Genomic DNA, 115,343 nt, shown 5'->3' on the forward strand with positions numbered 1-115,343 from the left:
CACCAATAATAGGAACAATTGTCGTTAAGCCTGATTGGAATAACTCCTTATTCTCAACAGGGAACGCTGTATATTCACTTTCAATATCTAGGTTAGCTGTAGTTTTTGAAATACTGAATAAACTTTCTGTATATTCCTTTGGAAATTGTCTTTCCTCGAGCATCGTTTTCATTCGTTCATTTTCAATTTCTTGTTTAATGGCAAAGCCTAATAATTTCCCTCGTCTACTTAGGACAAATACATTAGCTCCAATTACATCTCTTAGAGTACCAGACATGTCACTAAAGTTAACGTTTTTGCCCGTAGTTTTTTGTAGCATTGCATTAATGGTTCTTGCTCTTTCTAATAATTCCATTTCCATCCTCCTAAGATTTTTACGACTTCCTACAAAATGTATTGGGATAAGTCTTTATTTTTTACAATTGATTCTAGTTTGTCGTCAACATACTCTTTTGTTATGTCTATTTTCTGCATATGAATATCTGGTGCTTCAAAGGATAAGTCCTCTAAAAGCTTTTCTAGAATGGTATGAAGTCTTCTTGCCCCAATGTTGTCTGTCTCTTGATTGACTTCATATGCGATTTCGGCAATTCTATTTACAGCATCGTCAGAAAATTCAACATTTATACCTTCAGTCTCTAATAAAGCTACATATTGTTTAATTAGTGCGTTAGAAGGTTCAGTTAAAATATTGATAAAGTCCTCAGTCGTTAGCTTTTGTAGCTCAACTCGAGTTGGAAAGCGCCCCTGTAATTCAGGGATTAAATCAGAAGGCTTTGACATATGAAATGCCCCTGCAGCCACAAATAAGATATGATCCGTTTTGACAGGACCATACTTTGTAACTACCGTAGACCCTTCCACAATAGGGAGAATATCTCTTTGAACACCCTCGCGTGAAACATTTGCTTGGGACTCCTGCTTACCCGTTACTTTATCAATTTCATCTATAAAGATGATGCCTGACTGCTCTGCAATTTTAACCGCTTCTTGTGACACCTCATCCATATCAATGAGCTTTTGTGCCTCATCCTGTATAAGCACTTTACGCGCTTCCCGAACAGGTAAACGACGCTTTTTCTTCTTGGTTGGCATAAATTGACCTAAGGCATCCTGCATATTCATACCGAATTGTTCCATACCAGAACCCTGCAGCATATCTAACATGGAGGAATTTTGCTCATCCACCTCAACGGTGACCATGTGATCCTCAAGTTCCCCCATATCTAATTGATGTTTAATTCGACGACGTTTTTGTTCAATCTCTGTTTTGTCTTCACTTTGATCTGACTGATCATTTGTTTGTTGATTGGAAAAAAGCATCTCAAATGGATTTTTTACAGACTGATTCTTTTTCTTATCAGGAACTAAAAGCTTTACAAGTCTCTTTTCAGCTAAATCCTCAGCCTTCCCTTTTACTTGATCCATTTTTTCTTCTTTAACAATACGAATGGACGTTTCCACAAGGTCACGGACCATAGATTCCACGTCACGACCTACATAGCCAACCTCGGTAAACTTCGTAGCTTCTACCTTAACAAAAGGAGCACCTACTAACTTAGCAAGTCTTCTGGCAATTTCTGTTTTTCCGACACCTGTAGGTCCAATCATTAAAATATTTTTAGGTACAATTTCATCCCTTAACTTTTCATCCATTTGCATACGACGATATCGATTTCGCAATGCAACAGCAACGGCTCTTTTAGCTTGATTCTGCCCAATAATAAATTGATCTAGTTTTTCTACAATTTGTCTTGGGGTGAGGTTTTTCCCTAACATCTATCCAACCTCCTTATTCTAGAACTTCTAACACAATTTGGTCATTTGTGAAAACACAAATTTCCCCTGCAATTTCTAATGCTGCACGAGCAATATCTGCAGCAGTTTGGTCATCTGCGAATCTTTTTAATGCACGGCCAGCGCTTAAGGCATAATTTCCACCAGAGCCAATTGCTAAAATATCATCGTCCGGTTCTATAACCTCTCCTGTGCCTGACACGAGCAGCATGTCATCCTTATTCATTACAATGAGCATTGCTTCTAGTTTTCGTAATACCTTATCACTGCGCCATTCCTTGGCAAGTTCTACTGATGCTCGAGCCAGATTGCCGTTGTATTTTTCCAGGTAACTTTCAAATTTCTCAAAAAGAGTAAATGCATCTGCTACAGACCCAGCAAAGCCAGCTAAAACCTTCCCGTTAAATAAACGGCGAACTTTTTTGGCTGTATGCTTCATCACGACTTGATTCCCAAGTGTAACTTGACCATCACCACTCATTGCACATTGGCCATTATGTCGAATGGCAAAAATCGTTGTTGCATGAAATGTGTTTGACAAGAGTACCACACCTCTTTCTCTCCATTGTTAGGCTCTTGGATGTGTTTTCAAATATATGTCGCGCAAATGATCCTTTGTAACATGGGTATAAATTTGAGTTGACGTCAAATGTTCATGTCCTAAAAGTTCTTGAACAGACCTTAGATCTGCACCTGCATTAAGTAAATGTGTCGCAAACGTATGTCTTAATTTATGTGGGTGAACATGTATCGTCAGTGCCGCTTTCTTTACCATGTCATTTAATATTGTTCGAATACCACGGGCTGTTAATGACGTCCCACGCGCATTCAAAAACAACGAATTAGTTGGACTTGACCCTTTGTCTGCTAACTGTTTTCTCCCGTCATCGATGTATTGGACTAAGGCATCTTCTGCATACTTACCAAATGGAATGTACCGTTCTTTTTTACCTTTCCCTAACACGAGAACTGTTCCAATTGAAAAATCAATATTTTCAATCTTAAGTATTGCACATTCACTAACTCGCATGCCCGTTCCATACAATAGCTCCAATAGAGCCTGGTTTCGTTGACCTAGCGGTGTATTTACATCATTAACTGTAAATAGTTTTTCAATCTCTTCTTCATATAAAAATTCTGGTATTGGTTTATCCATTTTCGGTAGGGTTACATTCAAAAATGGATTCTGTTCCACAATCTGTTCTCTCTCCAAGAATCGATAGAATGTTCTTAGACTCGAAAGCTTTCTGGAGACACTTCTTCTCGATAGCTTTTTGTCATAAAGTTCTGTTAAAAAAACACGGATACAAGCATAATCGACTTCTTTTAAATCAGAAATACCTTCTTTTTCTAAAAACAAAAAAAAGGTGTTCAGATCATCAAGATAATATTTTATGGTGTACGGTGAAGCATTCTTTTCAATTTGTAAGTACTCGACAAATACTTCCCGAAAATAGTCGAAATTCATATTCCCCACCTCAGCAGTTGTGAAACATTTAATCTTCATTGTGGACAGGTTTACTCTAATAAGGCTTTGTTAAAGGATTTCAGAAATAATTACCTGAAGCGTATAAATCTTAACATATTCATTTAACCGATGCAATAAATTTGACTAAATTGCAACAAAATTCTGAATTGTTCTTTGTTCCATACAAAAAAGTGGTTTCAATGACCTATATAATGTGATTATTTTTTATGTATTATTACTGTCAAGCCTGTATGCTTACCAATGGGTAATTATAGCCTTAACGAAAAGCCGTGTCAATAAATGAGAATTAAGACGATAAAATTAATTCAAAATAACAAAAAAAGGGCTAAACCATCCATGATTTAACCCTTTTTCTTCCATTACTCTTGAGGTTCTTCCTTATAATCACATTGAGTACATTGAACCTGTGTCCCTTTTTTCTTTTTCTTTTCAACTAATAACCCCTCGCACTTAGGACAAGGTCTTGAAATCGGCTTATCCCAGGAAACAAATTCACACTCAGGATAACGATCACATCCATAAAAGGTGCGGTTCTTTTTAGACTTCCGCTCAACAATATTGCCCTCTTTACAGTTAGGACATTTAACACCAATTTCTTTTAGTATAGGCTTGGTATTACGACAGTCCGGAAAATTCGAGCATGCCATAAACTTACCGTAACGTCCCATCTTATAAACCATTTCATGACCACATTTTTCGCAATCTTCCCCAGCTGGTTCATCCTTGATTTCGATTTTCTCCATCTCTTTTTCAGCTTTATCTAATCTCTTTTCAAAGCCTCCGTAAAACTCATCGATAATATTGATCCACTCAACCTTACCTTCTTCAATACTATCTAAATCATTTTCCATTTTCGCCGTAAATTCAGCGTCAATGATTTCCGGGAAGTATTCCTTTAGGATATCCACGACAATTTCACCAAGTTCTGTTGGTACAAAACGGCGATTATCTAACGCGACATAGCCTCTTCTCTGAATGGTGTCTAAGGTTGGCGCGTACGTAGACGGGCGTCCAATACCTAATTCCTCTAGCGTTTTCACTAAACGTGCCTCCGTATATCTTGGAGGTGGCTGTGTAAAGTGTTGGTTAGGTTCAATATCCTTTGCAAGAACATCTTCCCCTTCCTTAAGAGGCGGGAGTAGCTTGTTCTCTTTTTTCTTTTGGTCGTCTTCTCCCTCAACATACACCTTCATAAAGCCTTTAAACTTTATTTGTGAGCCAGTAGCTCTAAACTCTACTTCATTATTCACTAAATGGGCTGTTACTGTATCCATCGTCGCTGGCGCCATTTGACTTGCTAAGAAACGCTCCCAAATCAACTTGTATAGTCTAAGCTGATCACGAGATAGAATTCCTTTAAGTGTTTTTGGGGAACGATTGACAGAGGTCGGTCGAATCGCCTCGTGGGCGTCCTGTGCTCCCTGTGCCCCTATTTTCTTCTGTCCAGACCCTAAATATTCTTTACCATAAGAGGATTCAATATATTGTGCTGCCTCACTCTTAGCCGTGTCTGAAATTCGTGTAGAGTCTGTTCTCATATAAGTTATCAAACCAACAGTACCTTCTTTTTTCCCTAAATCAATACCTTCATATAATTGTTGGGCTAGCATCATCGTTTTTCTAGCTTTAAAGTTTAGCTTCCGTGCTGCTTCTTGCTGTAGAGAAGATGTGGTAAAAGGTTGTGCTGGGTTTCTCTTTCTTTCACGTTTATTGACTTTTTCTACTTTAAAGTGATCTCCATTCAATTGCTTTAAAATATGATCCACATCTTGTTTAGAATCTAGCTTCTGTTTTTTTCCTTTAACACCGTAAAATGAACCTTCAAAGGTTTCCTTACCTTTTTTAAATTCCGATTCAATCGTCCAATACTCTTCTGGAGTAAAGTTCTGTATCTCTCGTTCACGTTCCATAACTAGTTTGACAGCAACAGACTGTACTCTACCCGCACTCAAGCCTTTCTTTACTTTCTTCCATAGTAAAGGACTTATATTATAACCTACTAAACGGTCTAATACTCTTCTAGCTTGTTGGGCATCTACTAATTTGTTGTCTATGTGTCGTGGATTCTTGAAAGATTCCTTCACTGCATCTTTGGTGATCTCATTGAATACCACTCTACATTTAGAATTCTCATCTACATCTAAACTGCGGGCCAGGTGCCAGGCTATTGCTTCACCTTCGCGATCGGGGTCGGCAGCCAGAAAGACTTTTTTCGCTTTTTTCGCTGCAGTTTTAAGCTCTTTTAATATCGGTCCTTTTCCACGGATTGTTATATATTTAAGCTTATAGTTTTCTTCCACATCGACACCCATTTGACTTTTTGGAAGATCGATAACATGTCCCATTGAAGCTTTTACTTTATATTTTTTTCCTAAATATCGTTCAATTGTCTTTGCTTTTGCCGGTGATTCGACAATTACTAAATAATCTGCCATAAACATCCTCCTAAGAGGTTTCTCTCTTATTTTATAATCAATAATTTTAATTTCTACTCTACCCTATTTTGAAGGTACAAAAGGCTTCTGGTAATCGTTTTATAAATCTTCCCTATTATTAAATACTTATAGCACTTTTGTCAAACTATTTTTTACAGAAAATTTTAAGAAATAGGACATTAAAAGCCTTTTATTTGTTTCATTAAACGCTAATTTTTGTTGTTTTCCATGCCTGGATCAAATCCGTTGAATCATAAATTAATGTAGCGCCTTCCTGTATTAAAAGGTGACAGCCTTTTGTTTGGGGAGAAAGAATAGATCCAGGTACTACAAACACCTCTCGACCTTGTTCTAAGGCTTGCTCAGCTGTTATAAATGTACCACTTTTCTCTTTCGCTTCTATAATTAAGCTGCCAAAGGATAGACCACTTATAATCCGATTTCGTTCCGGAAAATGCCATGGCTTCGGCTTTGTATGGGGTGGATATTCAGATAAGAGCAAATGATTACGTCCAATAGTATTCATTATGTGTATGTTTTCTTTAGGATAGATATGATGAAATCCAAACCCTAACACCGCAATCGTTTTTCCATTATAGGCTAAAGCGGCTTGATGTGACAACTTATCAATTCCTTTTGCCATCCCACTTACAATTAACCAATCATGTTGAATCAATGGTTTAAATAAATATTGAACCTTTCTCTCAGCCTCCTGCGAATGAGCCCTTGTTCCTACTACACTAAGCTTTGGTTCGTGGTTTAAGTAGTCCAAATTTCCTTTTGCATACAGGCATAGTGGTGGGTCTGGAATCATCTTTAGAAGTTGTGGATATAAAGGATTGTAAATAGAAATCATGTTTGTTTGGGAATAGTCATATTTAATGGAACTGATGATTTGAGAAGAATGGAGATCATTGTGGATTTTATCAATAGTTGGAGAGGGTAATTTTAAAAGAGTCTGCAGTTCGTTCACGGAAAGCTGATAGATGGAGGTAAGCTGTGGGTCAATTCGTAATAATTGACGAATTCTCCTTCGTCCCAATCCTCTGACACGTAATAAATGAAATAATCTTAATTCTTTTTCTGGTATCAACTAGAAACACCCCTTTTAGCTTTTGTTAAATTTATATTATATAGAAGGGACTAACCCAATTCTTTTTGAGTTAGTCCCTTAATAGGTTCATTAATGTGTCTTACACTTGTCGTATAGTCCTTTATCCTTCAGAACCTTAATTAGTGTTTCACCCATGACAGAAGGCGTTTCTGCCACTTCAATGCCACATTCATTCATAACACGAATCTTTTCATCAGCTGTACCCTTACCACCAGAGATAATGGCACCAGCATGACCCATACGCTTTCCAGGAGGTGCTGTACGACCACCGATAAAGCCAACTACGGGTTTTGTCATATTAGCTTTTACCCATTCAGCTGCTTCTTCTTCAGCTGTTCCACCAATCTCACCAATCATAATAACCGCTTCGGTTTCTGGGTCTTCATTGAAAGCTTTTAGAACATCAATGAAATCTGTACCATTTACAGGGTCCCCACCAATTCCAACTGCAGTGGTTTGACCAATACCAGATTCAGTTAATTGATGAACCGCTTCATAGGTTAATGTACCAGAACGTGATACAACACCTACATGACCTTTTTTATGAATGTAACCAGGCATAATTCCGATTTTACACTCATCAGCAGTAATAACACCTGGGCAGTTTGGACCTACAAGACGTGTCTTTTTACCTTCCAATTGACGTTTAACTTTTACCATATCCATAACTGGAATATGCTCTGTAATACAAATAACTAAATCTAGTTCAGCATCTGCTGCTTCTAGAATCGCATCTGCCGCAAATGGTGCAGGCACATAAATGACAGAAGCGTTTGCACCAGTTTGATCTACAGCATCTTGAACAGTGTTAAATACAGGAACACCTTCAACCTCTTGACCGCCTTTACCTGGTGAAGTACCACCAACGATTTTGGTTCCGTATTCTAGCATTTGCTTTGTATGGAAAAGGGCTGTAGAGCCAGTAATACCCTGAACAATTACTTTTGTGTCTTTATTAATAAAAACGCTCATTTTTCTCCCACCTCTCTACATTACTTCACTAATTCAACAATTTTTTGTGCGCCATCAGCCATAGAGTCTGCTGAAGTGATATTTAAGCCTGAATCGTCTAAAATTTTCTTTCCCGCATCTACATTCGTACCTTCTAAACGTACGACTAAAGGAAGTTCTAGTCCAATCTGCTTGGTTGCCTCAACAACACCCTCTGCAATTACGTCACACTTCATAATTCCACCAAAAATGTTCACAAAAATTCCTTTTACATTTTCATCGGATAGGATGATCTTAAAGGCTTCTGTTACTTTTTCAGTAGTAGCTCCTCCCCCAACGTCAAGGAAGTTCGCAGGGTCCCCATTGTAGTGTTTAATGGTATCCATGGTTGCCATAGCAAGACCAGCACCATTTACCATACAGCCAATATTACCGTCAAGAGCAATGTAACTTAGGTCATATTTAGATGCTTCAATTTCTTTTGGATCCTCTTCGTCAAGGTCACGATACTCTGTTACATCTTTTTGACGGAATAAAGCGTTGTCATCAAAATTTAGCTTAGCGTCTAACGCCATAACGTTGCCGTCACCAGTAGTAACTAGTGGATTAATTTCTGCAATGGAGCAATCCTTTTCAACAAATACTTGATATAGCCCCATCATAAACTTTACAGCTTTTGAAACGAGCTCTTTTGGAATATTGATGCTGAAAGCTAATCTTCTAGCTTGGTATGGCATTAATCCTGTTACTGGATCGATTACCTCTTTGAAAATCTTTTCAGGTGTCTTCGCTGCTACTTCTTCAATTTCTGTTCCACCCTCTTCAGATGCCATCATGACAACACGTGAAGTAGCACGGTCAAGAACAAGCCCTACATAATATTCCTTTTTAATATCACAGCCTTCTTCAATTAGAAGACGTTTTACCTCTTTTCCTTCTGGACCCGTTTGATGCGTCACAAGGGTCTTACCAAGGATTTCTTTTGCATATGTACGAACTTCATCTAGATTTTTCGCCACTTTTACACCGCCGGCCTTGCCTCGGCCACCTGCATGTATTTGTGCTTTTACAACAGAAACGTCTGTACCTAGTTCTTTTGCCGCTTCTACTGCTTCATCAACGGAAAAAGCTACACGACTATTTGGTACAGCTACGCCGAACTTACGAAAAATCTCTTTAGCTTGATACTCGTGAATGTTCATTTTCCATCCTCCCATCAAAATATCAGTGCGTGTTCATTGTAAAAAAAGTGTTAGAAATTGTCCACACTTATCCATTATAAGACTACTCTATGAAAATAACAACAGATGATATAAATTGAAAAAACGACCAAACTGGCTAGGAAAGCATTATTTTTGCGACTGTTTATCCACTTGATAAATAAAAGCAAACACTTCGGCTACTACTTGATAGAGCTCCTCAGGAATGGTGTCATTCGTATTCAGCGTAGATAATAGGTCTACAAGTGCTGCATTCTCCTCAACCGGTACGTTATTTTCATTTGCCATATCTATTATATTTTCAGCAATTGTGCCTTTCCCCTTCGCCACTACTTTCGGTGCTGTATCTCTTTTTTCATGATATGATAAAGCTACCGCTTGTTTACGTTTGTTAGGTAGGTCATTGTTCATATTTTAAAATCAAATCCTTTCTCTGTTCCTGAAGGAGATGAAATGTTATGAAAAGAGGTTGATTGCTTTGAATGATTGAAATCCTTAACCACTATGGAGCTTAATTGATAATGTAAGGTCTGTAAATTGTCAGCAAGTGATGACTCCAGTAGTTTAGTCAAAGGCTTAACTATTTCTGGTTGGTCGTTAAAAACACTAAGGGATATAGACCTATTCTGAACAAATAAATCGACGACTGTCTCGTTGATATTCTGAAGAGTTAAGTAAAACATAACCCGACAATAATTGGAATCTATTTTATCCTGCTCATTTCTTTTACCCTCAAAATCCATAAACAAATCCTCTTTTAGCCCAAACCATTCTCCGGGAAACTGAACCGAAAATTGAGACCATTCCTGTTGATTACTCAACGATAACTGAATCCCTGATACGACGTTTTGTAGGTTTTGTATGTGACTATTAACAGCTGGCTTGTCCACTTGGGCTTGAACCAATTGTAGTAATTCCTTAAACGATTGGTTTGAAGTAAGATTCTCGTTAAGAGCAGAAAATTTCGCAAGCTGTTCATTACCACCCAATAGCGAGAGCATCACCTTCAGTTTAAAGAGGATGCCTTTCTGGTCTGATAATCCCTCTAATAGAGGCATTGAAGCGTCCTTTTGATGGAACAACGATAACACATGTTGTAATTGTCTTGCTTCCTTTGTATCTATATGATCTAGCTCTGTTTGTAGAGCGACTGCTGTTTTATCCATCGATATCGGCTTGAACAGTCTAGCATAAACTGCATCAAATACTTCCTTTGTCATTGGATACTTCTGTATTAGCATTTCTTTAATTACGGACATTCCTTCATCAAATGAAGGCGCCTTTTCCATAAGGGCAAATGCTTTCATTATGCTTTGTTTGTGGATTGGTATTTGTTCATTTATAAGAATAGAAAGCAGTTTTTGTTGATTTTCAGATCCTTTAACCCCCATTTTCTCAAGCAACAGGGAAATGGAATCCTTTTGATTTCGGACTGGCTTTTCACTCATTACCTGCAACCTTACATAAGGAGAGGCTTTGGTTACTTGAAAAAGATAGCGTTTATGGACCTGAAGTAAATTTTCCAATTGAGCAATAAGCTGTTGTCCTCCAAATTGAATGACGGCCTTATTATTCGGCAAAAACTTCTCAATTCGCCCTGTGACCATTTGTCCCTGTTTGAAGGATAGTGGCATGCTCTTTGTTGCTCGTAAACGTATTGATTGTAAGGTTGGATGAACTCCATTTTGCGGCATACAATCTCTCTCCTTATGAACGAATAGCATCTTTTACAGGCGCAAACGAAACTCGGTGATAAGGTGTAGGCCCAAACTGTTTTAATGCTTGAAGGTGGTTCTTGGTCCCATATCCCATATTGGATGCGAATTGATAAGCTGGATATTGTTCATCGACTTGTCTCATCAAGCGGTCACGCGTTACTTTAGCTATGATACTGGCTGCTGCTATTGAGACTGATTTTTGATCTCCCTTAATAATAGCCTCATGGTGAATTGGGATTTCATTTAATTGAACCGCATCAACTAATAAATGGTCAGGTTGGATTGATAAGTCAGCCACGGCCTTTTTCATCGCCAGCTTTGTTGCTTGAAATATATTTATTTGATCAATGGTGTTGTTGTCCACAATACCGATGCCGTAAGAAACAGACAACTGTTTTATTTGATCAAAATACCGCTCTCTTGCTTGTACGGATAGCTTTTTAGAGTCATTGATGCCTTCTAGATAAAATGTATCATTAATGATCACAGCACCAGCCACCACAGGACCAGCTAAAGGACCACGACCCGCTTCATCGATTCCAGCTATGTATGTAGACCCCTTGTGCCAAATACTTTTTTCATATGTTAGCATTTCCTCAAACTGTTCCTTGTGTAATTGCTCTGCTTTTCGCCTTTTTTCTTGTTTTTTTACCAAAACCTGAACGCCCTTTCTCTCATCTTGAGTGTAGGCATTCCATTCCTCTACCGTATATGTTTCATTCTCTATTTTTTCGCGTATGACGGCAATTGTTTCACTTTTGATTGTCATGATGCATCTCTCCCATCACTTTTAATATCGGATAGATTTCGAAAAAAGTAAAGACATTCATCAAAAGATGAATGTCATTTATTTTAAAACGCTCTTTTCTAAGGAAATGTTATTTTTGACTATAACGATGTAAAATGCGACATAGTTAGACTTTTTAGTGTTGCTTAAGTCGTTCCGATGATTATTGAGTGCATGCATACCGTTCCGGCAGAATACTCCGCTTTCCATGGGCGCGGCCACAGCCTCCACGGAAGCCCAGACCGTTTCCTGCTGGGACTTCACCACGCTTCCTCCCATAGGAGTCTCCGTATTCTGCCTCCACTATAGGAGTGTTCTGATGAATGATCATTGGAAAATACGCTAGAGTTACGTCGCATTTATATCAATTGCACAATATAAAAGACAACAACGTAACGAAAGCAGCCTCTTATAAACATGTACTTATCTACCCTTCATCAGGAAAATCAAACGTTATAGTACCTAGCTTAGAGGTTCTAAGATCGCGTATAATCACCTCTGAGGTTTTTTCGTAATCAATCATGCCTCCGCTAGCTAAGCAGCCTCTTTTTTTTCCTATTTCATCAAACCAGGTTACAATATCCTCGACATCAAGATCAATGGAATAACGTTCCACCAATCTATCAGGATAGTGGTCCTTTAAAAATCTTAATACAAATACAGCAATATCATCTAAATGAAGAATATGGTCTTTAATCGTCCCAACAGCCGCTAGCTTATATCCCACTTCCTCATCTTCAAATTTAGGCCATAAAATACCTGGTGTATCAAGGAGTTCAAAATCTTTTTTCACTTTAATCCATTGTTGAGCTGTTGTTACACCAGGTCTATCACCTGTCTTGGCAATTTTTTTATTCACAAGACGATTTATCACCGTGGATTTTCCAACATTTGGAATACCTACTATCATCGCTCGAATAGGTCGAGGTTTTACGCCTTTTTTCGTCAACCGCTCAAGTTTTTTCTCCCCTATTTCCTTAGCGACCTTTACAATTTGCTGAATATCTTTTGCTTCATGAGCATTAACAGCCAAGGATGGGATGCCTTTAGCGGCAAAATGCTCCTCCCACTTTTTTGTCATTTGTGGGTCAGCTAAATCCTTTTTCATCAGTAAAATCAGTTTTTCTTTATCTCCTAATACCTCTTGTAACATGGGATTTTGTGAGGATATCGGAACTCTTGCATCTACTAATTCAATTACAAAATCAACAAGCTTTAATTTTTCTTCCACTTGCCTTTTGGCTTTAGCCATATGTCCTGGAAACCACTGAATGGTCATCATATCACCTACTATTAATGTATTAATCCCAATTGATTGAAGGGCCAATATCTAAATGTGGCTACACCGACAATTCGATCAATAGGTATTAAACCAATTACACGACTATCGGTTGAATTAGACCGGTTATCTCCCAAAACGAGCACATGTCCATCAGGAATTTCCTCATACTCACCTGGGAGGTCTTCTAATGTGAAATCGTGCGTGTAATGACTCCCCTCCTGAAGTTGATTCAGCCTACTAGACAAAAATGGCTCTGTATAAGGTTGTCCATTTATATAAAGGATTTCATTTTGATACGCTATATGTTCACCAGGTAAACCAACTACACGCTTAATATAATCCTTATTTCTAGTGGCGTGAAAAACGACAATATCGAACCGATCGGGATCACTAAATACATACTCCATTTTATTTACTATTAAGTGGTCATCATTCTCAAGTGTAGGTAGCATAGATGGCCCATCTACAATAATAGGCGCAAACACAAATGCACGTATACCAAAAGCGATGATACTTGATATGATAATTACCTTTAGCCAACTTAGCCACTCTCTATTTTTATAGGCCATAGGTTTACCTCCGAACTTGTGGAATGCATATGTATATATTCATTTTATGTTTATTAGTATGTAAATATTTGAAGAATACCGTTAATATTATGCAAAGAGTAGAAAAAGGAGCCTGACAATGCAAGCTCCTTCTTACTAACTTTTGCTAAGATTAAGCAACAAAAAAGGATTTCTGATGCTTAACGATATTATCGAATTTCTTTAATACGTGCAGCTTTACCACGACGACTACGTAGGTAGTACAACTTCGCACGACGTACTTTACCGCGACGTGATACTTCAATCTTATCAATGCGAGGAGAATGTACTGGGAAAGTACGTTCAATACCTACACCATAAGAAATCTTACGTACTGTGAAGGTTTCACTAATTCCGCCTCCACGACGCTTAAGTACTACACCTTCGAATACCTGAATACGCTCACGGTTACCTTCCACAACTTTCACGTGAACCTTTACCGTATCACCAGGACGAAAGCTTGGTCGGTCTGTACGTAATTGATCTTTTGCAACTTGTTCAAGTATCTTTTGCACAAGTCTTCACTCCTTCCAACTAACACTCTTGCCTCACGAATCTAGCAGCGGAGTATCGTCATTTAAAGCCTAAGTAAACTCTTAAGCACAACTGTAAATATATCATAATCATCATCGTATTGCAAGATTATTTCTCGTTCTTCCACACCTGTAGCCAACGTTTCTGCTCGTCTGTTAATTCCATTTTCTCCAATAAATCGGGGCGGCGTTCATAAGTGCGTTTTAATGATTCCTTCTGCCGCCATTCTTCAATCTTTTGATGGTTTCCTGATAAAACTACATCTGGAACTGATAATCCTCTAAACTCACGTGGCCTAGTATAATGAGGGTGCTCCAGCAATCCAGTCGAAAATGAATCTTTGATTGCCGATTCGTTATTACCAAGTACCCCAGGCAACAGACGAACCACACTATCAATGACCACCATCGCACCTAATTCTCCACCTGTTAAAACGTAGTCACCTATAGATATTTCATCTGTGACAAGATGAGTTCTTATACGTTCGTCATAGCCTTCATAATGACCACAAATAAAGATTAAATGATCCTCTTCTGACAGCTCCTCAGCCTTTTCTTGCGTGTAAGGCTCTCCTTGTGGACACATTAAAATAACACGTGGCGCTGTATTTTTTCGCTGTTCCTTTAAGTGATCAACGGCATCAAATAATGGTTGGGGGGCAAGTACCATTCCTGCTCCACCACCATAAGGATAATCATCGACCTTTTGATGTTTATTATCTGTATAATCTCTAAAATTAATAGGGTTATATTGAACAGCATTATTTTCTTCTGCTTTTTTTAAAATAGATGAATTGAATACACCATGAAACATTTCTGGGAATAGTGTTAAGATATCGATATGCATTAGTCCAAAAGACCCTCCATAGGATGAATCAAAATCCGTTTATTTTCAACATCAACATCAGTTACAATGGATTCAATGTAAGGGATCAATACATCCTTTTGTCCCTTTCTTTTCACAACCCAAACATCATTTGCTCCAGGTGTTAGGATTTCTTTTACTATCCCGATTTCGGTTCCATCCTCTGTTACTACCGCACAGCCAATGATTTGATGATAGTAAAATTCACCCTCTTCAAGACTCGTTTGTTGCTCTTCAGAAATTTTCAGTGTACCACCCTTAAGTGATTCCACATCATTTATAGAATCATAGCCTTTAAAATGTAATAAATGAAAATTTTTATGTATTCGGTGTCCATCAATTTCGAGAGATAACGTCTTTTTTCCATCCTCCGCGAACCAAAATACTTTATTACCTTTTTCGAAGCGCTCATCAAAATCTGTGATTTTAATAATTTTCACTTCACCTTTAATACCATGTGTATTGACGACTTTTCCGATGTTAAACATTTGGTTATCCATAGCATCACCTTTTAATCTATCCGAATGACTTGTCCATCCTGTATTGTAATAGAACGTTCTCCCATAATCTCAGACCACTTGTCTCCTACCTCAACCTCTACAATCTCATCTACTTCACTTTCTGTTATTTCACTACCTATTGGTAAAATGTCCAATTGTTCCAGCTGATATTCTACCCACTTCATCTTGTTTTTTCGCCGATCAATTTCCTTTTGGAAGCGTACGTTAACATCTGATGTGGATATTCCTTTCTTAGATTGCAATTTTCGTTTTTCAAATTGGAGCTGATGACACTCATTTTCAAGCTGTGTGAGCTGCCCTTTGAATTTCACTTCTAACCGTTCCTTACTTTTTTCTGTGATGACCTGTTTCACAGCTGTTTTACGAATTATTTTCACAAGGGAAACCTCCCGTTAGACAAAATTGGCTATTGATGAGCCTACAGGCACATTCAATGGCCAACTTGTTAAATACTTATACGTTCCACCAACTTAAGTATATAAGTATACGAATAAAAACGAAACCTTTATTTTATTCATAACCTCTTTTAACTGAAAACTCTTTTAACTTTTAAAGCTGTAAAAACAGGGAAAGGTTTGCCCTTTCCCTGTTGGTTACATAATGTCTAAATAAATTTTTTTGTTAGAATCAGAACCGGCTGCATACACAACAGTTCTGATTGCTTTAGCAATTCGACCATTTTTTCCAATCACTTTACCCACATCGTTTTCATGAACAGTGAGGTGGTAACGAATCTTATAATCGTTTTCCTCTTCTGTTACGTTGACATCATCAGGATGATCAACCAATGGGCGGACAATGGTTTCAATTAAGGCTTTCATGACATCATCACACTACTTTACTTTTGGTTTTTAGAGTCATGGAATTTCTTCATGATGCCTTGTTCTGAAAACAGGTTACGTACAGTGTCGCTTGGTTTAGCACCTTTTGTCATCCAATCAAGTGCTTTCTCTTCATCTAAATCAACTTTAGCTGGTTCAACAACTGGATTATATGTTCCAATTTGATCAATAAAACGTCCGTCACGAGGAGAACGTGAATCAGCAACTACTACACGGTAAAATGGATTTCTTTTAGAACCCATTCTTCTTAGGCGAATTTTTACTGCCATGTTTTGCACCTCCAAAATAATTGTTTTACACAAATAAAGATTTTAGCAGACATTTATATCTGTGTAAAGTATTTTTCCATTACATATTAAAAAACTGATTATAGCTAGCTTTATAAGCTAGTTTTTGTCTACATAAATGGGAAATTCATGCCTTTTTTCTTTTTACCCTTTTTCCCCATATTTGTCATTTGCTTCATCATTTTCTTCATTTCGGTAAATTGTTTAAGTAAGCGATTGACTTCAGACACGGATGTCCCAGATCCTTTGGCAATCCGCCTTTTTCGACTGGCATTCATGATGCTTGGATCGACTCGTTCTTTTTTCGTCATCGACTTAATAATAGCCTCAACGTGATCAATCTGCTTTTCATCTACTTGAAGATTTTTCATGCCCTTCATTTTACCCATCCCAGGCATCATGTTCATGAGCTCATCCAATGGCCCCATTTTTTTCACTTGCTGCATCTGATCCAGAAAATCTTCAAAGGTAAAGGACATGGAACGCATTTTTTCTTCTAATTCTTTTGCTTGCTTTTCATCCACATTATCCTGTGCTTTCTCAATTAAGGAGAGGACATCTCCCATCCCTAAAATTCGCGATGCCATTCGTTCAGGATGAAAGGCTTCTAATTCATCCAGCTTCTCACCCATACCTGCAAATTTAATTGGTTTACCGGTAACGGCTTTAATGGAAATGGCCGCACCACCACGAGTATCCCCATCTAGCTTCGTTAGCACAACGCCAGATACGTCTAATTGCTCGTTAAAGCTTTCTGCAACATTCACAGCATCCTGTCCTGTCATGGCATCTACGACTAGGAAGATCTCATCAGGATTCACACTTTCTTTAATCTCCTGTAATTCACCCATTAAGTTCTCATCAACATGTAAACGACCCGCAGTATCGATAATGACATAATCATGGTGCTCTTCTTTTGCCTTCTCAATTGCCTGATTAGCGATGTCTACAGGATTTGCCTCTGTACCAAGTGAAAATACTGGCATGTCTAATTGTTTTCCTAAAGTTTGTAGCTGATTGATAGCTGCAGGACGATATATGTCAGCCGCAACTAGCATTGGATTACGGTTATGCTTTTTTCTTAAAAGATTGGCGAGTTTTCCAGTAGTGGTTGTTTTACCCGCACCTTGCAGACCAACCATCATAATGACTGTTGGTGGTTTGTTAGCTACGGCAATCTTACTTTGCTCTCCACCCATTAAATCAGAAAGCTCATCCTTCACAACCTTAATAACTTGCTGACCAGGTGTTAAACTTTCCATGACTTCCTGTCCAACAGCTCTTTCTTTTACACGCTTCACAAAATCCTTTACAACCTTAAAGTTTACATCTGCTTCAAGTAAAGCTAAACGGACTTCACGTGTCATCTCTTTGACATCGGCTTCCGAAACTTTACCTTTTCCTTTGATCTTTTGGATCGTTTTTTGCAGTCGGTCGGCTAACCCTTCAAATGCCATAAAAGCCGCCCTCCTAATCTAGATTCTCGAGCTTTTGAATCATTTCCACTAACTCGGAATGTTTTTGTATTACATCGTGTTCCTTTAATTTTCTTACCAATTCTTTTCTTTGCTGGAACTTTTCATAAAGAAATAGCTTTTCTTCGTATTCTTCAAGCATGCTTTCGGTTCTTTTTATATTATCATAGACTGCCTGCCTACTAACCTCAAACTGATCGGAAATCTCACCTAAGGAATAATCCTCTAAATAGTACATTTCCATGTAATTCTTTTGTTTAGGTGTAAGCAGTTCTTGATAAAAATCAAATAAATAATTAATGCGAGTCGTTTTGTCTAGCAAGGCAATCTCTCCCTTGTTAAGTGAAACACCTTTACACTTTATACTAACGGATAGTATGAAAAGGTGTCAAGGTAAACTTATTCATCGGCAGACGTTGATTGGTCAATCATATCAGCAAACAAACCATAAACAAAGGAATTCGCGTCAAAGGCTTGCAGGTCTGTTACCTTTTCTCCTAAACCGACAAATTTAACCGGAATGGACAACTCATTGCGAATCGCTAAGACGATACCGCCTTTAGCTGTACCATCTAATTTAGAAAGCACAATTCCTGATACATCTGTTGCTTCTGAGAAGGTCTTCGCCTGACTCATCGCATTCTGACCAGTGGTCGCATCCAATACGAGCAGCACATCATGTGGGGCTTCTGGAATTTCACGCGTAATCACTCGTTTTACCTTTGCAAGCTCATTCATTAAGTTCACTTTGTTTTGTAGACGTCCAGCTGTATCACAGAGTAGAACATCTGCACCACGAGATTTAGCGGCTTGAATTCCGTCAAAAATCACCGCTGCAGGATCACTACCTTCACTATGCTTGACAACCTCAACTCCTACACGGTCACCCCATACCTCAAGTTGTTCAATGGCGCCTGCTCTAAACGTATCTCCTGCAGCCAGCATAACGGTTTTCCCCTCTTCTTTAAGCATATGGGCAAGCTTACCGATTGTTGTCGTTTTACCTACTCCATTTACACCAACAAAGAGGATAACGGAAAGGCCATTTTCATTTAAATTTAGTTGTTCTACCTCCTGTTCATCGTCTCCATAATAAATTTCCACTAGTTTTTCGGAAATGACCTCGATAACCTCAGACGTATCCTTAATGTTCCGTCTTTTCACTTCCATTTCTAGTTCCTCAATTAGTTCCATGACGGTTTCAACACCAACATCGGCTGAAATTAAAATCTCCTCTAGTTCTTCAAAGAACTCTTCATCAACCTTACGATATTTGGCAACCAAGTCATTCATTTTAGTGGCAAAGGAATCTCTAGTTTTGGTTAATCCATCTTTAAATTTGTCAGTAACCTGCTCTGTTTGTTGATTTATTTTTTCCTTCAATTTTTTAAAGAAACTCAAATTAACTCTTCCTTTCTAGCTGGATTACAATTTAAGCATTCACCATTTGTTCGGTTTCTTCTAATCGTACGGATACTAATTTGGAAACACCCGACTCCTGCATCGTAACACCGTAAAGAACATCTGCTTCCTCCATTGTTCCTTTTCGATGAGTGATAACAATAAATTGAGTGTTAGCACTAAATTGTTTCAAATATTGAGCAAACCGATTTACATTGGCATCATCAAGAGCTGCCTCCACCTCATCAAGTACACAGAATGGCACGGGACGAACACGAAGGATTGCAAATAACAAAGCAATGGCAGTAAGGGCTCTTTCCCCACCTGACAGTAATCCTAGGTTTTGTAATTTTTTCCCTGGGGGTTGGGCGACAATATCTACTCCTGTTTCAAGTAAGTCGGAAGGGTTTGTTAAGGTTAGATCTGCACGCCCTCCCCCGAATAGCGCTTTAAAGACCTCGACAAATTCTTTTTGTATTTGCACAAAGGTCCCTTCAAAACGATTAACCATTTCTGTGTCCATTTCATGTATGACTGAATAAAGGGTTTCTTTAGCATCTAACAAGTCTTGTTGTTGGGTGGTTAAAAAGTCGTACCTTTCCTTTACTCGTTCGTATTCATCAATGGCCCCTAAGTTAACATTCCCTAGTTGTTCAATGGAACGTTTAATACCCTTTACCGTTTGTTTCGCTTTCTCCAGATCGTCTGTCTTCCCAAACTTCTCTTTTGCTTTTTCATAGGAAAGCATATATTCCTCTTGAAGTAGACCTAGACGATTATCTAATTCCACGTCCATACGGTTGGCTTTCACTTCTTTTTCCTGTATATGTTTTCTTAATTGATTTAAGCTACGATTTTTCTCTTTTAGCTCATTTTCAACATCTGCTGTCTTCTGATTTCGTTGTTGCCTTTCCTCTCGCTTCATCTTAAGGTCATATTCTGTTTGCTGTTTTTCTAGCCGTTTACTTGTAATTTCTTGATCAATTTCACTGACCGTTTGTCCTTGCTCTTTCATTTTCTCTAATTCTTCAAGCTCTTCATTAACTTGTTGTTGTTGCTCGATTAATTCGCTTTGCTGATTAGATAGACTATTTACTTTTTCTCTTTGGTTCCTTACATTTGTATCCAACTCAGCTAAAGTGATTTGAAGTGAATTATGTTCCTGTTGAAGCTTTTCACTTGATTGTTGCTGGGTATTTAACTCACTTGTCAATTCATCAATTTGTGCTTGAAGACTAGTCGTTTCCTCTTCTAGCTTCTCTAATTGGTGCTTAATCACCTTTTTCGATTCATGTAAATCCTGTTCCTCTTCAGAATACTGTTCTTGCTCTTGGTCATACAAAGAGAGATGATTATTAATATTAGAGAGCTTAACCTCCACTTCCCGAACCGCTTCGCGAAGATTATCGACATTCGTTTTAAGCCTTGATACTTCTTGTTCTAATTCTGATAATTGGTCTTCTTTTTGTTTTGTGTTTAGGATTAACTGATTAATCTCTTGCTCAAAATCGGCTGATTTACGCTCATAAACTGAGAGCTTTTCTATGACTTGTTTCAATTCTTTTTCTCTTGTAAATAAAGAATTATTGTTTTTCTTTTTCGCTCCACCAGTCATTGAACCGCCTGGATTAACCACATCCCCTTCAAGGGTTACAATGCGATAACGACGATGTAACAATCCCGCAATTTCATTCGCATCTTTTAATGTTTTGGTGATGACAATATTCCCAAGTAGCGATTGGATTGCTGCTGCATACTTCTCTTCATATTTTATCAGTTGACTTGCAATCCCTACATAACCCTGATGACGCTCGACTTGCTGGATTAAATTCGACTGTATTCGTTTTGGCTGCATAGACGATAATGGCAGAAAGGTTGCCCGACCGTTATTGGTTTTCTTAAGCCAATTAATTGCCTTCCTAGCATGAGGTTCGGATTCCACAATTACGTGTTGAGCCTGACCACCTAATGCAGTTTCCATGGCCTGTACATAGTCAGTTGGTATTTCAATCTTTTCAGCAACTGCACCAAAGATACCTTCTAACTCTTTTCGATCTCTAGCTTTTAATACCGCCTTAACCCCATGGAAAAATCCAGCAAAGTCCTCTTTCATTTCTTCTAGCATTTCTTTTTTCGATCGTAATTTATGAATAAGCTGTGACCCTTGATTTAGTTTTGTTTGTTCTGCCTGTATAACCTGATGTCCCTTGTTAATTTCTTCTTTTAACTCGTTATAAGCTTGTTCTTTGTTCTGTAGCTTTTGTTGTTCAGTGTTTAAGGCTTGCTCAATTTTTTGTTTCTCTTTATCAATTTCTTTTCTATCATTAATCAAGTCTTGGAAGCGACTTGTCATTTTCCCTTTTTTGGCTTGATTTTGCTCTAGGTGACGCTCAATGCTCTGACTTTCATTACGCTTTGCAGCTTGCTCATTCAGTTTTTCAATATATTCACTTTTTAATTCTTCTATTTTCTCTTCAATACTCTCCTTAGATTGACCGAGCTTTTCTTCTAAACGAACCAATTGTTTTTTGTTTTGATCACGTTCATTTAGAATGCTCGTTAGCTTTTGCTGTTCTTGGTCTAATTGCTCCCCAATTTCTTTTAGCTTTTGAGTTAACTTCGCGTTCTCATCACTAAGCTTGTCCTTGTTTTCTTCATAATGCTTCCAGCGTTCGTGAAACAATCGTTTTCTACCTTCTATATTTTCTAACTCCTGTGTTAAGGTTAATAGTTTTGCCTGCATCTGCTCGATATTTTCATCGATTCGCTGAATTTCATATTTTTCTTTTTCAATTTTAGCCTCTTCTTGTTGGATGTCCGACTGTTTATGTAAGGCTTCTTCATTTTGAACATCTATTTCTTGAAGAAGATTTTTCCAGTCATAATTCAACTGTTCTATTTCGGTTACGAGGAGCGCTACTTCATTTTTTTCCAGTTCATCTTTTTTCTCTAAATAAGTTTGTGCGATAGTCGCTTGTTCCTTCAGTGGTTCAAGCTGTCCATCTAGCTCATAAATTATATCCTCAACACGATACAAATTTTCCTGTGTTTCGCTAAGCTTCATTTCTGCTTTTTTCTTTCTCTGCTTATACTTCAAAACCCCAGCAGCTTCTTCAAAAATGGAGCGACGTTCTTCAGGTTTTGAGCTTAATATTTCCTCCACTTTCCCTTGACTAATAATGGAAAAGGCTTCTTTTCCTAGGCCAGAGTCCATAAAAAGATCGATAATATCTTTAAGGCGACAGGATTGCTGATTAATAAAAAACTCACTTTCGCCTGAACGATACACTCGACGTGTAATACTAACCTCTTGATAATCAAGGGGTAAAGCGGTATCTTCATTATCTAAAACAAGCGAAACCTCGGCAAAATTAAGAGCATTACGGGTATCACTACCTGAGAATATGATATCCTCCATTTTTGACCCACGTAATGAGCGAGCAGACTGCTCACCTAATACCCAACGAATCGCATCCGTAATATTACTTTTTCCACTACCATTAGGTCCAACTACTGCTGTTACCCCTGGTACAAATTCAACTGAAACTCGATCAGCAAACGATTTAAATCCAACTGTATCTAAACGTTTGAGGAACATTTTTCTTCCTCCCGTAAAATTCAATTTATTGAAAAGCGTTAGAATTCCGTTAAAAAGGTTTTCTTTTAGCCTAGTATATTTTATCATAGAATATAGAACATAAGAAGAACATCGTGAAGATTACGATGAAGAGGAGTGACCCAATGAATTTGAACGAAGCAACTGAACAAAATTTATCCTACATAATTGAACAATTAGCTGAACAATTACAAGTCATTAATCGTTCAGTATTAGACCCGAAGTACTTTGATATCAAAAACTACAACGAAATAAAATCTATGTACGATATGGTTAAAAACAAGCAATTAAGTGTATCTGAAATTCAAGCCATTATCGAGGAACTAAGAAATTTCAGAGCGAAATAACAGGAGAGTAAGGTTTTCCTTACACAAGGATTGGGTGCCAGGTACTTATCGAATTTCACGATAAATTCGATAAGTACCTGGCACCCTTATTTACTTTCTTTATCTAGCTTTTCCAGTGCTTCTTTGGCCGCATTTTGCTCGGCTTCCTTTTTTGTTCTGCCACTCCCATCACCATACTTTTCATCATGTATAAATACATTGGCAATGAATTCACGGTTATGTGCTGGACCCTTTTCATCTACAATTTCATATTCAATTTGACCATCCAAATCTTGTTGAACAACTTCCTGTAATAAGCTCTTGTAATCTGTTGCGTGGGAAAATGCACCAGGCTTGATAGTTGGGAAAATGTACCTTCCCAAAAAGGTTAATACTGTATCAAAGCCTTGATCTAAATAAAGAGCACCGATAAATGCTTCGAATGCGTCAGCTAAAAGGGCAGGTCTTGTTCTACCACCTGTCATTTCCTCTCCTTTACCAAGTAATACAAGTTCATTAAAATTTAGCTTTTCAGCAAAATGAACAAGAGAAGGTTCACAGACAATGGATGCTCTTAGCTTTGTTAAATCTCCTTCAGCCATATCTGGATTCTTTCGATATAAGTACTGGGATACAGCCAACTCTAGTACTGCATCTCCTAAAAACTCCAAGCGTTCATTATCTTCTAAATCCAGATGGCGATGCTCATTTACATAAGAGGAATGTGTAAAAGCTTGTTTTAGAAGACGTTCATTATTGAATTCTGTGCCTATTGTCTGTTGAAAGTTTTCAAAATTCACGGATATATGTCACCTATCCTTTTAATAGTTTATGTACTATGATTCGAACCTTAATATGGATTGAAAGTCCTGCACAAAAGCAGGACTTTCATTTATACCATTTATTATGGTTATATTTCATGAATTCTAATTAGGACTGAGTGCTGTTTATGTAGTTTACAGCATCTCCGACAGTAGCAATTTTTTCTGCTTCTTCATCAGAAATCTCCATATCAAATTCATCTTCAAGTTCCATCACTAGTTCAACTACATCTAGTGAATCAGCCTCTAAATCATCTTTAAAAGATGCTTCCATAGTAATCTTTGATTCATCTACATCTAAACGATCAACAATGACCTTTTTTACGCGATCAAATACATCTGCCATTGGTGTTCACCTCCCTTCACCGAGCAGGAAAAACTATGACTGACACCTGTTTATACTAAGACACCCGGGTGCCAGGGACTTATAAAACTTCTAAAAGAGAAATTCTATAAGTCCCTGGCACCCCTCGGCGGCAGTATTACATGACCATACCGCCATCAACATGAAGTGTTTGCCCGGTCATATACTCAGAGTCGTCCGATGCAAGAAAACGAACAACCTTTGCTACATGCTCAGGATTCCCTAAACGATTTAAAGGAATCATGGATAGCATTTCTTTACGAGCTTCTTCTGGAAGCTGGTCTGTCATATCCGTTGAAATAAACCCAGGAGCTACAGCATTCACTAGGATGTTACGAGACGCCAACTCTTTCGCTGTTGTTTTCGTAAATCCAATTACACCCGCTTTTGCTGCCACATAATTGGCTTGTCCAGGGTTGCCCGTAACACCAACTATGGAGGCGATATTGATAATACGTCCACTCTTTTGACGCATCATTTGTCTAGTTACCGCCTTTGTTGTTAAGAATACCCCTTTTAGATTCGTTTGAATCACGTCGTCAAACTCATCCTCTTTCATCCTCATCAATAAATTGTCGCGGGTAATTCCGGCATTATTAATTAATATATCAAGACTACCAAACGTGTCAATCGTTTTCTTAATCATTTCCTTCACGTCTTCATCTTGTGAAACATTAGCCTGTATGGCAAATGCTTCTCCACCAAGCTCTTCAATTTCTTTGACTACTTCATTGGCTTTTTGTTCACTGCCTGCATAATTGACAGCCACTTTTGCTCCATTTTTGGCTAGTTCTAGAGCAATGGCTCTCCCAATTCCTCTAGAAGCGCCAGTTACAAGTGCAGCTTTACCTCCTAAAGACATTAAGCATCCTCCTTATACCATTCTAGAAATGCGGCTAATGATTCTGGGTCTTGAATGGCAAATGTTTTCGTTCTACGATTCACCTTTCGAACTAAACCTGAGAGTACTTTACCATTTCCTACTTCTACAAATGCATCCACATCACCACTAGCCATCATATTTGAAATCGTTTCTGAAAAACGCACAGGTGAATAGAGTTGTTTCACTAAAAGATTTTGAATCTCGCTCTGGTCGTGTACGGGTGCTGCTGTTACATTTGCATAAACAGGAATTTCAGCGTCCTGAATATCTGTTTTCAAAAGCTCTTGCTCTAGCTCACTACTTGCTGGTTCCATTAATCTAGAGTGAAATGGTCCGCTCACATTTAAAGGCAGCACACGCTTAGCCCCTTTTTCCTTTAGCAGCTCGGTAGCTATTTCAACTCCCTGTTTCGTACCAGAGATGACAATTTGGCCAGGGCAGTTGTCATTAGCAACATCAACAATTTCTCCTTTCTCAGAAATTTCATCAACTGATTCAGAAATCGTTTTTTCGTCTAATCCTAAGACCGCAGCCATTGCACCTTTACCAGCAGGATATGCCTTTTCCATTAAGCGCCCACGAGTTTGGACGAGTTTTAAAGCTTCATCCAACTGCAAAGCTCTAGCACTAACTAAAGCAGAATACTCGCCTAGGCTATGGCCTGCAGCCATTACCGGCTTTACTCCATTTTTCTGTAAAACGTTAGCGATGGCAGCACTTGAGAGTAATAATGCTGGTTGCGCATTCTCTGTTTTTGTAAGTTCTTCTTGCGGTCCTTCAAACATTAAGGTTTTGATTGGAACTTGCAACGCTTGTTCTGCACGATCAAATACCTTTTTTACATCCTCATCTTTTTCATAAAAAGCTTTTGTCATACCTACCTCTTGTGACCCTTGACCTGGGAATAAAAAAGCTACTTTTTTCATTCGTTTCCCTCCTCTGTATTAAGAGATTCAACTGTCTCTTCTATCTTATTGGTTACCTCTTGTTCAACGAGCTGGCAGGCCTGCTTAATGGCATTATAAACTGCCCGATCATTAGAAGAACCATGGGCCTTGATAACTGGAGCGGCTAAACCAAATAATCCTGCTCCTCCATATTCCGAGTAGTCTAGCTTTGATTTTAATCCTTTTAGATCTCCTTTGATGGCCGCTGCTGCCAATTTCGTCTTAGCATTTTTCATAAAAACTTCTTTCAACATGGAGAACATGCCTAGCGCTGTTCCTTCAATCGATTTGAGCGCGACATTCCCAGAAAAACCATCCGTTACAATAATATCCGCTACACCATCGAGAAAGTCTCGGGCTTCGACGTTTCCGATGAAATTTATAGGTGCATCTTCAAGTAATAGGAAGGCTTTTTTCGATAACTCGCTACCCTTTTGATTTTCTGTTCCGACATTCAACAGTCCTACTCTAGGGTTATGAACTCCTCTAACCTTTTCGGCGTAAATCGAACCCATAATGCCATATTGCAGCAAATGTTGTGGCTTGGCATCGACATTCGCTCCAACATCAAGAAGTAAAAAGCCTTTTCCATCTAGTGTAGGGAGTGTAGGGCTTAGGGCAGGTCGATCAATTCCTCGAATACGACCAACAATAAATAATCCAGCACTCATAAGGGCCCCTGTATTCCCTGCAGAAATACATGCATCAGCACGGCCTTCTTTAACTTCATTAGCCATTAATACCATAGAGGCATTTTTCTTTCTCCTGACTGCTCGTACAGGTTCGTCTTCACTAGTAATTACATCCTGTGTATGTATGATATCGATATTTTTTGTAGTCGTTAAATACGAATTAATTTTTTGCTTATCTCCAACTAAAACGACGGAAAGATTTGGGATGTTTTCCACTGCATAGCAAACTCCCTTAACAATTGCTTCAGGTGCGTTGTCTCCACCCATCGCATCGATTGCTATTCTCATTTATTTTGTCTCTCCTTTTTGGTCATTAGACCGAAACATCACAAAACTACCCTGGAACACCAGTTCATTTTCAACAAAGCTATTTACCTCCACAATGGTACGGTCCTTGTGATCGTTTCCTTTTACCTCTGCTTTAGCAACTACTCGTTCGCCTTCCTTAACCTGGCGTTTAAATCTAAGGTCAGATTTAGCTGTTAGCGCTAGCTCATCATTAATCACCGCTACCGCAAGAGAGTTAGCCTGAGCAAATAAATGGTGCCCTCGTGCAATTTTGTTACGAGAAAAAACGTGGTCACTCCGGATATCAAGTATGGAGATCGCACGCCTATCTAATTCTAAATCAATTATTTCTCCAATTACTTCATCTAAAGGTAGTGCTTTAACCGTTTCATTCCATTGATGGGTTGCAACGGATTTAATTCGTTCGCGCAATTCTGGAATAGATAATTCCATTCGATCTAATCGGATGGTTTGTATACTGACATTAAACTTTTTCGCAAGCTCTTCATCTGTTATAAAGGGCATTAGTGAAATGGTTTCTTTTAATTGTTCCTGTCTTTGCTTCTTCGTTTTCCTCATCGATTACACCGTCCACTTTTATGACTAGGTACTAATAGTAATATATAATACCTGTGGAGTAATTGCAATCCCCTTTTAATCTAAAACTTGTCCATTAAAAATTGGATCATTTTCAATGGCTATTTTTAGCTTCTTATAGGATGGGTCATTGAAAAATCGACCTGATTCAATCATGTCAACAGCGTCCTTCCTCGCCGTCTCTAATGCACGATAATCCTGAACGAGGTCAGCTACTTTAAATTCTGGAAGCCCGCTTTGTTTTTTACCAAAAAAGTCTCCCGGTCCTCTAAGCTTTAAATCATGCTCAGATAACTCAAAACCATCATTAGTCTCTGTCATGATCCTCATACGCTCTTTTCCAGTTTCTCCTTTAGGGTCAGCTAGTAAAATGCAATAGCTTTGAGCATCCCCTCGGCCCACACGGCCCCTTAATTGGTGTAGTTGGGATAGACCAAATCGTTCCGCATCATAGATAAGCATCATCGTAGCGTTGGGGACATTCACTCCTACTTCTACTACAGTTGTAGAAACAAGAATTTGCAATTCATTTTGGGCAAACTGCTTCATAACTTCATCCTTTTCTGTGGTATGAAGCCGGCCGTGCATAAGCCCAACCCGTACATCCTGCGGGAAAAATTCTTGCAGTTGTTGATGGATGTCAACAGCATTTTGGATGTCAAGCTTGTCCGATTCTTCAACGAGCGGACAAATGACATAGGCTTGATGACCTTGTTTGATTTCCTTGTGGACAAAATTTAATACTCTATCTAGCATGTTTTCTTTTGCCCAATACGTCTTTACAGGTTTTCGACCCTTAGGCATTTCATCAATAACAGATACATCCATGTCACCAAAGGTTGTAATCGCTAGAGTTCTCGGGATTGGCGTTGCGGTCATAAATAAAACATCAGGCTGTAAACCTTTATCCCTTAAAACCCGGCGCTGCTCTACCCCAAATCGATGCTGTTCGTCTACAATCACAAAACCTAAATCATTGAAAAATACATCATCCTGAATTAATGCATGTGTACCTACCACAATGTCCGCATCCTGCTCTTTCACTTTATGTAGCCGTTCTTTTCTTTTCTTCCCTTTTACGGATCCAGTTAGTAATACAATTTCTGCCTTATCACCGAATAGTTCCTGCAGAGATTCAAAATGTTGTTCAGCAAGTATTTCTGTTGGCACCATTAAAGCTCCCTGCTTGCCCGCTGTAATAGCTGCATATAATCCGATCGCCGCTACTACGGTTTTCCCTGACCCAACATCCCCTTGTAATAGACGGTTCATTTGGTATGGATTTTTTAGATCATTCAAAAGTTCTTTTATGACATTTTTTTGCGCATTGGTTAATTCAAAAGGGAGCTGGTCCATAAAAGCATTGATTTTGGTTACATCCATATTCATGGCATTACCCATGGTCGCTTCCCTTTTTTGTTTCCTTAGCCATTGCATCTTTAACTGAAATAATAATAATTCTTCATATATAAACCGTCTCTTCGCATGCTTGAGTAGAATCCCATTTTCTGGGAAGTGCATTTGCTGTAAAGCTTTAGAGCGAGCTGGAATTTTATAGTCAGTTAAATAGTTTTCAGGTAAAATCTCTTCGATTTGGGTTCCAAAGCTATTCAAGGCTTGCTTCATTGATTTCCGAAAAAACCCTAATGAAATGCCTCCCTTTAGTGAATAAATGGGTTGATGAGTATCTTTCTTTTTGATGGTTCCTTTTTGGAATTGACTCACGGTAATTTGCAAGCGATGTTGATCCCACTTCCCGATAACCGTCACCAATTCTCCTCTCTGTAGGTGTTTTTTTGCAAAAGCTTGATTAAAAAACACCGCTTTAACAGCAATATGATCGACTTCTAATGTAACCGTCAATCTGGACTTTTTACGTCCAAAAAAGCTTAGGGAAGGTTCTGAGACAACCTTCCCTACAAGTGTAGCTTTTTCCTGATGCTCAATTTCAGTAATTGGTTTAATTTCATGGACATCATAGCGAAACGGAAAATGAAATAAAAAATCCTCAACAGTTTGTATGCCCATATCGTTTAGTTCACCGGCTATTTTTTCTCCGATTCCTTTTATATCGGTAACTGGTAAATTGGCTAACAACTTACTCACTCTTTCTTTGATTTAGTACCATAGATTTGTTCTTCAATTGCACGACCAGTTGGTGTTGCTGCAAGTCCTCCTTGTGCCGTTTCTTTAAATGCGGTTGGCATACGTTGGCCAATACGGAACATTGCATCAATCACTTCATCACAAGGGATTCGACTTGTTACACCAGCTAGCGCCATATCAGCAGATACAATCGCATTTGAAGCACCCATTGCATTTCGTTTTACACAAGGTACTTCGACTAAACCAGCTACAGGGTCACACACGAGACCTAGCATATTTTTTAGTGTAATCGCCATGGCTTCTGCGGACTGTTGCGGAGTCCCACCGGCCATTTCAACTATGGCTGCAGCAGCCATTCCAGCAGCAGAACCTACTTCAGCCTGACAGCCACCAGCTGCACCTGAAATTGATGCGTTATTAGCGATTACCTGTCCAAAAGCTCCTGAGGTAAATAAGTAGCGAATCATTTGTTCCCGAGTTGGATTGAGTTTTTCCTTGACCGCAAATAAGGTTCCCGGCACACACCCAGCACTACCAGCAGTAGGAGTAGCACAAATAATACCCATAGCTGCATTCACTTCATTTGTTGCAACAGCTTTACTGACAGCATCTAGCAATAAATGCCCAGATAACGGTTCTTTGTCTCTCATATAATTTTGGATGAGAACAGCATCTCCACCTGTTAGGCCGGAGCGAGATTCAACACCTTTAAGACCATCCTCAACAGCCTTTTCCATCACAGATAGATTTTCATCCATCTGTCCCATAACCTTTTCTCTCGACTTTTCTGTTACTTCCATCTCCTGGCGAATCATGACCTCTGAGATGGATATATTTTGATTTTCAGCAAGTTCTACTAACTCACTTACATTACGAAACATTATGGTCTCCCCCTTCTTGTAAGCGTTTTCCGTTCTTTGCACTATTCAGAAACCTTTGCCACTTGAATGATGTGGTCTTCTTTTTCTAATTGCGTAATAATCTCCGGATCAATGTTTTCATCCGTCTCAATAACCATAAGAGCTTCCTTCCCCTGTTCTCTTCTGGAAACTTCCATATGACCAATATTAATTTCATATTTTGCTAAGATTTGAGTCACTGATGCAATCGCACCAAATCGGTCATTATGCATCACTAAAATGGCGGGATGATGTCCTGATAGCTGTAAGTCAAATCCATTCAATTCGGTAATTTCAGCCTTACCACCACCGATGGATATCCCTACAAGCTCAAGGTCCTCTTTTTCATCCCCGATCTGTATACGCGCCGTGTTCGGATGATCTGGAATCGCCTCTTCCTCAATAAACTCAATCTTTATATCTCGTTCAGTAGCAATCTTGATCGATTCACTCATTCTCGTATCAAACGTATCAAAATCTAGTAAACCACCTATAATCGCCACATCTGTACCATGCCCTTTATAGGTGCTTGCAAATGAACCATAAAGGTGAATCTTAGCCCATTTGGGTTCTCGACCAAAAAGCTTTCTCGCCATACGTCCAATGCGAGCTGCTCCGGCAGTATGTGAACTTGAAGGGCCTATCATCACGGGCCCGATAATATCAAATACCGATCTAAACTTCATGATTTTCACCCCTTATTAAAAACTATAGCTATCGTAAAATTATCATTTCTGAATCACAACTTCCTAATACTATTCTATCGGGAAAAAGCTATTCTGCCAAACATTATTATTAAAATTATATAGAAAGGCTGGATTTTAAGGTTGATTATGGGACGATTTTGAGAAAGGTTATCGCCATAAAAAAGACGTATACTTCAATTGTATACGTCTTTGCATAATCATTCTAAAATATAGCCATTTGCTTATTCTATTGAGAATATAAACGAATAAATCGGTTGTTCACCCTGATGAACTTCCACTTCCATATCTTCAAAATTCTCTTCAATAAAGGCCTCAATTTGTTCAACTTCTTCATCACGACCCTCTTCGCCTTGAAGAATGGTAATGATTTCATCCTCATCGTCATCGACCATATTGTTCAACAGCTCTTTAATTGCCTCGAGCTTATCCTGATGGGTTGATTTAATTTTACCATCAGCAATTCCCATATAATTGCCCTTTTCAATGGTCATACCGTCGATTTGAGTATCCCTCACAGCATATGTCACTTGTCCCGTTTTCACGGCTTGGGCGGCCTCACTCATCGCTTCTTTATTTTCCTCAAGATCTTTTTCTGGGTGGAATAGAAGCAGTGCACTCATCCCTTGTGGAACGGTTTTGGTTGGGATTACTACCACTTCAGAATCACTCAGCTCAACAGCCTGTTCGGCGGCCATTAAAATATTTTTATTATTCGGCATGACAATAACCTTTTTAGCATTTGCTTGTTGAATAGCCTCTGCAATATCCTGAGTACTTGGGTTCATGGTTTGTCCACCTTCAATGACAACAGTAGCTCCTAGGCTTTCAAATAGGTTCTTAATGCCCCCGCCCATGGCTACAGTTACAATTCCATACTCAGCTTGTTCTTTCTGAGGCTTAGAAGTATCTGCCTTACCATCTCCAACAATATCTGTATGTTGTTGACGCATATTTTCAATTTTTAGGTTGATGAGACTTCCAAATTTTTGACCATAGTTTAAAACTTCTCCAGGATACTCAGCATGAACATGTACTTTTACGATTTCATCATCTGATACGACTAGTAATGAATCACCATGCTCACTTAAGGTGTTTCGGAAAGCCTCTTCATCAAAAGGATTTTCAGCAAGCTTTTCTTCTTCAAATTTAACCATGAATTCTGTACAATATCCAAATTCAATTTCGGATGTATCCATGAAGTCCTGATGCATCTTATGGTGTTCTGCATTTACCATTTCATTCATAGACACACCTGTGTCCGTTTGTTCAGGGAGTTCTTCTCCTTTTAAAGAAGCTAAAAATCCTTCATAAACAGTAACCAATCCCTGGCCACCACTATCCACGACACCAACTTCCTTTAAAACAGGAAGTAGCTCAGGAGTACGATTCAAGGATTCTTTCGCTTCTTTTAAGATATTCTCCATTAATTCAATTATATCTTTTGCGGAGTCAGCAGAAGCCTTCGCTGCCTTTGCTGCATCTTTTGCCACTGTTAAAATGGTACCTTCAACAGGCTTCATTACTGCTTTATAGGCTGTTTCCACTCCTGCTTCAAACGCATCAGCTAAATCCTTTACTGTTAGGACATCATGATCCTTTACCGATTTTGAGAAGCCTCTGAATAATTGAGACAAGATTACACCTGAGTTCCCTCTTGCTCCCATTAATAGACCCTTAGCGAAAGATTCACCAACAGAGCCCACGCTAGAAGTGTTTGCCTTTTTCACTTCGTTAGCACCAGAAGTCATAGTTAAATTCATATTGGTACCCGTGTCACCATCTGGGACAGGGAATACATTTAAAGCATCAATCATTTGGGCATTATTAGATAGATGACTTGCTCCTAATAAAACCATTTGAGCAAATTGCGCTCCATCAATAGTTTTTACCGTCACTACATACTTCCTCCTTCATACCTGTCTAGTGTAATTTCCTGTATTTAAGGGAACTACACTTTCCAACACGTTCAATTAAGCATTCGTTACACGCACGCCTTGAACGTAAATGTTAACCGAATCCACAGCTAATCCAACTGTTTTGTTTAATGTATACTTCACTTGGTTTTGAACATTATGTGCAACCTCAGAAATTTTTGTACCGTAACTAACAATAATATACATATCAATGTGAATTTGATCGTTTTCCTGTCGTACGACTATACCTTTTGAAAAGTTCCCTTTACGTAAAATCTCTGCAAGTCCATCTCTTAATTGTTTCTTAGAAGCCATTCCTACAATGCCATAACATTCAACGGCAGCACCACCAGCAATCGTAGAGATTACATCAGTCGAAATGGTTACATGACCATATTCATTTTGTAAATCAATGGACATATGAATCCTCCTCTATACGTCACTATGCTCAAGGTTATTTTACTACAAAGAAAAATTTTTTACTATCAGATTTTATTCGTTTGTATCGTTGATTGTACTGGGAAATTGAAAGATAAGCTATATGTATGAATCCAAACCCACTTCATACAATGGCTGAAAACTTTCATAATGTCAAGAAATAATATTTACACACCAGTCGATGTCTATGTTCCCTCTTTTCATATTGCATTCTTTTTATGATTATGATAAATTGATTAAGTATGTATTGGGTTCAATAGTTAGATTGACAAGTAGGAGGGATTATGATGGCTCGTAAATGTGTCGTAACTGGACGTAAAACACGTTCTGGAAATAGCCGTTCTCACGCGATGAACGCTAATAAACGTAAATGGAAATCAAATGTACAAAAAGTTCGTGTCATGATTGACGGGAAACCTCAAAAAGTATATGTATCTGCACGTGCACTTAAATCTGGTAAAATCAAGCGTGCGTAATTGCTATAAACCGAGGTTTTAAAAATCTTAATCACCAAAAAAAGCTGTCAGACATTGTTTGACAGCTTTTTTTGATTTACCTTTACATATGGGGTTGTGATCTTGTAGTAGAAACTCATTCTTTCTTGAATATCCCAATAATCCCCTTAACCATACCACCGAGAAATTTTGGGAGTTTAATCGTATAAAATTTCATTAGATCCCCCTCCTCTAACGATCAAATCAAATTCCACATGATCCCGTATAATCAAATGAAGACGCACATTACAACTGTACATCATGGCTCCTTACAACTAATAATATGCCTTCACTAAATGAAAAAGTACCTTTTTTTCCAATTAAACAATTGGACGTTGCTAAAGAAGTACCATATTCTAGATTCTTGTTTATTAAAGGGTAATAAAACCCTTTTAGCGTAAGGTTTTTAATGGATGTGGACTGTGGAATAAATGAGATGTTTTCAAATTTTTCATCATACTCTAGACTATGCACACCCGCCCTTTTTAGTTCAATTTTATTATATTTATCTATAATAATTCCGTTCATTTTATACTCACTTAATTGATAGAGTAATTGAATATTAACAAGTTCGTGATCCAAACGCCCCCCTGTAACACCAAAGAGCTGGATATGTTTCGGCTTTAACTCTATTGCCTTTTGTAAAGCAATTTCTAAATCTGTTTGATCTTTCTCTGCAGGGTACTCCTTGATATGATTACATTCCCTACGTATGACTTCCATCTCTTCTTTTGTCACTGAATCAAAATCTCCCAAACCGTAATCAGGTTTAATACCTTCCTCTAGTAAGTGAATACAGCCACGGTCTGCTCCAATCCATATGGTATTTTCCAATTGATATGATTGTAAATCTGGAAGACGAATGGCAGGTCCACCACCTACAACAGCCACAGTCTCAACCACGTGAGTTAGCCTCCTTATAGCGAAAAAGCTGCCAAATTGGCAGCTTTCATCTAAGTATGATATAAAATCGTTTCGATTGCCTTTTTACGATCCTGTTGATTAAAAATAGCGCTTCCTGCAACAAGAACATCAGCACCTGCATCCACACAGCGTTTTGCTGTATCCTTGTTCACACCACCATCAACCTCAATTTCGAAGGATAAGCCCTGCTCCTGTCTCCAATGAGCGATTTGTCGTATCTTTGGAACTACAGATTCAATAAATTCTTGTCCTCCAAACCCAGGATTTACTGTCATTAGTAGAATTAAATCAACATCAGCTAAAATAGGTTGAATGAGTTCTGCTGGCGTAGCTGGATTAATCACTACACCCGCTTTCACTCCTTCGTTTTTGATCATCTGAACGGCACGATGTAAATGAACAGTAGACTCTTGATGAACTGTTATAATATTCGCACCCGCTTTAGCAAATGCTGAAATATAGTTTTCAGGATTTTCAATCATTAAGTGAACGTCTAATGGTAACTCTGTTATGGGTCGAATAGAATCCACGATTAAGGGCCCAATCGTAATGTTAGGTACAAAATGCCCATCCATCACATCTACATGAATATAGTCTGCTCCAGCTGTTTCAACGTCTTTAATTTCTTCCCCTAGCTTAGCAAAATCAGCTGATAAAATAGAAGGTGCAATTTTAGTCACTTTCAATACCTCGGCTTTCTTATTTGAATTTCCTCTAGAAACTGTAAGTAATGCTCATAACGAAAGCTTGGAATTTGGCCCTTTTCAACGGCCGCTTTCACTGCACACTTGGGTTCTTTATGGTGCATACAACCTCTAAATTTACAATCATCCTGCACTGCTACCATGTCAGGAAAATAAGCTGGTAATTTTTCGCTATCTATTTCTCTAAAATCCAAGGAACTAAATCCAGGTGTATCGGCTACTAACCCATTGAATAAGGGAATGAGCTCCACATGTCTAGTGGTATGTTTTCCTCGGCCTAAGCTTTCGGAGATATGATTGGTGTCAATATTTAGGTTGGGATCCAAAGCATTTAAAAGGGAAGACTTGCCTACACCCGATTGACCAGCAATCACGGATGATTTTCCCTCAATATAAGGAATTAGTTGGCGAAAGAGCTCCTCATCCTTGGATGATGTGAGAACAACTGAATATCCCATATTTTCATAAATGGATTGATATTTAGCCATTTCATTCTTCACTTGTTCTGAAGCTAAATCCATTTTAGAAATAACGATTAATGGCTCAATTCCTTTCGACTCTACTAAGACGAGAAAGCGGTCTAAAAGCAAGGCGTTAAAGTCCGGCTCAAGACATGATGTCACAATAATCGCTTGTTCAATATTGGATACTGGGGGACGGATTAATTCATTTTTCCGCTTCTCAATTTTTGTCACATAGCCATCTCCATCATCCATAATATCGATTTCTACACGATCTCCTACCAAAGGCGATATTTTTTGCTTACGAAAAAGCCCTCTCCCTCTGCACTGATATGTTTGTCCATCATCCGTTTTAACGTAATAAAAACCGCTTAATGCTTTTACAATGGTTCCCTTCGTCATGCTATTAATCTCCACCTTCTGGGTTTGAAAATTCATCCTGTTTGACAGATGTCCCATCAACAATGATTTGGTAGCTCCCTGTTTGACCAGGCGCAACTGTCACTTCAAATTGATAGGTCTTATCATTTTCAATCGTCTCATTCACATAAGTCGTTGAGCCATCAATATCTTCAATGTTAATGACCACATGTTTTGTTTGAGGCTCCTGTTGTTTTGGCGGTTGTTCTTCTTCATTATTACCTGACCCTTGTTCATTCTCTGTTGGCTGCTCAACCTTTACTGTATACTCAACTGAAAATGACTTAGGTTTTGGTTCAGCACCTTTTGATATCACAACAGATATTTCCGTTCCTTTTTCCACCTCTGTATAGGCTTCAGGAATTTGACTAATCACTTTTCCTTCCTCCACCTCATCAGAAAACTCTTCCTTTGGATCTGAGGACATTGTTAGCTCATTTTCACTTATATACTGATCGACTTCCTCGAGTGTCATTCCTTTTAGCGACCTTAGAGAAATGGTTTCTGGTCCACTGCTCACCTCAAGTCTGACTGTAGTTTCTTCTGGAACAACCTCAGCCTCTGGCATTGGATCTTGAGAAATAATAGTACCCTCTTCTTTATCTGACGTGACATTAAATTCACGAACATCACTGTAGCCCAATCCTTCTAAGAGGGTCCGAATTTGACTTATTTGTTCCCCAACATAATCACCAAATACTTCTTTCTCTTTTCCTATACTAGTGAAAATCGTAACCGTTTGCCCTTCTTTAACTAAGGAGCCCGCACTTGGGTCTGATTCAATCACATAGCCTTCCTCTACTGTGTCAGAATTTCTTGATTCATTTTCTACATTCAATCCCAAATCACTCAATTGATTAAACGCCTCTTCATAGGTTAAGCCTTCTACATCAGCAACCTCAACTTCTTCTGGCATGAACAATTTCGGTAGGATAAACAAAGCAACAATCGCTGCAGCTACTAACACACCAAGTATGGAAAAGGTCCAAACCTTCCAATTTTTCTTCTTCTTTTTGGGTTCACCTGTTACGTCATCTTGCTTTTTATGAACCACTGTTTCATCATTTTCAAGATGCTCGATTTGGTGATCGTTGGTGATTACCGGGATTGCTTTCGTTTCCTCTCCTTCTTCCTGAGGCGGGATAAATTTCTTCTCATTCATGCGACTAGGTAATAAAGCCGTAGCCAAATCCTCTTCAAACTGATAAGCGTATTCATAGCGATGAAAAGGGTTTTTAGCTGTTGCTTTTAAAACAATATTCTCAACACTTTGAGGAATTTCAGGAACCCATCTTCTTACAGAAGGCGTTTCACTCTGGAGGTGCTTAAGCGCGATAGATACTGCTGATTCGCCAGAAAATGGCAGTCTTCCGGTTAGCATTTCAAAAAAGACAATTCCTAGTGAATAAATGTCAGATTTTTTTATTGCTGTTCCACCTCTAGCCTGCTCAGGTGATAGATAATGTACCGAACCTAGAACTGAATTCGTTTGCGTGACACTTGTCCTACTCAATGCCATTGCGATTCCAAAGTCCGTCACCTTAGCAGTGCCACTTTGGTCAATTAAAATATTTTGTGGCTTTAAATCACGATGGATAATTTCATTGTTATGCGCATGCGTAATGGCGGAAGTAACCTGCTTCATGATATCAATAGCTTCATCCACAGGTAAGGGGCCATAATTTTGAATATATTGCTTTAGAGTCATCCCCTTCACATATTCCATTACGATGTAATAGATATTATCATCTTCTTCCCCGACATCATAGATATTTACAATATTCGGGTGTGACAAACTAATCGTTGATTGCGCTTCTCTTCTAAATCTTTCAATAAACTCATCGTCATCAGCATACTCCATACGAAGAACTTTGATGGCAACATCCCGTTCTAAGATTAAATCACGAGCGACATACACATTGGCCATTCCACCGCCGCCAATCGTGTCGATGATTTTATACCGTTCACTTAAAACTTGTCCTCTGAACACCTTTACTCACCCTCTTTCGTTAGAGGGATATTTTGTACAATGCTCAAGGAGATGTTGTCCTCGCCACCTCGTTCATTTGCTAAATTGACTAACTTGTTTAAAGCTTCATCAATTGAATCCGACTCGACAACGAATTGATGTAACTCATCATCCTCTACTTTGTTCGTTAAACCATCTGAGCAAAGGATAAGGTAATTATTCTCCTCCCACCCAATCGTTTTCGTATCAATTTCGATGGACTCTTCAGTTCCAAGTGCCTTTAACAGGACATGTTTTCGAGGATGGTGTTCCGCATCTTCAGGCGAAAGCTGACCTGTTTTCACAAGCTCATTTACTAATGAATGATCTTCAGTCACCTGAGTGAAGCCATGGCTATTAGATAGATAGCACCTACTATCACCGATATGTCCAATAGTTATAAATTCCTCCGTGCAAATGGCCGCAACTACTGTTGTACCCATACCTTTGCATTCTTCATGCTCAATGGCATATCGAAATATGGTTTGATTAGCTTCCTTTATATGTTTTTCTAACCAGGCTTGAGCTTGCTCTGGTGATGTAATCGAATCTGTCTCTTTCCATCTCTTATGTAATTCCGTTGTGGCAAGGGAGCTAGCCACATCTCCTGCACTATGTCCACCCATACCATCAGCCACAATGGCTAAAATTTGTTTTTGTTTGTTTTCATATATGCCACCAGAATCCTCATTATGGCTGCGTACATGTCCCGTATCTGTTAGAAATTTCCCTAACACTCGTTTCACCCCGTCTCTTTCATACCAAACTTAATGACTCTATTGTCCACATTTATATTATTACATTCTACATTTTCCAAGGTTATCCTTTATCCTTTTTGTAAGCATAACACTAATGATGTGTTATTGCTTATTTTCTTTTAACTAATCTAGTAAGGAAAAAACCGTCAGTATTTAAGTCTTGTGGGAATAATTGAAGTCCCCATTCACTTAACCCCGGAAGTGTTTTCACTACCTCGGGTAACTCATCCATAAAAGTAGGATCAACAGTAAACTCATCATGTTTTAGTAAAAATGCCTTGATTAAGTGTTCATTTTCTTCTTTATCCACCGTACAGGTACTATAGACAAGCTTGCCATTTGTCTTGAGTAAGGGGCTTACGGACTCTAAAAGTTCCTTTTGGATACTAGCTAAATTGTGTATGTCCTCTGCGCTTTTCTGATACTTAATATCTGGTTTGCCTCTTAAAACCCCGAGTCCAGAACAAGGAGCATCTAACAAAATTCGATCAAAAAAATTAGTATCATAAAATTGATCTAGGTTTCGACTATCCCCTTGTTTAGCTTCAATATTCGTTAACCCTAAATCCTTTGCTTTTTCTTCCACTAATTTGGCCTTTTTTACATGTAAATCATATGCATGGATTTTACCTTCATTTTTCATTTTTTCAGCTATATGGGTTGTTTTTCCTCCTGGTGCACTACAGGCATCTAAGACAAACATGCCAGGCTTTACGTCCATCATTTCCCCCACAAGCATAGAGCTTTCATCTTGAACGGTAAAGCTCTCTTTAAAAAGCGGATGACGGAAGATGTTCCCACTTTTCACGATAATCCCTTGAGGAGATAATGAAGAAGGCTCCAATTCAAAGCCGTCATGTTGTAATCGTTCCATTGCTTTATCACGTGTTATATTTAACGATTGTACCCTGACAGAAGTAGGCTTGGCATGAAGGTTACGGTAACACATTGATCTTGCTACATCAAAGCCATACCATTTTACAAAGCGCTCTACAAGCCACTTGGGATGACTTGTTTCAATGGCTAGCCTTTCGACGGGATCCTCGATGGATTCAAGTGATGGAACACCGCTTCGTTGAATATTACGCAAAACTCCATTCACAAATGAACCTACACCCTTGCCCCCTTTTTTCTTTGCCATTTCCACGGACTCATAAATAATGGCATGATCAGGCACCTTTTCTAAATACTCCATTTGATAGATTGCAAGGTATAACAACCATCTTACCCAAGGCTTCACTCTTTTTCGCACAAAAGGAGCTAAATAAAAGGCAAGGGTGTCTCTGCGTTGTAGGGTTCCATATACGAGTTCGGTAAGCAGTCCGACATCTTTACGATTCAAATCATCCTTATCAATTTCTTGTTGAATAAGTAAATGACTATACCCTCCACCTTGTCCAACTCTTAGTAATATGTTAAGTGCTGCTTCTCGTACTGTTTTCTGTGCCATGCTATTCTCCTAACTGATCACCAATTTCGAGTGTACTACCTGTACCTCTTAAAAAGGATTCGGATGTCATTCTCTTTTTACCTGATGGCTGTAAGTCCGTAATTCGAATTGCTTTACCGTCTCCACAAACCACGACTAATCCATTATCTAAATCAACTATCGTTCCTGGTTTATGGTCGTAGGTTTTATGCACTTTTTCACCCCACCACACTTTAATGTTCTTCCCTTTTAATGTAGTCGAAGCTACTGGCCATGGATGTAAACCGCGAATATGGTTATACACAACAGCTTGAGGATTTGCCCAGTCAATTCTTTCCTGTTCTCTTTTAATATTATAGGCAAAAGTAGCTTGTTCATGATTTTGTTTTTGGGCTGTAATGGTTTTGTTAAATACTTTAGGTAATGTATCCTTCAATAATTCTGAACCTGCTTCTGAAAGCTTGTCATGCAACGTTCCAACATGATCATCATCAGCAATTGGGACACTCACCTTGGCCAGCATATCTCCAGCATCCAAAGCCTCAACCATGTACATAATGGTGACACCTGTTTCTTTTTTTCCCTGTAATATTGCGTAATGTATTGGTGCCCCACCCCTTAATTCTGGCAACAGAGAAGCGTGAACATTAATACATCCGTATGTAGGAAATTCCAATAATGCTTTTGGCAGGATTTGCCCAAAAGCGGCTGTAACAATTAAATCTGGTTTATATTCAACAACAGCTTCATACTCACTTTTAATCTTTTCAGGCTGTAAAACCGGGATATTGTGCTTTTCTGCTTCGACCTTCACCGGTGGAGGTGTTAAAATTCGCTTCCGTCCCTTTGGCCGGTCCGGTTGAGTCACAACCGCCACTACCTCATAGCCTTCCTCAATAATTGTCCGTAATACGGGAACCGAAAAGTCTGGGGTGCCCATAAAAACAATCCTTTGTGACATCCAAATTCTCTCCTTCTACATCATATGATTCGGCTGAAAATCGACATTAATTTGCAAATCTTTATTTTGAATTTCATGTTCAAATTCCTGTACTATTTTCCTCATATTTGTATATAAGTTGGGTTCATTTCTGTATTTTACCATGCATTGATAGCGATATCTATTTTTGATCCTTGTGATAGGAGAAGGCGTTGGCCCTAATATTTTCGTCTGATTATTACTCATCTCATTCAGTTTTTTCGCAACTCTTTGTGTTACTTGAATAACATACGGATGGTTAGGATGTGAAATCGTAATTAAGGCCAGGAAATAATATGGTGGATATTGAAAGGCCTTCCTCACTTTCATTTCATGTCCAAAAAACGCTTCATAATCATATTGACTGGCAAGCTCTACACTATAATGATCAGGAGTGTACGTCTGTACAATCACTTCTCCAGGTAATTGATGTCGGCCAGCACGTCCGCTTACTTGGGTTAACAGCTGAAATGTCTTTTCCGCTGAACGAAAATCGGGAATATGAAGCATAGAATCCGCAGCCAAAACCCCTACGAGTGTGACATTATCGAAATCAAGTCCCTTGGCTATCATCTGTGTGCCAAGCAAAATGTCAGCCTTCTTATCCTTAAACTGAGCCAAAAGCCTCTCATGGGCTCCCTTTCTTCTAGTCGTATCTACATCCATTCGGATAATCCGTGCCTCAGGAAAGGTTTGCTGTAAGGATTCCTCAACTTTTTGTGTGCCCGTACCGAAATAACGGATTGATTCACTTTCGCAGTGGGGACATAGCTTTGGCATCGGGATTTCATATGAACAATAATGACATTTTAGTTTTTCCTGTTTCCGATGATAGGTTAGCGATATATCACAATGTGGACAATCAATTGTACTTCCACAGTCTCTACACATGACAAAAGTAGAATATCCACGGCGATTCAACAATAGTACAATCTGTTCTTTTTTCTGAATTCTTTCCTGTATTTTCTCTTGTAGAGGAAAGGAAAACATTGAACGATTCCCTTTGTGGAGCTCCTCACGCATATCTACAATGTCTACCTCTGGCATGTTCTGATTGTTCACTCTTTTGGATAAGGTTAAAAGTTTATAAACACCTTTTTTCCCTCTTGCAAAGGACTCAAGCGTTGGAGTCGCACTCCCTAAAACAACAGGACACTGATGAAATTCACCTCTAAAAATAGCCACATCCCTGGCATGATAACGAGGTGTATCATCTTGCTTGTAGCTTGTTTCGTGTTCTTCATCAATAATAATGATGCCTAAATGACGAAACGGAGCAAATATTGCGGATCTTGCTCCGACTACAACCTGAACTTCTTGCCTTTGGATTTTACGCCACTCATCAAACTTTTCCCCTGCTGATAATCCACTATGCATAACCGCAACTTTAGATCCAAATCTTCCTTTAAAGCGGTGAACCATTTGTGGTGTTAAGGATATTTCTGGAACGAGAACAATAGCCTCTTGCCCTTTTTCTATTGCTTTCTGGATAGATTGTAAATAAACCTCCGTCTTACCACTCCCTGTCACACCGTGTAACAAAAATACATCATGGTTTTCCTTTTGTATTGTTTCGTGAATTGGCTCAATTACTTCAGCTTGTTCTGTGGTGAGTGGAAGCGGATCCGTTTTTTCAAAGTTCCGATTCTCATAAGGGTCACGGTAAATTTCTTGCTCGTATGTTTCTAACAAACCTTTTTGTACAAGGGTCTGAACGGTTGATCTCGTTGTATGTAATTTCCCCTCTAGTTGCTTAATGGGAAGTGGCTCATTATCCTCTAGAAAATATTCAATAATGACACGCTGTTTTTTGGCATGCTTCGGTATATCAACTAACGCCTCTTCCAATAAGAGAGGATTTACAGGACGTACCCAGGTAAGTTTCTTTTTTGTTTCCTTACTTTTTACTACATATTGCACTTCTACATAGCCATCTTTAATCGCCTTTTGTATGTGATGGTAAGAGATATTTCGTTCCTCAATTTCTGAAAATGAGACGACTGCTCTTCCGACGAATAAGCTTTTTAGCACAGGAGATAACTCCTCTTCTCCTTCGACTAATAGCTTTAACTCCTTATTATATTTAGCCTTCAAAATTTGTGGTAACATTACTTGGAGTGTTGATATTTTAAAGCTTAATGTGGTATCCGCGAGCCATGTACCTAGTTTTAATAGCTCATCCGTAAGTACTGGAGTCATATCCATAACCTCTACAATACTTTTAAGCTTTTCGATAGATGAGTCATTTTGCATATCAACGACGAACCCCATTACCTTCCTAGGACCAAAGGGGACAATGACTCGCATTCCCTTTTCAACAATATCTTCATACTTTTCTGGAATGAGGTAATCAAAGAGACGATCAATAGACATCGATGGTACGTCTACTATTACTCTTGCTACTTTCACGACTTACCACCCTTTATATCCGTTTCAATTAGTGTTAAGACTTGCTGTGCAATTTGTGTTTTTGACGAAAGCGGTAAGGATTTTTCGATGCCTCTCTTCGATAAAAAGGTAACTTCATTGGTATCACCTGAAAAACCAGTACCTTCTTGACTCACATCATTGATCACAATTGCATCTAAATTTTTACGTGTTAATTTATCTTTTCCGTATTCTATAGCTTGATTGGTTTCAGCTGCAAATCCAACTAAGTATTGCTCCTTTTTCTTTTCTCCAAGTGCCTGTAATATATCTCTTGTACGCTCCATTTCAATGACAAGAGATCCTTCTTTCTTTTTCATTTTATGGTTATATTGCTGTTTTGGTCGATAATCAGCGACCGCTGCCGCTTTTATAACAATATCTGCCTCGTCAAAATGCTCTAAAACGGTATTGTACATATCTTCAGCTGATTGAACGGGTAGTACATTTACTCCGGGTGGCTGAGACAGATCGGTTGGTCCAGAAACTAAAGTAACCTTTGCACCGAGACTTTCTGCCATTTGTGCCAGTGCATACCCCATTTTTCCAGATGAATGGTTAGTGAAAAAACGAACCGGATCAACAATTTCCTGTGTAGGTCCTGCTGTTACAAGTACATGCTTGTTCTGATAAAAAGAGGATGCTTGTTTATTCGTTTCCCGTTCTTCAATTACCTGAATAATCGTCTCAGGCTCTTCTAATCTACCTTTCCCAACATATCCACAGGCAAGAAATCCTTCACCAGGCTCAATAAATTGATAGCCAAACGAAGCTAAGGTATTCATGTTATTTTGCACGGCTGGATGTGCATACATATGTACATTCATAGCTGGAGCTACATAGATAGAGGCACTCGTTGCCAATAAAGTTGTGGAAAGCATATCATCCGCTATGCCATTGGCTACCTTACCTAAAATATTGGCAGTTGCTGGGGCAAGAAGGAAAATGTCTGCCCAGTCCGCCAAGTCTATATGAGCAATTTTTTGCGGGTCCTTTTCATCAAATGTATCTGTATAAACAGGCTGTCTGGATAATGCTTGAAAAGTTAGAGGGCTGACAAATTGTTGGGCATGATCTGTCATGATTACTTTTACATTTGCTCCTCTTTGACTTAGTTTACTTGTAAGCGCACAAGCCTTATAAGCCGCAATTCCTCCTGAGACCCCTAATACAATATTTTTCCCCTTAACCATAGTTCATCCCTCCAGGTTTGTGTATACCATTAGACGTTTAATCACGATATAGTAAACTTTCTTTTCTAAGAGAGTACTGTTATTGACTGAAAAGATATAAAATGCGACGTAGCTAGCTAAATATAGTTTCGTTCTGAACTGAGTAATATGAGTGCATGCAAACCGTTCCGGCAGAATACTTCGCTTTCCATGGGCACGGCCTCAGTCTCCTCGGAAGCCCAGACCGCTTCCTGCGGGGCCTTCACCACGCTTCCTCCCATAGGAGTCTCAGTATTCTGCCTCCACTATTGGAGTGTTCTGAAGAATGCATAGTTAAAAGCTTTTGATTACCAATAGTTCACCTCTAAATAAACGAAAGAGGCACTGCTTATAGCGGAGGAAATACACGGAGACTCCTGCGGGAGCAAAGAGACAGCTGAGACCCCGCAACGTAGTGAGGAGGCTCAGCGCTCGCCCGTGGAAAGCGAAGTGTATTTCCGTAGCGACGGTTTCGCTCTCATCAAATTGACATATGAAAGCAAGTCTTACTAAAGTTACATCGCATTTTATATCAAATGTGTAGCTAAAAAACAACAACGTTAACGAAAACAGCCATAGTAAAAAATAACAACCTGATGAAGGTTGTTATTTCAAAGTTTGCTCTTCATTATTCGTAATCGTGAGAATCGGTATCAAGGTGTTCTGCTTGAATTTCCTCTAAAGCAACACCGACTAATTTATGGGATGTCACTTCATCTACCATTGGGTCTTTCGTCGTTTGCAATTCACGAGCGCGTTTTGCTGACAAAATCACTAAGGCGTATTTTGAATTCACCTTTTCTAACAATTCATCAACAGAAGGTTCCAACATCATGACTCATCACTCTCCAACGCTTTTTTATATTCTTCTGCAATGCGTTCACGTTTGCAATGTTCACTTTGAACAATAGCCTGTATTCGTTTGACTGCTTGATCAATTTCATCATTGACTACAACGTAATCATATGCTTCCATCATTTCTATTTCTTCTTTAGCCGCTAATAAGCGATTGCGGACAAGGTCTTCCGTTTCGGTTCCCCGATTTACAATTCTGTTTTTCAACTCATCAAGGCTTGGTGGAAACAAAAAGATGAAGACACCTTCTGGAAAATTCTCCTTTACTTGAAGTGCACCTTGTACTTCAATTTCCAAGAAGACATCTTTTCCCTCTGCTAATGTTTGTTCTACATAGCGTCTAGGAGTTCCATAGTAGTTCCCGACATATTCCGCCCATTCCAATAGCTCCCCATGTTCAATCATGTTTTCTACCTCATCCTTCTCATGAAAGAAGTAGTCAACACCATGAGTCTCACCATTTCTCGGTTTACGAGTTGTAATGGAAATGGAATATTGTAAATCCGTTTCTTTTTCAAATAGTGCTTTACGAACGGTTCCTTTTCCTACACCCGAAGGACCTGAAAGCACAAACAAAATCCCTTTCTTATCAATCACACTACCTGCCTCCTAGCCTTCATACGATAAATCATCGTTGCTAATCACTCTTTGACCGACTGTCTCTGGTTGTACTGCTGATAGGATAACATGATCACTATCAGATACAATTACAGCACGTGTACGTCGACCATATGTAGCATCTATAAGCTTATTATTGTCTCTTGCTACAGAGATAATTCTTTTTATTGGCGCAGACTCCGGAGAAGTAATAGAAATAATACGATTTGCGGATACAACGTTACCAAAGCCTATATTGATTAGTTTCAAACTCAAGTGTGGTTCCTCCTCTAATTTTGCCGTAATATCAGCATTAACTATATAAAAAGTTGAATTATTACCGCCCTTTTTTTGCGCATAAAGCTTGCCTTCTAAAACAAATTTACCTTATTATCACGTTTTATTCAACATTTTGTACTTGTTCTTTCAACTTTTCAATCTCACTTTTGATCGTTACAACCCATTCAGTAATTTGGACATCATTTGATTTTGAACCAATGGTATTCGTTTCACGTAGCATTTCCTGTACTATAAAATCTAGCTTTCTGCCGACAGGTTCCTGTTTTTCTAAGCTTGATTCAAATTGTTCTAAATGGCTAAACAAACGGGTAATTTCTTCTGTAATATCCCCTTTTTCAGCCATAAGAGCTACTTCCTGTATTACTTTACTATCGTCCTCTCGCAGTTCTTCTGTTAAATATTCTTTCAATCTTTGTAAAATTCTCTCTCTGTACTGTTCAATTACAATTTGACGATGCTTTTCTAATTGTTTTACAGTTTGTTTAATTTCTGTAGTTCGATTACGTAAATCATCATAAATAATATTGCCTTCTCTTTTTCTCATTTCAGAGGCTTTCACTATTGCCTTTTCACATGTATTTAATAACGTTTCTTCAAATTTGTTATTAGCATCTTCCTGTTCCTCTACGGAAAAGACTTCTTCTAGTTTCAAAACCTCTTTGATACCTAAGGAGTCTGCTAATTGATACTTTTTTTGTAAGGCTTGAAAAGTTTCCATATACTGATCAAGTAAATTCCAATCAACCTGTAGCGATCGGTTAACTAGGCCCTCCCCTTCAATTGTGACAAACACATCGATTCGTCCCCGTTTAAAATAGGATCTTGCCTTCTTTTTCATATTTTCCTCAATATACAGAAGCATCTTTGGCATTTTAATAGACAGGTCCAAAAACCGATGATTAACTGTTCGAACTTCAACTGTTATTCTTGTGTTATCTAATGTGGTGACTTCTCTACCGTATCCTGTCATACTGGTAACCAAACTATTCACTTCCATTTCTTCTAAATAGGTGCACTCTACCATTAATCTTTATTTTATCATGAAATTTCCTCAATTTCGACCACATTTGTCATAATATACCGTTTTTTCATACATAAACGCTTATTTCCTTAATTTTTAGTTGGAACCCATAAAAAGGTTGGAATAGCACTTAAAGCCACAATGAAAATCCATTCAGTATAAGGCAAATCAACGGTATGGAAGATTGGTTGTAATGGTTCAAAGTATACGACTAATAACATTAATAGGATAGAAGAAATAACAGCTCCTACTAAGTATAGATTCCCAAACGGGTTACGAGCATAGACAGAGGAATCAGAACGACAATCAAAAACATGGATTAATTGGGCCATAACGAGTGTCGTGAAAGCAACCGTCTGTGCATATTCTAAATGGTTCGGGTTTTTGTGATAGGCAAATACAAAGGCTATGAGCGTCACGATTCCTATTAAAAGACCTCTACTAATAATTTTGTAGCCTAAACCTCTCGCAAATATACTTTCTTTTTGACTTCTAGGCGGTCGTGACATCACATTTTTTTCAGGTTGGTCTAGTCCTAAAGCAAGCGCTGGTAAACCATCCGTCACTAAATTGACCCATAAAATTTGAACGGGCACTAAAGGGAGTGGCATAGCTAGCATCATCGCAAACAGCATGACCAAAATCTCCCCAACATTAGAAGCAAGTAAATAACGAATAAATTTACGAATGTTTTCATAAATGTTCCGGCCCTCTTCTATCGCCGATTTAATTGTGGCAAAATGGTCATCCATCAAGATCAGTGATGAGGCCTCCTTTGTTACATCTGTTCCGCTTTTCCCCATACTAATGCCAATATCGCTTGCTTTAATTGCAGGAGCATCATTCACACCATCTCCTGTCATAGCCACGACGTGTCCACGGGACTGGAATGCCTTTACAATTCTTAGCTTATGCTCAGGAGAAACACGAGCAAAAACATAAACATCGTCAATAACTTCTTCAAGTGCTTCATCCGTCAAGTTGCTCAGTTGATATCCATCCATTACCTTTCCATTCAAAGGTAAAAGGGATAATTGTTTCGCAATGGCTTGAGCCGTATGAACATGGTCCCCTGTAATCATCACTGTTTTTACACCGGCTTGACGACAGCTTTTAATCGATTCCGCTACTTCCTCTCTAGGTGGGTCCATCATCCCGAATATTCCTATAAAAGTTAAATCGCTTTCCAATTGAAAGTCCTGATATTCCTTTTGTGGATCAATCTCTTTTATACAAACAGCGATGGTACGCAAGGCCGACTGTGCCATTTGCTGCATAACTAGATTGACCTTCTTCTCTCGATTCGGGGTAAAAGGTTTCCTTTTTCCTCCCTCCTGAATCCAGCTTGTCCGTTTTAACAAAACATCGGGAGCTCCTTTTGTAATGACAAATCGTGGACCACTTGCATCCTCCACAACGACAGACATTCGTTTCCGAGTCGAATCAAATGGGATTTCATAAATGGACTTAAATTCGGACAATTGCTTACGGTGAATTCCAGCCTTTTCTGCCGCTACCACTAAGGCTCCTTCAGTTGGGTCACCGTCAATATGATATTTCCCCTTTGTGTTCATTACTTCTGCATGACTACAAAGTAGGGTGTGTTGTAATAGATTCGTCAGGGGCTTTGATTCGAGTGGGTTTACTTTATGATCGTTAATCATAAACTTACCCTTAGGCTGATACCCCTTTCCCGTAACATTTAACTGTTGATTGGGGACAAAAATTTGTCTTACGGTCATTTGGTTTTGGGTAAGGGTGCCTGTCTTGTCTGAGCATATGACAGTGGCAGAACCTAAAGTCTCAACAGCTGATAGCTTCCGCACAACTGCTTTTCGTTTAATCATTCGCTGGACACCTAAGGATAATGCGACCGTCACAATCGCAGGAAGGCCTTCAGGTATAGCTGCAACTGCTAGTGATACTCCAGCTAAGAACATTTCATAGATTGGATGTCCTTGATAGATTCCAAGTACAGCAACCGCAGCGGTTAACAATAGTGCAGCCACAATTAAAATTTTACCAAGCTCCTCAAGCTTTCGCTCTAATGGAGTTGGCATCCGATCTGTTGAGGATAACATAGTAGCGATTTGCCCCATTGCTGTTGACATCCCTGTAGCGACAACAACACTAAGGCCATTTCCGCGAGTGACCAACGTTCCTGAAAAAGCCATGTTATGTTGATCCGCAAGCTCTACATCTTCTGAAATGACGTCAGTATGTTTATGTACTGGAAGAGATTCACCCGTTAAGATAGATTCCTCCACCTCTAAGCCTTTGGACTCTATTAAGCGAAGGTCTGCACTAATTCGATCACCCGTTTTTAATTTGACAATATCTCCTGGCACAAGGTATCTGCTTGATATTGAAATCCATTCCCCATCCCGAAAGACTGAGACTACGGGTGCAGACAGTTCCTTTAACTTGGCTAGCGACTTCTCGGCCTTCTGCTCTTGAAAGTACCCCAAAATACCGTTTAGCAATACGATTGCCATAATTGCGATTGCATCAATATATTCCCCTAATAATCCAGATACTAAGGTAGCCGCTAATAAAACAAGAACCATAAAATCCTTAAATTGTTGAACAAATAAGTAAAACCGCGACACCTTTTCGTGGTCAGAAATAACATTCTCACCAACTTGCTTTAACCTTTCATTCGATTGCTTTTCAGTCAGACCATCATGTATATTCGTACTAAGTTTTTCTAAAACTTCTGTCAGATTGCTCTTATACCATCTCAAGAGTCCATACCCCCATCACATATTCTCTTGTATATCTATTCAGACAAGCCTTAAAAAATGCTATACTTTGTATGTTATGAGGTGATTATAATGTCTTTTGACGGTGTAGTAACTCGTGCTGTTGTTCATGAATTAAGTAAGGAGCTTACAACAGGACGTATATTAAAGATTTATCAACCGACAAACAGTGAATTAATCTTCACAGTACGTAGCAATGGGAAAAACCACTCACTTCTATTGTCCGTACACCCAAGCTATGCACGGCTCCACTTAACCCAGGACTCTTTGAAAAACCCAAAAGAGCCTCCGATGTTTTGTATGCTGTTACGAAAGTATTTATCAGGGGGATTTATTGAAGCAATAGAACAAATCGATATGGAGCGTATTGTAAGGTTTCGTATTAGGAGTAAGGATGAGATTGGAGATGAAACAAGAAAATCTTTGATTGTTGAAATTATGGGAAAGCACAGCAACATTTTACTTGTGGATGATGAGAAAAATATCATTTTAGATAGTATTAAGCATGTTTCACCTGCTCAAAACCGTTATCGAACGATTATGCCTGGTCAACCATACGTGTTTCCACCGGATCAAGAAAAGCTAAATCCCGTGGACATCGATTCGGAACAATTCATTAAAAAATTAGATTTTAACCAAGGAAAAATTGACCAGCAGATTGTCAATACCTTTATGGGCTTTTCACCGATTCTTGCCCGTGAAATAACACATCAAGCCCATCTTGGTTCTGCCAACAGATATAAAGAAGTGTTTTCACAGGTCCAAAATCGACTTATCACGCATCAATATGTACCTATCATTTATCAAGGCAAGAAAGAGCAATTTTATGTGTTTGCTTTAGACTCAATTTCTGCTGAACAAGAGCAATTTTCATCAACGAGTAACATGCTTGATACCTTTTACCGAGGCAAGGCAGAACGAGACCGAGTCAAGCAGCAGACGGGAGACATTTACCGTCTACTAAAAAATGAACGAGATAAAAATAAACGGAAAATCAAAAAACATGAACAAACCTTAAAAAAGGCAGAAAAGGCAAGTGAGTATCAACGATTGGGTGAGCTTTTAACTGCTAATATGCATGCTGTCAAAGCCGGAGATTCTTCGGTTACCGTGATTAATTACTATGACCCAGAGCAAGCGGAAATAGAGATTGAGCTAAACCCGAATAAAACGCCTAGTGAAAATGCCCAAAGCTTTTTTCAAACCTATCAAAAATTAAAGAAATCCAAGGAAGTTGTTTTGAAGGAAATTGAAAAAGCAAAGGAAGAAATTATTTACTTAGAACAGCTTATGCAGCAGCTAGAATCTGCTAGGGAACAGGATTTAGAGGAAATTCGGGAAGAGCTGCAGGAGGAAGGCTACATAAGAAAGAGAACTACAGGGAAGTCCAAAAAGAAAAATCAAAAATTACGACCTGTATTGGATGAATATCAAGCCTCTGATGGTACGACCATTTTAGTTGGACGTAACAATAAGCAAAATGAGTATTTAACCAATCGTTTAGCCAATAAACAGGAAATATGGTTACACGCTAAGGATATTCCCGGCTCCCACGTAGTCATTCGTAGCCAAAATCCGTCTGAAGTGACGATTAGAGAAGCAGCGCAACTAGCTGCCTTTTATAGTAAGTCTAAAATGTCATCATCTGTACCTATTGACTACACAGAAGTTAAGCATGTTCGGAAGCCTAGTGGGGCCAAACCTGGGTATGTTATCTATGACCATCAACAAACCATATTTGTAACACCAGATGAAAAAAAGGTGCAGTCCATGAAAATATAGTAATGAACAGCAAAAAGAGCTTTGGGTTTTCCCAAAGCTCTTCTTACTAAATAAATTGAAACAATAAAACAAATAATAAAATGGTACCCACATATGTAAATAATCCTTGTCCCCAATACTTTTTAGAGTGGCGACGAATCATAAAATAATTCCAGATGCCAAATATAAAAATGCCGATTAGAAAACTAGCACTGGCTTTCCAAGAAAGAATAGATTCTGACTGTCCCATTTCAAAAAGAACCCATAAATAGATATACAAGTAACATGTGAATAATCCGAGTGCTGCATTTCCTATAATAAGCCAAGCCCATTTTGATATTTTCAAATCATCACAGCCTTTTACCATTTTTCTATCGTCATTGTACACTGATACGAATAGAAATGACAACTAGATCATGTTTTTTGGGCAAATGTTAGTTGATTACGCCATGCTAGTAACTGACTGTGTTCCTCATTATGAATTTGATTTTTGTTACTCATGAGTGTTAGCAGGGTATCAAAATCTGTTAAGCTTTCAAAGCATAACTGTGATTTAGAGAAGTTTTCTTCAGTTAAGGTAAGTCCATAGGTGAAAATCGATAGCACGGAAACGACTTTACCGCCAGCTGCTTGAATAGCTTTTGCTGACTGAATAGAGCTCATACCTGTAGAAATTAAATCCTCAATCACGATCACCTTTTGACCTGTTTTTATGATCCCCTCAATTTGATTTTGTTTACCATGGGATTTTGCTTTGCCTCTTACATAGACCATAGGAAGATTTAACTCCTCAGCTACCCATGCAGCATGAGGAATCCCCGCTGTTGCACAGCCTGCGATGACCTCTGTTTCCGGATAATGCTCCTTGATGACCTCAGCAAAATATTTCGCTATCTCAGCTCTCACCTTTGGAAATGACATAACAATGCGATTATCACAGTAAATCGGTGATTCAATTCCGGATGACCATGTAAATGGGTCGTTTGGGCTGACTTGTAATGCCCCGATTTCCAACAATTTTCTAGCTACTATAGACTTTCTACTCATTTTCCCACTCCCTCACTACTCGCTCATATCGTTGTTTCGGCTTTTGGGCGTTCGTAATACTTCTACCCATTACTAGCATATCGCTACCCTGTATTTTCGCTTCCTTTGGGGTAGCCACTCTCTTTTGATCGTTGGCCAAATCCTCCTGAAAACGAATTCCTGGTGTACAGGTTAAAAATGACCTTCCGCAGGCACGTTTTATCGTAGCGGATTCATGTACAGAGCAAACCACTCCATCTGCTCCTGCAGTTTGAGCTAATCTTCCATAATTTTCAACTGTTTTATTCATAGACCACTGGATGCCTAGCTCTTCCTTTATCATCCTTTCATCCGTTGAAGTGAGCTGTGTGACAGCAAGCAGGATTGGTCTATCTTTTCCCTGATATGTTCCCATTTCTAAGCCTTCTCTTGCTGCTGAAATCATCTCGCTTCCTCCCGCAGCATGTATGTTTACCATATCAACGCTTAAAGATGCTAGATTTTTCATCGCTGATTTCACCGTATTGGGAATGTCATGCAGCTTTAAATCTAGAAAAATAGGATGCTGATTTCTTTTCAGCTGTTCAACTACTTGTGGGCCTTCGCGATAAAACAGCTCCATTCCTATCTTGACAGGAATTCCTCCTAGGTCGTTTTCTTGTAAAAAGGTTTCAACCTCAAGGTAAGTAGGAAAATCTAAAGCAACATATAATGGATGAATCATACGAAAGCCCCCTTACCTGTGCAGTCCTGAACCGATTGAAAACCATATTTTCGTAACATGTCCGGAAGTTCGTCGATCAGATTTGAACAAATAAAAGGGTCCTGAAAATTCGCCGTTCCGACTGCAACCGCACTAGCACCAGCTAGTAAAAACTCCACTACATCATCTGTTGAACGTATACCACCCATTCCAATAATAGGTAGATTTACTTCTTGTTTGACTTGATAGATCATTCGTAGTGCGATAGGTTTAATGGCTGGTCCTGACAAGCCCCCCGTTTCATTAGCTAATATAGGCTTTCGGCTCATAAGGTTGAACCTCATTCCAGTAAGTGTGTTGATCATGGATAATCCATCTGCACCTGCCGATTCGACAGCCTTTGCCATCCCCACTACGTCTGTTACGTTCGGTGATAGTTTGACATAGACAGGCTTGTCGCTTACTTTTTTCACCCGTTCTGTTACATGTGCAGCGAGGTTCGGGTCTGTACCAAATTGAATCCCACCCTCTTTTACGTTTGGACATGAAATATTCAACTCTAGTGCCTGTATATGGCTTGATTGAGAGAGTAAGCTTGCCACTTCCTCATATTCTTCTACTGAACTCCCTGCTACGTTTGCCATAATAGGTGTGTGAAAGGAAGATAGAAAGGGCAACTTTTCCTCAATAATGCCTTTAACACCAGGGTTTTGTAGTCCAATTGCATTTAGCATGCCACTTGGTGTTTCCGCGACACGTGGCGTTTCGTTTCCATACCTTTGATTTTTCGTTGCTGCCTTAATAACGATAGCACCTAATTTACTTAAATCATAAAATTCACTAAACTCTCGACCAAATCCAAAGCATCCAGATGCAGGCATAATCGGATTTTTCAACTCTAGTCCAGGTAGATTTACGGCTAAGTCTGTCATAATATCACCTCTTCTGCTGCAAATACAGGCCCATCCATGCATATTTTTCGATAGCCTTTTCCATCTTCCTGATCTGTGGTTTGGCATACACAAGCAAAGCAGGCGCCAATTCCGCAGCCCATCCGCTCTTCTAATGAAATATAGCCAGGCGTCTTTGCCATCTGTTGGGTTACGGCCTGGAGCATTCCAGTTGGACCACATGTAAAATACAGATCTGTTTTCATTTGGTACTTCGGTAGAACATCCGTTACCCTTCCATGCTGTCCCGCAGATCCATCTTCAGTCATGACTATCGTTTCTCCCAAACCTTGAAACTCTTTTACATAAAACATGGCTGCTTTTGTTTGAAAACCAAGAATAATGGTCACCCGATTGTTTTGTTGGGTTAATTTTTTAGCTAAATAATAGAGGGGCGGGACTCCAACCCCTCCACCTATTAATAGAACGTCTTGATTGCATACATGTTCAGTTGTGAAGCCATTTCCCCTTGGTCCTAACACATGAATGCGCTCGTCTGGTTTACGCATACTGAGCCAATGTGTTCCCTCACCAATTGTTTTATAAATAATGGTGACTTGTTGTGCTTGATAATCAAGATCTGCTATTGAAATAGGGCGTCTTAGTGTATTCGTTGCCCCATCCCCCACTCTTACATGCAAAAACTGACCTGGTTGTGTCATTAAATGAACAAGGTCACCAGAGAGCACCATCTTAAAGGTATCCAAGGAGATTGGCTCATTTTCTATTACGGTCATCCATTCCATTTTCATTAGGCCATCACCACTTCTTGTTTCGGCATATGATTAGCGGTAAAGGTCATCGATTCAATGACACGTAAGATAGCTCGAGCCGTATCGATTGACGTTAAACAAGCTGCTCCATGCTCCACCGCTTCACGTCTAATTCGAAAACCATCTGTATGAGGCTGTTTCCCTTTTGTTAACGTGTTAATAACAAATTGTACCTCTCCATTTTCAATAATATCAATAACGTTCTTTTCTCCGGAACCAACCTTACCTACCTTATTTACTGGAATATTTAGCTTTTCCATCAAAGCACCTGTACCGGATGTCGCAAAAATTCTAAACCCAAGAGCATGAAAACGACTTGCTACCTCTTTAATTTCATGTTTATCCTTATCTGCTACGGTGATTAACACGGCACCATCAGTCGGAATGCTAAGGCCTGAGGCGGTTAACCCTTTATAAAGGGCTTTTTCCAGGTTATGATCGCGGCCAATTACTTCACCAGTTGATTTCATTTCTGGCCCGAGTGTAATATCCACGCGGCGAAGCTTCTCAAACGAAAAGACCGGTACTTTAACGGAAATCATATTTGGTTCAGGTAGAAGTCCTTCTTTATAGCCTAAAGCCGATAGCTTGGTACCTAAAATCACCTGTGTAGCTACATTCGCCATCGTCATACCAGTCACTTTACTTAAAAATGGAACAGTTCGACTGGCTCGAGGATTTACTTCAAGCACATATACTTCATCCTCATGTAAAACAAATTGAATATTTATGAGCCCAATAATTCCTAACTCCTTAGCAAGCATTTCGGTAATTTCCAAGCATCTTTCCTTTTGTTTTTTTGTGATTCGTTGCGTAGGATACACGGCAATGGAGTCCCCTGAATGTACACCCGCTCGTTCAATATGCTCCATGATTCCTGGAATCACAACCGTTTCCCCGTCACAAATGGCATCCACTTCAAGCTCAATTCCTGTAAGATAACGGTCTATGAGGACAGGGTGCTCTTTATGGACCTTCACGGATTCGTTCATATAGCGTAATAAATCTTGTTGTTCATAAATAATTTCCATCGCTCTTCCACCAAGCACATATGAAGGCCGCACAAGTACAGGGTACCCTAAGTCTTCAGCTCCATCTATCGCTTCCTGAATGGAGGTTGCGATTTTCGCTTTTGGTCTAGCAATATTTAATCGATCTAGCGTTTGTTCAAATTGATCCCGGTCCTCTGCTCGATCTATCGCCTCTAAAGAGGTTCCTAAAAGTTTCACTCCTCTTTTCGTCAATCCTTCTGCTAAAGAGATAGCCGTTTGACCACCAAATTGTACAATGACACCCTCTGGTTTTTCTAAATGAATCACATTCATTACATCTTCTATCGTTAACGGCTCAAAATAGAGTTTATCGGATATGCTGAAATCAGTTGAAACCGTTTCTGGATTATTGTTGATGATAATAGACTCATAGCCCAGTTCTTTTAAAGCTAGAACAGAATGAACCGTTGCATAATCAAATTCAATCCCTTGGCCAATACGAATCGGTCCTGATCCGATTACGAGAACTTTTTTATGTTCGGTAACGACTGATTCATTTTCTTCTTCGTAGGTGCTATAAAAATATGGTGTACTGGACTCAAATTCGGCTGCGCAGGTATCAACCATTTTATAAACTGGTGTAAGTTGATGTTGGTGTCGAAATGCTTCTATCTCTAGTACGCTTGTATGCCAAAGCCTTGCAATAGTAATATCTGAAAAGCCGTTTTGTTTCGCTTCAGATAGGACTTGGTAATCCCATTGATGCTGTTCTATATCATTTTCAAGCTTAATGATTTTTTCCAATTTGGATAGGAAGAAGAGGTCAATCTTCGTAAGGCGATGTAACTCGTCAATCGAGTACTGACGCCTTAGTGCCTCAGCAAGTAAAAAGAGTCTCTCGTCGTCAGCTTGCTGTAGACGTTGTTTAAGTACTTCATCCTCTAGGTCATCCCATTCGGGTATAAATAATTCGTTATTTTCGATTTCAAGAGAACGGACAGCCTTTAATATCGACTCTTCAAAATTTCGCCCTATTGCCATAACCTCACCCGTCGCCTTCATTTGGGTACCGAGCTTTCGGTTGGCAGCTACAAATTTATCAAATGGCCAACGTGGAATTTTCGTCACGATGTAATCTAATGCTGGTTCAAAACAAGCATATGTATTTCCTGTCACCGGATTTTTAATTTCATCAAGGGTTAAACCGATAGCAATTTTGGCCGCAATTTTAGCAATTGGATAGCCTGTTGCCTTGGAGGCTAATGCTGATGAACGACTCACCCTTGGATTCACTTCAATTATATAGTAGTTGAAGCTATGTGGATCAAGTGCAAGCTGAACATTACATCCACCCTCAATTTCTAGCTCACGAATAATTCGTAAAGACACATTACGAAGCATCTGATATTCACGGTCACTTAAGGTTTGGCTTGGTGCAGTCACGATTGAATCACCTGTATGAATCCCAACAGGGTCCATATTTTCCATATTACAAACGACAATGGCATGATCATGTGAGTCTCTCATCACTTCATATTCAATTTCCTTAAAGCCGGCAATACTTTTTTCAACTAAGCATTGGTGTACAGGAGATGCTTCTAAGCCACTTCCTACAATTTGTCGTAACTCTTCTTCATTTTGACAAATTCCACCGCCAGTTCCACCTAATGTATAAGCAGGGCGAACAATAATAGGATAGCCAATTTTGTTAGCAAATTTTCTGGCCTGTTGCACTTCACTTACAATTATACTTTCAGGGACTGGTTCTCCTAGCTCATTCATTAAAGCCCGGAACTCCTCACGATCCTCTGCTTTCTGGATAGCTGTTAATGGAGTTCCTAAAACTTCCACATCATATTCTGATAAAATTCCTTTTTCCTTTAGTTGAATGGCTAAATTGAGTCCGGTTTGACCACCAAGAGTTGGTAATATTGCATCAGGCTGTTCTTTACGGATAATTTTCATGAGAAAATCAATGGTTAAGGGCTCCATGTAGACCTGATCGGCTACGGTTTGATCGGTCATGATGGTAGCTGGATTCGAATTGGCCAAAATAACATGATAGCCTTCCTCTTTCAAAGCTTGGCATGCCTGTGTTCCTGAGTAGTCAAATTCTGCTGCCTGCCCAATTATGATAGGACCTGAGCCTATTACTAAGATTTTATGAATGTCTGTACGTTTGGCCATGATGTTGCCTCCTCTTGTTTATGGTCTTGAATCATTTGCAAAAATCGATCAAATAATGAGTTTGAATCCTGTGGTCCTGGTGCACTTTCTGGATGATACTGAACTGAAAATACACGATAATGGTTGTGCTTTAATCCTTCTACGGTTCCATCATTTAACGCGTATTGACTCATTTCTAATTCCGTCTGCTTTAAGGATGAGTACTCGACAGCATATCCGTGATTTTGAGAGGTCATCCAAACTCGACCTGTTTCCATATCTTTAACTGGATGATTAGATCCACGATGACCAAATACCAATTTATGCGTATCGGCTCCGCAGGCTAGAGCAATCAGCTGATGGCCTAGACAGATACCAAAAATAGGTACACGGCCGAGTAATAATTGAATGGTTTGAATGGATTCCGGCACACTTTTGGGATTACCCGGTCCATTTGACAGCATAACCCCATCAGGCTTCAGCTGTAGAATCTCTTCTGCGGTTGTATCATAGGAAACAACCGTGACATGACAATTTCGTTTCGTGAATTCCCGTAAGATGCCATGTTTCATTCCATAATCAATTAATACAATTCTATGTCCTCTTCCCGGTACGACATAAGGCTTTACCGTTGAAACTTGACTTACTTGATTAATGGGTAATGTGGTTTTATTCAACTGTTGAACAATTTCAAGGTCAGGTCGTTCAACAGGTGCGAACATCCCTTTCATGGTTCCACGACTGCGAATTATTTTCGTTAATTTACGCGTATCAATCCCATAAATAGCTGGTATGTCTTTCTTTTTTAAAAATTGATGTAATGTTTCTTCACTTCTAAAATTAGAAGGTAGCTCACAATTCTCTTTCACAATAAGTCCTGCAATACTCGGCTGTATCGTTTCAAAGTCATCTAAATTAATTCCGTAATTACCAATTAACGGATAGGTTAATGTAACCATTTGACCACAATAGGAAGGGTCTGATAGGATTTCCTGATAACCTGTCATCCCTGTATTAAAAACGACTTCGCCGCCTCCATCTCGCTCACTTCCAAAAGCATAGCCAGTAAAAACTGTTCCATCCTCTAAAACTAGTTTACGCTTCATTGTAAGACCCCCTCATTACTCCATGCTGTCTTTCCTTCTACGACCGTTAGAACCGGCCATCCTTGTACTTCCCAACCTTTGAATGGGGTGTTCTTTCCTTTTGATAGGAAATGATCAACTTCAATAGCTGATTGCCTGTCTAAATCTACTAGTACAATATCTGCATAGCATCCTATATTTAAAGTGCCATATGGTAAATTAAAGATTTTAGCAGGCTTTACCGTTAAGAGCTCAACTAAACGCTCCAGTGACATGGTCCCTTTTTTAACCAAATGAGTATAAAGAAGAGGAAATGCGGTTTCTAAGCCCACAATTCCAAAAGGAGATCGTAAAAACCCGTTACTTTTTTCCTCCTCTGTGTGTGGAGCATGGTCAGTTGCAATACAATCAATCGTACCATCGAGTAAACCCTCGATTAATGCCTCCTGATCCTCTTTAGAGCGTAAGGGTGGATTCATTTTATAATGGCCACTATCTGCTGGTATATCCTCCTCATTTAAGAGTAAATGATGTGGCGTAACCTCGGCTGTTACAGCTATTCCAGCTCTCTTGGCATCCCTAATGACTCGAACGGACTCCTTAGTACTCACATGACAAACGTGATAGTGACAGTTGGCCGCTTCTGCAAGTAGTACATCACGAGCTATTTGGACAGACTCACTAATCGAAGGAATACCTGGTAGATTTAACTGTTTACTTTTTAACCCTTCATGCAGTACTCCTCCATACACAAGATTATTATCCTCACAATGAGCAACAATGGCTGAACTATTAGCTGCTGCCTTTTGCATCGCCTCATACATCATCCCTGCTGTTTGAACCCCTACTCCATCATCTGTAAATGCAACTGCACCTAATGCCTTTAATTCCTCCATGTTGGTGAGCTGTTTTCCAAGCTGTCTCTCGGTGATCGAGGCATAGGGTAATACCCGAACCTGCGCTGTTTGTTGTATTCTAGTAAGGACTTTCTGTAAATTTTCTTTACAATCTGGAACAGGTCGTGTATTGGGCATGGCACAAACAGTCGTGAAACCGCCCCTAGCCGCTGCTAGTGTGCCCGCTTCAATGGTTTCCTTTGCTTCACCGCCTGGTTCGCGAAGGTGGACGTGGATATCAACAAATCCTGGAAGCATCAGCTTTCCCATACCGTCAATCATTTGGTCTGCGTTCATATTGAGTCTTGATCCTATTGCCTGGATTTTGCCGTCTTCTATGTATACATCGCTCAATTCCTCGGTATTAAAAGTGTCTAAACGTTTTATATTTTTAATTAGCAACGACATTTAATTTGCCACCCTTCGCTAGTAATTTGTTCATAATCGCCATTCTAATGGCGACTCCATTTTCCATTTGTTTGAAAATTCTCGACCGCTCACACTCCACTAATCTACTATCGATTTCAACTCCACGATTAACTGGTGCGGGGTGTAAAATGATACTATTCTTTTTCATTTTCTTTTCCCTTTGCATTGTAAGACCATATCGAGTTAAGTAATCTTGTTCCATTGAGTTCTGAGATTCTTCATGCCGCTCCCTCTGAACGCGCAGCAACATTAATACATCACTCTGTTCAACCGCGTCGTCCATAGATATGTAACCATATGGTAATTTGTGATCTCTCCATCCTGAAGGCGCCGAAAATTTTACATTCGCTCCAAGTTTACGTAAAGCATAAGCATTAGACCGAGCTACCCGGCTGTGCAAAATATCGCCCGCAATCACAACATTTAGGTTTTGAAAGGTACCAAATTCCTGATAAATCGTAAGTAGGTCTAGTAAGCACTGAGTTGGGTGCTCCCCTTTTCCATCACCAGCGTTGACAATAGGAACATTTACATCCTTTAAATTTTTATAGTAAGCATCATCAGGATGACGAATAACGGCCAAATCACCCCCTATTGACTCAACTGTCTTAACTGTGTCGTATAAACTCTCTCCCTTCTGAACACTAGAAGAGTCCACTGAAAAATGTAATAGAGAGATCCCTAAACGATGTGCCGCCATTTCAAAGCTCATTTTCGTCCGCGTGCTAGGCTCAAAAAACAAAAGGGCTGCTGTTTTAGGCTGGTGAAGTATATGTTCACCTTTTCGACAGTTTTCTGCTTGATTGAGAAGTGAATAAATTTCATCAACAGACAAAGACTTCATAGATAGTAAGCTTTCCATGATCATTCTCCTCTATTTTGGAATATTCCGATTTCTACCCTTTTTTAAAGGGACACCTCCATAAAGGCGTCCCCCATTCAGTTTTCTTAGGCTGCTGTTTCATCAGATTGAACTTCTTCATTTGTTTCAAACATTTTTCCATTTCCATATCCAGTTTCTTTTCCTGGCAGGATTAGGTTTAAAATCACCCCGACAATAGCGGATAGTGCCATACCTGCAATTTGTAGGTTTTCTGTTACTTGGATATATGCACCACCTATTCCAATCACTAGAATGACGGAAGAGATGATTAAGTTTCGCTTATCTCCTAAGTCTATTTGATTATCAACTAGCATGCGTAAGCCACTTGATGCAATAATCCCGAAGAGGAGGATGGAAACCCCACCCATTACAGCGGCTGGAATGGATTCGATTAATAAGACGACACTTGTTGTAAATCCGAACAAAATAGCTAGTACAGCTGCTCCACCGATGACAAATACACTAAACACTCTCGTAATGGCTAATACCCCAATATTTTCACCGTATGTTGTATTTGGGGGTCCACCAATAAAGGAGGCAATCATTGTTGCGACCCCATCCCCCATAATGGAACGGTGAAGTCCTGGCTTTTCTAAAAAGTTACGTCCGGCTACTTTGGAAAGGACCATTTGATCCCCAATGTGTTCAGCGATGGTTACAAGCGCGATTGGAGCCATAATCCATACAATTCCCCAGTTGAATACTTCAAGCGGATTGTAATCTTTAAATGGAACGACAAAGTCCGGTACTTGGAACAATGTTGTTAGAAAAGCACCAAGGGATCCACTCCCTGCAAGATCATTCCAGTGATTAGCAATTGGTTCTACATTGACGATTCCTTGTGTAAGTGCGAAAACATATCCTCCAACAATTCCGATTAAAATCGGAATAAGTCCAAAAAATCCTTTGAAAAACATCGTAGCAATAATAGTGATAGCCAAGGCTACAAGTGCTACCATGAAGTGGGTTCCACTATATTCCCCATCCACATTCATTGCCATGTCAATGGCAGTAGGTGCAAGGCCTAGACCAATAACGATAATGATTGGACCCACTACAATTGGTGGTAAAATTCTCATTAGCCAGTTGGTGCCAAGTATCTTGATAAGTATTGAAACGACACCATACACTAAACCAGCTACAAAACTTCCAATCATAATTCCCGGCATCCCATAGGCTTGACTTGCTAGAATAATAGGCGTAATGAATGCAAAGCTTGAGCCTAAATATGCTGGGATTCTTCCCTGTGTAATAAGCAAGTATGCAAGAGTTCCTAGCCCACTTGATACAAGCGCAGCAGCTTGAGACATGTCAGTTAGTAATGGAACTAAGATGGTTGCCCCAAACATTGCAAACAAATGCTGAAGACTTAAGGTTAACCACTTTCCTTTTTTCGGTACATCTCTTATATCTAATGCCATTTCCTGTTTATTCATTTTCATTCCTCCTCTAGGTATAAAAAAAACCTCTTTGCGAAGGTCGCAAAGAGGTACACGTATCCACCTGCATGGAGGTATACGTCACTTCTATAATGCGACCTTCTTAGTCTCTCTGGACTAAATTTAAAGGTCCTTTATTTAATTCTCGTAAATACTTACCTCATCCTCATTGTCTGTTTCATGTAATTGAACGACAATGACTTCATCTTGGGAAGTTGGGATGTTTTTCCCCACAAAATCGGCTCGAATTGGTAATTCCCGATGTCCACGATCAACTAATACGGCTAGTTGTATATTTCCAGGTCGGCTTATATCCATAAGCGCGTCCATGGCTGCTCGAACAGTTCGACCTGTATATAAAACATCATCCACTAATACGACCGTTTTGTTTTCAAGCTCATCGTCGATGTCCGTCCCCTTTAGTTCAGGATCCTTACTGTTATCCTTATGGGTTAAATCATCGCGGTATAAAGTAATATCCACTTCTCCAGTTGGTACTGTTACTCCTTCAATGTCTGCGATCTTTTTCGCTAGCCTTTGAGTGATAGGAGCACCTCTAGTTTTGATACCGACAAGAACTAGTCCGTCTGTTCCTTTGTTTTTCTCTAAAATTTCATGTGCTATTCTTGTCAGGGCTCTCCCAATAGCTGCCTGATCCATAACTTGTGCTTTGAGCTGCAAACTTCCACCTCCCGATTGATTGACCCAACAGATAATCGCATAAAAATACCCTTTTGCCAAAGATGGCAAAAGGGTATACTACGGCAAACTTCAACCGTAAATCATATCCGCCACCTTCTCAGCCTCTCTGGACTGGTTTAAAGGGTCCCTATTCATTTCAAGATAAATTATTTCATTTCTCGCGTTTTTTGTCAACCTTTTATTTGCAACTCTTTTAATACTTGTTGAAATTCTTCTGGTGGTTCTTTCTCAAATTCCAGCCATTCATTTGTGATTGGATGCTCAAAGCCAAGTACTCGAGCATGTAAAGCCTGACCATTAATATCTATTGTTTTGCGCGGGCCATATTTTGGATCCCCTACTAGTGGAAAGCCAATATATCTAAAATGAACGCGAATTTGATGCGTACGTCCCGTCTCTAGTTTACACTCTACGTGTGTAAAGCCTTCATATCGATCTAACACATTAAAATGGGTTACAGCATCCTTGCCTTGGTCCACTACGTTCATCTTTTGTCGGTCCTTCTGATCACGGCCAATTGGAGCATCAATCGTACCGTAATCATGTTCAAGCACGCCATGAACAATGGCTTCGTATTTTCTTTTTACAGTCTTGTTAGAAAGCTGTTCTGCTAAGCCAGTATGTGCCTGGTCCGTTTTAGCTACCATAAGCAATCCACTCGTATCTTTATCAATACGATGAACGATTCCAGGTCTTAAGACTCCATTTATCCCTGAGAGGTCCTGGCAATGATACAGGATTGCGTTAACGAGAGTACCACCCATATGACCTGCAGAAGGATGAACCACCATCCCTTTTGGCTTATTGACCACAAGTACATGCTCATCCTCGTAAACAATATCAATCGGAATATTTTCTGGTTCCACATCTAAAGGTTCAGGTTCAGGAATCGTCCATATAATCGTATCTCCTGCTTGACACTTATAGTTACTTTTTACAATTTGATTGTTAACCTTTACTAGTTTGTCTTTGATCCATGATTGAATTTGTGACCTTGAATAATCCTGGTTTCGTTCTGCAAGTACTTTATCAATTCTTTGAGTCTGTTCTTCAGGTAAAACAATATGTGTATTTGTCATCATTTCTTTGGCGCTCCTTTAAACCGCTCCTCAAATAGGGTGTAAATTAACATTAAAATGACCCCTATTACGAGAGATGAATCTGCTATATTAAAAATAGGGTAATCATATCCAAAAATGATTACATCAAAAAAGTCAACAACCTCTTGCCGGAACAGGCGATCAATAAAGTTGCCAATAGCACCAGCCAATATCAAGCTTAAAGACCAACCTAATAGTGCGTGATCCTTCCCGTGTTTTTGCAAATAATAAATAACAAATACGACAACAACAGTTGTAATAATATAAAAGAACCACATTTGTCCTTGTAGAATTCCCCATGCTGCACCTTTATTGCGATGGGAGGTTATGTAAAAGAAATTTTCAATAACAGGTATGCTTTCATAAAGCTCCATTTTTTTATCGACCATCCATTTGGTCCATTGATCAATACCTATAATCACGATTGCTACTAGATAGTACCACACATCATTTTCCCCCAACCATTTAATATCATTCTTAAGCATTTTACCATAAGTATGCTTAAAACGCTTAATAGAATAAAAGGGGCTGCATATATATCTTGCAGCCCCTCCCCTTATCATGACTTAAGCATAATGTTTGGAAACAATATCAGCACAACGATCACATAAATCTTCATGTTCTTCATTGTTACCCACTGTTTCTGATGCTACCCAGCAACGTTGACACTTTTCGCCTGGGTGTTTTTCTACAACCACTTTTACATAATCATAATCTTTAGCATCCGTCAAGCTAGTGCTAACCTCTGCTTCAGATACAATCAGGTATTGATGTAAATGTTCAATCTCCTCAAGTAATGCTTTAGTTTTCTCGTCTTTTGCTTCAATTTTCACTTTAGCCTCTAACGATTTTCCAATCACTTTTTCATTTCTAGCTTCTTCTAGGGCTTTTAATACATCATCACGAACCTCGATAAAGTGATCCCATTTTGCTTTTAATTGATCTTGATCCTTAATTTTACGCGGTTTCGGCATGTCAGTTAGCTGCACACTGTCCTCTTCTACTCCCGGGATATAGTTCCACACCTCATCGGTTGTATGAGATAAAATTGGTGAAAGTAATTTAGCTAGTGACGTCAAGATCTCATAATATACGGTTTGGATACTACGACGACGCTCGTCATTTTCAGGTTCGATGTATAAAATATCTTTAGCAAAATCTAGGTAGAACGAGCTTAAATCTATCGTACAGAAATTGTGAACGGCATGATAAATGGTTGAGAATTCATATGTGTCATATGCCTGGTCTACCTTCTTCACAAGATCCTGTAAACGGATAAGCATATAACGATCAACTTCCTGTAAATCCTCTTCTTTAACACGGTCTTTATTTGGCTCAAAGTCATTGAGATTACCGAGAATGAAACGGAAAGTATTTCGAACCTTACGATAGACCTCAGCAACTTGCTTTAAGATATCATTCGAAATTCTCACATCTGCCTGATAATCAACGCTAGCCACCCATAAACGTAAAATGTCTGCACCAAGCTGTTTCATAATTTTACTTGGAATCATGACATTACCAAGAGATTTACTCATCTTACGCCCATTTCCATCAAGAGCAAAGCCATGACTTAAGATCGACTTATATGGTGCTTTTCCTGTCACTGCCACAGCAGTAGAGATAGAGGAGTTAAACCAACCACGATATTGGTCAGAGCCCTCTAAATACATATCGGCAGGACGCTGTAAATCATCACGTTCAACTAAAACACCTTGGTGGGAAGAACCAGAATCAAACCAAACGTCCATAATATCATTTTCTTTTGTAAACTCACCATTTGGACTTGATGGGTGTGTGAATCCTTCAGGAAGTAAATCCTTCGCTTCCCGTTCAAACCATACATTCGACCCATGCTCTCTGAATAAATCCGAAACATGATTAATGGTTTCATCCGTAATAATTGGCTCTCCATTTTCAGCATAGAAGACCGGAATTGGAACACCCCAAACACGTTGACGGGAAATACACCAATCTTGACGATCCCGAACCATATTGTAAAGTCGTGTTTCTCCCCATTCTGGAACCCATTGAACTTGTTTGATTTCATCCAAAATGTTATCACGGAAATCCTTAATCGATGCGAACCACTGGGAGGTTGCACGGAAAATGGTCGGCTTTTTCGTACGCCAGTCATGCGGGTATGAGTGTGTAATAAATGTTAGCTTTAATAAGGCGCCAACCTCTTCTAGCTTCTCTGTGATGGCTTTATTTGCTTTATCATAGAACATCCCTTCAAAACCAGGGGCTTCAGCTGTGAATACCCCTTTGTGGTCTACAGGGCAAAGAACATCAAGTCCATATTCCTGACCAACCCAAAAGTCATCTTCCCCGTGACCTGGAGCTGTGTGTACACATCCTGTACCTGCTTCTGTTGTTACGTGTTCTCCAAGAATAACAAGGGAATCACGATCATAAAATGGATGTGTTGCTACAACACGATCAAGGTCTTGACCTGTGTGAGTTTGAAGGACTTCATAGCTTTCCCACTCAAGCTCCTTAGCCACTTCCTCAACCATTTTAGCTGCTACTACATACTTCTCACCATTCACGCCCACAACTGCGTATTCAAGCTCTGGATGGACAGCAATGGCTAAGTTCGCAGGAATTGTCCATGGAGTTGTTGTCCAGATAATGATCTTTTCATCGCCATTCAGTACGCCTTTTCCATCCTTTACATCAAATCCTACATAAATAGATGGAGAACGTTTATCCTGATATTCAATTTCTGCTTCTGCAAGGGCAGATTCAGAGGAAGGAGACCAATATACAGGCTTTAACCCTTTATAGATGTATCCTTTTTTCGCCATTTCACCAAAAACTTGAATTTGTGCTGCCTCATACTCAGGCTTAAGCGTAATGTAAGGATTATCCCAGTCTCCTCGAACACCGAGCTGTTTAAACTGCTGACGCTGTCGGTCAATTTGCTCAAGAGCATACTCTTCACAGATTTTACGAAATTCTGCGACACTCATCTTTTTACGATCTACTTTTTTCTTGGCAAGTGCCTGTTCAATTGGCAGGCCGTGAGTATCCCAGCCAGGTACATAGGGAGCATGGTAGCCAGCCATGGATTTATAGCGGACAATGATATCCTTCAAGATTTTGTTGAGGGCATGCCCCATGTGCAAATCCCCATTGGCATATGGAGGGCCATCATGAAGGATAAATAGTGGTCTACCTTCTGTTCTCTTCTGCACCTTTTCATATATATTTTCTTCTTCCCAATGTTGTTGCATTTCTGGTTCGCGTTTTGGAAGATTTCCACGCATCGGAAAATCTGTTTTAGGCATTAAAAGCGTTTCTTTATAGCTCATTTTTTCCAAACTCCTTTATCAAAATTTCACTACATTAAAAAAAGCTTCTCATTCCCTTGGAAAGGGACGAGAAGCCTCGCGTTACCACCCTAATTGACTAATAAAGTAAAAATATTAATCCGCTTTAGTTATTCGTAACGTGAATACGACGTCCTTAGCTACTATTTTATTCACTAGGAAACTCAAGGGTGATCTTCCATGGAATTTCATGTGCTGGGCTCACACCATCCCCAGTTCGCTTGAACAATTCATTCTATGTACTGTCCCTATCATAGTTTTTCAACATTATGATTATACTTTTGCATTATATTTAAAAATAAACGTAGAGTCAAGATTGGTTATCTGCAAATTGATAATTTCTTTCTTCCTTCTCCTCTACTTCAACCTCATTTAAGTCTAGCTCAAATAATTCATCCCAGTCATCGCTTTCAATCATATCCATTTGCGCCTGGACAATCATCTTCATTCTCGTTCTAAATACTTTTGCTTGTTTTTTAAGTTCTTCTACTTCGATTGCAATTCTTCGTGATTTTGAAAGTGCCTCATTAATGATGCGGTCTGCATTTTTCTCGGATTCTTTAATAATTAACTTTGCTTCTTTATTCGCATTACTTTTCACTTCTTCAGCTGTTTCTTGTGCAACAAGTATGGATTTGTTTAATGTTGCCTCAATATTATTAAAGTGTCCGATTTTTTCCTTTAAGTCAGCAACTTGCTCTTCAAATTCCTTCTTTTCACGAATCACTTTTTCATAATCCTTAATGACTTGATCTAAAAATTCATTCACTTCATCTTCATCATAGCCCCTGAATGCACGGGTAAATTCTTTATTATGGATATCGAGTGGTGTAAGTGACACAAAGGTAACCCCCTTGGCAGTAGTTTGTTTTATTTTATTTCGACGTTTCTTCTTTATTTCCTGCTGATTCTACAATTATTTTAGCACACCTGTGAGGATTCGCCATTTTTCTTTTTTGGTTTCCCCTAATATTTTTATTAATTTACTCCTCCCTTTTTTCTTAAGGGAGATGATATCCCCTTCCTCCATTTGGAAAGCCGGGTTTTCTACTGTGCGATAGTTTACTTTTACATAGCCCTTTTGGATCCACTCACCTGCTTTATTTCGAGAAAGGTGATAGATTTCCTTTAAGAGAGCATCCAACCTCAGGGACGATACAGTGCCCTCCTGTTCCACCCAACGCTCTGTAGACTCTTGCAATTGTTCTAAAGGTACAGCTGCAAAACGTAAACTAGCCTTCTTTACACCAGTTAAATGTAATTCAAGGAAGGTTTCAATATCTGCATCAACTAAAATTTGAATGGTGTCATCAACAATGACAATATCTCCTAGTTTATTTCGCTTTATACCTAAAGACATGAGGGAACCTAATACGTCACGATGGGTAATCTGAACAAACTTTTTTGGGAATCTACTTTCTAACAAAACGATGGAAAAATCATCGTTGCCAATTTCCTCATAAAAGGGGGCTATTATGGCTCTTTTCCGTTCCCTATCATGCTTTCCACCAAAAAAATGAAGTCGTATATCAGAGTGGTTCCCAATAATAGAGGAAAGAATATATTGTTCACGTGGATCTAAAAAGTCTGTTAGCTTCCGTTGAAATGACCTTTCCACCTCATCTCTCCAGGATAATGCCATGTCAATAAATGCTTGTTCTTCTTTACGAAAATGTTGATAAATGTCCATGTACGATAAATCTCCCTAATGCCTATTTAGAATAACAGCATCTGGAACAATTGACTTAAACCCACTTTAGCAAATTGCAGTGCAAAAATGGCAACGATTGGTGAAAAGTCAATCATACCTAGAGGTGGAATAAACTTCCGGAAAGGCTCTAAATAAGGTTCCACTATTTTACCTAATATTTGTCCAAATGAGGATTCACGGGCACCCGGAAACCAAGACATTAAAATATATCCGATGATGGCATACATATAAAAAGTAAGAGCATATTGCAAAATATTATGCAGTTCAATCATGAATTTTTTACCACCTTTACTTTAAATCTTCATCCACTAATTCCGAAATGCTTCCTGAAACATCTACGTTATCAGGAGCACATAAAAACGTATGTTGCCCTAATTTTTGTATATTCCCACCAATAGCATAAACGGTTCCACTTAAAAAATCCACTATTCGCTTTGCTTGATGGTGATCAGTTCGTTGTAAGTTAATGACAACTGCTCGTCTATTTTTCAAGTTATCAGCAATCTCCTGTGCCGATTCATAATCTTTCGGTTCACACAATACAACCTTCGACGTTGACTTAACGCTCTCCAAACGAACTACATTTTGAGGATCTGTATTTCTTTGTAGTTCCTCCGGTGAAGGCTCTGGCTCCACCGATTCCTCCTCATAATATTCATATTCTTCCTCTTCAAATGTAAAAAGCGATTTAATTTTATTTTTCAAGCTCACTTTCGACACCTCATTCCTCGATTTCTCTCCCCACTAGCTTGGAACCAACTCGAATATGAGTTGCACCCTCCTCAACAGCAATTCGATAATCATTACTCATTCCCATTGATAAATATTGACATGGTGCATGACTATAGCCTTGATTTTGGATTGTTTCTTTTAATTCTCTTAGCATTTGAAAGCACCCTCTTAGTACTTCTTCGTCATCAACATGTAGAGCCATAGTCATTAAGCCGACTATTTGTATATTTTCATAGTTTTTCATCTTTTCAACAAATGCTTGTACATCTTCAGGCTGTATACCATGCTTGGATTCCTCTCCACTTACATTTACTTGGACAAAGCATGGAACTTGTTTGTTAGCCCGTTTGTTAATTTCTTTTGCTAAAGATGATCTGTCCAATGAATGAACATAGTCTATATGATCAATTATATCTTTAACCTTTCGAGATTGTAAGGTGCCTATAAAATGCCATGTTGCCCTTGGCCCTATTTCCTCATACTTATGTAAAAATCCTTCAAGGCGATTTTCACCCAAATGGTTGATACCTACATCCAATGCTTCAATAGCCCTCTCCAACGAAACATATTTGGTCACAGCAATGATTTCAACATCGTCTGGGTTACGATTCGAGTTCTGACAGGCCTCTTTAATGTCTTGTTTGATGGTTTCAAGATTTTTTTGCACAACCAAAACTATGATTCCTCCTTTTCTTTTTTCATTGGAGAACCTTCATAAACGGCGAAATGTACGTCTCCAGTGAAGTTGAGGGCATGATCAATTCTTTCCTTTTGGATTGTTCCAAGCTCCTCAAAAGGAAACCAACGATACTCAGAATGCTCAGAGCTTAATGTAATAGACTCGTCATTAGGTATTGTACAACGAAACAGACATACTTGGGCATGAAAATCGGAATGATAGTACATCCCACTCAAATACTTTACATCTATCTTAACCCCAAGCTCTTCCTGACACTCTCTTTTCACTGTGTCCAAAACTGTCTCACCTTTTTCGACAGCACCACCTGGTAGTCCCCAGCGTTTATCTCCATAAACCTGTTTTAATAGTAAAACCTTCGTTAAATCTGGGTTAAAGATTACTGCATGAGAACTTACGCGAAAAAATGTATTAAATCCCATCCTTATCCCCTACCTAAAGTTGATATAAACTGCAGTCGCATCATCAGATTGTTTAATGCGTGGATATTGAGTTTTATGTTTATCCTGTAATTCTAAAGCTCTAATATCGTTGACGGCTTGTTGGATGGTTACATGACCATTCAAAATGGAACTCCAGCTTAAGTGATTAAATAAATCCACGATTCTAGAAAAGCCATCACTGCAAAGTAGCACACTTTTCATCGAGTGAGATTGAATTTGACCTGTAATACTCGCATCAATTCCTTTGCCGTCAATGGTCACCACCCAATAGCCATTAGGTTGGTTCATATAGCTTTTATTAGCTACTAGCTGCTTTTTTAATCGAGCTTGCTTCTCTTCATCAGGTGCATTCATCGACTGTGTTTGACGGAAAACTTTTATTGTTTTCCTTGCAAGTGGTTCAATTCGATCATCTGTTTTCACGTGAACCTCTTCCTCATCAGTATAAACAAGCGAGCAGTCCCCTAACATCAGATAATCCATTTTGTCATCCTGTTTTCTCACCATTGCAATAACACAGCTCGGCTGTTGGTAAGCAGGTAAAGAGCGATTTGAAGGATGGACCTCTTCTTTTTGTTGTACAACCTTTATGGCTCTATGTAAAATTTCCTTTAGTGAATAAGTACTATCATTAGGCTTCAAAGAGAGTATCGTCATAATGAGGGCATCATGTAAAGCCTCAGACAGCCATTTTGCATCAGAATCCTTAGAAAACACTTGCTTATGATGCAATGGCGTAGCTCCATCTATGACCCAGGCGTAGTTATACAATACGTGTCCAATATCTTCATTAACCGCCCCATCACCCTGATTCGTAACATAGCTAAAATTGATAGATTCCACAGAATTCACCTTTTCCATTTAGTCAATTCCTACATTCATTAGGATATATAACGACATAGTCTTTTCATCATGAGTCTTTTTACAATTCTCGTCTCGTTATACTATTTATATTAACATGTTCATTAGGTAGAAAAAATATTTTTTCATTGGCTCGGATAATTATATCCATCAGGCAACGTTTTCGGCCGCTCTGTTCTTACTAAAATAACATCGGCACCAATTGTAACAATATGATTCCAAGGGATGACCATTTCTTCCTCTTTACCGAACAGCCCAAGCATTTTCCCTTTTAATGATATCACAAGCGCCACCACATAGCCCTTATCAACATCAATTTCTAAATCGGTTATATAGCCCAATTTTCTGCCATCTTCAATTGCCACAATATCTTTTACTTGAAGCTCAGAAATTTTCATAACGAACACCACCTCTGTAAAATATATATGCAGGATGGTGGATTAAAAAAACCCTTGATTGTCCGCTGACAACCAAGGGTTTGATATTTTATTGGTTTATATTTTTATTCATTTGTTCAATTGCTGCTTTTTCTAACCTTGACACTTGAGCCTGAGATATTCCAATCTCCTCTGCTACTTCCATTTGTGTTTTTCCTTGAAAAAAACGCTTGTTTAGAATCATTTTTTCTCGCTCGTTTAGTCGTCTCATGCCTTCCTTTAAGGCAATTTCATCAATCCATAGTGAATCCTTATTTTTATCATCCTTCAGCTGATCCATAACAAAGATAGGATCTCCACCATCATTATAAATAGGTTCAAATAATGAAACTGGATCCTGAATAGCATCCAATGCAAATACTACATCTGAATGAGGAATCCCCATCTCTTCAGCAATTTCCATTGGAGTAGGATCCTTCGATGTTTTACTCATTAACCTTTCTCTAACTTGAAGAGCCTTGTAAGCAATGTCTCGAAGTGAACGGGAAACACGAATTGGATTATTGTCACGTAAGTATCTACGAATTTCACCGATTATCATCGGTACTGCATATGTCGAAAATTTCACATTCTGACTTAAATCAAAATTATCAATGGATTTCATTAGGCCGATACATCCTACTTGAAATAAGTCATCAACATATTCTCCGCGATGATGAAATCTTTGGATCACACTTAAAACGAGCCTCAAATTTCCATTCACAAGTTCTTCCCGGGCAGATTGATCACCTGCTTGCATTCGTTTAAATAATTTCCGCATCTCTTCATTCTTAAGTACTGGTAACTTTGATGTGTCGACACCGCAAATTTCTACTTTATGTCGTGTCAATCTAAAACCCCTCCTAAGTGGAGATAGTGTCAACAAACAGTTTCTCCATTGGAGGGATTTTTATGCAGAATGTCACGCTTGGATTGATATTCAAATATTACAAATAATTACACCATTTTATTGAATTCCTTACGTAGGCGCTTTATAATCTTTTTCTCTAAACGTGATATATATGATTGAGAAATACCCAACATATCAGCAACGTCTTTCTGAGTTTTTTCCTCCTTTCCAATAAGACCGAAACGTAATTCCATGATTTGTTTTTCACGGTCATTCAGTGTCGAAAGAGCCTTTCTTAATAATTTCTTATCAACAGTTGATTCCAGGCCCCTCGTAATAATATCTTCGTCTGTTCCTAAAACATCAGATAATAATAGCTCATTCCCATCCCAATCTACATTCAATGGCTCATCAAATGAAACCTCTGAGCGAATTTTGTTATTTCTTCTTAAGTACATTAAAATTTCGTTTTCTATACAGCGGGATGCATAGGTAGCTAGTTTAATTTTTTTCTCCGGATTAAACGTATTTACAGCCTTAATTAAGCCAATAGTACCGATACTAATAAGATCTTCAATATTAATGCCTGTATTTTCAAACTTTCTGGCAATATACACAACTAAGCGCAAATTTCGTTCAATGAGTATCGACCTTGCTGCCATATCACCATCAGGTAGCTTTTTTAATAATTCCTGCTCCTCTTCCTTTGATAATGGCGGAGGAAGGGCTTCATTTCCTCCAATATAGTATATTTCATCTGACTTTATTCGTAGTTTAGATAATAATTTATACCAAAATAATTGGAGTTTTATTTTCAGTTTTTTCATATGCCCTATCTCTCCCTTTTTTCTATATAATTACATATCTTTATGAACTAACTTTTAAATTAGGTAACTGCATGATTTTTGGGTGTAACAAGCAGTGATAGCTCCCATCAGACGAGAGTTCACCGAATTGTATTCCAATATAGACGCTTTCAAATGTGTATTCGCATTCGTTTACCTCGACATAAATGGAATCAGGTTTGAATATAAGTATAAAGGCGCGTTTTCCTCCTACCCCTTGAAACGGGATCATTCGTATTCTAGATATCCATTTTTCCGGTAATTGCTCAAATGTCCAGTTATTTTGGCAATTCTTTAATTCCTGCCATTCATCTTCAGAAAAACAATTTCTTAAAATTACTTCATCACATATAATAACTGGCTTTTTCGTAAATGGATCAACTAAACTGTTTCCACTATCGAAAAATCCAGTTGTTTTGTGAAATTGTCCATTTATTTCAATTTTGACTGGACACATTTGGTCATAACGAACCTTATCAAAGGATAGCTGATCAACTCTTCTTCTAGTAAACCACCAAACAATTGGAAACCCGATGACGACAAATAACCAGCTAACCATGTCTCCAAACCCACTATTGTAGGTAATAAGGCCACCGTTTTGGACCTGAAATTGCTGTCCAATTAAAAAATATAATCCGAATAGACCACCACCAATTGCAAAAGAAACAAAATAAAAGGTGAAAAATTGCTTTGCAAACTGTTTTACATTACGAAATCCAAATGAGGCAACTAAAATCAAGATGGAATATACAATTTTACCTGGTAAAGTTGCCAAAATATTTTCTGGATAAAACACGTTGATCGGGACTAATAATGATGCAACAAGTCCACCTAAAATGAGCCACTTACGGTTGGTTTCTGCCTTTGCTATCCAGTGAACGAGCTGTAAAATCATCCAATCCATTAAAAAATTTAACAGCCAAACAGCATCGAGATAGATGGTCACCTTACTTCCGCCTTCCCTTTGGACAACTTTACTCTTATCAGTTAGTATAAAAAACATCTCTCAAAAAGTCTGTCATATCCTGTTTGCAAAAATAAACTTATTTTTTCACATTTTGTCAAATCTCACTTAACCACCTACCTCATGGTATTTCTAAATTCTATTAATATCGAAATATAAAATTTGACATATAAAACTTATAAGCATAAGAGAATGTTGTTTTGACTAAAATGATATGAACTGCGACATAACTTTAGCGTGATTCGTTTCCAATATGATGAGTGCAAAACCATCGCTCCGGAAATACACTTCGCTTTCCGCGGGCGAGCGGTGAGCCTCCTCGCTAACGCTACGGGGTCTCACCTGTCTCTTTGCTTCCGAGGAGGCTGAGGCCGTGCCCATGGAAAGAGAAGTATTCTGCCGGAACGCTTTGCGAGCACTCCATATTCTTCAGAACGATTTAAGCGACTCTTAAAAGTTTTTCTATATTGCATTTTACATCTACTGCAAAGTATAAAATTCAACAACGTATACGAAAACAGGCAAGCAAAAAAAGAGGTTGTTCCCATTTTAAGGAACAACCTCTTTCTACTTAATTCTGTATTATGGTCTACGGTTACGATTTCGTAGGAACGTTGGAATATCGAGTGTATCCTCTTCAACCGTATTGTTTCCTCCACGATTGATTCTACGTTCCTCTTGTGGACGACTGACTTTTTCAGCACCAACAGTAGGACGTTCCTTCGGTTGAGCTGCTTTTGTTTCGTCAAATCCAGTAGCAATAACCGTCACGACAATTTCGTCTTTTAAGTCTTCATTAATTACAGAACCAAAAATGACATTCACTTCTTGGTCGGCAGCAGATGTGACAATATCAGCTGCTTCCTGTACTTCATAAAGGCTTAAATTCGTACCACCTGAAATATTCATTAAAACTCCACGAGCTCCGTCGATAGAAGTCTCTAATAAAGGTGAAGAAATAGCCTTTTTAGCCGCTTCTACAGCTCTGCTCTCACCAGTAGCTACACCTATACCCATTAAGGCAGAACCTTTGTCAGACATAATAGTTTTCACGTCGGCAAAGTCAACGTTAATGAGTCCAGGTACCGCAATCAGATCAGAGATACCTTGGACACCTTGCCTTAATACATTATCAGCCTCACGGAATGCTTCAAGCATTGGAGTATTCTTATCTACCATTTCTAATAAACGGTCGTTTGGTATGACGATTAATGTGTCTACACTTGACTTTAATGCGTCAATTCCACTAATGGCGTGAGTAGATCTTTTACGTCCTTCAAATAAGAATGGCCTGGTTACTACTCCTACTGTCAGAGCATCCAGCTCCTTTGAAATTTGGGCAATTACTGGAGCTGCTCCGGTACCGGTTCCTCCGCCCATTCCTGCAGTTACGAACACCATATCAGCACCTTGAAGAGCCTCTTCAATTTGCTCACGGCTCTCTTCAGCTGCCTTTCGTCCCACCTCAGGATTAGCACCTGCTCCAAGTCCTCTTGTCAATTTTTCACCAATTTGCAACTTCACTTCTGCTTTTGATAGATTTAACGCTTGTGCATCTGTATTCACAGCGATAAATTCCACGCCTTGAACACCATGTTCAATCATTCGGTTAACAGCATTACTACCGCCACCACCGACACCGATAACTTTTATTTTGGCCAGTTGGTCATTACTTATATCAAAATCTAACATACTTCGTTCCTCCCAATTTGCAAGTTTACCATTTTTGTTTTGTTATCTGTTGAAGGAAACGCCAAATCAATCAAAAAAGTAGCTGAACAATTTCGCGAAACCAGATTCTTTTTCCTTTTTCGTTTCCGAATTTTGATTAGCAGCGTTACTCGTTTTCGGCTTGGTTCGAGCCTTTACAGGTTTTTGTTCAACATGCTTCATTTGAACGGCAGGATAAATTTCTTTACCTTGTACCTGTGCATTTCGATAGGCAAATTGTAATGTACCTACCCCTGCTGTATATTGAGGATCTCGAACTCCTATGTAGTCAGGGGTTGCAATACGAACATTTGACTTTAATACATCTTGGGCGAGCTCAAGTGCACCTGGCATATTCATAACGCCTCCGGTTAAAACAAACCCACCTGGTAACTCATGGTAACCCATTTTTCGTATTTCTTGACTTGCAAACATATAAATTTCTTCTAATCTCGCTTCTATCATATCAGAAATTTGTAACTGATTGAAAGATTGCTTTTGATTACTTCCAATAATGGTTACATCAAATACTTCTTCCTCTACAGCTGTATCATAGAATGCATGTCCATGACTTTGTTTGACCTCTTCAGCTTCCTCTGTTGATGTCTTCATACCAATGGATAAATCCTTAGTAATATTGTCTCCACCTAATTGGAAGACAGTAGTATCATGTAAGTAACCAGATTCATAAACAGAAACCGTTGTACTTCCACCACCGATGTCAATTAGGGCAACACCTAAAGCCTTTTCGTCTTCAGATAAAGCTACAGAGCCTGAAGCAAGGGAATGCAGGCAGATGTCCTGGACGTCAAGTCCTGCACCTTCAATGCATTTCAAGGTGTTATGTAGTACAGTCTTTGAGCAAGTGATTAAAGTACCTTCCATTTCTAAACGTACACCAATCATTCCTCTTGGATCAGAGATTTCATCTTGACCATCAACGATAAATTGTTTAGGGAATACATCAATAATCTCTCGCTCTGGTGGTATAGACAATACCTGTGCAGCATCTATGACTCTAGCAATATCCTCTTGACCAATTTCTCGATTGTCACTAGATACAGCTACTACCCCATGGCAAGGAATTAATTGAACATGGTTTCCATTAATATTCACAACCACTCGTTCAATTTGCATATCGACCATTCTTTCTGCTTGTTCCACCGCATTTCGAATAGCATGAACAGTTTGATCTATATCAACAATGGCTCCCTTTTTCATGCCATTTGACTTTGCTGTCCCTACTCCGATGATGTTTAAAGAATCCTTTGTTACTTCACCAATAATTACTTTAACTCTAGATGTTCCAATATCTAAACTTACAAGTATTTCATTGTTGTTCAACATTCGCACCTCCTGAAAAGGGCCTCCATGATTGATATTATGTGTGTGAATGATTTAAATACTGATATACTCCATTCTACTATATTATTCGTAGAAAATAAAAAGTATTTTCCACCACCGATACTCTCTAGCAAATTTAAACGACATCGGAGGATAGTATATACGTAACTTCCCTATTGTCAATCGCCCTACAGACAAGAGAAATAGGGAGTTTTTCTTCATTATTTATTTATTCAACATCCACATAATTTTTCCCTTTTAATTTTTTGAGTTTTTTTCCAAACGAGCATTTCTAATGTTTTCCAACAAAATCCGCCGTATAATGGCGATATTTTGAAAGAGACGGACACCAAAGGCGAATACAGCGGCTAAATATAAATCTATACCTAATTGTACACCAACAAATGCCAAAATGGCGGCTAATGAGACATTTGTTAAAAAACCTGATATAAACACTTTATCATCAAATTTATGCTCTAAATGGGAGCGAATTCCACCAATTAGCGTATCAAATGCTGCTAATACAGCAATTGATAAATAATCCTCATACACCTCTGGAATTCGGATATCCGTTAATAACCCAAGAGTTATCCCGATAATAAGAAATATAATCGTTAGCCACATAATTAACTGTCACCTGCTTCTTCTGAATCTACGGGCTCAATCCATTCTAAATCAGTAGGATGGTTATAAGCAGGAAGCGTAAGATGGTAATCTACCCGATAGCTAATCTCTAGGTTTTCAACAGCAAAGTAATCATTAACCTTACTTACCTGCATATAGTCTAATAATTTTTGAGAATCCCGAGACAATACGTATATTTTAATAGGAACAGGAGGAAGAGGCCGATTGTTCACATAAGTGGTACCATTGACAACCCGAATTGGTGAAACATCTATAATCCTTTCCTGCTCAATTGCGATATCTGTTGCTCCATATGTATACAATTCGTTCATTAATCGATATAGCAATTCAGGTGGGATTGTGGGATAGGCTTGTCCATCAAGTGATTCTTTAAAGATGGGCTCTACAGCAATTTCTATACCTCGCCCATCAATTTCGGTTAAACCGGCTTTCACCTTTAATTGCTCTACAGACTTTTTTAACGTCTCGATTTGTTCTTCATTACTTTGTCTTTGGTATTGTTCAAGGGTTTGCTCGGCTTCCCTAATTTGATCATATAAATTTTGTTGATCCATTTGTTTATCTCGCAATTCTGTTCTAATTTCCCATAAATCTCTTGTATCTCGGTCTTCTGGCTGCTGATTGGACTGGAACAAAATTGCAACCATAAGTCCAATTAATAAGGAAACAAAGGCGATTATTACTTTTCTCATCTAACTATCCACTACCACCTTTCATTCTCCTGAAACCCTTGCATCCATTTTGATTTGATCCTTCTTCTCAACCGTTACTTCCACATTATCACTAACCAAAACATCTAATACACCGTTTTGGAGTTCAAAACTAGCATTTAGAACTTCTGGGTCTCCTATTGCACTAATAACAAATGGCGCTGGATGCTGTTCACCATCAACAGAAATAACCGGTCCGATACAAGCAATATGACTATTCTTTAACAATCTTTGGCCATTAATAGAAATAGCATTTGCCCCTGATGATAGAAGTTCGTTAACTACCAAATGAACATGAAGGTCATGAACAATGTAGTCATTAACATTATCCTCTGAGGGTATGTAATTTGCATCATTTAGGGTAATAGTTACACCAGGCCCTTGAATAGGTACCTCGCCGGTAACCATTTCTAACTCTTTCTTCTCATCTAAATAGGTAGAAACTAAATCCTCTTGATTTCCCAACTTTTCTTCAAAAGATCGTATTCCATCCTTTAATTCAAGTAATTCTGCTCTTAGCTCTTTATTTTTTTGTTCCACCTGATTTAGACTTTCACGATACTTAATATCCTCTTGCAATTGTTCTTCGTTCATACGTACAATTTTCGATTCCTCACTCGTAAGCTGATAGCTAAAAGCAACTAAAAACCCGGTAATAAATAGGATGAAGGAGAAAATTACATGCTTACCCTTCAGTTTCATTCATTCCCTCTCCTTCTTGACTTGTCTCATCTTCTTGATCATCAATTTCATCTTTTTCCTCTTGCTCATATGGCACAAAGAAGGTTCCGACGTCAATATGGATCACCCCTTGTTGATCCGGTTCCAATTGAGAAACAATGGATGGATAGGCACTCATCTTCTCAGAAAAATTCCGGATCGATCCAATCACTTCTTGTCCACTACTCATAAATAGACGAATTTTATAAGGATTAGTTTCTTCAGGAATCCAATGAATTTCCGAAATTTGCTGTGATAAAGATGGTGACAATTTACGAATCTCACTGGTCATTTCGGATAGGTAGGTACTATTTTCCCAGCCAATGAGAATAGGGGCATCACCTTTTGGTACATCTACAGGTTTATCTAATGTCTCTCCATTCTCAAGAATTGGTGAAAAACGTCCATTTTCCTTTACATATCCTACTCTGACATACTCTTCAAGAGAAATCACCACGGTACTTGGCAATTGTCTTTCAATCTCTGCATCTTTAATTTCTTCATGTGATACTATCTGACTTTTTATTTTTTCAAATTCAAGATTCCATATATTATCGTTTGTTGTTATGTTACTAAGTTCTACAATTTTATCATGTTCCACAAACTGGTTTCCTACTACAGAAATCTTTTTCACATGACTAAGTGGTGACTGTAGATACAAAACAATCATAATCAGAATGAAAAAAAGGACCAAATAAAAGATTAATCTTTTATTTGCCTTTTTTTTCCGTTGTTCTTTTAGTTTGGGTATTCTATTTTCGATTGACACTACTTTTTTTTCCGTCATTTTAAACCTGTTTCCCCTTAAAGAGTAATGATGTTCTTACACATTGTCTATTTCTACACATTATAACATGTTATGACCTTACAATTTCTACCTCTGTATGCATTTGTACGCCATAATTTTCTAAAACGGCTTCCTTAATATGTGTAATTAAGGCCATTACATCTTGAAAGGTTGCCTCATCATCATTCACAATAAAATTACCGTGCAGCTCTGAAATTTTGGCACCATTAATTTGATAGCCTTTTAATCCTAAGTCCTCAACCAATTTTCCAGCGTGCTTTGGTAAAGGGTTACGGAAAACACTTCCACAGCAAGGGTTACTCCAAGGCTGAGTTTCCCTGCGATAATCTTTATATTTTTTCATTTCTTGTACGATTTCAGCTTTGTCACCTTCAGTTAACTGGAAAACGGCCTCCACACAGAATCCTTTTCGTTCATTTTGAAGTACAGATGTACGATAGGAAAATTTCATTTCTTCATTAGATAGCCACTCTAAAGTCCCATCCGGAAAAAGAATGCGGGCCTTAACTAAAATTTTGGAAACATCTGAGCCATGGGCACCTGCATTCATATACACAGCACCACCTACACTGCCAGGAATCCCACCAGCAAAGGCAAGCCCTCCTTTACCCTTCCTGCTCATCACAGTTGCAAGCTTGACTAATGGATAGCCCGCACCAACCTTAATTTGATGATCTGATTCCTCTATATGGTCAAGACCTCGACCCATTTTGATAACGGCACCACGAATACCTTCATCCGCAATTAATAGGTTAGATCCTCGACCAATCACTCGGATTGGAATATCATTCTCCTTCAATATTGTAAGTGCTTGCTCTAAGCCTTCTATGCTATCGGGTTCTATGAATAAATCAGCAGGTCCGCCGATTTTTATGGTTGTATGTTTGGATAACGGTTCATTTAAAGTGATTTTCCCTATGTTCAACTCTTCTAATTGTTTTTTAATTTCTTCCAAGGTAGATCCTCCTTCTTCGCTGTTCATCAAAACTAAACATTTATCCTATGCTATATTTTATCATGCTTTTTGATTTTTTGTGACATAAACCTCCATATCAATACCCAAAAAAATACCTGCCAACAATATTGGACAGGTTAAATTTCCAACTATTAGATTTTAGCGTACCGACTAATATTGAGTAGTATTCCCATAGATAATAGCGTCAAGGTCAATGAGGAGCCACCATAACTAATAAATGGAAGGGTAATACCCGTAACAGGAATTAATCCAATAACAACGCTAATATTGATAAAGACCTGAATGACCACCATGCCAATAATTCCAAGGGCAAGTAAGCTGCCAAACAAATCAGGTGCGGCCAAGGCTACACGAATCCCTCGCCACATTAACAAGAAGAATAGCAAAATCACAAAAGTTCCACCTATAAACCCAAGTTCCTCTGCTAAAATTGCAAAAATAAAGTCTGTTTGTGGTTCAGGTAAATAGAAGAATTTTTGAAGGCTTTGACCTAAACCCATCCCCATTAAACCACCTGGTCCAATCGCATATAAGGATTGGATAATTTGAAATCCATCACCTAATGGGTCTTCCCATGGATTTAAAAAGGCCTTAATTCGGCTTATTCGATAAGGTGCCGAAATAATAAGTCCAGCGAATCCAACGAGCCCAAGTAAACCTAACCCCATAAAGTGAGAGATTCTGCCTCCTGCTATGTAAATCATGATAAAACATGTTACAACCAAAACCATACCCGTACCTAAGTCTGGCTGTAGCATAATTAATCCAAACGGCACAAACACGAGAAGTAAGGAAGGAACAAACCCTTTTTTAAAAGATGTAATGTATTTCTGTTTGTCCGACAATAGCTTGGCTAAAAAGATGATGAGTCCAATCTTCATGAATTCAGATGGCTGAACACTGAATGCTCCCACACCAATCCAGCTTCTTGCCCCACCTCGAACCATCCCAATACCAGGGATTAGTACTGCAATTAATAACAGGAAGCAAACGATGAGAATAATATTGGAATACTCTCTCCACTTTTGATACGGCACATTCATGATAAAATACATCGCCATCAAACCACAAAATGCAAACAACAATTGTCGTTTCGCATAATAAAATGCATCGTCAAATTTATACGAGGACCAAATAGCTGAAGAGCTATAAACCATAACCACTCCTACTAAAAGCAGCATAAAAATGACGATCAATAATGTGTAATCTGGTGCCTTCTTTCTTCGTTGTCCTTGTCTAAACAAAAAAACACCCCCAATTTCCAAACGAATGGAATTTGGGGCTATAAGTAAAACAAGCCCCTATTATAGCTTATGCACGGCTCGTACAAACATGTCACCTCGTTCTTCGAATGAACGATATTGATCCCAGCTTGCACATGCAGGGGATAATAAAATTACGTCTCCCTCTTCAGAACTTGCATAAGCCTCATGAACAGCATGTTCTACATTATCGACGATTTTAACATGTTCTATTCCTGCTTGTTTTGCAACTTTTATTAATTTATCGGCTGTTTGTCCGAACACTACCAGCTCTTTTACGTTATCAAGATACGGAATTAAGCCATCAAAGTCATTGCCACGATCAAGCCCCCCAGCAAGTAATATTACTGGTTGTTCAAATGATTCTAACGCTCGTGATGTTGCTAATAAATTTGTTGCTTTTGAGTCATTATAAAAGGAGCGATTATTTAACTTTCGTACAAATTGCGTACGATGTCTAACGCCTTGAAAGGTTGTTAATACGTTTCGAATGGCTTCAGGCTTGGCACCCATTAAGCTTGCAGCAGCAATAGCGGCTAGAATATTTTCAAAATTATGCTCACCTACTAAGACAATTTCTCTTTTATCCATAATCGGCTGATCTTGAAAATAAACCGTTTGGCCATCAAACCATGCGCCATTTTGACAATGCTGTTTAGTCGAAAACGGTACTTTTTTTGCCTTTGCATTTTCAACTAATTCAACCACTAAATCATCATCTAAGTTATATACGACAAAATCTGATTCAGTTTGATTGGAAAAAATATTTGCTTTAGCATTTGCATAATGGTCTAACGTTTTATGATAGTCAAGATGCGCCTCAAAAATATTTAGTAATACCGAAACGGTTGGCTTGAAGCTTTGAATGCCTAATAACTGAAAGGAAGATAACTCAACAACTAGTATTTCATCTGATTCGATGTCCTTTGCCACTTCAGAGGCAACCGTTCCAATATTACCAGAAATGTTGGCCTTTTCCCCGCTACTTCTCAGCATTTCATAAACTAGCGTTGTAGTGGTGGTTTTGCCATTCGATCCTGTAATTCCAACAATTGGTCCCTCTGCTAGCTGACCAGCAAGTTCAATTTCAGTTATAACGGGTATATTGCGTTTTATGGCTTCCGCAACAACTGGATTCTCATAGGGAATGCCAGGGTTTTTTATCACAATTTCAATTCCATCGAGAACTGTTAAAGGGTGATGGCCCGTTATGACTTCAACGCCAAGCTGCTTTAATTCTTTTGCTTCTTCGTTTTCTTCTTCTCTTTTCATATCATTTACCCGCACATTTTTACCATTTTCGAGTAAAATACGGGCTGCGGCTGTACCGCTTTTTGCTAATCCTAATACAAGCACGTTTTGATACGGAAATTGTTTTAACGTATTCAAGCTAACCACACCTCAATATATATCCCTAATGCAGCAAAAAGAATGCCAACTACCCAGAAGGTAGCTACAACTCTCCATTCAGACCATCCTTTTAGTTCGTAGTGATGGTGAAGTGGGCTCATGCGAAACACCCTTTTTCCTGTTGTTTTAAATGAAATAACTTGAATAATGACGGAAAGAGTTTCAATTACAAAAACCCCACCTACTATGACGAGTAATAATTCAAGCTTAGTAAGAATAGCAATGATTGCAATAGCTCCGCCTAAGGCAAGTGAACCTGTATCCCCCATAAAAACCTTGGCTGGATGTGCATTGAATACAAGAAAACCTAATAAGGCACCCACAACTGCTAGTGAAAAAATCGCAATCTCAAATTGTGGGTTACCATGCCATGCCATAATTCCAAAGGCACCAAAAGCAACCGCAGCAGTTCCTGCAAGAAGACCGTCAAGTCCATCAGTTAAATTGACGGCATTAGATGAGCCAACAAGCATAAATAAAATAAATACAGCATATCCAACACCTAAGTCAATGCTCCACTCTGTACCCGGAACACCCACAGTAGTTGGAAAACCATGTTGTTTTAAAATAAGATATACGATAATGGCAATAATAATTTGTCCAAGCATTTTTTGCTTTGATGTAAGACCAAGGTTTCTTTTCTTTAGTATTTTGATAATATCATCTAAAAATCCAATTAAACCATATCCAACTAAGACAAATAATAGTAAAAACACTTCAAAATTAATCGGTCCCGGCTTAAACTTCAAGGACATCACAAAGGCAGTAATAGCCACTGAAATGATAATCATTAGTCCACCCATGGTTGGAGTGCCAGCCTTCTTCTGATGAGACTTTGGTCCTTCTTCCCGTATGCTTTGCCCGAATTTAAGACGACGTAGGAAAGGAATCAAAATTGGTGAGATGAGTACTGTGATTAAAAATGAAATTGCCATCGTGATTAATAAAATATTTTGTGACATTGGATTGTTCCTCCCTTTTTAACTGCGGTCCTGTAGATCATCAATAACCTTTTCAAGCTTCATCCCTCTCGAAGCTTTAAAAAGAATGATGTTCTGAGGTGATAGCTCATTCCGCAGTTGATCTGTAAGCCTTTCTTGTGAATGAAAAGAATAGGTTTCCACCTTTTCATCTCTTTCCTTCAAGGCTTGAATAATTTCCTCACTTTGTTCACCATACGTATAAACCGCATCAATTGGAGGAGTGATAACATCTGCAACCGATTGATGGATAGATTTAGAAAACTCGCCCAACTCTAATATGTCGCCGAGAACAAGAATTCTACGATTTGCTTCCATGTCCTTCACAACCTCAATGGAAGCTTTCATGGAGGTCGCTGACGCATTATACGCGTCATTGATGAGAATAGCACCCTCATTTGTGTTTATTTTTTCAAATCTCATCCCGGTTAATTCAACATTGTTAAGGCTTGAAGTAATTTTATCATCGCTAACTCCTAGAAACTGTGCAGCAACAATGGCGTAAGAGGCATTTTTTGCTTGGTGTTTCCCCAAAAGTGGAATCGAGTAGTGATTGGAGCCTAATTGAAAGCTAGTATGATCGTTATATAGTTGAACCTTCTTTATAACCTGGTCATTTTCCGGGTCAAAACCGATACGACGGCTATTTTGTTTAGCTGCTAATGCATGTAATAAAGGTTCATCGCCATCTAATATTAAAATTCCATTATGCTTTAATCCATCTACAATTTCACTTTTAGCTTTGGCAATTCCTTCTCTTGAGCCTAAATATTCAATATGAGACTCACCTATATTGGTAATAACTGCAATATCCGGTTTGGCAATGTTCGTTAACGTTTCAATTTCCCCAAAATGGTTCATGCCCATTTCCAATATGAGCACTTCTGTATCTTGTTCCATTTGTAAAATGGTTAGCGGTAACCCTATATGGTTATTAAAATTCCCATTTGTTTTCCAAGTCTTAAAGGTTGAGCCTAAGACATTGGCAAATAAATCCTTCGTGGTTGTTTTGCCATTTGAACCTGTGATACCTATTACCTTAGGATTTACCTTCTCTCGATAAGCTAAAGCAAGGTGTTGCATCGCTTTAACCGTATCCTCAACAAAAAAGAGTGGAAAATCGGTGGGAAGGAAACTAGGGATATCCTTTTCCTTATTCCAGAGGGCTGCGATTGCTCCTTTTTGAATGGCATCCTTTAGAAATTCATGTCCATCAAAACGGTCCCCTTCAATCGGGATAAACAAGCCAAAGTGAGACTTTTGTCTACTATCTGTAAACACTTCATCGATTTCTATATGGTCGTTCACAACACCAGTATGCTGTGTAAACATTGTTGCGAGCCAGTTTGTTGTAAACTTTGACATTATGAGCGCCCCTTTAATTTTTTCTCTATCATTTCAGAAGCTACTTTACAATCATCAAAGTCAAATCTTTCCTTACCGATTTCTTGATAGGTTTCGTGTCCTTTTCCTGCAATGACCACAACATCTCCTGGTTGACATTGCTGGATAGCCTGAGAAATGGCCTGTTTACGATCCCTTTCGACACTAAAGTTTGTTGCTTCTAAACCTTCAACCATATCTTGTAAAATTTGATCAGGGTCTTCTGTTCTTGGGTTATCAGAAGTAAAAATAGCCTTATCACTATGAGTAATAGCTACATTTGCCATTTTTGGTCTTTTGCCTTTATCTCGGTCTCCACCACATCCGACAACAACATACGTTTTGCCTTTCGCAAGAGACTGAACAGTTTTCAAAACATTTTCCAAGGAATCCGGGGTATGTGCATAGTCGACGATGACACCAAACTCCTGGCCACAATTAACGTTCTCAAATCTTCCAGGAACCCCTTTCGTCTCAGAAAATGCTGACTGTATCGTTTTCAAGGGCACATTCGCACAAAGTGCTGCGCTGCTGGCTGCTAGCATATTATATACACTAAATTCACCAACTAAGCTGCTTTCTATATGTACCTCTCCAACAGGTGTAGAAAGGTCAAACACCGTACCATTGGGATTGAGGGAGAGGTTTTTAGCCATTACATTTGCTTGATTTTCTATGCCGTAAGTAAGCACCTCATAGGCTGTGCTTCTCACTAGCCTTTTTCCATACGGATCATCTATGTTTATTACGGCAAACTTTGGTTGATCATATCGGTTACCCATTTGAGCAAATAACAGGCTTTTAGCCCGGAAGTAATCTTCCATATTTTTATGATAATCTAAATGATCTTGGGTAAGATTTGTAAAGACTGCAATATCATAATCCGTACCATATACCCTTCCTAAATCAAGAGCGTGGGAAGAGACCTCCATCATAACAGTATCTACGTCCTTATTAACCATCTTATGAAAGGACTTTTGTAAAAATAAGGAGTCAGGGGTTGTATTTTTCACAGAATAAGTATCATTTATAATTTTCATCTGAATGGTTCCAATTAAACCGGTTTTTTGCCCATCTAGCTGAAAGATTTCATCTAGCATATATGTCAATGTTGTTTTTCCATTCGTTCCAGTTATCCCAATCAATTGAAACTTTTCACTAGGGTTTTCATAAAACGTGTTGGAAATCTGAGCCAATGCCTTGGCCGTATCATTGACAATTATGACAGGTATATCAAGGGAAAGAGGGCGCTCAGCAATAATTGCACAAGCACCCTTCTGTTCTGCCATTTTTGCAAACTGATGACCGTCAACCGTAAATCCATCTATACATACAAACACATTCCCATTATCAACTTGTCTGGAATCCATTTCAATCCCTGTTACATCGATGTCATCAATCTTTTTTTCACTATGATAAAATTTTATTGTCTTAAGTAATTGTGTTAGTTTCATTCATTTTTCGCCTACCTCGTTAAAACATTCGTAACTATTATAGCAAAGATAAGGGTCTGTAACGATAAAACTTTATTCATTTGAATCATTTTTCGGTTTTTCGTCACTTAAGAATATTCGAACCGTTGATCCCTGCTCAACCATTTTACCAGCTGCAGGAGATTGTTCAATAATATATTCCCCTTCTCCTTCTGAATCTATGGATAAATTCGTTAAAAATTGCTGCAAATCTTTTGTACTTAATCCAACTAAGTCTGGAACCTCTACCTTAGGCTGATCAGGCCATTGATATTCCTTGGCTAAACCTTCTTTTCTTTCTTTAACATCTAAGGCTCTTAGGCTATCTTCAATTATCGTTCCAACAATGGGCGCTGCTACTACTCCACCAAATTGTACCGTGTTTTTCGGGTTATCGATGGCTAGATAAACAACAATTTCTGGATCGTCAGCCGGAGCAAAGCCGATAAAAGATACGATATGGTTATTGTCCATGTAACCACCATCTTCTCCTACTTTTTGAGCTGTTCCTGTTTTCCCGCCGACACGGTAGCCATCTACATATGCACCACGACCGGTCCCTTTAGCTACTACACTTTCAAGAGCATGACGAATTTCCTTAGAGGTTTCTTCAGAAATCACTTGATCCTTTACCTTTGGCTCGGTTTTCTCTAAAACCTCTCCTGTGACAGGATCCAACCATTCTTTTGCAACATAGGGTTCATATAAATACCCACCATTGATAGCAGCAGAAACGGCTGTTACCTGCTGGATAGGTGTGACAGAAACACCTTGACCGAAGGATGTAGTAGCCAGCTCTACAGGTCCTACATCTTCTTCATCAAATAATATTCCTTTCCCTTCACCGTGTAGGTCAACCCCTGTTTTTTGACCAAAACCAAAATCTTTAATATAAGAGAATAATTTTTCTTTACCTAGCTTTTCGCCCAATGTTACAAAGCCAGGGTTACAAGAGTTTTGAACAACCTCTAGGTATGTTTGGTGGCCATGACCTCCACTTTTCCAACAGCGTAATCGAGCTCCTCCAACCTCAATTGATCCAGGATCAGTAAACTCATCCTCTTGCAAATCCACAAGCTCTTCTTCCAGTGATGCTGCAAGTGTAATAATTTTAAAGGTTGAACCTGGTTCATATGTGCTCCAAACAGGTAAATTTCGATTATAAATTTCCGCATCTACTTCCCGAAAATTACCCGGATGAAAATCAGGTCTACTATCACTTGCCAGTATTTCACCCGTATCTGGATCCATCACAATAGCAAGTGCCCCATCTGGATTATACTTCGATTCCGCTAAATCTAACTCACGATCAATAATGGTTTGAATTCGCTCGTCAATTGTTAATTTCAGATCCAAGCCATCCTCAGGGGGAGTATATATTTCTGCTATATCTTTTAGTTTATGTCCTTTGTTATCAGAAAAGAAGGAAAGCGCCCCTTCTTCCCCCTTCAATTTATCGTCATAATATAATTCTATTCCGGCCAAACCCTGATTATCAATACCAGTAAACCCTAAGACATGAGATAAAAATTCTCCATGGGGATAATGTCTCTTTGAATCTTCGGCTATGTAGACCCCTTCTAAATTCAACTCCTGTATTTTAATAGCTTGTTCCTCTGTGAGCTTGAGTCCCTCTGGCTTAATATCTTGCACCGAAGCTTTAGCTGTTACACGTTCATATGCTTTTTCTACAGACATATTTAATACCTCGGCTAATTGTTCAGCTGTTTTTTGAGGATTTTTGATTTGGCGTGGAACAACTGATACAGATGGAGCAGACACATTTTCGACTAACGCTTCACCATTTCGGTCAAGTATTCTTCCTCGTTCAGGTTTTAGCCGAATATCACGACTCCAGAGATTCTCTGCCTTCTCTGTAAGCATGTCCCCAATCACAAACTGGACATACCCCAAGCGAAAGCTCATGATGATAAAAAAAATGGCAGCCAAAATAAAGACAGTGACCAATCGTTTCCGCACTGTTACTTGTGATACTCGTTTCACATCCATCATCCTTTTAGTATAAGTACAAGGTAGGCTTGTATCACAATATATGAATTAGTACGAAAGATTAGAACACTGTCTTTTGAAGAAAGTATAGTACTTGTATTATCCTTCTTCTGTTTCCGCTTCACTGGATTGCTCTTTATTTTCTTCTTCGCCTTCCTCTGAAGCCTTTTCTTGTTCTGGTTGATTAGGTGGTTCCAGTTGAATACTTAAATAGCTGCCTTCTGGTACACTTGCCCCCTCAGCTATGCTTTGTTTGACTGTATACCCAGTTCCTGAATGCTCGACCTTAAGACTAAGTAACTGACCAAGCTGCAGGACCTCTCGCAAAGACCAAGCAGTAAGATCTGGCATAACTGGATCACTATCAGTTAGTAGTAAAATACTAGATCCAGGAAGCACTTTTTCACCTGCTTTAGGAATGGTTTTTGCAACGCGATTCCCATCACCAATAACTCGAACAGTAGAATTTTGTTCTGCTAGTTCCTGTTTAACTGACTGAACGGATTTCCCTTCATAGTTTGGTAGTTTAACAGAATCAACATTCACCTGTTTTGTTTCCATATCAGGTGAAATATTTAAATAATGCAAGCTATTTTCCATAACCGATTTAAAAATATAAGATACTGGTTCAGAACCAACCTCAGTAGCATCGAGTTCAGGCTTCTCCACCGCCACATACATCATTAGTTCAGGATTTTCTTTAGGCGCCATGCCTAAAAAGGAAAAAATGTAATTTTCTCTTCCTGTTAAATAGCTGCGGTTTGGGTCTGGATCAGGAATTTGAGCCGTACCCGTTTTCCCAGCGACAGAGTAATCCTCCAGCTGATATCCTTGGCCTGTTCCATCCTCAGCTGTTACAACCGATTCCATTAAGTCTCTAACTTGTTTAGCAGTTTCAGCATTTATAGGTTCACCGACCACTTCAGATTCTTTTTCAGAAACCACTTTTCCTGTCTTAGAATCTACTGTTTTGGATATGACATAAGGCTTTAACATTTTACCATCATTCGCAATAGCCGTGGCCGCTTTCATCAGCTGCATTGGTGTTGTTGTAGAACCTTGACCATATGAAGTTGTGACCTTTTCTGCTGGCCAATTGTATAAAATCTTACCCTTAATTTCACCAGCTAAATCAATTCCGGTCTTTTTTTCAAAATCAAAACGGTGTAGATAGTCTAAAAACTTATCTGTACCTAGCTTTTCCCACACAAGTTTAGATACGGCAACGTTTGATGACCTTCTAAACCCTTCATTAAAAGTGATTGGGCCCCAACCTTTTCCATAGTTGTGATCATGCACTGGTCTTGCCCCATCCATAAACTTATAGGTACCAGATTGAAAGGTTTCTTTTCCTTTGTAGACGCCTGCATCAATTGCAGCAGCCACTGTAAATATTTTCATAGTGGACCCCGGTTCAAACGGATAGGAAATTACATCATTGTACCAGTTTCCGATATTTTCTCTACTATTAGGGTTGAAACTAGGTCGATTTCCCATCGCTAAAACTTCACCTGTTTTAGGATTCATGACAACTGCAACAATCTTCTCAGGTTTATATTGCTCTTGAACATCAGACATGGCATCTTCTAAAAAGGTTTGGATTTTTTGGTCTAACGTTAAATAGACCCCCACCCCATTTTCGGGCTCCTTTACTACTTCTTCTGGATCAAGAAGCTTGGCCGCATAATTATCCCTTTGATAGGAGATATGTCCATCTTTACCTCTAAGTTCGGTATCCATTGATTTTTCAATCCCCATTGCACCGACAACATTGGTTTCTTCTTCAGCTTCCTTTTCCTCATCTTGTTGCTTTTGCGTAAAACCAATTAAATGAGAAGCAAATTTCCCATTTGGATAGTACCGTTGTAAGTGCTTTGAAAAATAAATCCCTGGTAATTCAAGAGCTTCAATTTCTTTTTTTGTTTGTTCGCTTATACTTGCACCATTAGGACCGAACTCCACCTGAAACTTCTCATTTTCAATGCCTTCCTGCAATCGACTAGCAACCCAATTTGTGTCTAGATTTAAAAGAGGGGCTAGCTGATTTGCAGTTTTAATAGGATCTTTCACGTGCAGGGTCTTCTCAGAATTACGAGAATACTCTTCATCGATGATGGCGTAAATGCGATAGGAAGGTCGGTTGTCTGCTAACACCATTCCCGTGCGGTCATATATTTTACCTCTCTCTGCTGGAATGCTGTATGAGGTAGTCCTTTGCTTATCCGCCCATTTTTTTAAATCTACTTCATCAACTTCTCCAGATGCTTGTATGTATATGAGTCGACTAAAAAGTATTGTAAATACGAGGGTAAATACAACCATGAAGACAACAGTTAACACCTTGGTAGTCTTTAATTTCTTCATATTGGTTCCATCCTTAACGAACTAAATTCGCTTGTTCTACTTTAGAATTTTGAATGTTTAATCCGTTCTTCTTGGCTACTTCCAAAATTCGGCTCGGTTCACTCAATTGCTTCACTTCAGCCTGCAATGTATTATTGACAAGCGTCTGTTCTTCAATTTTTGTTTGCAATTCTTGAACATCACGGTTAACCGAATCTAAGCTGGAAGAATATGAGACAATAAAAACTGATGCTGCAACTACACTACCAACAAATAAAGAATAAAGAAACTTTTCTCCTTTGGAAATCCATTGCTTTTTTTGAACCTTTACTTGTACCTTTGTCTGTTGTTGCTCCTGTTGAGGTTGATAAGTTTCTAAGTTACGCGCAAACATAGCAGCCACTAAACATTGCTCCCTTCATCAAATCTAAAGTTTTTATCCCAAGCTTTTACTTTTTCCACAATTCTTAGCTTAGCTGATCGCGACCTGCGATTTTCTTCGAGTTCATTTTCTTTAGGTATAATCGGTTTTCGTGTAATCATTTTGAAAGGCGGCTGTGCAGACTCCGGAATCACAGGTATGTTTTTCGGAAGTGGTGGAGGTGTACTCCATTTCTTCATCGCCTTTTTACAAATACGGTCTTCCAAGGAGTGGAAGGTAATCACAGATATTCTCCCACCAACCGCCGTGACCTCTGCCGCTTGATGCAAGGCATCCTGAAAGGCACCAAGTTCGTTATTAACAGCAATTCTAATCGCCTGAAAAATTCGTTTCGCCGGATGTCCTCCCTTTCTTCTTGCTGCAGCAGGAATAGCATCTTTAATAATCTCGACTAATTGAGCTGTCGTTTCAATTTTTTGTTGTTCTCTTTTTTGCTCTATTTTCCGAGCAATTTGTTTCGAAAATTTTTCTTCTCCATAACGGAAAAAGATTTTGACTAAATCTCCATAAGCCCAATTGTTGACCACTTCATGGGCTGATAATGCTTGTGATTGGTTCATGCGCATGTCCAACGGCGCATCTTGATGATAACTAAACCCTCGTACTGCTTGGTCTAGCTGAGGTGAGGAGACGCCTAAATCAAATAAAACTCCATCTACCTCATGGATTCCATGCTCATGAAGCTTTTCTTTTAGTTGTTGGAAATTCGCATGAACAAACAAACATTGTTTCTCATAATCTGCTAAGCGATCCCGTGCAAATTGAAGAGCCTCTATATCTTGGTCAAAGGCAATCAATTTCCCTTCAGTTGATAGAGCTTGGACAATCATTTCTGAATGTCCCCCACCACCTAAAGTACAGTCTACATAAGTACCTTCTGGCTTAATATGTAATCCTTCAACCGCTTCATTTTTTAGTACACTATAATGTTCAAACATTGTCGTCACCTACTTTTACCGTATTACGTTTTTCTAAATGTCGAAGTCCATCATGTTTTCAGCAATCTCGGCAAAAGATTCCTCAGATTCCTCAAAGTATTCTTCCCACTTATCTTGTGCCCAAACCTCAATTCGGTTGGATACACCGATAACGACACACTCTTTGTCTAAATCAGCATATTTTCTTAGGGGCGATGGAATGTTTATTCTACCCTGCTTGTCCACTTCACATTCAACAGCACCAGAGAAAAAGAAACGGGTAAAAGATCGGGCGTCTTTTTTTGTAAGGGGAAGTTTCTTTAGTTTCTCTTCCAGCTGGCGCCATTCGTCCATAGGGTAGGCGAACAAACATTTATCAAGACCTCTAGTAATAATAAAGCTCTCACCAAGGTCTTCTCGAAATTTAGCGGGCATGATGATTCTGCCTTTCGAGTCGATATTATGTTGAAATTCCCCCATGAACATATACATCGCCCCACTTTCTGATTATAGTGTACCACAATCCCCCACTTTCCTCCACCTAATTTTTCGTAATGTTAAAAGTTTGTAATCACGCATTGATTAAAGCTGTTGCTAAACATTACGTGAAACCCTTTTATAACCGCATTTTTTCAAACTTCTAAAATAGTTATGCGCCCTGTCATTCCACTAAAAAACAAGAAAAAAGACCTACCTTATAAAAGGTAGATCTCCCCATAATTCATTATTGGTTTTTAATTATTTTGATTTGGTGGTGGATGGTGGGGGATTATAAATAAACAGCAAAGTGATCTTGGTTCCAACCTACTTTTTGATCAATTAGATTAGAAATCCAAGAATCCCCGTAATGGTTTAACCAATATAAAATACTCCAAGTACGCTCCTGTAGTCCACCTTCTGGATGTAGCATCATTTCGATATGTTCATACTTTTGTAAAGTCATCCAGTGTTTCTTTCTCACACTGTACTCCATCCGTTCACCTAAATAATCAATTTCGCGAAGTAAAAAGGCTAAGTTTTTTTCGGCTAACTGACCCACATCATCCTCTATTTCTTTCGCCAGTTGTCGGATTGGCTGATGTATTTTTTCAATAGATAGCTTTACTTGATCACTTAATTCTTCGATCGGTGGATTGGTTTGTCTTTTTAACCAACCACTGCGTTCAGCATCTATTCCTTCATTGATAACTCGACCAACATCAAGCGCCAGCTTTCTCATTTGTTTTTGACTCTTAGCATCTACGAGTGTGTAGGACAATCTTGGAATAACAGGTGGCATCTTCTGATCTAATGTTTCAAAGGCTGACTTTAATACAGACCAATAAGCAATCTCACCCGGTCCACCAATAAAAGCGAGTACAGGTAAAAGCAATTCCTGCATAATCGGACGGGTGACCACATTGTTACTTAATAACTGTGGGGATTCCTCTGCTATTTGGATTAATTCTTCCGCAGTAAATGAGCATTCATCATTTTTCCCTACCCACTTACCATTATCATTAACACTCAGCAGGACTCGCTCTCCATCTAAATGATAGAAAAGATGTCCATCCTCTACATCCGCGTCCAATGGAATATGATAACCGTTTACACTAGCCTCGTTTAGCTTTTCTGTAACTCCCTTGGCAAGACTTGTTTGTCTTCTAATCATGTTTACGAAATATGGGCTTTCAAGCTTGCGAATAGAAGCATCACCAGAATCCATTAATACAAGTCCTTCTGATTGAAGTAGATAAAAAGTTACCTTTGCAAAAAAGTCCACAAATGTTTCACTATTATCAATAATTGCTTTAAATTCGTTATGAAGGGTACGTGTATGTTCCGTTTCTGTCAGATTTATGAATAAGTTATCCAACCATTGATGTGTTTGGTTCTTATCTAATTTCATATGTGAAACGGATTTCTTACTTTCCTGTCTTTGCAACGTTTTAAATTTCTTCATGCGATGGGACTTTGGTAGAAAAACGTGATTAATTTCTTCATAATCATGGTCCTCACCCGCAATCCAAAACACCGGAATGACCGGGACCCCTAACTCCTTTTCCTGCTCTTTCGCTAAACGAATTACACTAATCATTTTATGTATAGAATATAAAGGCCCTGTTAATAGTCCTGCTTGCTGGCCTCCAACAACAACTACACTTTTTTCGTCCCCTAACCGCTCAATATTCTTAAAGGTATGTGCTGGGGCATTCCATTTTTGGTTACATGATTTCAAAACATCCTGCAATTCCTTTCGCTGATAAGAATTTGCGGATAAATCGTCCAACCTTTTCTGAAATACTCCCTCTTCAAACGGATTGTATTGAAAGAATTGTAGTGCTTCTTTTGCTTGGTTCCGATAATCCTTTACTATCTTCGGTTTCGAGAGTATCGAAATTGGTTTTACGTTCATACAATACCTTCTCCTTCTGTTGACCTATTTCCAATGCCTTTATTGTAACGAATCCTTATAATAGTTTCATCTCATACGATTTATCCTATGACAATTTCATGCCAAATCCCGAAAATAACAGTCAGGATATACAGTAGTGTGAACAATAGGAAAGAAAACCTCCAAAACCGCTTAAAGGCTTGCCTAAAAACAACTTCCTCTTGAAACTTCCATTGCAATATTATAAACAGCGCCATAAAAAGAATTAACAGTAAAAATATCATCCACCAAACAGAAAAAGATAAGGTTACTTCAAGCCCTACAGATACTGAAATAATTAAAAAAATCGTTGTTACATCTGCCGCAAGTCTGACTGCCTTTTTGTAATCCTTACTTACATAGCGAGTGAGAACATATATACATATAAAGGCTATTAACGGAACCGTAGAAAAAACTGCAATCATCATAGCAAAAAAATTAATCACTCTGGTTCCAACTCTCTATTGATAATGATTGAACTCCATGATAAATAAAGGAGTTATAGGGTAATTCTTGATCTGTTAATTGTAATAAATATCCTGTGATAGCCTCAACTTCTGTTTGTTGATTTTGTTTTACATCCTCTCGCATGGATGAAGAATTGCTTTCAGTTTTTTTAGCCACCTGTTTCACATATATCCAATGAGTTTCAAAATCCATGTCCAAGGCTAAACAAGCTTCATAACAAAGCTGTTTGGCGAGTGCTTTCAAATGAGCATTTTCCAATATCCTACCATTTCTTACATTAAACATAGCTGTTAATGGATTAATGACGGCATTGACAATTAATTTACGTTTCATAATATGTAATGTATTCTCTTCAAAAATAATAGGAAATCGTTCTTCATGTAATTGCAAGACTACTCTTTTGGCGAGGGCCTCATCATCTTTTCGTATAATCCCAACTCTTATTTCCCCGATTCCTGTATGTTCAACTGTATAATCATCCACTCTTTTAGCGCCATGATCTAGCACACCAACAAAAATCGGCTGTTCAAAATCGGCTATTACATCTACGTGTGACATGCCATTCTGTAAAAAAAGGATTGGCTTATCCCTAGGAATTTGATTGATCCAGCCTTCTACATTTTTCTGTAATACCGGTTGCTTCACACAAATGATATATAAATCCTGTAAACCTAATTCATTATGCATTTGACTATCCACTTTACTAGTCATTCCATTTGGCCTTAGATGAACACCATTATGTTGCAATTTTCTTTGCTGGGTCTTTCGTCTTACATACATCGTAATTTTATGATTAGACTTCGCAAGCGATGCAGCTAACAGAAGTCCTGTTGAACCCGCCCCTATGATACCAATATTCACCTTTCCCCACCATCCTAAATTGTTAACCATCACATAACCATACTAAACGATTGTGTAATATTTTAAAATAATTTATTTTTTGAACATTTACATTTTTAAACATTTTGTTTCTTTATGTTTTATATTATAATAAATTTGTAGGATTAAATAGGGGCAAGGGGGATTATTCATGGAAAACGTAAAAGTAGAACGACTGTTAATCAACTATAAAACGTTGGAAGAATTTAAGCTCTTTAAGGAGTATGGTATTCAGGAATTGTCCATGCTAGAAGATTTGCAAAGCAATATGATTGAAAACGATAGTGAATCCCCGTTTTATGGGATCTATTATGGAAATTCACTAGTAGCAAGAATGAGTTTATACACGATAAGCAAAAAGTATGATCAATATTTTGAGCCACCTCAAGATTATTTAGAGCTATGGAAATTAGAGGTTTTATATGATTATCGCGGAAAAGGATTAGGGAAGAAGCTCGTGGATTTCGCAAAGAGCTACAACCTACCAATCAAAACAAACCCTCGGATCAATTCTCATGGATTTTGGGAAAAAATGAATTTCCAGAAGGTTCATTATGATGTTGAGCGTGACTTAGGGGAAAATCCACTTATTTGGCTACCTGAAGGTGTTGAGGAACAGGATCGTAACTAATCACCAAAATGGAAACGCTTAAAATATATTATACCAATAGAAAAGCAAGGCTGGCATACAATCAGCCTTGCTTTTCTTTTTCATCCGTGTATACATCTTTCCATATGTCCTTTATCTCTTCTAATGCTCTTTCGTACTTCTCAATTTTTTTCTTTAGAACTTCGTTTTCTAATGAGATTTGTTGTATACGTTCATCAACTACATTACTAGAAGCAGAGCTGGTCTCATAGGTCTCCTTAATTCTTTTTAGTAGGTCAATTGCCTCATCAAACTCAAAAGGCTCCTTTGACTGTTTATTTTCTTCTTCTACGACCTTTGGTTTTTGCTTATCCTTATTTCTTCTTTCCTCTTTTGCGAGTTGGATGGCTTTGTCATATTGTTTTCTTACAGTTGCATTCCAGCGGAACCCACATGCAGCCGATGTTCTTGACAATTGTTTAGCTACTTCTTCAAAAGCTTCAAGCTGCGTTTTGCCTTCTCGAATATATCGAAGGACGGTTTCAGCTAAAAGAATATCCTCATCCTCTGTCCAGGCATCCTGTCTATTATGGACCATTCTATCCCTCCTATTTCTTTTACTATGAATCTATGCAAGAAACAGGAGTGATAGACTATTTATTTTTTCGTGTATTAAAAAAGGCCTTAACTGCTTTCTTATGCTCTTCTGATGGCCATAAACGAGCACATTGACGAACTTCTTGATTCATTTCCTCATACAAGTCTTGATAGGATGACTGGTGGACATGCTGTGATTTCAGAATTTCAAGCTGCTCGGGATGCTTTTGTATAAAGGGGGTTAGTAACTGTTCTACCTCTATCTCATCATGATAAATGGCTTGTGCCCAACCCCATTGTTGCAATGTTTCAACCTCAAATATGTCAGAGGTCACCAGCCAATAATAGGCAAGGCTATGCTCTATTTTTTTATGTAAAAGAACTCCCCCACCCCATCCAGGGATAATACCTAGCTTTCCTTGTACAAAACCATGTTTCGTTCCACTTTTAGCAAATCGAAAGTCACAGGCAGTGGCTAACTCACAACCTCCTCCCCTTGCATCTCCATTCAGAATACAAATGGTCGGGAGAGGAAAAGTAGCCAATTTAAATAAGACCTCCTTCATACGATTTAACACCTGATAGGATTCTTCTTCATCCATATCTCCATGAAAATCATATAAATCACCACCAGAACAAAAAGCTTTAAAACCTGTTCCAGTAATAACTAAAAACTTTAAGCCATTCTCTTGCTGGGCGAGATCTAATGCTTGATTCAGTTCTGATGCTAGCTCCAATGAAACAGCGTTGCGCTTCTGAGGTCTGTTTAAGGTGATTGTTATAAAGCCATGTTTTAAGTCATGATCCACTAAAATCGTTTTGTACATCAATATCCCCCCTATACGAAAAAAGAGTGCCCCTAATTGGAGACACCCTTGTTGTTAAGCTTATTTTTCAACTACTTCTTTCCCATCATAATGTCCGCATTCCTTACATACGTGGTGAGACTTTTTATATTCACCACAGTTAGGACATTCTACCATGCCAGGTACATGTAGTTTTTTATGAGTACGACGTTGATTTTTAACTTTTTTAGAAGTTCTTCTCTTTGGTACAGCCATGTATTACACCTCCTTAAAGACATGAAAGCAAAAAAGGTTATCAGTCTTCTTTATTTGGGTTTTGCTCAAAAAACTGATTTAACTTCGCAAGTCTAGGGTCTACTTTTTGCTTTTGTTCTGATTTTTCATTAACGATATGCCATCCCTTACCTTCCTCGATAGCACGTTCGTCTACATCTTCGGCAAAAACTTGCAAAGGTACTTCCAATAGAATATTTTCCTTAATGTACGGAGTTAAGTCAAGAAGTTCTCCATGAACTTCATGTATTTCCTCTTCACCCTCTTTATGATAAAGTGAAGTCGAAAACATTTCAATAGCCTTAACCGTAAAAGGATATTCTACATCTGCCAACGTTCTAGCACAAGGCAAAATCATCGTTCCAGTGACCGTAAATTGAACGGTAATTTGCTCACCACGAATCGTTGCTTCACCTTTTACCCGAACCGGAGATATTTTGCGAATATCATTGTTCATCTCTTCTAGCTCAGTAACATCTACTTCTTCATCAAAAGTATACGGCGACTGCTGTGTTTTAATTTTTTGAAGAGAAATTTTCATTCTGAATCACCTCAAGGCAACAAAAGTTATTTTAAAAGGAAAAGCTTGATTTGTCAATATTTTTTCTTAACAGCATAATCCTATCCAAGAAATATCAAGCTGTATACTCCCCCAAAATAACAGAAATTAGGTCTAAAATACAAATTAAGCCATTATTTCCTTGACTTACCGCTATTTATCCTGCTCAATAGAAGTAAGTAATTATAGAAGGAGATTTTTTTAATGAAGGCTTGTGGTTTAATTGTTGAGTATAATCCTTTTCATAATGGACATGTTTATCACCTACAATCTTCCAAGAAAAAAACAAACGCTGATGTATTAGTAGCAGTTATGAGTGGGGATTTTTTGCAACGGGGTGAGCCAGCTATCATTGATAAATGGCATCGTGCTGAGGCTGCCCTTCAATCAGGTGTAGATGTTGTACTTGAATTGCCCTATGTATATGCCGTTCAACACGCCGATTTGTTCGCAAAAGGTGCTGTTCTTACTTTAAATTCCTTAAATGTCGATTGTGTATGTTTTGGTAGTGAAAAAGGAAAGGTAAAGCCATTTATCGATGCGTATCACCATCTAAAGGGAAAGGAGTCCACCTTTAACGAAGAACTTCATCTTCACTTAAAAGCAGGTCTGTCGTTCCCTGAGGCCAGTAAAAAGGCTTATGAAGCTGTGCAATTAACAACAGATGGACTTGATCTATCCAAACCCAATAACATATTAGGTTTCAGCTATGTAAAAGCAATATATGAGGCTGGATCAATGATGAAGCCCGAAACCATACAAAGAACAAAGAGTGGGTATCATGACCCTGAAATAAAAGATACAATCGCGAGTGCAACAAGCATCCGCAATGAAATCAATACAAATATCAGGTTAAGCGACAAGGTTATTAACGCTATTCCAAAGGTGACATCTGACGCTCTTAATAACTATAAAAACAAGTCTGGTTTGTTCCACCAGTGGGAACACTATTTCTCTTTTGTCCAGCACACTGTATTGACGAAGCGAATAGATGAATTGCAGCAGATTCAAGGAGTAGAAGAAGGGCTGGAATTTCGTCTGAAAAAGACCGCTAAAAAAGCCAAATCCTTTTATCATTGGATGGAACTATTGAAGACGAAAAGATATACGTGGACTAGATTACAACGGATGTTTGTTCATATTTTAACTAACACAACAAAGCATGAACTTCAAGCCATCCATACCTTGCAAACACTGCCCTATGTACGTTTATTAGGATTTTCCAGTAGGGGACGAGAATATATTAACAGGCAAAAAAAACAACTAGAAACCCCTCTTATTTCTCAAATTCAAAGCCTGCAGCATCCATTTCTGGACATAGAGGAACGTGCAAGTGACACATACTACCTAGCAATTCCCCATCATAAACGGTCAGAAATAGCAAAACAAGAAATAGGTCCACCAATTTTAGTTAACTAATAAAGACGCAGGGGGTAACCACCTATCCCCTGCGTCTTTATTGAACGTCACCCTTTAGGTTCAAGACTTTTTAAATAATCCACTGCTTCAGAAAATGTATCAACCGGTATAATATCCATGTCAGTTTCGATCCTCTCTGCTGTTTCCGCTGCAATTTTATAATCTGAATTCTCCGCTCCTTGTTCATTCGGCGCAAAGAAGAGATCACATCCATCTTCATCCGAAGCCACTACTTTTTGATCAATTCCGCCAATCCTTCCTACTTTACCTTCTTCACTAATTGTACCTGTTCCACACACTTGGTATCCCTTCGTATAATCTTCCTCGGTTAGTTGATCATAAATTTCTAGGCTAAACATAAGCCCAGCACTAGGGCCCCCAATATCTTCACTATTAATTTTCACTTCAGGGTTTGTTACAATATTTCGTTTCGTAACAAGGCCAACACCCATACCAATTTTTTCAGGATCATCTGGGAATGGCGCAAGCTCTACATTTTTTGTAACCTCTTCCCCATTACGCATTATCTCTACTTCAATCGTATCCCCCGCATTCTTTTGCTCTACATATTGTATCGAGTCCTCTGTACGCTCTACAGGGTGTCCATCTAAGGAAAGAATTTGGTCACCTGCTTGAAATACTTCACTTGCAGGCATTTTGTCTTCCACATATGTAACATAGACACCATCAAATTCATAGGAGACATCAAGACCTGCCTCCTGAAAAGCGACCGCAATCGCTTGGTCTTGAGAGGAATCCATATACTGTAATTGAATATGATTGTATTCTTCATCACTCAGCCCTTGACGAATCTTCTCTATAGGATAGATTTTGTGATATGGCTGTATTTTCGACCATAAATAATAAATTGGTGTTGCCTGACCTCCACGAACGGTTACTAGGTGCATGTCTCCTTCACTGTTTGATGCTTGATCTACTTCTATCATCGGGTCTAAAGCAGATGCATTGCCTGGTTCATAGATATAATATGGAAGTCGATACATCGTTAAAAAAAGGATAATGACTAGTGTAATCGCTACTCCCACCAATTGCATTGTTCTATTTTTCATTTTAGATTGTTCCCCTTCCACTGTTTTAGCTTCAATTTTATATCCTGCATTTGTTTTAACGTTTCTTTTTCCCCTTCATCGATTACTTCATTAATATTTGTAAAGGCTCTGGAGCTAAATCGCGAAACATTCGGTCTCAGCAGGATATCTGCATCTGTTACTCTATTTTTTACAATCTCATCTTGCATTATATCAAAGCTTTGCATGATGACATCATAAATCGAGCTAACTTCAGTATCTGGTTTATAATGAGCACAATCCACCGCAATGACAAAATCAGCTCCCTGCTCACGAACTGAGGATACAGGGACACGGTCTAAAACGCCCCCATCAATCAGCATACGTCCATTCCACTCTGCGGGTACAAATATACCCGGTATGGAGATGCTTGCACGTACAGCATCTGCGGCATCCCCCTCTTTTATAATGACCTTCTCACCAGTTTTCAGGTCAGTAGCTATAATAGTAACTGGTATGTTGAAATCTTCAAGTCTTTTCCCATATGTAAAGATTCTAACATATTCTTTAATGCGTTCACCTTGGATAAAACCCATTTTAGGAACGGTAACATCTAAAAAATATTTTCGCTTGAAATGTTTAGATAATTGATAAAGATGGTCAATTGACTGACCAGCACCATATAAAGCCCCTAGTAATGCCCCCATACTACTTCCAGAAATATAGTCTATAGGAATATTATTTTCCTCTAACTTTTTAATCACACCGAGATGTGAAAAGCCTCTTGCACCTCCTGAACCAAGAGCAAGTCCTATTTTTGGCCTCGTCATACCAACCACTCTCTCTGTTTTTTTAACATATTATGCATAAGAACTACAATCATGCGCGTATATTGTATAGAAGTGTGCTTGTACGAGGCGATATGAAACCACTCTTGTTTTCCTTTGACCATTCGTCAGAATATCCATTACCCACGCAGGAGGACTAGTTAGATGAATGAAAAATTGAAATCTATTTTATTTGCATCAGGAGCTCTTTTTTTAGGTTTTGCGATTATCCAAAGTCCTGACCAGTCTTTAGAAGCTTCCTTAAGAGGGCTTAGTTTATGGTGGGAGATTGTATTTCCTTCCTTACTGCCTTTTTTCATCACCTCGGAATTATTAATCGCTTTTGGCGTGGTTCGCTTTTTTGGTGTTTTATGTGAACCCTTTATGAGACCATTGTTTAATGTTCCGGGTGCCGGCAGCTTTGTTTGGGCTATGGGGATGGCTAGTGGTTATCCATCAGGTGCAAAACTTACAGCACGACTACGACAAGAAAGGCAAATTTCAAAAATAGAAGCAGAACGTCTTGTTTCATTTACGAATGCTTCGAATCCATTGTTTATCATTGCTGCCATTTCGGTCGGATTTTTCCACGATGAGCAGCTTGGGATCCTACTTGCTGTATGTCATTATTTAGGCAATTTCTTTGTTGGGATTTGCATGCGTTTTTACGGAAAACGAGAGTTTCATCAGCCTAAAAAATCTCGTTTTTCGATTAAAAGAGCCTTTTACGAGCTGCATGCGACTCGATTACGAAATAATAAGCCCTTTGGCAAAATCTTAGGTGATTCTGTTATCAATTCCCTGCAAACCCTATTGATGATTGGTGGATTTATCATTATTTTTTCCGTTATTAATAAATTATTGTTTATTGCGGATATTACGCCATTTATAGCAAATATATTTAACTTTATATTTTCCATCTTTGGATTACCAGATAGCTTATCCATCCCATTTATTGCGGGACTTTTTGAAATTACACTAGGAGCACAAATGACAGCCCAAACCACTACACCATTGCTACAACAAATCATTATTGTATGCTTTATTTTAGGCTTTAATGGTCTATCAGTACAAGCCCAGGTTGCTAGTATTTTAGCTGAGACTGACATCCGTTTTTTTCCTTATTTTATTGGTCGACTATTACACGGGGCTTTTGCTAGTATTTTGGCCATTATTTTATTTAAGCCCCTATACTCTGACATAAAGCCGGATAAAATGGGTGACGTTCCGGTAGTGGACTATGTTCATCCGACTTCCATATGGAGTGAAGCCCTTGTATTTTTTCAGCAATACGGACCGATGTTTACCTTATTTTCCTTATTAATCGGTGTACTCATTATAATGAAGAGATTATCTAAATAATTATGAATAGAAGGAGCTCACTTTGGCAAAAGTGAGCTCTTTCTATTGATGTATTTTCACGAATTCTTTGCAATAAGATTTAAAGAGTAGCCTTACTTAAGCTTTTCTTTCAACCCCTTGGCAACAACTTCGGGGACAAATTCACTAATGTCCCCATTAAATTTCGCTACTTCTTTCACTAGACTAGAACTAAGTGGTGCATATTCATCCTTAGTGATTAGAAAAATGGTATCTATTTCTTCATTAAGCTTACGATTCATCGAAGCCTGTGGAACTTCATATTCAAAATCACTAACCGAGCGCAGTCCTCTAACAATAGCACAGGCGTTTTTTTCCTTGGCATAGTCTACAAGTAGTCCTGAGGAAGCATCTACCTCAACATTGTCTAATGATGCTGTGGCCTCTTCTAACATATTGATTTTTTCCTCTAACGAAAATAAAGGTGACTTGGCTTGATTATGTAATACCGCTACAACTACGTGATCAAACATTTTAGTAGCTCGGTCAATTAAATCTAGGTGGCCATTTGTTACAGGATCAAAACTACCTGGGAAAACAACGGTTTTTGACATCTTTATTCCTCCTTAAATGACTCGGTACAAACTAAGTGCTATCGTACTTCCGTATTCAACTTTTTTCATCTGCTCTAGTTGTTCGAAATCCTGAGGTAATGAATCATTAGTAGAATGCTCACAAACCAATATACTGCCTTCCTGAACTAGATTTAAGTTCACAATGGATTCAAACAAGGATTGGAAGGAAACACGCTCATAAGGTGGATCTAAGAAAATCCAATCAAATACGAAACCTCTCTTCGCTGCTGCTTTTAAAGCACGAAAGGCATCTGTTTTATATACCTCTGTTTGATCCTTAATATTCAATGTTTGAATGTTTTGGTTAATGGCTTGTATTGCACGAGGATGCTTGTCCACAAAAAGTACTTTATCAGCTCCTCTACTAATTGCCTCTATGCCTAATCCTCCACTACCGGCAAACAAATCTAAACCTAACCCTCCATCAAAATAAGGGCCAATCACTTGGAAAATGGCTTCTTTAACCTTATCTGTTGTCGGTCTTGTTTGCTTGCCAGGCATAGGCTTTAGAGGATGTCCTTTATATTTTCCTGATACAACACGCATTTGATGTTCACTCCATGTTCTATTCGTGTAATTCTTTATCCTTGGTATTTCACGATTTGATGTTAATTACTGTTATCCTACCATAAAAATGGAATTTGCCACCACTTCTAACGATAAAAAACCATCAAAAATTTTTCCTGTAAAAATGAATAAGATAGCCAATGAATGGTCAAAATGTAAGATGAGAACGAAATAAAATTCGTTCTGAAACGGAGAAGGCTTACGTTTCCCCATAAGTTCTTCCTCCGGTTTCTCCTCTCCCTTTTTTGTCTCTTTGTTAATGATAACAAAGAGAGCCTGCAGATTTTTTCTGCAGGCGTTTTTTTTGGACTAAACAATTAACTTATTTGCTTGTTTCTTTTTTTTGAGCATGCTAGACTTTACACTTGAATACATACCAATCCACTCGAGGTGAACGCAATGATCCAACGATTTATATATTTGGGAGAAGGTTATTCTGATTTTTATGAGCTGCTTACTTTAGGTAGTGAGATGTCACATCGGGTAGAACACCTCATTGCCTTTCATACTAATGAGAAAGAAAATAGTAAAACATCGGTTGCGATTGTAATGAAACCGACAACTACAGGTGATTTCCAGCCGATTTATATGTGCAAAGAAGGATTTACTCAAACAAGCAAACGATTTGACTTATTTAAAGGGCTAGCTGAAGAGCTTGATAAGAAAGTCATAGAGATTACGGTACAGCCTTCCACACATTTCGGTGAGCAGGAGTTATACTTTCAACATTTAATTGGGATATTAAGAACGAATCATTTTATATCACCGCTAAAATAAATAAAAAAACCTTGCCTAATGGCAAGGTTTTTTTTACAACCGTAGTTATTGCGATTTCTTAAAGACCATAGTTATAATCGTAATCTTTCGTTTGATTCGTTTTCACCTTTTCGAATTCCGTCTTAATAAATGGTTTATAGGAAGGCTCAACTTTAAATACAAACGGAAGCTTATGAATCGTCTCCATGGTATCTTCAAGATCGTCTTGATTGACATAAAGTAATACATACTTTTGCTTTTTTGAAACTGTGATGATATGTCCATATTTACGTAACTTTCTTGCACTCTTCATATTTTTAATCCACACAAAGAGTCCTTGTCTTTTTATTCGCATACCTATTCCCCATTTACTTTTCTTCTAGTCTAGCAGAAATAATCGGGTTTATGAAGCACAACCACAGCTGCCTCCACTGCCACATCCACAGCCTTTATCCTTGAATACAGCACCGTCTCTAGGTACTTTAATGGATGGGCTAACCTCTTCTGCTAATATAGCACTCACATCGTCTAGAAGGGCCTGCAATTCAGTTTCAGCACGCTTATAGGTAGAAACAGCTTCGTGCATATCCATTTCTCGCTTCACCGTTCTGACTTCTTTCGTGATTTTACTATAATCTGGATGATAACGGCCAAAGCGCTGTACTTCCTCATACTGGTCTTTCAATTTTATAAAATTTGAAATGAGCTTTTGTGCTTCCTCATTTTGCTCTAATCTATGTTTTGCTTCTTCATATGTTTTCATTGTTTCAGACTGTAAAATCATCTGTCCGATTCCCTCTGCACGATCAAGTACATCTACAATTTCCATTGTGGCGAGCATTGTATCCACCTCCACTTATTATCATAACAAATGAAGGGACATTTGGAAATCATTATTCATAGGATTGGTCATTTAAGATATCACTCATAGAGAGTAGCATTGATAAAAGACTTAGACTTTCATTTAACTTTCCAACCTTTTGCGTTAACGTTTTTCCATAAAACGCCTTGGAGGTTTTTTCTAACAGTACGATTTGTTCGGGGTTACGTGATAGTATACGATACCAGGACGGATTCATACGAACAAAATGTAAGAGGTCAGGGCGGTTACGTAGGTAATTGTATACACTAGGCTGCATCCGATCCCTCCTTAATCCTTTCCAAATTTAAATGGATTCGGTCTTTGCTGCTGGTGATTCATCGGCATGCGATGATGTGGTTTTTGATGTTGAAATTGCTGGATAACTGATTGTACATTTGATATGACTCCATTCAGTTGATGCATTTGCTCTTGTAGCTTATTTAGATCCACATTATTCATCATATTAGATAATTTTTGGAACAATTCCTGGTTGTCTCGATCTGTTTCCTTCCTGTCATCATAATCTCGAAATGATTCCCAGTAAGGATCATCTTCACCGTACAAAATCCACTTTTCATAATAAGGCTGCCAGCTCTCCTTATTGTTACGGACATGATCGATTAGTTTTGGATGCTTTTCAACAAATGACCTAAACTTCGCTACTTTTGGGTGTAGACTTGACATGATTTCACCTCACCTGTACACAATTTACTACCCATATTTTATGTAAATCATAGGCGCTTTGTGCTCAGGTTATGCAAAATCATTGTAATTTCTGCACAAAGTTTTGTGTGTAATAATCACGATAAACACCAGAACCAAGGTGAGTAAAATCAGCATTTAGTAATGCTCTACGGTGCCCTTCACTATTTAACCACCCCTCAACAGCTGAAGCTGCATCAGGATATTGGGCAGCAATATTTTCACCAGCTGATAAGTATTTAACATTATTCTTAGTTAGCCTTTCCTTTAATCCATCTCCATCTGGGTCGTAGTGAGAGAAATAATTATTTATTACCATATCCTTACTGTGCGAAAACGCCACCTCTGCTACAGACTCATCCCACTGAAAGGGGTCTAGTAAAAACCTCTGACGTATCTGATTGCTTATGGCAAGGATTTGCTTTTCACGACCAGCCTGAATTTTCTCCCACTCTCCATTTGTAGGAGACGCCTCAGGAATACGACCATAATATTTTAGAGAGAATGGCTTCATATGTAAAAGAGTTTCACTATCCATTAAGCGAAGCGATGACAATTCATTGGTAAAAGTATCAAAATAAAACTGTGCAAAATAATCATTCTTAAATTTGACTAATGGTTTTTGAGTCAATTCCTCATCATCAAGTTCAAAATGATAGGAGCCTTGTTCTGTTTCGAATTCTATTTTTTCGTTAAACGGAAAATATTCCTCAACGTGACTATATTTGTCACCAATATTGACAGGACTCATAGGTAAGTCTGTTCCCGTTGCAAATACAGTAACTGACTTTTGATCCTTCATGCCGACTTGAATGTATTGACCAGAGATTCCTTCATATACCCACCATTCGTACCCAAATGATGTAGGGTCCTTACGATCTGGTTCTCCTAGTATATCGAGAACATCATCCTTTGTTGCTGAGAATAACTGAAATAAATCCCCTTCGAAAATGCGTGCAGGTAAAGTCTTCTTTTCGTCTATATTTGTTTCAAAATATGGTAGTTCAGTTTGTTCAAATAGCATATTGGTTGTCATACTGTTAAAGGGCAGCGGTTTATCCTCTATAAACAAATAAATTATAGCTACAGTGATAACAAATCCGAGTATTTTTTTCATATATCCTTCTCCTCTATTTCCCTTTATAGTCACATTTTATTTAAATTATACATAACTAGAACGAGCAAGTATGAGGGAGTTTAATAGCTCGAAAAAAAAACCGCCTACATAGGCGGTTTTCTAAATAAATTAATGTAGTTCATTATGTTGATGTTCAGAAATTTGACCAAGTGCATGTCCCGCTGCTTGATCTGATTTTTGATCAAGCGAAAGGTCACCAAGAGAAACAATCCCAACAAGTTTTCCATTCTCAGCAACCGGTAATCTTCTAATTTGTTTGTCTGCCATAATTTGACTTGCTTCTTGTATATCCGTATCAGGGGAAACTGATACCATATCATTACTCATAACCTCTTGAATTTTAGCTGAATCTGATTTTTTGCTCGCATAACCTCGAATGACAAGGTCACGGTCTGTAACAATACCCATTAAATTCTTTTGACCATCTACAACTGGAATTGCACCCACATCTAAATTTTTCATTTTTACAGCTGCCTCATGAACGGAATCGTCTGCTGAGCATGTTTCAACGTTGGTTGTCATAATATCACGCATGGACTTCATTTCATTATACCTCCTAATAGTTATTCTTCACATGAAAGGAATACCCTTTCACCTTTTATTTATTGTGTCCATTTTGTTACATATATTTCTCTTTTATGGGGATTTCTATAGAAAGAATTGATTATTATTGAATTTCATACTATTATGGTTTTAGATTGTTAATGAGAAAATATATGTGAGGTGGAATACATGAGATTAGAAGGACATGGAATTGAGGATGCAGTTGTTGAGCTTCGTCCACTAGATCATCTTATGGAAAATGCAGGCATGATACGTGCTTCTGGCTGGGATTATGAAAGAGTTACATATGATTATAAAATGGATACTCCTGTAAAAAACGAAACGTTTTACTTACGTATACAAGGCTATGCAGTAGAAGGAGACGTGGATAAGGGGAATGCAGTTATAAAGCTACTCACTCCTCTTTTAGGTAAGCATTACTATCCTCATGGTGTGGAATATGGAGATGGTGAAGACTTTCCTCAAAATATTGTAGAGAAATCAAATCAAATTTTGAAAAAAGTTAAAGAACAAATTGATCAGTTCAAAGTACAAGAAAATGCTTAATTATGTTCATAAAGAAAAGGCTATTGAATTGTAAATCATTCAATAGCCTTTTTTACATGTTTTTCATGTTCAAAGTGGGCGGTATATGCTATATTTGAATTAGAGTAATACTCGAAAGGAGATACATAATTAAATTGTTCAGTAAATTGACGAAACGCCAATGGACTTTAATCTTTTTAACAATCCTATTTCTACTTATCTTTTTCTTTATTTTACCTGTCGCTTTACCACTCATACTCGCCATCTTAACTGCATTATTTTTAAATCCAGTTGTACGTTTTGTGCGCTTTCGATTTCGTTTTAACCGAAAAATAAGTGTTATTGCAGTATTTATTGTATTTTTGCTTGTTATAAGTACAATTGGAACTTATGTCACAACAAAATCAGTTGCCCAACTCGTAAAATTAGCAGAGAACGCTCCTGATTATATAAATAATATTACATTATTAATAAATGACTTAGAATCGGATATGAATACATTCACTCAAGGCATGCCATCAGACTTCGTTGAAGAGGTTTCCGCAACCATTCAATCAAATCTCGGTGGGTTTAGAGAGCAAATTTCCAAAACGGTTACCATTGAAAACATAGCAGGAATAGTAGCCAAGGTCCCTGAGTTTCTAGTTAGCTTTATTGTATACCTTATTGCACTTTGTTTATTTATGCTTGAACTCCCAAGACTGAAACAGAAGGCATATGACCTCATGACAGAAACAACTGCTGAAAAAGTCAGTTTTATGAACGCTCGCTTTGCATATGTTATCATTGGCTTTTTTAAAGCACAGTTTCTTGTCAGTATTATCATCTTTTTTGTTAGCTTGATTGGGCTATGGTATATTGCACCAGAAGTGGCTATAATCATGTCTATTATCATCTGGATCATAGACTTTATCCCTATCATTGGATCTATTGCTATTTTAGGGCCGTGGTCAGTTTATATGTTTTTAGCAGGTGATGTTGCTATGGGAGCTAAACTTGGTATATTAGCGATAATACTCCTTGCTATTAGACGTACAGTTGAACCAAAAGTGATGGGCCGTCATATTGGACTTTCTCCTTTAGTCACTTTGATTGCCATGTACTTAGGGCTTAAACTGCTTGGAATATTGGGCTTTATCATCGGTCCTTTAATTGTAATAGCCTATAACTCAGCAAAAGAAGCAGGGATCATTAAATGGAAACTTAAAATATGATTCTTATGCTAAAAGACCAGTATACAAGTGTTATTGTATACTGGTCTTTCTTTTCGCAAAAATCAATATATCCTTTTGTTCTTTAACACATTCAAAACCTGATTTAGTTAAAACTTGAAGCGAACCAGTATTAGTCCGTGAACACTCGGCTCTCACAACGTTCACTTTTGGACATTCTAATACCCAGTCACAAAGCATTTGAACTGCTTTTGTTGCGTATCCTAGTCTTCTATATTCTGGGTAGATGTAATAGCCTATCTCTACCTCCCTATTGCCGACTGAAGACAGCTGTATTGAAATATCCCCTATAATCCGTTTTGTATGATTCTGAATAATAAGCCATGGCCCAAACCCTAAAAAACGTTGATCTTCACTTAACATTTCACTATAAATAGGTAGGAGAGCTTTAACATGATCCTTAGGCCAATCATCATCTACAAGAAATTGGTGTCTTTGCAACAAAAAGGACGGGTTCTGTTGTAGTGCTTGTACATCCTGTAGATCCAACGCCAGAATCGAAAGCTGATTCTTTGTCAGTCTCAACTACATCCCTCCAGAGCACTCATATCAAAAGCCGAAAATAGCCTTTAGCATACTAGTGGTTTCTCCTCCGTCATACAATACATAAAGAAAGAAATAAACCATAACTCCTGTAATTGCAGATCCAAACCAGATGATACTCGTAATAGGTCCAATTTTTCGGTGCTTTTTAATGTTTCGTTTAAATGCCAAGTATAAAGTTACAAGGCCGAAGATAGCTCCAGTTGTTGCCAAGGTTATATGAAAAATTAAGAAAATCGTATAGTAAATTTTAAGTTCATCAGGACCACCAAATGATGTATTTCCTAAAAATATCGTTCTAGACATATATATAATAAAGAAAAGTAAAGCTGATATAGCTGCAGCAATCATTACCTTTCGATGAGCAGCACGTTTATTAGTTGCAATCAGTCTCCAGCCAATGGCAACTAAAATTGCCGAAAGAACAATAAAGGCAGTGCTTAAAGTCGGTAATAAATTCATAATACGGCCTCCTAGTGTAAAACAAAAAATTACGTTT

121 protein-coding genes and 1 other annotated feature (2 of these 122 running past the window's edge) are annotated in these 115,343 nt (G+C 38.6%); of the genes, 9 read left to right on the forward strand and 112 right to left on the reverse strand.

The genetic code is table 11. From position 1 onward, the window contains the following. The 23 genes from codY to smc all read right to left on the reverse strand — a co-directional run. Positions 1-355: the beginning of a GTP-sensing pleiotropic transcriptional regulator CodY gene (gene codY / locus GH754_RS03545; RefSeq protein WP_153727363.1), read on the reverse strand. It extends 425 nt beyond the left edge of the window; only the first 355 of its 780 coding nucleotides appear in the window; its start codon is at positions 353-355; the stop codon falls past the left edge of the window. Positions 356-384: 29 nt separating this feature from the next. Next, positions 385-1,779, reverse strand: a complete 1,395-nt coding sequence (gene hslU, locus GH754_RS03550; protein WP_153727364.1) for an HslU--HslV peptidase ATPase subunit — start codon at positions 1,777-1,779, stop codon at positions 385-387. Between the two features lie 13 nt (positions 1,780-1,792). Next, complete coding sequence (gene hslV / locus GH754_RS03555) at positions 1,793-2,338, reverse strand: ATP-dependent protease subunit HslV (RefSeq protein ID WP_153727365.1); 546 nt, start codon at positions 2,336-2,338, stop codon at positions 1,793-1,795. Positions 2,339-2,365: 27 nt separating this feature from the next. Continuing rightward, the gene (gene xerC / locus GH754_RS03560; protein ID WP_407690655.1) at positions 2,366-3,274 is read right to left on the reverse strand and encodes a tyrosine recombinase XerC; all 909 of its coding nucleotides are present in this window, start codon (positions 3,272-3,274) and stop codon (positions 2,366-2,368) included. A 371-nt stretch (positions 3,275-3,645) separates the two neighbouring features. Then, positions 3,646-5,721 (reverse strand): type I DNA topoisomerase, encoded by a 2,076-nt coding sequence (gene topA, locus GH754_RS03565; protein WP_153727367.1) that lies wholly within the window; start codon positions 5,719-5,721, stop codon positions 3,646-3,648. Between the two features lie 202 nt (positions 5,722-5,923). Then, complete coding sequence (gene dprA / locus GH754_RS03570; RefSeq protein WP_153727368.1) at positions 5,924-6,814, reverse strand: DNA-processing protein DprA; 891 nt, start codon at positions 6,812-6,814, stop codon at positions 5,924-5,926. A gap of 90 nt (positions 6,815-6,904) precedes the next feature. Further along, complete coding sequence (sucD, locus tag GH754_RS03575; RefSeq protein WP_153727369.1) at positions 6,905-7,807, reverse strand: succinate--CoA ligase subunit alpha; 903 nt, start codon at positions 7,805-7,807, stop codon at positions 6,905-6,907. 20 nt (positions 7,808-7,827) lie between these two features. Continuing rightward, positions 7,828-8,988, reverse strand: a complete 1,161-nt coding sequence (sucC, locus tag GH754_RS03580) for an ADP-forming succinate--CoA ligase subunit beta (protein ID WP_153727370.1) — start codon at positions 8,986-8,988, stop codon at positions 7,828-7,830. Positions 8,989-9,135: 147 nt separating this feature from the next. Continuing rightward, complete coding sequence (locus GH754_RS03585) at positions 9,136-9,417, reverse strand: EscU/YscU/HrcU family type III secretion system export apparatus switch protein (protein WP_153727371.1); 282 nt, start codon at positions 9,415-9,417, stop codon at positions 9,136-9,138. Beyond that, a complete protein-coding gene (locus GH754_RS03590) occupies positions 9,414-10,700 on the reverse strand; it encodes a hypothetical protein (RefSeq protein ID WP_153727372.1) in 1,287 nt (428 codons plus the stop codon). The genes GH754_RS03585 and GH754_RS03590 overlap by 4 nt, the downstream gene beginning before the upstream one ends. Before the next feature lie 13 nt (positions 10,701-10,713). Further along, positions 10,714-11,493 (reverse strand): ribonuclease HII, encoded by a 780-nt coding sequence (locus GH754_RS03595; RefSeq protein WP_153727373.1) that lies wholly within the window; start codon positions 11,491-11,493, stop codon positions 10,714-10,716. A gap of 445 nt (positions 11,494-11,938) precedes the next feature. After that, a complete protein-coding gene (ylqF, locus tag GH754_RS03600; protein ID WP_153727374.1) occupies positions 11,939-12,790 on the reverse strand; it encodes a ribosome biogenesis GTPase YlqF in 852 nt (283 codons plus the stop codon). Positions 12,791-12,804: 14 nt separating this feature from the next. Next, complete coding sequence (gene lepB, locus GH754_RS03605; RefSeq protein WP_153727375.1) at positions 12,805-13,362, reverse strand: signal peptidase I; 558 nt, start codon at positions 13,360-13,362, stop codon at positions 12,805-12,807. 188 nt (positions 13,363-13,550) lie between these two features. Then, complete coding sequence (gene rplS, locus GH754_RS03610; RefSeq protein ID WP_323741832.1) at positions 13,551-13,895, reverse strand: 50S ribosomal protein L19; 345 nt, start codon at positions 13,893-13,895, stop codon at positions 13,551-13,553. A gap of 127 nt (positions 13,896-14,022) precedes the next feature. Beyond that, positions 14,023-14,760, reverse strand: coding sequence for a tRNA (guanosine(37)-N1)-methyltransferase TrmD (gene trmD / locus GH754_RS03615; protein WP_153727376.1), 738 nt, complete (start codon positions 14,758-14,760; stop codon positions 14,023-14,025). Continuing rightward, positions 14,760-15,278 (reverse strand): ribosome maturation factor RimM, encoded by a 519-nt coding sequence (rimM, locus tag GH754_RS03620; RefSeq protein ID WP_153727377.1) that lies wholly within the window; start codon positions 15,276-15,278, stop codon positions 14,760-14,762. Before rimM ends, trmD begins: the two co-directional genes overlap by 1 nt. An 11-nt stretch (positions 15,279-15,289) precedes the next feature. After that, the gene (locus GH754_RS03625) at positions 15,290-15,676 is read right to left on the reverse strand and encodes a YlqD family protein (RefSeq protein WP_323741833.1); all 387 of its coding nucleotides are present in this window, start codon (positions 15,674-15,676) and stop codon (positions 15,290-15,292) included. 216 nt (positions 15,677-15,892) lie between these two features. After that, complete coding sequence (locus tag GH754_RS03630) at positions 15,893-16,120, reverse strand: KH domain-containing protein (protein ID WP_153727378.1); 228 nt, start codon at positions 16,118-16,120, stop codon at positions 15,893-15,895. A gap of 17 nt (positions 16,121-16,137) precedes the next feature. Next, entirely contained in the window at positions 16,138-16,410 is a 273-nt protein-coding gene (gene rpsP / locus GH754_RS03635; protein ID WP_153727379.1) for a 30S ribosomal protein S16, read from the reverse strand. 128 nt (positions 16,411-16,538) lie between these two features. Further along, positions 16,539-17,885: a signal recognition particle protein gene (ffh, locus tag GH754_RS03640; RefSeq protein WP_153727380.1), complete on the reverse strand. Its 1,347-nt coding sequence runs from the start codon at positions 17,883-17,885 to the stop codon at positions 16,539-16,541. Positions 17,886-17,898: 13 nt separating this feature from the next. After that, entirely contained in the window at positions 17,899-18,225 is a 327-nt protein-coding gene (locus GH754_RS03645) for a putative DNA-binding protein (RefSeq protein ID WP_153727381.1), read from the reverse strand. Positions 18,226-18,302: 77 nt separating this feature from the next. Further along, positions 18,303-19,304, reverse strand: coding sequence for a signal recognition particle-docking protein FtsY (gene ftsY, locus GH754_RS03650; protein WP_153727382.1), 1,002 nt, complete (start codon positions 19,302-19,304; stop codon positions 18,303-18,305). A gap of 31 nt (positions 19,305-19,335) precedes the next feature. Continuing rightward, the gene (gene smc, locus GH754_RS03655) at positions 19,336-22,902 is read right to left on the reverse strand and encodes a chromosome segregation protein SMC (RefSeq protein WP_153727383.1); all 3,567 of its coding nucleotides are present in this window, start codon (positions 22,900-22,902) and stop codon (positions 19,336-19,338) included. A gap of 143 nt (positions 22,903-23,045) precedes the next feature. Between smc and GH754_RS03660 the strand changes: the two genes are divergently transcribed. Next, positions 23,046-23,267, forward strand: a complete 222-nt coding sequence (locus GH754_RS03660; protein WP_153727384.1) for a DUF1128 domain-containing protein — start codon at positions 23,046-23,048, stop codon at positions 23,265-23,267. Between the two features lie 86 nt (positions 23,268-23,353). Here GH754_RS03660 and rnc read toward each other — a convergent pair whose 3' ends face one another. The 11 genes from rnc to GH754_RS03715 form a co-directional block, all read right to left on the reverse strand. Next, on the reverse strand, positions 23,354-24,046 hold the full coding sequence (gene rnc / locus GH754_RS03665) for a ribonuclease III (protein WP_323741834.1): 693 nt from the start codon (positions 24,044-24,046) through the stop codon (positions 23,354-23,356). Between the two features lie 130 nt (positions 24,047-24,176). Continuing rightward, entirely contained in the window at positions 24,177-24,413 is a 237-nt protein-coding gene (acpP, locus tag GH754_RS03670) for an acyl carrier protein (RefSeq protein ID WP_153727385.1), read from the reverse strand. 136 nt (positions 24,414-24,549) lie between these two features. Continuing rightward, positions 24,550-25,293, reverse strand: coding sequence for a 3-oxoacyl-[acyl-carrier-protein] reductase (fabG, locus tag GH754_RS03675; protein WP_153727386.1), 744 nt, complete (start codon positions 25,291-25,293; stop codon positions 24,550-24,552). Continuing rightward, the gene (fabD, locus tag GH754_RS03680; RefSeq protein WP_153727387.1) at positions 25,293-26,240 is read right to left on the reverse strand and encodes an ACP S-malonyltransferase; all 948 of its coding nucleotides are present in this window, start codon (positions 26,238-26,240) and stop codon (positions 25,293-25,295) included. The genes fabG and fabD overlap by 1 nt, the downstream gene beginning before the upstream one ends. After that, positions 26,237-27,241 carry a phosphate acyltransferase PlsX gene (gene plsX, locus GH754_RS03685; RefSeq protein WP_153727388.1) on the reverse strand — a complete coding sequence of 335 codons (1,005 nt, stop codon included), beginning with the start codon at positions 27,239-27,241 and terminating at the stop codon, positions 26,237-26,239. The genes fabD and plsX overlap by 4 nt, the downstream gene beginning before the upstream one ends. Further along, positions 27,242-27,820 carry a transcription factor FapR gene (gene fapR / locus GH754_RS03690; RefSeq protein ID WP_153727389.1) on the reverse strand — a complete coding sequence of 193 codons (579 nt, stop codon included), beginning with the start codon at positions 27,818-27,820 and terminating at the stop codon, positions 27,242-27,244. It lies immediately after the preceding gene. A 75-nt stretch (positions 27,821-27,895) separates the two neighbouring features. Further along, positions 27,896-29,935, reverse strand: coding sequence for an ATP-dependent DNA helicase RecG (gene recG / locus GH754_RS03695; RefSeq protein ID WP_153727390.1), 2,040 nt, complete (start codon positions 29,933-29,935; stop codon positions 27,896-27,898). 5 nt (positions 29,936-29,940) lie between these two features. Next, positions 29,941-30,825: an L-serine ammonia-lyase, iron-sulfur-dependent, subunit alpha gene (gene sdaAA, locus GH754_RS03700; protein WP_153727391.1), complete on the reverse strand. Its 885-nt coding sequence runs from the start codon at positions 30,823-30,825 to the stop codon at positions 29,941-29,943. A gap of 41 nt (positions 30,826-30,866) precedes the next feature. Continuing rightward, positions 30,867-31,529, reverse strand: coding sequence for an L-serine ammonia-lyase, iron-sulfur-dependent subunit beta (sdaAB, locus tag GH754_RS03705; RefSeq protein ID WP_153727392.1), 663 nt, complete (start codon positions 31,527-31,529; stop codon positions 30,867-30,869). A 242-nt stretch (positions 31,530-31,771) separates the two neighbouring features. Then, complete coding sequence (locus GH754_RS03710) at positions 31,772-33,445, reverse strand: DAK2 domain-containing protein (RefSeq protein WP_323741835.1); 1,674 nt, start codon at positions 33,443-33,445, stop codon at positions 31,772-31,774. A 75-nt stretch (positions 33,446-33,520) separates the two neighbouring features. Beyond that, positions 33,521-33,883: an Asp23/Gls24 family envelope stress response protein gene (locus tag GH754_RS03715; protein WP_153727393.1), complete on the reverse strand. Its 363-nt coding sequence runs from the start codon at positions 33,881-33,883 to the stop codon at positions 33,521-33,523. A gap of 305 nt (positions 33,884-34,188) precedes the next feature. Here GH754_RS03715 and rpmB point away from each other — a divergent pair, with 305 nt between their 5' ends. After that, positions 34,189-34,377: a 50S ribosomal protein L28 gene (rpmB, locus tag GH754_RS03720; protein ID WP_153727394.1), complete on the forward strand. Its 189-nt coding sequence runs from the start codon at positions 34,189-34,191 to the stop codon at positions 34,375-34,377. A gap of 115 nt (positions 34,378-34,492) precedes the next feature. Here the strand turns inward: rpmB and spoVM are convergent, their stop codons facing one another. The 15 genes from spoVM to GH754_RS03795 form a co-directional block, all read right to left on the reverse strand. Continuing rightward, positions 34,493-34,573: a stage V sporulation protein SpoVM gene (gene spoVM, locus GH754_RS03725; RefSeq protein WP_153727701.1), complete on the reverse strand. Its 81-nt coding sequence runs from the start codon at positions 34,571-34,573 to the stop codon at positions 34,493-34,495. A gap of 68 nt (positions 34,574-34,641) precedes the next feature. Then, positions 34,642-35,298: a thiamine diphosphokinase gene (locus GH754_RS03730; RefSeq protein ID WP_323741836.1), complete on the reverse strand. Its 657-nt coding sequence runs from the start codon at positions 35,296-35,298 to the stop codon at positions 34,642-34,644. A 50-nt stretch (positions 35,299-35,348) separates the two neighbouring features. Then, on the reverse strand, positions 35,349-35,999 hold the full coding sequence (rpe, locus tag GH754_RS03735) for a ribulose-phosphate 3-epimerase (RefSeq protein WP_323741837.1): 651 nt from the start codon (positions 35,997-35,999) through the stop codon (positions 35,349-35,351). A 2-nt stretch (positions 36,000-36,001) separates the two neighbouring features. Then, positions 36,002-36,886 carry a ribosome small subunit-dependent GTPase A gene (gene rsgA, locus GH754_RS03740; RefSeq protein WP_153727396.1) on the reverse strand — a complete coding sequence of 295 codons (885 nt, stop codon included), beginning with the start codon at positions 36,884-36,886 and terminating at the stop codon, positions 36,002-36,004. A 4-nt stretch (positions 36,887-36,890) separates the two neighbouring features. After that, positions 36,891-38,894, reverse strand: a complete 2,004-nt coding sequence (pknB, locus tag GH754_RS03745) for a Stk1 family PASTA domain-containing Ser/Thr kinase (RefSeq protein WP_323741838.1) — start codon at positions 38,892-38,894, stop codon at positions 36,891-36,893. 2 nt (positions 38,895-38,896) lie between these two features. Then, on the reverse strand, positions 38,897-39,649 hold the full coding sequence (locus tag GH754_RS03750) for a Stp1/IreP family PP2C-type Ser/Thr phosphatase (RefSeq protein ID WP_323741839.1): 753 nt from the start codon (positions 39,647-39,649) through the stop codon (positions 38,897-38,899). Positions 39,650-39,779: 130 nt separating this feature from the next. Beyond that, the gene (gene rsmB, locus GH754_RS03755) at positions 39,780-41,120 is read right to left on the reverse strand and encodes a 16S rRNA (cytosine(967)-C(5))-methyltransferase RsmB (protein ID WP_153727397.1); all 1,341 of its coding nucleotides are present in this window, start codon (positions 41,118-41,120) and stop codon (positions 39,780-39,782) included. 1 nt (position 41,121) lies between these two features. Further along, the gene (gene fmt / locus GH754_RS03760) at positions 41,122-42,060 is read right to left on the reverse strand and encodes a methionyl-tRNA formyltransferase (protein WP_153727398.1); all 939 of its coding nucleotides are present in this window, start codon (positions 42,058-42,060) and stop codon (positions 41,122-41,124) included. 15 nt (positions 42,061-42,075) lie between these two features. Then, the gene (gene priA / locus GH754_RS03765) at positions 42,076-44,487 is read right to left on the reverse strand and encodes a primosomal protein N' (protein ID WP_323741840.1); all 2,412 of its coding nucleotides are present in this window, start codon (positions 44,485-44,487) and stop codon (positions 42,076-42,078) included. Next, positions 44,484-45,698, reverse strand: a complete 1,215-nt coding sequence (gene coaBC / locus GH754_RS03770) for a bifunctional phosphopantothenoylcysteine decarboxylase/phosphopantothenate--cysteine ligase CoaBC (RefSeq protein WP_153727399.1) — start codon at positions 45,696-45,698, stop codon at positions 44,484-44,486. Before coaBC ends, priA begins: the two co-directional genes overlap by 4 nt. Before the next feature lie 646 nt (positions 45,699-46,344). Further along, on the reverse strand, positions 46,345-46,551 hold the full coding sequence (gene rpoZ, locus GH754_RS03775) for a DNA-directed RNA polymerase subunit omega (protein ID WP_153727400.1): 207 nt from the start codon (positions 46,549-46,551) through the stop codon (positions 46,345-46,347). Next, positions 46,548-47,168, reverse strand: a complete 621-nt coding sequence (gene gmk / locus GH754_RS03780; protein WP_323741841.1) for a guanylate kinase — start codon at positions 47,166-47,168, stop codon at positions 46,548-46,550. The genes rpoZ and gmk overlap by 4 nt, the downstream gene beginning before the upstream one ends. A gap of 12 nt (positions 47,169-47,180) precedes the next feature. Beyond that, on the reverse strand, positions 47,181-47,444 hold the full coding sequence (gene remA / locus GH754_RS03785; protein WP_153727401.1) for an extracellular matrix/biofilm regulator RemA: 264 nt from the start codon (positions 47,442-47,444) through the stop codon (positions 47,181-47,183). Positions 47,445-47,568: 124 nt separating this feature from the next. After that, positions 47,569-48,459 (reverse strand): YicC/YloC family endoribonuclease, encoded by an 891-nt coding sequence (locus GH754_RS03790; protein ID WP_194841273.1) that lies wholly within the window; start codon positions 48,457-48,459, stop codon positions 47,569-47,571. A gap of 119 nt (positions 48,460-48,578) precedes the next feature. Beyond that, on the reverse strand, positions 48,579-51,233 hold the full coding sequence (locus GH754_RS03795; protein ID WP_153727403.1) for a calcium-translocating P-type ATPase, SERCA-type: 2,655 nt from the start codon (positions 51,231-51,233) through the stop codon (positions 48,579-48,581). 90 nt (positions 51,234-51,323) lie between these two features. Between GH754_RS03795 and GH754_RS03800 the strand changes: the two genes are divergently transcribed. Then, the gene (locus GH754_RS03800; RefSeq protein ID WP_153727404.1) at positions 51,324-53,033 is read left to right on the forward strand and encodes an Rqc2 family fibronectin-binding protein; all 1,710 of its coding nucleotides are present in this window, start codon (positions 51,324-51,326) and stop codon (positions 53,031-53,033) included. A gap of 46 nt (positions 53,034-53,079) precedes the next feature. On the opposite strand, the gene GH754_RS03805 is transcribed toward GH754_RS03800, so the two are convergent. From GH754_RS03805 to GH754_RS04025, 45 genes are all read right to left on the reverse strand, one after another. Further along, positions 53,080-53,358, reverse strand: a complete 279-nt coding sequence (locus GH754_RS03805; RefSeq protein ID WP_153727405.1) for a hypothetical protein — start codon at positions 53,356-53,358, stop codon at positions 53,080-53,082. A 68-nt stretch (positions 53,359-53,426) separates the two neighbouring features. Further along, positions 53,427-54,059 carry an orotate phosphoribosyltransferase gene (gene pyrE / locus GH754_RS03810; RefSeq protein WP_153727406.1) on the reverse strand — a complete coding sequence of 211 codons (633 nt, stop codon included), beginning with the start codon at positions 54,057-54,059 and terminating at the stop codon, positions 53,427-53,429. Continuing rightward, positions 54,052-54,762, reverse strand: a complete 711-nt coding sequence (pyrF, locus tag GH754_RS03815; protein ID WP_153727407.1) for an orotidine-5'-phosphate decarboxylase — start codon at positions 54,760-54,762, stop codon at positions 54,052-54,054. The genes pyrE and pyrF overlap by 8 nt, the downstream gene beginning before the upstream one ends. Beyond that, positions 54,759-55,673: a dihydroorotate dehydrogenase gene (locus GH754_RS03820; RefSeq protein ID WP_153727408.1), complete on the reverse strand. Its 915-nt coding sequence runs from the start codon at positions 55,671-55,673 to the stop codon at positions 54,759-54,761. The genes pyrF and GH754_RS03820 overlap by 4 nt, the downstream gene beginning before the upstream one ends. Further along, positions 55,670-56,443, reverse strand: a complete 774-nt coding sequence (locus GH754_RS03825) for a dihydroorotate dehydrogenase electron transfer subunit (protein WP_153727409.1) — start codon at positions 56,441-56,443, stop codon at positions 55,670-55,672. Before GH754_RS03825 ends, GH754_RS03820 begins: the two co-directional genes overlap by 4 nt. Further along, a complete protein-coding gene (gene carB / locus GH754_RS03830) occupies positions 56,443-59,643 on the reverse strand; it encodes a carbamoyl-phosphate synthase large subunit (RefSeq protein WP_153727410.1) in 3,201 nt (1,066 codons plus the stop codon). The genes GH754_RS03825 and carB overlap by 1 nt, the downstream gene beginning before the upstream one ends. Further along, positions 59,610-60,728 carry a carbamoyl phosphate synthase small subunit gene (locus tag GH754_RS03835; RefSeq protein ID WP_153727411.1) on the reverse strand — a complete coding sequence of 373 codons (1,119 nt, stop codon included), beginning with the start codon at positions 60,726-60,728 and terminating at the stop codon, positions 59,610-59,612. Before GH754_RS03835 ends, carB begins: the two co-directional genes overlap by 34 nt. Further along, positions 60,725-62,011, reverse strand: coding sequence for a dihydroorotase (locus GH754_RS03840; RefSeq protein WP_153727412.1), 1,287 nt, complete (start codon positions 62,009-62,011; stop codon positions 60,725-60,727). The genes GH754_RS03835 and GH754_RS03840 overlap by 4 nt, the downstream gene beginning before the upstream one ends. Beyond that, positions 61,995-62,894, reverse strand: coding sequence for an aspartate carbamoyltransferase catalytic subunit (locus GH754_RS03845; protein WP_153727413.1), 900 nt, complete (start codon positions 62,892-62,894; stop codon positions 61,995-61,997). Before GH754_RS03845 ends, GH754_RS03840 begins: the two co-directional genes overlap by 17 nt. Before the next feature lie 86 nt (positions 62,895-62,980). Further along, positions 62,981-64,351, reverse strand: coding sequence for a solute carrier family 23 protein (locus GH754_RS03850; RefSeq protein WP_153727414.1), 1,371 nt, complete (start codon positions 64,349-64,351; stop codon positions 62,981-62,983). 141 nt (positions 64,352-64,492) lie between these two features. Further along, positions 64,493-65,035 (reverse strand): bifunctional pyr operon transcriptional regulator/uracil phosphoribosyltransferase PyrR, encoded by a 543-nt coding sequence (gene pyrR / locus GH754_RS03855; RefSeq protein ID WP_153727415.1) that lies wholly within the window; start codon positions 65,033-65,035, stop codon positions 64,493-64,495. A 191-nt stretch (positions 65,036-65,226) separates the two neighbouring features. Continuing rightward, complete coding sequence (locus GH754_RS03860) at positions 65,227-66,138, reverse strand: RluA family pseudouridine synthase (RefSeq protein ID WP_407690649.1); 912 nt, start codon at positions 66,136-66,138, stop codon at positions 65,227-65,229. Next, positions 66,135-66,641 carry a signal peptidase II gene (gene lspA / locus GH754_RS03865; RefSeq protein ID WP_153727416.1) on the reverse strand — a complete coding sequence of 169 codons (507 nt, stop codon included), beginning with the start codon at positions 66,639-66,641 and terminating at the stop codon, positions 66,135-66,137. The genes GH754_RS03860 and lspA overlap by 4 nt, the downstream gene beginning before the upstream one ends. Positions 66,642-66,722: 81 nt before the next feature. Continuing rightward, positions 66,723-69,473, reverse strand: coding sequence for an isoleucine--tRNA ligase (gene ileS / locus GH754_RS03870; RefSeq protein WP_153727417.1), 2,751 nt, complete (start codon positions 69,471-69,473; stop codon positions 66,723-66,725). Between the two features lie 59 nt (positions 69,474-69,532). Next, positions 69,533-69,755, reverse strand: a binding site (T-box leader). A gap of 46 nt (positions 69,756-69,801) precedes the next feature. Beyond that, entirely contained in the window at positions 69,802-70,332 is a 531-nt protein-coding gene (locus GH754_RS03875) for a DivIVA domain-containing protein (RefSeq protein ID WP_323741842.1), read from the reverse strand. A 75-nt stretch (positions 70,333-70,407) separates the two neighbouring features. Next, entirely contained in the window at positions 70,408-71,181 is a 774-nt protein-coding gene (locus GH754_RS03880) for a YlmH family RNA-binding protein (RefSeq protein WP_153727418.1), read from the reverse strand. 26 nt (positions 71,182-71,207) lie between these two features. Then, complete coding sequence (locus GH754_RS03885) at positions 71,208-71,474, reverse strand: YggT family protein (RefSeq protein WP_153727419.1); 267 nt, start codon at positions 71,472-71,474, stop codon at positions 71,208-71,210. 16 nt (positions 71,475-71,490) lie between these two features. Beyond that, positions 71,491-71,913, reverse strand: a complete 423-nt coding sequence (locus GH754_RS03890) for a cell division protein SepF (RefSeq protein WP_323741843.1) — start codon at positions 71,911-71,913, stop codon at positions 71,491-71,493. Positions 71,914-71,923: 10 nt separating this feature from the next. Continuing rightward, positions 71,924-72,607 (reverse strand): YggS family pyridoxal phosphate-dependent enzyme, encoded by a 684-nt coding sequence (locus tag GH754_RS03895; protein ID WP_153727420.1) that lies wholly within the window; start codon positions 72,605-72,607, stop codon positions 71,924-71,926. Between the two features lie 2 nt (positions 72,608-72,609). After that, positions 72,610-73,053 carry an NUDIX hydrolase gene (locus tag GH754_RS03900; protein WP_153727421.1) on the reverse strand — a complete coding sequence of 148 codons (444 nt, stop codon included), beginning with the start codon at positions 73,051-73,053 and terminating at the stop codon, positions 72,610-72,612. A gap of 9 nt (positions 73,054-73,062) precedes the next feature. Then, complete coding sequence (locus GH754_RS03905; RefSeq protein WP_153727422.1) at positions 73,063-73,935, reverse strand: protein phosphatase 2C domain-containing protein; 873 nt, start codon at positions 73,933-73,935, stop codon at positions 73,063-73,065. A 125-nt stretch (positions 73,936-74,060) separates the two neighbouring features. Beyond that, complete coding sequence (locus GH754_RS03910) at positions 74,061-74,333, reverse strand: YlmC/YmxH family sporulation protein (RefSeq protein WP_153727423.1); 273 nt, start codon at positions 74,331-74,333, stop codon at positions 74,061-74,063. Positions 74,334-74,421: 88 nt separating this feature from the next. Further along, positions 74,422-75,201 (reverse strand): RNA polymerase sporulation sigma factor SigG, encoded by a 780-nt coding sequence (sigG, locus tag GH754_RS03915; RefSeq protein ID WP_153727424.1) that lies wholly within the window; start codon positions 75,199-75,201, stop codon positions 74,422-74,424. 107 nt (positions 75,202-75,308) lie between these two features. Further along, on the reverse strand, positions 75,309-76,028 hold the full coding sequence (sigE, locus tag GH754_RS03920; RefSeq protein ID WP_153727425.1) for an RNA polymerase sporulation sigma factor SigE: 720 nt from the start codon (positions 76,026-76,028) through the stop codon (positions 75,309-75,311). A 40-nt stretch (positions 76,029-76,068) separates the two neighbouring features. After that, on the reverse strand, positions 76,069-76,992 hold the full coding sequence (gene spoIIGA / locus GH754_RS03925) for a sigma-E processing peptidase SpoIIGA (RefSeq protein WP_194841274.1): 924 nt from the start codon (positions 76,990-76,992) through the stop codon (positions 76,069-76,071). 600 nt (positions 76,993-77,592) lie between these two features. Beyond that, complete coding sequence (ftsZ, locus tag GH754_RS03930) at positions 77,593-78,702, reverse strand: cell division protein FtsZ (protein ID WP_153727427.1); 1,110 nt, start codon at positions 78,700-78,702, stop codon at positions 77,593-77,595. A gap of 66 nt (positions 78,703-78,768) precedes the next feature. Beyond that, positions 78,769-80,064 (reverse strand): cell division protein FtsA, encoded by a 1,296-nt coding sequence (gene ftsA, locus GH754_RS03935; RefSeq protein WP_153727428.1) that lies wholly within the window; start codon positions 80,062-80,064, stop codon positions 78,769-78,771. 258 nt (positions 80,065-80,322) lie between these two features. Next, the gene (locus GH754_RS03940) at positions 80,323-80,688 is read right to left on the reverse strand and encodes a small basic family protein (RefSeq protein ID WP_153727429.1); all 366 of its coding nucleotides are present in this window, start codon (positions 80,686-80,688) and stop codon (positions 80,323-80,325) included. 2 nt (positions 80,689-80,690) lie between these two features. Beyond that, positions 80,691-81,401 (reverse strand): DUF881 domain-containing protein, encoded by a 711-nt coding sequence (locus GH754_RS03945; RefSeq protein WP_153727430.1) that lies wholly within the window; start codon positions 81,399-81,401, stop codon positions 80,691-80,693. A gap of 21 nt (positions 81,402-81,422) precedes the next feature. Beyond that, positions 81,423-82,121: a DUF881 domain-containing protein gene (locus GH754_RS03950; RefSeq protein WP_153727431.1), complete on the reverse strand. Its 699-nt coding sequence runs from the start codon at positions 82,119-82,121 to the stop codon at positions 81,423-81,425. After that, a complete protein-coding gene (locus GH754_RS03955) occupies positions 82,105-82,926 on the reverse strand; it encodes a cell division protein FtsQ/DivIB (RefSeq protein WP_153727432.1) in 822 nt (273 codons plus the stop codon). Before GH754_RS03955 ends, GH754_RS03950 begins: the two co-directional genes overlap by 17 nt. Positions 82,927-82,996: 70 nt before the next feature. Further along, positions 82,997-83,902, reverse strand: a complete 906-nt coding sequence (gene murB / locus GH754_RS03960; RefSeq protein WP_153727433.1) for a UDP-N-acetylmuramate dehydrogenase — start codon at positions 83,900-83,902, stop codon at positions 82,997-82,999. 152 nt (positions 83,903-84,054) lie between these two features. Then, positions 84,055-85,167, reverse strand: coding sequence for a stage V sporulation protein E (gene spoVE / locus GH754_RS03965; protein WP_153727434.1), 1,113 nt, complete (start codon positions 85,165-85,167; stop codon positions 84,055-84,057). A gap of 60 nt (positions 85,168-85,227) precedes the next feature. After that, a complete protein-coding gene (gene murD, locus GH754_RS03970; protein WP_153727435.1) occupies positions 85,228-86,574 on the reverse strand; it encodes a UDP-N-acetylmuramoyl-L-alanine--D-glutamate ligase in 1,347 nt (448 codons plus the stop codon). Then, complete coding sequence (gene mraY / locus GH754_RS03975; RefSeq protein ID WP_153727436.1) at positions 86,571-87,557, reverse strand: phospho-N-acetylmuramoyl-pentapeptide-transferase; 987 nt, start codon at positions 87,555-87,557, stop codon at positions 86,571-86,573. Before mraY ends, murD begins: the two co-directional genes overlap by 4 nt. Positions 87,558-87,575: 18 nt before the next feature. Then, the gene (locus tag GH754_RS03980; RefSeq protein ID WP_153727437.1) at positions 87,576-88,940 is read right to left on the reverse strand and encodes a UDP-N-acetylmuramoyl-tripeptide--D-alanyl-D-alanine ligase; all 1,365 of its coding nucleotides are present in this window, start codon (positions 88,938-88,940) and stop codon (positions 87,576-87,578) included. Next, on the reverse strand, positions 88,940-90,412 hold the full coding sequence (locus GH754_RS03985; protein WP_153727438.1) for a UDP-N-acetylmuramoyl-L-alanyl-D-glutamate--2,6-diaminopimelate ligase: 1,473 nt from the start codon (positions 90,410-90,412) through the stop codon (positions 88,940-88,942). Before GH754_RS03985 ends, GH754_RS03980 begins: the two co-directional genes overlap by 1 nt. A 72-nt stretch (positions 90,413-90,484) precedes the next feature. Then, the gene (locus tag GH754_RS03990; RefSeq protein ID WP_323741844.1) at positions 90,485-92,434 is read right to left on the reverse strand and encodes a stage V sporulation protein D; all 1,950 of its coding nucleotides are present in this window, start codon (positions 92,432-92,434) and stop codon (positions 90,485-90,487) included. Positions 92,435-92,539: 105 nt separating this feature from the next. Beyond that, positions 92,540-94,804 carry a penicillin-binding protein gene (locus GH754_RS03995; RefSeq protein ID WP_153727440.1) on the reverse strand — a complete coding sequence of 755 codons (2,265 nt, stop codon included), beginning with the start codon at positions 94,802-94,804 and terminating at the stop codon, positions 92,540-92,542. Positions 94,805-94,817: 13 nt separating this feature from the next. After that, a complete protein-coding gene (gene ftsL / locus GH754_RS04000) occupies positions 94,818-95,177 on the reverse strand; it encodes a cell division protein FtsL (protein ID WP_153727706.1) in 360 nt (119 codons plus the stop codon). 8 nt (positions 95,178-95,185) lie between these two features. Beyond that, complete coding sequence (rsmH, locus tag GH754_RS04005) at positions 95,186-96,163, reverse strand: 16S rRNA (cytosine(1402)-N(4))-methyltransferase RsmH (protein ID WP_153727441.1); 978 nt, start codon at positions 96,161-96,163, stop codon at positions 95,186-95,188. A gap of 33 nt (positions 96,164-96,196) precedes the next feature. Then, a complete protein-coding gene (gene mraZ, locus GH754_RS04010) occupies positions 96,197-96,628 on the reverse strand; it encodes a division/cell wall cluster transcriptional repressor MraZ (RefSeq protein ID WP_153727442.1) in 432 nt (143 codons plus the stop codon). A gap of 283 nt (positions 96,629-96,911) precedes the next feature. Continuing rightward, positions 96,912-98,537, reverse strand: coding sequence for a bacillithiol biosynthesis cysteine-adding enzyme BshC (bshC, locus tag GH754_RS04015; protein ID WP_153727443.1), 1,626 nt, complete (start codon positions 98,535-98,537; stop codon positions 96,912-96,914). A gap of 80 nt (positions 98,538-98,617) precedes the next feature. Next, the gene (locus GH754_RS04020) at positions 98,618-99,001 is read right to left on the reverse strand and encodes a DUF3397 domain-containing protein (protein ID WP_153727444.1); all 384 of its coding nucleotides are present in this window, start codon (positions 98,999-99,001) and stop codon (positions 98,618-98,620) included. Continuing rightward, positions 98,994-99,884: a 2-dehydropantoate 2-reductase gene (locus tag GH754_RS04025; RefSeq protein ID WP_194841275.1), complete on the reverse strand. Its 891-nt coding sequence runs from the start codon at positions 99,882-99,884 to the stop codon at positions 98,994-98,996. The genes GH754_RS04020 and GH754_RS04025 overlap by 8 nt, the downstream gene beginning before the upstream one ends. A 169-nt stretch (positions 99,885-100,053) precedes the next feature. Here GH754_RS04025 and GH754_RS04030 point away from each other — a divergent pair, with 169 nt between their 5' ends. Next, the gene (locus tag GH754_RS04030) at positions 100,054-100,533 is read left to right on the forward strand and encodes an N-acetyltransferase (protein WP_153727446.1); all 480 of its coding nucleotides are present in this window, start codon (positions 100,054-100,056) and stop codon (positions 100,531-100,533) included. A 61-nt stretch (positions 100,534-100,594) separates the two neighbouring features. Here GH754_RS04030 and GH754_RS04035 read toward each other — a convergent pair whose 3' ends face one another. From GH754_RS04035 to GH754_RS04050, 4 genes are read right to left on the reverse strand one after another with little or no spacing between them, the layout of a single operon-like run. Then, positions 100,595-101,089 (reverse strand): RsfA family transcriptional regulator, encoded by a 495-nt coding sequence (locus GH754_RS04035; protein WP_153727447.1) that lies wholly within the window; start codon positions 101,087-101,089, stop codon positions 100,595-100,597. A 55-nt stretch (positions 101,090-101,144) separates the two neighbouring features. Further along, the gene (locus GH754_RS04040; RefSeq protein ID WP_153727448.1) at positions 101,145-101,915 is read right to left on the reverse strand and encodes an enoyl-CoA hydratase/isomerase family protein; all 771 of its coding nucleotides are present in this window, start codon (positions 101,913-101,915) and stop codon (positions 101,145-101,147) included. A gap of 60 nt (positions 101,916-101,975) precedes the next feature. Beyond that, positions 101,976-102,149, reverse strand: coding sequence for a 50S ribosomal protein L32 (gene rpmF / locus GH754_RS04045; RefSeq protein WP_153727449.1), 174 nt, complete (start codon positions 102,147-102,149; stop codon positions 101,976-101,978). A gap of 40 nt (positions 102,150-102,189) precedes the next feature. After that, entirely contained in the window at positions 102,190-102,708 is a 519-nt protein-coding gene (locus GH754_RS04050) for a YceD family protein (RefSeq protein ID WP_153727450.1), read from the reverse strand. A gap of 222 nt (positions 102,709-102,930) precedes the next feature. Between GH754_RS04050 and GH754_RS04055 the strand changes: the two genes are divergently transcribed. Further along, on the forward strand, positions 102,931-104,145 hold the full coding sequence (locus GH754_RS04055; protein WP_153727451.1) for a nucleotidyltransferase: 1,215 nt from the start codon (positions 102,931-102,933) through the stop codon (positions 104,143-104,145). A gap of 47 nt (positions 104,146-104,192) precedes the next feature. Here the strand turns inward: GH754_RS04055 and GH754_RS04060 are convergent, their stop codons facing one another. Continuing rightward, entirely contained in the window at positions 104,193-105,215 is a 1,023-nt protein-coding gene (locus tag GH754_RS04060) for a SepM family pheromone-processing serine protease (RefSeq protein ID WP_228550117.1), read from the reverse strand. Next, positions 105,212-106,003, reverse strand: a complete 792-nt coding sequence (locus tag GH754_RS04065) for a patatin-like phospholipase family protein (RefSeq protein ID WP_153727452.1) — start codon at positions 106,001-106,003, stop codon at positions 105,212-105,214. Before GH754_RS04065 ends, GH754_RS04060 begins: the two co-directional genes overlap by 4 nt. 162 nt (positions 106,004-106,165) lie before the next feature. Here GH754_RS04065 and ylbJ point away from each other — a divergent pair, with 162 nt between their 5' ends. Continuing rightward, positions 106,166-107,362 carry a sporulation integral membrane protein YlbJ gene (gene ylbJ / locus GH754_RS04070; RefSeq protein ID WP_153727453.1) on the forward strand — a complete coding sequence of 399 codons (1,197 nt, stop codon included), beginning with the start codon at positions 106,166-106,168 and terminating at the stop codon, positions 107,360-107,362. 92 nt (positions 107,363-107,454) lie between these two features. Here ylbJ and coaD read toward each other — a convergent pair whose 3' ends face one another. From coaD to GH754_RS04085, 3 genes are all read right to left on the reverse strand, one after another. Continuing rightward, complete coding sequence (gene coaD / locus GH754_RS04075) at positions 107,455-107,934, reverse strand: pantetheine-phosphate adenylyltransferase (RefSeq protein WP_153727454.1); 480 nt, start codon at positions 107,932-107,934, stop codon at positions 107,455-107,457. A 12-nt stretch (positions 107,935-107,946) separates the two neighbouring features. Continuing rightward, entirely contained in the window at positions 107,947-108,501 is a 555-nt protein-coding gene (rsmD, locus tag GH754_RS04080; protein WP_153727455.1) for a 16S rRNA (guanine(966)-N(2))-methyltransferase RsmD, read from the reverse strand. 72 nt (positions 108,502-108,573) lie between these two features. After that, positions 108,574-108,735 carry a hypothetical protein gene (locus GH754_RS04085; protein WP_153727456.1) on the reverse strand — a complete coding sequence of 54 codons (162 nt, stop codon included), beginning with the start codon at positions 108,733-108,735 and terminating at the stop codon, positions 108,574-108,576. A 186-nt stretch (positions 108,736-108,921) separates the two neighbouring features. Between GH754_RS04085 and GH754_RS04090 the strand changes: the two genes are divergently transcribed. Further along, a complete protein-coding gene (locus tag GH754_RS04090) occupies positions 108,922-109,299 on the forward strand; it encodes a DUF7147 family protein (RefSeq protein WP_153727457.1) in 378 nt (125 codons plus the stop codon). 58 nt (positions 109,300-109,357) lie between these two features. On the opposite strand, the gene GH754_RS04095 is transcribed toward GH754_RS04090, so the two are convergent. From GH754_RS04095 to GH754_RS04120, 6 genes are all read right to left on the reverse strand, one after another. After that, a complete protein-coding gene (locus GH754_RS04095; RefSeq protein WP_153727458.1) occupies positions 109,358-109,633 on the reverse strand; it encodes a YlbG family protein in 276 nt (91 codons plus the stop codon). Between the two features lie 48 nt (positions 109,634-109,681). Continuing rightward, complete coding sequence (locus tag GH754_RS04100) at positions 109,682-110,119, reverse strand: YlbF family regulator (protein ID WP_153727459.1); 438 nt, start codon at positions 110,117-110,119, stop codon at positions 109,682-109,684. 52 nt (positions 110,120-110,171) lie between these two features. Then, positions 110,172-110,417, reverse strand: coding sequence for a YlbE-like family protein (locus GH754_RS04105; RefSeq protein ID WP_153727460.1), 246 nt, complete (start codon positions 110,415-110,417; stop codon positions 110,172-110,174). A gap of 11 nt (positions 110,418-110,428) precedes the next feature. Beyond that, complete coding sequence (gene ylbD, locus GH754_RS04110; protein WP_153727461.1) at positions 110,429-110,824, reverse strand: spore coat protein YlbD; 396 nt, start codon at positions 110,822-110,824, stop codon at positions 110,429-110,431. Between the two features lie 79 nt (positions 110,825-110,903). Next, complete coding sequence (locus GH754_RS04115; protein WP_153727462.1) at positions 110,904-111,959, reverse strand: CAP domain-containing protein; 1,056 nt, start codon at positions 111,957-111,959, stop codon at positions 110,904-110,906. Positions 111,960-112,088: 129 nt separating this feature from the next. Further along, a complete protein-coding gene (locus tag GH754_RS04120; protein ID WP_153727463.1) occupies positions 112,089-112,523 on the reverse strand; it encodes a CBS domain-containing protein in 435 nt (144 codons plus the stop codon). A gap of 189 nt (positions 112,524-112,712) precedes the next feature. On the opposite strand from GH754_RS04120, the gene GH754_RS04125 reads away from it, so the two are divergent. Both GH754_RS04125 and ytvI read left to right on the forward strand, forming a co-directional pair. Next, on the forward strand, positions 112,713-113,090 hold the full coding sequence (locus GH754_RS04125; protein ID WP_153727464.1) for a YugN family protein: 378 nt from the start codon (positions 112,713-112,715) through the stop codon (positions 113,088-113,090). A gap of 134 nt (positions 113,091-113,224) precedes the next feature. Continuing rightward, positions 113,225-114,283 (forward strand): sporulation integral membrane protein YtvI, encoded by a 1,059-nt coding sequence (gene ytvI / locus GH754_RS04130; protein WP_153727465.1) that lies wholly within the window; start codon positions 113,225-113,227, stop codon positions 114,281-114,283. A 30-nt stretch (positions 114,284-114,313) separates the two neighbouring features. On the opposite strand, the gene GH754_RS04135 is transcribed toward ytvI, so the two are convergent. The 3 genes in view from GH754_RS04135 to ctaG are tightly spaced (at most 29 nt apart) and all read right to left on the reverse strand, a layout consistent with a single transcriptional unit that may run on beyond the window. Beyond that, positions 114,314-114,826, reverse strand: a complete 513-nt coding sequence (locus tag GH754_RS04135; RefSeq protein ID WP_153727466.1) for a GNAT family N-acetyltransferase — start codon at positions 114,824-114,826, stop codon at positions 114,314-114,316. Between the two features lie 24 nt (positions 114,827-114,850). Next, complete coding sequence (locus GH754_RS04140) at positions 114,851-115,306, reverse strand: DUF420 domain-containing protein (RefSeq protein ID WP_153727467.1); 456 nt, start codon at positions 115,304-115,306, stop codon at positions 114,851-114,853. A gap of 29 nt (positions 115,307-115,335) precedes the next feature. Beyond that, positions 115,336-115,343: the final stretch of a cytochrome c oxidase assembly factor CtaG gene (gene ctaG, locus GH754_RS04145; protein ID WP_153727468.1), read on the reverse strand. The gene runs 886 nt beyond the window's last position; only the last 8 of its 894 coding nucleotides appear in the window; the start codon falls outside the window, past its right edge; it ends in the stop codon at positions 115,336-115,338.

Source organism: Salinibacillus xinjiangensis, from assembly GCF_009649735.1.
Lineage (GTDB): Bacteria > Bacillota > Bacilli > Bacillales > Alkalibacillaceae > Salinibacillus > Salinibacillus xinjiangensis.

Coding starts and splice junctions, on each gene's coding strand:
- hslU (WP_153727364.1), bottom strand. CDS start 1,779: ATGTTAGGGAAAAACCTCACCCCAAGACAAATTGTAGAAAAACTAGAT.
- topA (WP_153727367.1), bottom strand. CDS start 5,721: ATGGCAGATTATTTAGTAATTGTCGAATCACCGGCAAAAGCAAAGACA.
- sucD (WP_153727369.1), bottom strand. CDS start 7,807: ATGAGCGTTTTTATTAATAAAGACACAAAAGTAATTGTTCAGGGTATT.
- sucC (WP_153727370.1), bottom strand. CDS start 8,988: ATGAACATTCACGAGTATCAAGCTAAAGAGATTTTTCGTAAGTTCGGC.
- GH754_RS03585 (WP_153727371.1), bottom strand. CDS start 9,417: ATGAACAATGACCTACCTAACAAACGTAAACAAGCGGTAGCTTTATCA.
- GH754_RS03590 (WP_153727372.1), bottom strand. CDS start 10,700: ATGCCGCAAAATGGAGTTCATCCAACCTTACAATCAATACGTTTACGA.
- GH754_RS03595 (WP_153727373.1), bottom strand. CDS start 11,493: ATGACAATCAAAAGTGAAACAATTGCCGTCATACGCGAAAAAATAGAG.
- ylqF (WP_153727374.1), bottom strand. CDS start 12,790: ATGACCATTCAGTGGTTTCCAGGACATATGGCTAAAGCCAAAAGGCAA.
- lepB (WP_153727375.1), bottom strand. CDS start 13,362: ATGGCCTATAAAAATAGAGAGTGGCTAAGTTGGCTAAAGGTAATTATC.
- trmD (WP_153727376.1), bottom strand. CDS start 14,760: ATGCATATCGATATCTTAACACTATTCCCAGAAATGTTTCATGGTGTA.
- rimM (WP_153727377.1), bottom strand. CDS start 15,278: ATGGATAACCAAATGTTTAACATCGGAAAAGTCGTCAATACACATGGT.
- GH754_RS03630 (WP_153727378.1), bottom strand. CDS start 16,120: ATGAAAGCCTTAATTGAAACCATTGTCCGCCCATTGGTTGATCATCCT.
- rpsP (WP_153727379.1), bottom strand. CDS start 16,410: ATGGCAGTAAAAATTCGCCTAAGAAGAATGGGTTCTAAAAGAAATCCA.
- ffh (WP_153727380.1), bottom strand. CDS start 17,885: ATGGCATTTGAAGGGTTAGCCGACCGACTGCAAAAAACGATCCAAAAG.
- smc (WP_153727383.1), bottom strand. CDS start 22,902: ATGTTCCTCAAACGTTTAGATACAGTTGGATTTAAATCGTTTGCTGAT.
- GH754_RS03660 (WP_153727384.1), top strand. CDS start 23,046: ATGAATTTGAACGAAGCAACTGAACAAAATTTATCCTACATAATTGAA.
- acpP (WP_153727385.1), bottom strand. CDS start 24,413: ATGGCAGATGTATTTGATCGCGTAAAAAAGGTCATTGTTGATCGTTTA.
- fabG (WP_153727386.1), bottom strand. CDS start 25,293: ATGTCTTTAGGAGGTAAAGCTGCACTTGTAACTGGCGCTTCTAGAGGA.
- fabD (WP_153727387.1), bottom strand. CDS start 26,240: ATGAAAAAAGTAGCTTTTTTATTCCCAGGTCAAGGGTCACAAGAGGTA.
- plsX (WP_153727388.1), bottom strand. CDS start 27,241: ATGAGAATAGCAATCGATGCGATGGGTGGAGACAACGCACCTGAAGCA.
- fapR (WP_153727389.1), bottom strand. CDS start 27,820: ATGAGGAAAACGAAGAAGCAAAGACAGGAACAATTAAAAGAAACCATT.
- sdaAA (WP_153727391.1), bottom strand. CDS start 30,825: ATGTTTCGTAATGTAAGTGAGTTAGTAGAACTTGCTGAAAATCAAAAT.
- sdaAB (WP_153727392.1), bottom strand. CDS start 31,529: ATGAAGTTTAGATCGGTATTTGATATTATCGGGCCCGTGATGATAGGC.
- GH754_RS03715 (WP_153727393.1), bottom strand. CDS start 33,883: ATGTCCATTGATTTACAAAATGAATATGGTCATGTAACCATTTCGACT.
- rpmB (WP_153727394.1), top strand. CDS start 34,189: ATGGCTCGTAAATGTGTCGTAACTGGACGTAAAACACGTTCTGGAAAT.
- spoVM (WP_153727701.1), bottom strand. CDS start 34,573: ATGAAATTTTATACGATTAAACTCCCAAAATTTCTCGGTGGTATGGTT.
- rsgA (WP_153727396.1), bottom strand. CDS start 36,886: ATGACGAAGGGAACCATTGTAAAAGCATTAAGCGGTTTTTATTACGTT.
- rsmB (WP_153727397.1), bottom strand. CDS start 41,120: ATGGCACAGAAAACAGTACGAGAAGCAGCACTTAACATATTACTAAGA.
- fmt (WP_153727398.1), bottom strand. CDS start 42,060: ATGTCACAAAGGATTGTTTTTATGGGCACCCCAGACTTTTCGGTTCCC.
- coaBC (WP_153727399.1), bottom strand. CDS start 45,698: ATGGTTAAGGGGAAAAATATTGTATTAGGGGTCTCAGGAGGAATTGCG.
- rpoZ (WP_153727400.1), bottom strand. CDS start 46,551: ATGATGTTGGAACCTTCTGTTGATGAATTGTTAGAAAAGGTGAATTCA.
- GH754_RS03800 (WP_153727404.1), top strand. CDS start 51,324: ATGTCTTTTGACGGTGTAGTAACTCGTGCTGTTGTTCATGAATTAAGT.
- pyrE (WP_153727406.1), bottom strand. CDS start 54,059: ATGAGTAGAAAGTCTATAGTAGCTAGAAAATTGTTGGAAATCGGGGCA.
- pyrF (WP_153727407.1), bottom strand. CDS start 54,762: ATGATTCATCCATTATATGTTGCTTTAGATTTTCCTACTTACCTTGAG.
- GH754_RS03820 (WP_153727408.1), bottom strand. CDS start 55,673: ATGACAGACTTAGCCGTAAATCTACCTGGACTAGAGTTGAAAAATCCG.
- GH754_RS03825 (WP_153727409.1), bottom strand. CDS start 56,443: ATGAAAATGGAATGGATGACCGTAATAGAAAATGAGCCAATCTCCTTG.
- carB (WP_153727410.1), bottom strand. CDS start 59,643: ATGGCCAAACGTACAGACATTCATAAAATCTTAGTAATAGGCTCAGGT.
- GH754_RS03835 (WP_153727411.1), bottom strand. CDS start 60,728: ATGAAGCGTAAACTAGTTTTAGAGGATGGAACAGTTTTTACTGGCTAT.
- GH754_RS03840 (WP_153727412.1), bottom strand. CDS start 62,011: ATGTCGTTGCTAATTAAAAATATAAAACGTTTAGACACTTTTAATACC.
- GH754_RS03845 (WP_153727413.1), bottom strand. CDS start 62,894: ATGGAAAGCTTACTATCTATGAAGTCTTTGTCTGTTGATGAAATTTAT.
- GH754_RS03850 (WP_153727414.1), bottom strand. CDS start 64,351: ATGAATAAACAGGAAATGGCATTAGATATAAGAGATGTACCGAAAAAA.
- GH754_RS03860 (WP_407690649.1), bottom strand. CDS start 66,138: ATGATGACAAATACACATATTGTTTTACCTGAAGAACAGACTCAAAGA.
- lspA (WP_153727416.1), bottom strand. CDS start 66,641: ATGCTTAAGAATGATATTAAATGGTTGGGGGAAAATGATGTGTGGTAC.
- ileS (WP_153727417.1), bottom strand. CDS start 69,473: ATGAGCTATAAAGAAACGCTTTTAATGCCTAAAACAGATTTTCCGATG.
- GH754_RS03880 (WP_153727418.1), bottom strand. CDS start 71,181: ATGGACATTTATCAACATTTTCGTAAAGAAGAACAAGCATTTATTGAC.
- GH754_RS03885 (WP_153727419.1), bottom strand. CDS start 71,474: ATGATTGAACTGCATAATATTTTGCAATATGCTCTTACTTTTTATATG.
- GH754_RS03900 (WP_153727421.1), bottom strand. CDS start 73,053: ATGGGATTTAATACATTTTTTCGCGTAAGTTCTCATGCAGTAATCTTT.
- GH754_RS03905 (WP_153727422.1), bottom strand. CDS start 73,935: ATGGAAAAGGTGAATTCTGTGGAATCTATCAATTTTAGCTATGTTACG.
- GH754_RS03910 (WP_153727423.1), bottom strand. CDS start 74,333: ATGAAAATTTCTGAGCTTCAAGTAAAAGATATTGTGGCAATTGAAGAT.
- sigE (WP_153727425.1), bottom strand. CDS start 76,028: ATGAAAAAACTGAAAATAAAACTCCAATTATTTTGGTATAAATTATTA.
- ftsZ (WP_153727427.1), bottom strand. CDS start 78,702: ATGTTAGATTTTGATATAAGTAATGACCAACTGGCCAAAATAAAAGTT.
- GH754_RS03940 (WP_153727429.1), bottom strand. CDS start 80,688: ATGTGGCTAACGATTATATTTCTTATTATCGGGATAACTCTTGGGTTA.
- GH754_RS03945 (WP_153727430.1), bottom strand. CDS start 81,401: ATGAGAAAAGTAATAATCGCCTTTGTTTCCTTATTAATTGGACTTATG.
- GH754_RS03950 (WP_153727431.1), bottom strand. CDS start 82,121: ATGAAACTGAAGGGTAAGCATGTAATTTTCTCCTTCATCCTATTTATT.
- GH754_RS03955 (WP_153727432.1), bottom strand. CDS start 82,926: ATGACGGAAAAAAAAGTAGTGTCAATCGAAAATAGAATACCCAAACTA.
- mraY (WP_153727436.1), bottom strand. CDS start 87,557: ATGTCACAAAATATTTTATTAATCACGATGGCAATTTCATTTTTAATC.
- GH754_RS03980 (WP_153727437.1), bottom strand. CDS start 88,940: ATGTCAAAGTTTACAACAAACTGGCTCGCAACAATGTTTACACAGCAT.
- GH754_RS03985 (WP_153727438.1), bottom strand. CDS start 90,412: ATGAAACTAACACAATTACTTAAGACAATAAAATTTTATCATAGTGAA.
- GH754_RS03995 (WP_153727440.1), bottom strand. CDS start 94,804: ATGAAGAAATTAAAGACTACCAAGGTGTTAACTGTTGTCTTCATGGTT.
- ftsL (WP_153727706.1), bottom strand. CDS start 95,177: ATGTTTGCGCGTAACTTAGAAACTTATCAACCTCAACAGGAGCAACAA.
- rsmH (WP_153727441.1), bottom strand. CDS start 96,163: ATGTTTGAACATTATAGTGTACTAAAAAATGAAGCGGTTGAAGGATTA.
- mraZ (WP_153727442.1), bottom strand. CDS start 96,628: ATGTTCATGGGGGAATTTCAACATAATATCGACTCGAAAGGCAGAATC.
- bshC (WP_153727443.1), bottom strand. CDS start 98,537: ATGAACGTAAAACCAATTTCGATACTCTCGAAACCGAAGATAGTAAAG.
- GH754_RS04030 (WP_153727446.1), top strand. CDS start 100,054: ATGGAAAACGTAAAAGTAGAACGACTGTTAATCAACTATAAAACGTTG.
- GH754_RS04035 (WP_153727447.1), bottom strand. CDS start 101,089: ATGGTCCATAATAGACAGGATGCCTGGACAGAGGATGAGGATATTCTT.
- GH754_RS04040 (WP_153727448.1), bottom strand. CDS start 101,915: ATGTACAAAACGATTTTAGTGGATCATGACTTAAAACATGGCTTTATA.
- rpmF (WP_153727449.1), bottom strand. CDS start 102,149: ATGGCTGTACCAAAGAGAAGAACTTCTAAAAAAGTTAAAAATCAACGT.
- GH754_RS04050 (WP_153727450.1), bottom strand. CDS start 102,708: ATGAAAATTTCTCTTCAAAAAATTAAAACACAGCAGTCGCCGTATACT.
- GH754_RS04055 (WP_153727451.1), top strand. CDS start 102,931: ATGAAGGCTTGTGGTTTAATTGTTGAGTATAATCCTTTTCATAATGGA.
- GH754_RS04060 (WP_228550117.1), bottom strand. CDS start 105,215: ATGAAAAATAGAACAATGCAATTGGTGGGAGTAGCGATTACACTAGTC.
- GH754_RS04065 (WP_153727452.1), bottom strand. CDS start 106,003: ATGACGAGGCCAAAAATAGGACTTGCTCTTGGTTCAGGAGGTGCAAGA.
- ylbJ (WP_153727453.1), top strand. CDS start 106,166: ATGAATGAAAAATTGAAATCTATTTTATTTGCATCAGGAGCTCTTTTT.
- coaD (WP_153727454.1), bottom strand. CDS start 107,934: ATGTCAAAAACCGTTGTTTTCCCAGGTAGTTTTGATCCTGTAACAAAT.
- rsmD (WP_153727455.1), bottom strand. CDS start 108,501: ATGCGTGTTGTATCAGGAAAATATAAAGGACATCCTCTAAAGCCTATG.
- GH754_RS04085 (WP_153727456.1), bottom strand. CDS start 108,735: ATGGGGAAACGTAAGCCTTCTCCGTTTCAGAACGAATTTTATTTCGTT.
- GH754_RS04090 (WP_153727457.1), top strand. CDS start 108,922: ATGATCCAACGATTTATATATTTGGGAGAAGGTTATTCTGATTTTTAT.
- GH754_RS04095 (WP_153727458.1), bottom strand. CDS start 109,633: ATGCGAATAAAAAGACAAGGACTCTTTGTGTGGATTAAAAATATGAAG.
- GH754_RS04100 (WP_153727459.1), bottom strand. CDS start 110,119: ATGCTCGCCACAATGGAAATTGTAGATGTACTTGATCGTGCAGAGGGA.
- GH754_RS04105 (WP_153727460.1), bottom strand. CDS start 110,417: ATGCAGCCTAGTGTATACAATTACCTACGTAACCGCCCTGACCTCTTA.
- ylbD (WP_153727461.1), bottom strand. CDS start 110,824: ATGTCAAGTCTACACCCAAAAGTAGCGAAGTTTAGGTCATTTGTTGAA.
- GH754_RS04115 (WP_153727462.1), bottom strand. CDS start 111,959: ATGAAAAAAATACTCGGATTTGTTATCACTGTAGCTATAATTTATTTG.
- GH754_RS04120 (WP_153727463.1), bottom strand. CDS start 112,523: ATGAAGTCCATGCGTGATATTATGACAACCAACGTTGAAACATGCTCA.
- GH754_RS04125 (WP_153727464.1), top strand. CDS start 112,713: ATGAGATTAGAAGGACATGGAATTGAGGATGCAGTTGTTGAGCTTCGT.
- GH754_RS04140 (WP_153727467.1), bottom strand. CDS start 115,306: ATGAATTTATTACCGACTTTAAGCACTGCCTTTATTGTTCTTTCGGCA.